This is a genomic window from Streptomyces sp. NPDC007088 (assembly GCF_042869355.1).
In the GTDB taxonomy this organism is placed as follows: domain Bacteria; phylum Actinomycetota; class Actinomycetes; order Streptomycetales; family Streptomycetaceae; genus Streptomyces.
On sequence record NZ_JBIAFO010000006.1, the window covers coordinates 115343 to 230446 of the forward strand.

The following is a 115104-nucleotide window of genomic DNA, read 5'->3' on the forward strand; positions in this document are numbered from 1 at the left end:
CCCGGCACCTCGGCGCTCTGGGTGACCTTTCCGTCGCTGCCGACGGCGGTACGCGTGAACTTCCACTGGTACACACCGGCGGACGGCTTGGTGATCCACAGCGCCCAGGAGGACTCACCGCCGGCCTTCTGGCCCGCGACCTGTGCGGCATAGCCCACCGGTTTGGTCTCCAGCTTCGCCGAGTCGACCTGCACCCGGGCGGACACGGTGAACGAGCCGCTCTCGTCGACCACCGGCCCGGTGGAGGCCGCGTATCCCGAAGTGCCGTTCAGCACCAGGAGGTTGTTCTCCGTGTCCAGGGAGGCACCGGAGGCCGACAGGTTCATCGAGGCGACCGGGTAGGAGGACAGCTCCTTCAGCGTGGTGCCGCTGGAGGCGGCGGCGTCCCAGGAGGCCACCAGCTCGTTGGCCGCGACGCCGTCCTGGAGGACCTGGCCCTCCTGGACGATCTCGTCCGTAGTCAGGACACGCTGCCACACCGCGACCTCGTCGAGCCGCCCGCGGAAGTTCTCCCCGAGGACACCGCCGACGAGCGAGCGGCCGAACTGGAGTCCCCCGCTGGACACCCACGGGGTGTACGTGGCCGACAGGGTGCTGAGCACCACGGGCGCGCCCTGCGCCCGGCCGTTGACGTACAGCTGAATGGTGTCGTTCGACTTGTCGGTGTCGCCCTTGGTGTCGAACACGCCGGTCAGGTGGGTCCACACCTTGAGCTGCGCGGGCCCGTCCGACAGCGACCGCAGGTACACCGGACCGGTCTTGGTGTCCGTGGCGGTCCGGTTGAACACCCACTTCTTGTACGACGCGGAGTAGTACAGCGTGAACGCCGAACCGTAGGTGCCGGGGGCGGCCAGGGCCACGAGGTTGCTGCTGTCGTTGGTGAGGTAGGCCCAGGCCGAGACGGTGAACGAGTCCTTGGTGTTGACCGCGGGCGCGGCGGTGGCGGCGTAGCCGTCCCGGACGTTGTCGGTGGCGCTGTCGTTCAGGTACAGCGAGTAGTCCGCGTCACCGCGGCGGGCCAGCGTCGACCAGCCGGTGTGCGAGGACGTCTGGAGGGTGGCGTCGTGCCGGGTCCCCTCGGTGGCCGAGTCCTTCGCGGTCACCGCCCCCGTGTTGGGAGCGGAGTCGTCGAAGTGCCAGCGGCCCACCGCGCCGGCGGCCGGGGCCACCTTGAAGGAGAACTCCTTCGGGGTGCCCCACCGGCTGCGGACGTCCTTGGCCTCGACGGACAGCACCTGCGTCCCGGCCAGCGACGGTGTGACGTTGGGGACGGTCACCGTCGAGCCGGTGACCGTCTTGGTGTTGGCCGCGGAAGTGGTCAGCAGCCGCCAGCGGTAACCGGTGATGTCCTTGTCGGCGGCGTTGGGCTTGAAGGTGAAGCTGCCCGGCACACCGGGGCCGCCCTTGCCCTCGCAGAGGTTGGCGGTGCACTCGCTGTACGGTGCGCCCACGGTGATCACCGGCGCCTTGGGGGCCGTGGAGTCGATTTTGAAGTAGCACCAGGAGGAGTACGAGGAGAACAGGTCGCCGGACTTGCCGCCGTGCGACCAGTGCGACTGCGTACGGGACTTGAGGCGGTACAGGCCACCGTCCGCACGGTTGGAGGTGCGCAGCTTCTCCAGCGTTCCGTCCGGGTCCCATCCGCTGTCCGGCCGGTACCCGGACCACACCGAGTGCCAGGCGGCGTCGTCGCCGCGCTCCACGACGAACTCGGACTGCAGGGAGCCCTTCCCCTCACCGCTCTTGGGCTGCACCTTGGTCTCGACGCGGGACTGGACCATCGGGTCGAGGCGGGTGACGATCAGCGGGTCCGACGAGGAGGTCTTGCAGTACGCCGTGGTGCCGTCGCCGGGGATGACGCCGACGCTCGACGGGACGCCGGGCCGGGGAACGTAGGTGACCTGGAGTTCGGCGTTGTCGTCGAAGCGCTTCCAGGCGCTCGCGTCGCCCTCGTCCTTGGCGCGCAGCATCAGGGTCAGCCGTGAGAACTTGCCGTCGGCGAAGGAGCGTACGGTCGAGGCGAGGTTCTCGTCCGACTCGTCCGGGTTGTCGTTGAACTCGATCCAGGCGTCCGGCTGGTCGGGGCTGCACTGATCACCCCGGCCCGCCGACACATAACGGTCGCCCATCTGGTCGAGGTCGGTCGGACCGGGCCACCGGGTGCCGGAGGAGATGTTGTTGGTGCGCTCCAGGTCGACCCAGTGCGGACTGCAGTCGAAGGACCAAGTCTCCTTCGCGCGGAAGGTGGCGTCCAGCACGTACTTGCCGGACAACTGCGTGGGGGAGAACTCGAAGTACATCCGGTTGGTGTAGTTGCTGCCGCAGTAGTACGGGCCCACGGTGGCGCACTTGCCCACCCCGTAGTCACCCTTGAACTGCCAGAAGTGGTCCCCGTCGGAGGACAGGACGGTCCGCTCGGAGACGCCGAGGCCGACCGGCGGGTCGATGAAGACCGGGTACACGGTGTCCTTGCCGCGCAGCAGGCCGAGGTCCGGCTTGACGGTCACGGAGTCCTGGCCCACCAGGACCGGCAGCTCCGCGTCCGTGTCACCGGGGTCGGGCTGGGACGGGTCGGTCCGGGCGTCGGGCGCGCTCTCGTCCGTGGTCGTGCGGGCCAGGGACCGCGCACCGGCCGTGCCACTACTCGGCGCGTCCCCGGCGGAGTCCCACATCAGCCCGGCCGGGCCGTGGAAGATGGCGTTCCCGTCCTCGTCCACCGCGCTCAGGCCGCCGCCGGCCCCGGACACGATCCGCAGCCCCTCGCCGGAGGCGGTCAGGCTGACCTCTTCCAGCTCCGGACTGGCCGCCGCCTCGGCCGACTTGACCACCAGCACCTCGCGGTAGCCCTCGGCCGTCGCGGTCAGCCGCAGATCGACGCCCTCGAAGACCTCGGGGTACGTGGCGGTCGCGCCGTCCAGCTCGGGCTCGGGCAGGCTGCCCGGCCAGCCCAGTGTCATGGAGCCCTGCCGGGCGCTCATCCTGATCAGGTCGGCCCGGCTGCCGCCGGAGAAGGACAGGTCCACGACGGAGGCCCGCGGGCCGACGGTGCCGTCCGCACGGCGTACGAGCGTCGGGTCGACGTCCGTCCACGTACCGTCAGGGGCCTTGGCCCGCTGCGGAGTCGTGGAATGGACGAGAGTGAACGTTCCGTCCGGGTTCGCGGTGGTCCGCGAGTACTCGGTGCGCTCTGCGGTCACCTCGACGGGCTCGCCCGTGGCCGCCGCCCGCGCCGCGGCCGACTGCTCGCCGCGGCCGGCCGGCGGCTGGGCCCGTGCGGTCGGCGCGTCGAGCACCAGAGCCGACATCGAGGCGAGCAGAGCGACCGAGGTGACGCCCGCTATCAAGCCGTGCGGTCTTCGCACAATCCCCACCCTATTTTAACGAAACTCTTAACTTGCGGGGAGAGTAAACCCGGTGGCCTTTCGTCAGGTCAACCACCGATGTGGCGGCCGGGGGTGGTGTGCGGGGGCTGCCCGTGTCGTGATCGCCGCTCCGGGGGCGTTCCGAGGTGCCCCGGGCGAGCGTCGGCCCGGGGCGTCGCCGACCGGACCCCGGCCGGCGCGGAGAGCCTCCGGCGGAGGTCCGGAGACGCGAAAGCACCCCGCACGATCCGCGTGCGCGCGGATCGTGCGGGGTGCTTCGGTGGTGCCGTGGCCTGTCTCGGATGTCGCGGAAGAGACCAGTCGCTCAGCTGAACCGCGGGAACGAGCGATCACCGGCCCCTGACCCGCGGAAACGGCCTTTCGGTTGTTTCGGGCTCGTCCCCCATGGTGCGGCCGAAAGTCCCAGGGAGAGTCCCGGAGGACTCCTGCGGACGCCGGAGGCTTGTCGGTAAGCACTTGTCTTGGCTCGGGCGCACGGAGTTGTCCTGGCCCCGGCGCCGGGTCGCAGGCGGCGTGTGGCGGTGTGCCGCACGCCCCTGGGGCAAGGTGATTCGGCCCCACTGCGGATGAACACCATGTGGCCGTCACCGGTCGGATGGACCACCTTGCCGGCACGGATAACCTCCACCCGGGACGAGACGTTCGTGGCGAAGGCGTTGGGGCGCGGCGAGGTGCTGGGCAGCCCCGATTCGCTGAGCAACTCCGCAAGGTCCGCGAGGGCCCGGCCGATGAGCGGATAGTCGCTGAGGGGCGTCAAGCGGGCGCCAACCGAGGAGAGCGGCACAATGTGCGGCGGACTGGCGGCGGTGCGGGCGGTGTTGATGACGTTCTGCGTCTGCTGCGTGCCCGCGCCGTAGTGCTTCGGTAAGACGGCGTCGACGCCTTCCGGGGGCCCGGCGAACCCATAGCGCACCATCTGACACGGATGTTCCAGTCGAGGCCGGAACACTCCGGGGCCGGAAGGCTGCGTGAGCCCCGCGCTCGACTCGACGCCGCCGGCCGTGTGGCGCGCCGCGGCCCGGTGCGCGAGGCCGGGTCTTCGGGCTGCCGGCCGCCGGTTGGCTGACTGCGGTTGCCGGCGCCTCGCGCGCTCGGCGCAGCCCAGCGGCGTGTGCGTGAGGACTCTCCGGCGCGAGGCGCGAGGCGCGAGACGCGTGTCGGGGTGGCTGCCGTCGTGCCGTGCGCCGCGTTCCCGGCCGGGTGCTGAACGACGGGGTGAGCTATCGCCGCGCGGAGTCGTAGTGTGCCCACCCCTGATCGAGCAGCCCGAATCCCACCTCTATGGCCGACTCGGGATCGGCCTGGCGGGCCATGAGCGGGATCTGCAGAGCGAACCGCGCGTAGAAGCGGATCTCCGCACTGGGTTCGACGAGCCCGAACTCCTCGGTGAGCACCGCGATGAGGGCGTCCTCGTGACGCAGCCACATCCTCTCGGCGTACTCGATGAGGGACGGGGTGTCCTCCATGAGGGCCATGATCCGGCGCATGGGCTCGGTCTGCAGCAGGGCGATCTCGGCGAGGTAGTGCGCCTTCAGCGCTTCGGAGACCGTCGTTTGCGGGGCGCGGTCCCTGACGGCCGCGACGAGCCGATCCTGCTGCTCGTTCTCCGTGCTGAAGACCAGCGCCTCTTTGCGGGGGAAGTGCGCGAAGACCGTCTTGGGCGTCACGTCCGCCTTGTCCGCGATCTCACGCACCGTGACCGCGTCGAACCCGCGCTCAAGGAACAGGCTCGTCGCCGCCTCCAGGATCGCCGTCCGGGTTGCCGCCTTCTTCCGCTCACGTCGCCCGACGGGCGCGTTGTTCTCCATGCCTCAATTCTAACCCTGAGATAGCCCTACACCGAAACGATAAGTACACTCGGTATAGCAAGAGTCCGAGTGAGGCCGGTGAGGACTCTCGGGGCCCGGTTCGGGCGCCGCCGGCGGACGAATGAACGAAGGACATAGACATGACAAAAGGCGTCGACTTGATCTCGCCTCGCGACCTTGGGCCTGACGCGCCCGCTCAGCGGCGGAGTGCGGGAAGACTGCTGATCGCCGGACCAGTGATCTTCCTGCTCGCGGAGTTCGTCGCCGCGATGGCGTGGACCCACCCCGCCTACAGCTACACCCACCACTTCATCAGCAACCTGGGCGTGCACGGGCCGTCGACTCTGTTCGGGCAGTACATGTACTCGCCGCTGGCGTGGGTGATGAATACGGGCTTCTTCCTGTTCGGCCTGACGATCCTGGCCGGGATCGTCGCGCTGCGGGACCTGGCCGGGCGGGGCCGCTGGGCCATGCTGGTGCCCGCGGCGATGCTGGCCGTCGGCGGTGTCCTGCTGGCCCTGTTTCCCGGGTCCGGCGAGGCGCTTGAGGACGGCTCCGGGCAGTACCACAGCACGGGTGCGTTCCTCGGGTTCATCGGCGGAAACGTGCTGGCCATCGTGCTGGGACGCCGCTGGGAGCGCATCGGGGTCTCCTCGCGCATGGGGCGAGCGCTCGTCACGGTGGGTGTGATCGGCCTGGTGTCGATGACCGCCTACCTCGGCCTGATCGTGAGCGCGGGCGATGACGCCGTCGGCGTCATCGGGCTGATCGAACGCGGAGCCGTCCACCCGTTTCTGATCGGGCTCATCTGCGCCGGCGTGGCGATCAACAAGCGGCGCTCCGCCGAAGGGGCACCGTCCCTTCCCACCGGTGCGCGGGCAGCCGACTGACACCGTCCTGTCGGCTCCGGCTCTGCCGGTACGCCCTCCGAGCAAGCAAAGGACAACGGTCATGGAAAACAGCAACAGCAATGTCCGCGCCGCAGGCGCTCACAGCACGCCGGGCTGGGTACGCACCTGGGGGGCCTCTCCGCAGGCCCCGGACAACACCGTCTCCAGCGTCGATGCCTTCCAGGACGCCACGCTGCGGCAGACCGTGCGGGTGAGCGGCGGCGGCAGCCGCATCCGTATCCGCCTCAGCAACGAATACGGGACCGCTCCCGTGACGATCGGCGCGGCCCGGGTCGCCCTCGCCGCCGACGGCCACCTGATCCGGGACGGCAGCAGCCGTGCGGTGTCCTTCAGCGGCCGGTCAACGGTCACGATCCCCGCGGGGGCGCCGGTACTCAGCGATCCCGTCGATCTGGTGCTGCCCGCGCTGTCGCACCTGGCGATCAGCCTGTACCTGCCCGGCCGGGTCGAATCCGTAACCGGCCACGGCACCTTCCACGCGCTCGGCTGGAGTGTGCCCGGCGACGCGACCGCTTCGAGCGCCCTGAGCGCTGACGCGGCCCCCTTGCCTGCCCAGGCATTCATCTCGGCCGTGGAGGTGCTGCCCGACCGGCCGTCGAACACGATCGCCGTTCTGGGGGATTCCCGGGTGGACGGGATCGGCTCCACGCCCGGCGCCGACCGCCGCTGGACCGACGTCCTGGCCGAGCGGCTCATCGGCCGCGACGCGACGACGCGCTACGTGGTCAGTCAGGGCATCGGTGGCAACCGCCTGCTCAACGACGGCATCGGCGCGTCCGCTCTGGCCCGCTTCGACCGCGACGTCCTCGCCACACCGGGCCTGGGACACGTGGTGATCGCAGTCGGCAACGACCTCGTCTTCTCCTTCGCCCCCGACACCGAGGAGAGCGCCGGCTTCCTCGCCATGTTCAGCGGCGAGCCCGTCACCGTCGAGGACGTCATCGCCGCCCACCTGCAGGCCGTCGCCCGCGCCCGCGCACACGGCGTGCGGGTGCACGCCGCCACCATCGCGCCCTACGGCGGCTCGGACATGTACACGGCCGACGGGGACAAGGCCCGCGAGCAGGTCAACGAGTGGATCCGCTCCAGCGGTGTCTTCGACGGGGTCCTGGACTTCGACGCCGTCTGGCGCGACCCGGCCGACCCCTCCCGTATCCGCGACGACCTCCACATGGGCGATCACCTGCACGGCAACGACGCCGGATACGACGCCCTGGCCCGCTCGATCGACCTCTCCCTCTTCGACTGAAACCCCCGGCCCGGCACCAGCCGGACCCCACCCCTGCTCGCCAAGGAGCTTTGCATGTATGACGTAGTGATCGCCGGTGCGGGCCCTGTCGGCCTGTTCCTGGCGAGCGAACTCGCCCTGGCCGACTGTTCCGTTGTGGTCCTGGAGCGCGAGGCCGACCCGCGTCCGGCACTGAAGGCACTCCCGCTCGGGCTGCGTGGCCTGAACGCCGCCTCCGCCGAGACGTTCTCCCGCCGTGGCCTGCTCCAGCCCCTTCTGCGGGCGTCGGGCATCGACGCCGCCGGCGTCGGCGCCGACCCCGACGCCGAGCGGGCCCCCGCTCCCCGGAGCCTGGGCCACTTCGCCGGGATCATGCTGGAGCCCGCGGACATCGCCCCGGACGCGCTGGCCTACCGACTGCCCGGACCGGCGATGGACGGCTTCATGACCAGCCTGGCGGCGGTCGGCGACGTCCTGGCCGAACGGGCCACGGCGCTGGGTGTGACGATCGTGCGAGACGCCCCCGTCACGGCCCTGGCCCAGGACGAGCAGACGGTCACGGTCACGGCCGGCGGCCGGGACCACACGGCCCGGTGGCTGGTGGGATGCGACGGCGGGCGCAGCACCGTCCGTACCCTGGCGGGCTTCTCCTTCGTCGGCACCGAACCCCTGTTCACCGGCTACGTCGCCAAGGTCACCTTCGACGATCCGCGGGAACTGCCCCTGGGCTTCCAGCTGACCGAGACCGGCATGTACCTGCGCACGCCCCTCGAAGGCCACCTGGGCATGATGGACTTCGACGGCGGCACCTTCGACCGCTCCCGGCCGCTGACCCGCGAGCACCTCCAAGAGGTCCTGCGCCGCGTGTCCGGCACCGAGGTGACCCTCAAGGAAGTGCACCTGGCCTCCAGCTTCACCGACCGCGCGATGCAAGCCACGGCCTACCGCCACGGACGCATCCTGCTCGCCGGCGACGCCGCCCACATCCACTCACCGCTGGGCGGCCAAGGACTCAACCTCGGCATCGGCGACGCGATGAACCTCGGATGGAAGCTGGCCGCCACCGTACGCGGCAACGCCCCGGAAGACCTCCTCGACACCTACACCACCGAACGCCACCCGGTCGGCGCCGCCGTCCTGGACTGGTCACGCGCCCAGGTCGCCACCATGCACCCCGGCCCCAACGCGCCGGCCCTGCAGCACCTCATAGGCGACCTGATGGCCACCTCCGACGGGACCACCCACGTGTACCGCAGGAGTTCGGGCCTCTTCCACCGCTACGACCTGGGCAGCGAACAGCCGCTCATCGGCCGCACCGCCCCCGACTTCCGCCTCAACGACACAACCAGCCTCAGCGACCTCCTCCAGGACGGCCGCGGCGTGCTGCTCGACTTCAGCCCCCGTCAGAGCCTGAGCGAACAGGCCGCACCGTGGAAGGAACACCTCGCCTACGTCCCCGGCCGCCCCCACAACGACCTGGGCTTCGAGGCCCTCCTCATCCGCCCCGACGGCGTCGTCGCCTGGGCCGACGGTCCCGGCACGCGGGCAGACGCGGAGCTTGAGGACTGCCTGGCGCGCTGGTTCACCCGCTCCTGAACCTGTCCCCGCCCCGGCCGTACGCGCGGACGGCCCCGGGGCAGGGACCCCTGCGGAAAACACGGATTCCGCGTCCGGCCCGCCGCGCACACCACGCCGTACCGGCCGTCCCCAGCTACTGCCACACCGTTATCGACGCGTGCGCGTCGGCCCGTTCAGCGCCGCGCGGCGGGACGGGACTTGAGCTGCAGCGGCGGGGAGACGACGGGCTCAAGCAGCTGGGCCAGTTCCTGGCGCTGCCCGGGTTCGAGTCGTGCGGTGGCCGGCGCGAGAGCGTCCTGGACCTGTGTGTACAGGCGCTGGGTGAGCTGGCGTCCCGCGTCGGTGATGAGGACGACGACGGCGCGTTTGTCGTCGGGGCTGGGGCCGCGAGTGAGGAGTCCACGTCGTTCGGCGCGGTCGACGAGGCCGGACAGGGTCGACTTGTCGAGCCCGAGGAAGGCGGCCAGGTCGCTCATGCGGGGCCGGCGGTCGCGCACGATGCCGAGCACGCGCAGCTGGGTGAGGGACAGGTCGTATTCGGCGCCTATGCGGGTGAGTACACCCATGACCTGGAAGGCGCTGCGGACCAGCCCGTCCACCAGGGCGTCGTCTGTGTTGTCGGTGGCCATGGATCCGACCCTACTTGACTTTGTTTGTAACCCCAATCAACCTGAGGAGAGATTGGTAATGCAAACCAAACCTGTCCGGAGTCAGTCATGCACGCTGCCGTCCTCACCTCGTACGACACCCCGCCCACCTACGGCGAGCACCCCGACCCCGTCGCCCGGCACGACCACGACATGGTCGTGGACGTCCTCGCCGCGGGCCTGCACCACCTGACCCGGTCAAAGGCGAACGGCGGCCACTACTCGGCCACCGGCGTCTTCCCCCTCGTCCCCGGCGTCGACGGCGTCGTCCGCGACGCCGAAGGCCGCCTTCGCTACGTGGCCCTCGACGACACCACGTTCGGCACGTTCGCCGAACGCACCGTCATCGACGTACGCCGCAGCGTCCTGCTGCCCGACGACGCCGACCCGGTCCGCATCGCCGCCGCCATGAACCCCGGCATGTCCTCCTGGGTCGCCCTGCGCCGCCGCATCGCCTTCCAGGAAGGCCAGCGCATCGCGATCCTCGGCGCCACCGGCAACGCGGGACGCATGGCCATCCAGATCGCCAAGCGGTTCGGCGCCTCCCAGGTCGTCGCCGTCGGCCGCGACACCACCCGCTTCAAGGAACTGCTCGCCCTCGGAGCCGACCAGGCGGCCGCCTTCGACGAGATCGGCGCCGCTGCCGCCGACGTCGACGTGGTCCTGGACTTCGTGTGGGGCGCACCGGCCGCCGAGTCGATGCTCCCGATCCTGACCGCCCGTGCCGACCGCTCGATGCCGCTTGACTGGGTGCAGATCGGTTCCATGGCCGGAGCGTCCGCCCCAATCCCGTCCGCGGCGCTGCGCTCGGCCCGGCTGCAGATCGTCGGCAGCGGCATCGGCTCCGTACCCTCACGGGACTTCATCGCCGAGCTGCCCGAGCTGGCCGCCGCCGTCACCGACGGCAGCCTCGACGTGCGGGCCCGCCCCGTACCCCTCGCCGACATCGCCAAGGTGTGGGGCGAGCAGACCAGCGAGCGCCTCGTCTTCGTCCCCTGACCCCCCACCTGCGACTACGCCCCGCCGACCTTGAGGAGGAGCACTTCGCCATTACCAGGCTCCTGCCCGGGGAAGCCCCTCCCACCTGAGACAGAGTTCGAGGGGCTCTCGGCGGATGACATCGACTTCGAGAAGGAAGTCGTCCACGTCCGGCGGCAGGTCAAGACGGTGCGGACGAAGCCGTGTTAGCGCTTCCCAAGAGGCGCAAGGTCTGAGACGTGTCCCTCCCTGACCCGCTGAACAGCGGGTCAGGGAGGGGTGCGGCGGCATCCGCGTATCAGATGTCGCGGAAGGTCTCGATCTGTGCGCCGACCGAGTTGAGGCGTTCGGCCAGTTCCTCGTAACCGCGGTTGATCACGTAGACGTTGCGCAGGACCGAGGTGCCCTCGGCGGCCATCATCGCGAGCAGGACGACCACGGCCGGGCGCAGAGCCGGCGGGCACATCATCTCGGAGGCGCGCCAGCGGGTCGGGCCCTCGACCAGGACGCGGTGCGGGTCGAGCAACTGGAGCCTGCCGCCGAGGCGGTTGAGGTCCGTGAGGTAGACCGCGCGGTTGTCGTAGACCCAGTCGTGGATCAGGGTCTTGCCCTGCGCGACGGCCGCGATGGCCGCGAAGAACGGCACGTTGTCGATGTTGAGGCCGGGGAACGGCATCGGGTGGATCTTGTCGATCGGCGCCTCCAGCTTGGAGGGACGCACCGTGAGGTCGGTGAGCCGGGTGCGGCCGTTGTCCGCGACGTACTCGGCGGAGCGGTCGTGGTCCAGGCCCATCTCCTCCAGGACCGCCAGTTCGATCTCCAGGAACTCGATCGGCACCCGGCGGATCGTCAGCTCCGACTCGGTGACGACGGCCGCGGCCAGCAGGCTCATCGCCTCGACCGGGTCCTCCGACGGCGAGTAGTCGACGTCGACGTCGATGTCCGGCACCCCGTGCACCGTCAGCGTCGTCGTGCCGATGCCCTCGACCCGTACACCCAGCGTCTCCAGGAAGAAGCACAGGTCCTGGACCATGTAGTTCGAGGAGGCGTTGCGGATGACGGTCACTCCGTCGTTGCGCGCGGCGGCCAGCAGCGCGTTCTCGGTGACGGTGTCCCCGCGCTCGGTCAGGACGATGGGGCGCTCGGGGGAGACAGCGCGCTCGACCTCCGCGTGGTACAGGCCCTCCGTCGCCGTGATGTCCAGGCCGAAGCGGCGCAGCGCGATCATGTGCGGCTCGATGGTGCGCGTGCCGAGGTCGCAGCCGCCCGCGTAGGGCAGCTTGAAGTGGTCCATGCGGTGCAGCAGCGGCCCCAGGAACATGATGATGGAGCGGGTGCGGCGCGCCGCGTCCGCGTCGATCGCGGCCATGTCCAGCTCGGCCGGGGGGACCAGTTCCAGGTCCTTGCCGTCGTTGATCCAGCGGGCCTTGACGCCGATCGAGCCGAGGACCTCAAGGAGCCGGTAGACCTCCTCGATCCGCGCGACCCTGCGCAGCGTCGTGCGGCCCTTGTTGAGCAGGGACGCGCACAGCAGGGCCACGCACGCGTTCTTGCTCGTCTTCACGTCGATCGAACCGGAGAGCCGGCGTCCGCCGACCACCCGCAGGTGCATCGGGCCGGAGTAGCCGAGGGAGACGATCTCACTGTCCAGCGCCTCGCCGATCCTTGCGATCATCTCAAGGCTGATGTTCTGATTGCCGCGCTCGATGCGGTTGACGGCACTCTGGCTCGTGGCCAGTGCCTCGGCGAGCTGCGTCTGTGACCAGCCACGATGCTGACGGGCGTCACGGATGAGCTTGCCGATGCGTACGAGGTAGTCATCTGCCATGACGGAAGGCTATCTCACATATGAGATGGGCGCGCTCTGTGGGGGTGGCGTGGCGGTGACTTCAGTGAAGCGCGTGCGGCGGCGGTCCGCGACTCGGCGCCCGCTGGGCACGGGCTCAGCCGCGGCGGCTCTTGCTGCGGGTGGTCCTGCGCCAGCCGAAGGGGCCGGGCAGGTCCATCGAGGTGGTCCGCCGGCCGGTACTGCTCGTCGTGTGCCTGGGTCCCATGCCGCCGCCCGAAGTCACGGACCAGGAGCGCCGGTTGATGTTCAGCCGTACCCCGGGAAGGATGCGGAAGCTCTTGCGGAAGGTCAGGGCCATGATCGCTCCTCGTCTCCTGCGGGGCCGCGCCCCGGTCTCGTCACCGCGTCGCCGGGTCGCTTACCCGCCGCGCGTCGGCTGTTCACCGTGTTGCCCGAACCGGGCCTCGTATGTCCCGGGTGGGGGTCGGCGTGTCCCGGAAGGGGGTCGGTGCGTCCCGGGAGGGGCCGGTCCGGTGCCGCGCCCGTCCCGGGACGACCGGCCCGCACCCGGGGTGGTGCCGCTCCTGTCCGGGACGACCGGCCCGCCCCCGGGGTGGTGCCGCGCCCGCCGTCCCTCACGCTCCGCCGTGCGCGTCCCGGCGCCGCAGCATCAGCGCGGGGATCAGTGAACCCGCGAGTACCAGGCCTGAGTTGACCAGGGCGGCGATCGTCACCCCGGACAGCACCCCGCCCGGACCGCTGTCGCCGAGAGCCGTCGTGCGGGCCGTGGCGACCGCGCTCATGACCGGGATGCCGAGGGTGATGCCGATCTGCTGGGTCATCGTCGCGAGCCCCGTCGCGAGCCCCTGCTCCTCGTCCGGCAGCCCCGAGGTCGCGGTGACCATGAAGCCGACGATGGTCAGCATGTTGCCGACGCCGCCCACGAAGGTCGCCCCGAGCAGCAGCCACAGCCATGAGGAGGAGGTGCCGAGCAGGACCAGGGAGACGGTGGCCGCCGCCTGGAGCAGCCCGCCACCCGCGATGGCGCGCCTGGTGCCGAAGCGGCCGACGACCCGCCCGCCCAGCGTCCCCCCGAGCACGGTGCCCAGCCCGAGCACCCCGAAGGCCAGGCCGGTGGCGAGCGGCGAGTAACCGAGGACCTCCTGGAGGTAGAGCGTGAGCAGGAAGACCAGCGAGGTCTCCGTCGCGAAGGCGAGCAGACCGGCCGTGTTGCCCCACACCACGCTGCGCCGCCGCAGGACGCGCACCGGCACCAGCGGGTGCGCCGAGCGGCGCTCCAGATGCCAGAAGCCGGCCAGCAGCGCGAGCCCGGCGAGCAGGCTGCCGAGCGTCGCCGCGTCCGTCCAGCCGCTCTCTCCGGCCCGCGTCAGCCCGAGGACGAGCAGCAGCAGGCCGCCGGTCACCGTGAGCGCCCCCGGTACGTCGAGCCGTCCGCGTCCGGCCGGCCGCGCGTCCTGGACGACCCGGGGCGCGAGGGCCAGTACGAGCGCGGCGACGGGCACGTTGACGAAGAAGGCCCACCGCCACGACAGCAGATCCGTGAGCAGCCCGCCGAGGATCGCCCCGGCGGTGAAACCGGCGGACATCAGGGCCCCGTTGAGCGCGAGGGCCCTCTCCCGCAGCGGTCCCTCGCGGAAGGAGGTGGTGAGCAGCGCGAGGCCCGCCGGGGTCACGGCCGCCGTGGCGAGTCCCTGGAGGACGCGGGCCAGCAGCAGGACACCGGGGCCGGTCGCGAGGCCGCCGAGCAGCGAGGAGGCGCCGAGTACCGCCATCCCCGCGAGAAAGACGCGCTTGCGGCCCAGCAGGTCGGCGACCCGGCCGAACAGCAGCGTGAAACCGGCGGCCGCGAGCGCGAAGGCGGTGGCGATCCACTGGAGCCGGGCCAGCGGGAAGCCGAGCCCCTCGCCGACGACCGGGAGGGCCACGTTCAGGATCGAGAAGTCCACGGCGATCATGAACTGGGCGCCGAGCAGCAGGAAGAGGACGAGCCGCTGGCGCCCCGTCATCCGGGGCGCCCGGCCGCCGCGGGCCTCGCCGGTAGGGGGTTCGTGCACGGAGGTGGACATGGCGCCCTTTCTGAAGGCTGAGAGCGGAAGGCTGAAAGCTGGGAGTTGAGAGCTGGTAGCTGAGAGCTGAGAACCGGGAGCTGGGACCGGAAAACCGGGAGCCGGGGGCCGGGAGCTGAAAGGTGGGACTGGAGGCAGGACGCACCGAAGGTGCCCGCTTTAATGGGACTGTGATTCCGTTAAGCTGGGGCAACCGTAGCAGCATCAAGGTTCGTAATGGAACTGGAGACCCGTTATGCAGAACGAGGAGCGTCAGGCCGACGCCGCTGTGGCAGGGCCCGGAGGTGACGGGGGCCCCGCGGCCGTCCGCCCCCGCGACCCCGGTGGTCCCGAGGGGGCGGGGGCCGTCCGTCCCGAGGAGCCCGGGACCGTCCGTCCCGGCGGCCGTACCGCCCGGGTACGGGCCGCCGTCCTGGAGGCCGCCGGGGACGCCCTCGCCGAGCACGGCTTCGACGGGCTCGATCTCGCGGAGATCGCCCGCCGCGCCGGGGTCGGCAAGACGACCGTCTACCGCCGCTGGTCGAGCCCGACCGGGCTCATCGCCGACCTCCTGGCGGACATGGCCGAACAGTCCCTGCCACGCAGCGACACCGGCTCCCTGGAGGGCGATCTGCTCGCGAACGCGCGACTGGTCGTCAGAACCCTCTCCGATCCGCGCCAGGGTCCGCTGTTCAAGGCGGTGATCGCCGCCGCCACCTGCGATCCGCGCACCGCCGAGGCGCTGCACCACTTCTACGCCACGCGCGTCGCCGAGTGGGCCCCGTGCGTCCTGGCGGCGCGCGAGCGCGGTGAGGTCCCGGCCGGTACGGACGCCGGCGAGGTGATCCGGGCCGTCTCCGCGCCGCTCTACTACCGCCTGCTCACCACCGGTGACCCGCTCGACGAGGCCGCCGCCCGCCGCGCCGCCCGCTCCGTCGCCCTCGCCGCGCGCTCCGGGCTCTTCGCGCCGGCCGATGGGGGAGCGTCGTAGGTCTCCCCGGTGTCGCGGTGCCGGCGACGGTCTGGAGAATGTAACTACTAGTATGTACAGTACGGTTCATGGACACGGCGGACCGTCTGATCGAGAGCACCCGCGCCCTCCTGTGGGAGCGCGGTTACGTCGGCACCAGCCCGAAGGCCATCCTGGAACGGGCCGGTGCCGGTCAGGGCAGCATGTACCACCACTTCAGCGGCAAACGGGACCTCGCGCTGGCCGCGGTGCGCCGTACCGCCCAGGAGATGCGGGAGTCCGCCGAGGAGCGCCTGAGCGGTCCCGGCACGGCTCTGGAGCGGGTCGCCGCCTATCTCCTGCGCGAACGCGAGGTGTTGAAGGGCTGCCCCGTGGGCGGCCTCACGCAGGACCCGGACCTCATGGCCGACCCGGAGCTGCGTGCCCCCGTCGACGAGACCTTCGCGTGGCTGCGCGAGCGGATCGCCGCGCTCCTGTCCGAGGCCCGTCAGGACGGCGCGCTCGGCCCCGTCCTCGACCCGGCCGACACGGCGGCGGCCGTCGTCGCCGTCCTCCAGGGCGGATACGTCCTGGCCAGGGCGGCGGACTCGGCCGAGCCGTTCCACCGCGCCGTGGGCGGCGTCCTGGACCTGCTCGGCGCCCGTGTGACGGACTGACCCCGCCCTCCCCGCGCGCGACGCTCCCGGCCTGCGCGCACCGCCCCGCCAACCCGCGCGAGCACGCGCCGAAAGGGACCCGATGTACGCGACGCAGTACGAGATCACGCTCCCCGCCGACTACGACATGGAGATCATCCGCAGACGCGTCGCCTCCGGGGGAGCGGTCCTGGACAACCGCGCGGGACTCGGCCTCAAGGCGTACGTGATCAGGGAGCGCGGGGTGGACGGCTCACCCGTCAACGCCTACGCCCCCTTCTATCTGTGGAACGACCCGGCGGCGATGGCCGCGTTCTTCACCGGGGGAGGCGGATTCCACAACATCGTCCGCGACTTCGGGCGTCCTCCCGTGCGGCAGTGGGCCGGACTGGCCTGCGCGGCCGGACCGGCCCGCGTCGTGGCGCCGCGCGCGGCCACCCGCAGCCTCACCGCGCTGCCCCGCGAGGCCGAAGGGGCGCTGGAGGAGCGGATCGCGGCCGCGGCGAACGGCCTCGAAGCCCTCGCCCGCCGCCCCGAGGTGCACACCGCCGCTCTCGCCGTGGATCTCGGACGCTGGCAGCTGCTGCGCTTCGTGCTGTGGAACGAGGCCCCGGCGCCCGGCGCGGACGCCGGGCGCACCGGCAACGACGAGACCGGTGAGGGGGCCGGATCGGTCGAGCGGTACGAGGTGCTGCACCTGTCCGCCCCCGGTCTCTCCGGTCTTCCGGAGGGACGTCTCGGGTAGGGGGCCGGTCCTGGTCCCTGCCCCGTCCGGGGTCTCGCGGCCCGGCCCGCCGCGAAAGCCGTTGCCCACGTCCCGCTCCCGGGGACACGATGCGCGGATGCGCTTCTCCCTCAACGTCCCCAACTTCGGGGACTTCGCCGACGTCCACACCTTCGTGCGACTGGCCGTGACGGCCGAACAGGCGGGCTGGGACGGCCTGTTCGTCTGGGACCACCTCGTGCACGACAAACAGGCCCGCCGGGGCGTGCCCTTCGCCGACCCCTGGATGCTGCTCACGGCGGCGGCCCTCGCGACGTCCACGCTCCGGCTCGGCACCCTCGTCACGCCCGTGGCCCGCCGCCGTCCGCAGCAGCTCGCCCGGCAGGTCGCCACCCTCGACGTCCTGAGCGGCGGCCGCGTGGTCCTCGGCGCGGGCCTGGGCGGACCGGTCGAGGACGAGTACGGCAGCTTCGGCGAGCCCACCGACCCGGTCCTCCTCGCCGGGATGCTGGACGAGGGCCTCGACCTGCTGAACCGGTACTGGTCCGGGGAGCGCGTCGACCACGAGGGGCGCCACTATCTGGTCAAGGACGTGACCCTGCTGCCGGCGCCCGTCCAGCGCCCCCGTCCGCCCGTGTGGATCGGCGGTTTCTGGCCCAACCGGCCCCCGATGCGCCGCGCCGCTCGCTGGGACGGCGCAGTGCCCCTCTTCGAATCCGCCCGGCACGGGGTGGTCCCGGACCTGGGCGAGGTCCGGGAACTCTTCGCCTACCTGCGCCGGCACCGCGAGGCGCCCGCCTCCGCCCCCTTCGATCTGGTACTGGGCGGGGCGAGCCCCGGCGAGGACCCGGCCGCCGCACGCGACCTGATCGGCCCCCTCGCCGATCTGGGCGCCACGTGGTGGGACGAACGGCAGCTCCAGACCGGCGCGGGCCTCGACCGCCTCGCCCCGGTCCTGCGCCGCGCGGAACAGGGACCGCCCACCCTCTGAGCGGCCACGAAGCCCCCCGCGATACATCGCGGGGGGCGTGGACCGGCGGGCGCGGGGCCCGGCCCACACCCCCACCCCGGTGGGGCGCGAGGCGTTCCGGGGCGGGCCGGGGCATGACCGGGCGCGCCGGGTGTACTAGAGTTATCTCGACATCGAGATATCTGCCGAGGCGCACCGCGGCCGCCCACCGGTAAGGGTTCCCTAACTAAGCCTTACCTTAGCTGACGGAGCGGGTGATGTGGCGGCAGCATTGCTGGTAGTACGCGCACCAAAATGAAGGAGACTGTCGTGTCGGCGAACAGCTTCGACGCCCGCAGCACGCTGCGCGTGGGCGACGAGTCGTATGAGATCTTCAGGCTGGACAAGGTCGAGGGCTCTGCTCGCCTTCCCTACAGCCTCAAGGTGCTGCTGGAGAACCTGCTGCGCACCGAGGACGGCGCGAACATCACCGCCGACCACATCCGGTCCGTCGGCGGCTGGGACTCCCAGGCGCAGCCGAGCCAGGAAATCCAGTTCACCCCCGCCCGCGTGATCATGCAGGACTTCACCGGCGTTCCCTGCGTCGTGGACCTCGCCACCATGCGTGAGGCCGTGAAGGAGCTGGGCGGTGACCCGGCGAAGATCAACCCGCTGGCCCCCGCCGAGCTGGTCATCGACCACTCGGTCATCGCCGACAAGTTCGGCACCAACGACGCCTTCGCGCAGAACGTCGAGCTGGAGTACGGCCGCAACCGCGAGCGTTACCAGTTCCTGCGCTGGGGCCAGACCGCCTTCGACGAGTTCAAGGTCGTCCCCCCGGGCACCGGCATCGTCCATCAGGTGAACATCGAGCACCTCGCGCGTACCGTCATGGTCCGGGGCGGCCAGGCCTACCCCGACACCCTCGTCGGCACCGACTCGCACACCACCATGGTCAACGGCCTCGGTGTGCTCGGCTGGGGCGTCGGCGGCATCGAGGCCGAGGCCGCGATGCTGGGCCAGCCGGTCTCGATGCTCATCCCGCGCGTCGTCGGCTTCAAGCTGACCGGTGAGCTGAAGCCCGGCACGACCGCCACCGACCTCGTCCTCACGATCACCGAGATGCTGCGCAAGCACGGCGTCGTCGGCAAGTTCGTCGAGTTCTACGGTGAGGGCGTCGCCGCCACCTCGCTGGCCAACCGCGCCACCATCGGCAACATGTCGCCCGAGTTCGGCTCCACCGCCGCGATCTTCCCGATCGACGAGGAGACCCTCAACTACCTGCGCCTGACGGGCCGCGACGCCCAGCAGGTCGCGCTGGTCGAGGCGTACGCCAAGGAGCAGGGGCTGTGGCTGGACCCGGCCGCCGAGCCGGACTTCTCCGAGAAGCTGGAGCTCGACCTCTCCACGGTCGTCCCCTCCATCGCCGGCCCCAAGCGCCCGCAGGACCGCATCATCCTGGCCGAGGCCAAGGAGAAGTTCGCCTCCGACGTACGCAACTACGTCTCCGAGGTGGGCATCGACGAGGCGGGCGAGGAGTCCTTCCCCGCCTCCGACTCCCCGGCCGTCCACAACGGCGTGCCGACCAAGCCGACCCTGGTCACCGCCGAGGACGGCTCGACGTACGAGATCGACCACGGCGCCGTCACCGTCGCCGCGATCACCTCCTGCACCAACACCTCGAACCCCTACGTCATGGTCGCCGCGGCGCTCGTGGCCAAGAAGGCCGTCGAGAAGGGCCTGACCCGCAAGCCCTGGGTCAAGACCACCCTGGCCCCCGGTTCCAAGGTCGTCACCGACTACTTCGACAAGGCGGGGCTGACCCCCTACCTCGACAAGGTCGGCTTCAATCTGGTCGGTTACGGCTGCACCACCTGCATCGGCAACTCGGGCCCGCTGCCCGAGGAGGTCTCGAAGGCGGTCAACGAGGCCGACCTCGCGGTGACCTCGGTGCTCTCCGGCAACCGCAACTTCGAGGGCCGGATCAACCCCGACGTCAAGATGAACTACCTGGCCTCCCCGCCGCTGGTCGTCGCGTACGCCATCGCGGGCTCCATGAAGGTGGACATCACCAAGGACGCCCTGGGTATCGACCAGGACGGCAAGCCGGTGCACCTCGCCGACATCTGGCCGACCGAGGCCGAGGTGAACGACGTGGTCGCCAACGCCATCGGCGAGGACATGTTCAACAAGTCCTACGCCGACGTCTTCGCGGGCGACGCCCAGTGGCAGGCGCTGCCGATCCCGACCGGCAACACCTTCGAGTGGGACAGCGAGTCCACCTACGTCCGCAAGCCCCCGTACTTCGAGGGCATGGAGATGGAGCCGGCCCCGGTCGAGGACATCACCGGCGCCCGGGTGCTCGCCAAGCTCGGCGACTCGGTCACCACCGACCACATCTCCCCGGCCGGTGCGATCAAGGCCGACACCCCGGCCGGCAAGTACCTCACCGAGCACGGTGTCGAGCGTCGTGACTTCAACTCCTACGGTTCCCGCCGGGGCAACCACGAGGTCATGATCCGCGGCACCTTCGCCAACATCCGCCTGCGCAACCAGATCGCGCCGGGCACCGAGGGCGGCTACACGCGCGACTTCACGCAGGAGGACGCCCCCGTCTCCTTCATCTACGACGCCTCGCGCAACTACATCGAGCAGGGCACCCCGCTCGTCGTCCTCGCGGGCAAGGAGTACGGCTCCGGCTCCTCCCGCGACTGGGCCGCCAAGGGCACCGCGCTGCTCGGCGTCAAGGCCGTCATCGCCGAGTCCTACGAGCGCATCCACCGCTCCAACCTCATCGGCATGGGCGTCCTCCCGCTCCAGTACCCCGAGGGCGCGAGCGCCGAGGCCCTGGGCCTGACCGGCGAGGAGACCTTCTCCTTCACCGGCGTGACGGAGCTGAACAACGGCACCACCCCGCGCACCGTCAAGGTCACCACCGACACGGGCGTCGAGTTCGACGCGGTCGTCCGTATCGACACCCCCGGCGAGGCGGACTACTACCGCAACGGCGGCATCATGCAGTACGTGCTGCGCTCCCTGATCCGCAAGTAGCGGGCAGGCGCACCGCTCCCGCCGGGCCCTCGCGCCCCGGCGGGAGCGGCGCGCCGCACCCCGCGCAGGGCCCCCTTCCGCGTGCGGAAGGGGGCCCTGCGCGCTTGCGCCGGCGCGCGGTACGCCCACCGGCCCCACTGAGCCCCCGGGCCACGTGGGGTCGAGCGTGAACAGCGTCACGAAGTGGTCTTCTTCGCCGGCGGTTCGGAGTAGTGCGGGAACAGGGACGAACGCGGGCGAGTGCGGAAGAGCACGGGGAACAGCGGGCCGCCGCGGGCCGCGTGGTCGCCACCCGTCCCCGTGCCCCGCTCCCTAACCGGCCGCGGGCGGCAGGATCTGCGCGATCTCCCACACGTGCCCCGCCGGATCGGCGAACGCCGCCGTACGCCGTCCCCAGGGCCGGTCGACCGGCCCGTTGAGCAGGGACACGCCGTGCTGCTCCAGCTCCGCGCAGACCGCGTCCGCGTCCTGCACCGCGAAGGTGAACAGGACTCTGGCACCCGCGTCGGGGCCGGCGACCCCGACGGGCCGTACCAGCGTGTCCGCCTCGCCGGACCGGAGCAGGTTGATCATCAGGTTCTCGAAGCCGACCACCGCCGAGGCCGCGTCCTCGTACACGACGGGCAGGCCGAGGACCGTGCTGTAGAACTCCTTCGCCGCGGGCAGGTCCTCCACGAACAGAGTGATGACCTCGATCTTGTCCAGACCTTTGATCATGCCGTTCTCTCCTTTCAGCGCTGTGCGCGACCACGACCGCCAGGGTTCCGGCCGGGCAACGGAGTTCGTCCCGGCCCGGAACAATCTCCTCGGCCCGCATCGCGAAAAACGGCTCTGAGCAGGGGCGTTGGGTGCAAGGGCCGGTTCCTCTCGTTTCCGCGAGGTCTCAACTAGGGAAAGACTGACGGCCGATGGGGCTCTTGATCTTGCCCCTGTGACGGGAAGTGGACTATACCTGTCGGCGTCCGCCCGGCCGGGTTTTCACCACCGGGCGCGACCAGGGGAACGGGGGAGACGACGGGCGCGCGGCGCCGGTCCGGTTCCGCCGCGCCTTCGGCGTACGCGTACGTCCAGTCACGTGTTCCCGCCACGCACGACAGAGCAACTTCAGCACGACCCCAGCTTCACTTCACCGCGGTGCCGGGGAAGGTCCGGTTCACCGCCTGAGTCCTGATGAAGGCGAGGACTTGAGCATGGGATCTTCCGCAGCGCGCCCCCAAGGTGTCGGCCGCCGTGATCTGATCAAGCGTTCCGCGGCACTCGGCATCGTCGCCGTGCCCACCATGAGTTTCCTGGCGTCCTGCGCGAGCAGCGACAGCGGCTCGGAGGACAAGAAGGTCGACAAGGGGGAGAAGAGCGACAAGAACCCGCTCGGCGTCAACGACAGCGCTCCCCTCGACTTCGTCCTGTTCGACGGCGGTTTCGGCACCGAGTACGCCGAGGACGCGGTCAAGCTCTACGAGAAGAACCACCCCAAGGCCAAGGTCAAGTTCACCCCGACGCAGAAGATCCAGTCGGAGCTCCAGCCGCGGTTCAACGGCGGCACCCCGCCCGACCTGATCGACAACTCCGGTGCCGAGCAGATGGACATGGGTGTCCTGATCGGCAAGAAGCAGCTCGCCGACCTCACCGCCCTGCTGGACGCCCCCTCGGCCGACGACCCGAAGAAGAAGGTCCGCGACACCCTGCGGCCCGGCATCGTCGAGATGGGCCAGTACGACGGCGAGGCGTGTTACGTCTTCAACTACGCCTACACGGTCTACGGCGTGTGGTACTCGCAAACCGCCCTGGACAAGCTGGAGGTGGAGTACCCGGAGACCTGGGACGACATGCTCAGCGTGTGCGCCAAGGCGAAGAAGAAGGGCATCGCCGGCTGGACGTACGCGGGCAAGTACCCGTACTACCTCCCCTTCTCGCTGTTCCCCTTCATCGGCAAGATCGGTGGCCGCGCGGTCCTCGACAAGATCGACAACCTGGAGCCGAACGCCTGGAAGGACCCGGCGGTCAAGGCCGGCTTCGAGGCGTACTACGAGCTGTACAAGAAGGGTTACGTCCTCAAGGGCACGCCCGGCCTCGACCACATCCAGTCGCAGACCGAATGGACCAAGGGCAAGGCCCTGTTCCTCCCCAACGGCTCCTGGGTGGAGAACGAGGCGGCGAAGACCACGCCCAAGGACTTCCAGATGAAGGTGGCCGCGCCCTCCAGCCTGGACAGCTCCGACAAGCTGCCCTTCGGGACGCTGTGGGCCTCGGGCGGTGAGCCCTTCATCGTGCCGAAGAACGCGAAGAACCCCGACGGCGGCATGGAGCAGCTGCGCCTGATGCTGTCGGAGGCGTCCTCGAAGAACTTCACCACCAAGGTGAAGTCGCTCTCGGCCTTCAACGGCGGCACCGACGGGCTCGAACTGTCCACCGCCCTCCAGTCCGGGATCGACAGCCTGGCCAAGGCCGGTGACAACGTGCTCAACCCGCGCCTGCAGGACTGGTACGTCGAGCTGAACAAGCAGAAGATCGGCGTCGGCGTGCTCGGCGAGATGATGGCCGGCCGCATGACCCCGGCCGAGGCCGTCAAGAAGTGCCAGCAGTACGCCGACGCGGCTGCCAAGGACAGCTCCCTCACGCACTACAAGCACCGCTAGGGATCGTCCCGTCCGGAGGTCGCCGCCCCCGCGAGGGGCGGCGGCCTCCGGCTCCCGTCGGCAGCAGCACGGCGCAACCCGCCGCAGATTCGGGGTCGGTAGACACATGCAGCACGGCAAGTACCGGTTCATCGCCGGTTTCCTGATCGTCCCACTGGCGATATACGCGGTCTTTGTCATATGGCCGTTCATCCAGGCCATCTACTACTCGTTCACCGACTGGACGGGCCTGAGCCCCGAGTTCAAGATGGTGGGCTTCGACAACTACACCAAGATGTTCGACGACGACACCTTCTGGAAGTCGGCGCAGCACAGCATCACCTACGTGCTCCTGCTGCCCGTGGTCGTCCTCGGCATCGCGCTCTTCCTGGCCTTCATGGTCAACGTGGGCGGCAGGCGCCGCAAGGGCGCCGCCATCGCCGGGGTCCGCGGCTCCGCCTTCTACAAGATCGTCTACTTCTTCCCGCAGGTGCTGTCCATCGCGATCGTGGCGCTGCTCTTCCAGTTCGCGTACAACCCCAAGAGCGGGGCGCTCAACTCGGTGCTGCGCGGGATCGGTCTGGGCAGCGTCCAGCCGAACTGGCTCGGCGACCCGAACCTCGCCCTGTGGTGCATCATGGCCGTCCTCGTATGGACCCAGGTCGGCTTCTTCGTGGTGCTGTTCTCCGCCGGGATGGCCTCCATCCCCAAGGACTACTACGAGGCCGCGCTGCTGGACGGGGCGAGCCGCTTCACCACCTTCTTCCGCATCACCCTGCCGCTGCTGTGGGACACCGTGCAGTCCGGCTGGGTGTACATGGGCATCCTCTCGCTGGGCGCCGAGGCGTTCGCCGTCGTCCAGATCATGTCGGTGGGCCCCGGTGGCCCCGCCGACTCCACCACCGTGCTGCCCCTGCTCGTCTACCAGAAGGCGTTCCGGGACGGGCAGGCGGGCTATGCGACCACCATCGGCGTCGCCCTGCTGATCATCACGCTGATCTTCTCGGCCATCGTGATGCGGCTGGGCCGGCGGGAACGGCTGGAGTTCTGATGAAGACCACTGACACCCCTCCGCCCGCCGACGCGGTCCCCGCCGACAAGGTCCCCGGGCCGCGCGCCCCGCTCACGAAGACCGACGCGAGCGGTCGCCAGGGCAAGTCCGGCGGCGTGCTGAACGTCTTCTCACACGGTGTCCTGATCATCTGGGCGATCCTCGTCGTGATGCCGCTGCTGTGGGCGGTGATGACCTCCTTCAAGGACGACGGGTCGATCTTCAACTCGCCCTGGTCGCTGCCCAAGAAGCTGCACTTCGAGAACTGGTCGCGCGCCTGGACCCAGGCGCACATGAGCGACTACTTCCTGCACACCGTGATCGTGGTGTTCTTCTCCCTGGTGGGCACCCTGCTGTTCGGCTCGATGTGCGCCTACGTGCTGGCCCGCTTCGAGTTCCCCGGCAACCGGTTCATCTACTTCCTGTTCGTCGGCGGGATGAGCTTCCCGATCATCCTGGCGCTGGTCCCGCTGTTCTTCGTCATGAAGAACCTCGGCCTGCTCAACACGACGCACGGGCTGATCCTGGTCTACATCGCGTACTCGCTGCCGTTCACGGTCTTCTTCCTGACCTCCTTCTTCAGGACCCTGCCGACCTCGGTCGCCGAGGCCGCGCTCATCGACGGGGCCTCGCACACCCGGACCTTCTTCCAGGTCATGCTGCCGATGGCCAGGCCCGGACTGATCAGCGTCGGCATCTTCAACTTCCTCGGGCAGTGGAACCAGTACCTGCTGCCCACGGTGCTCAACACCGACCCCGACAAGAAGGTGCTCACCCAGGGGCTGGTGGCCCTCGCCACGAGCCAGGGCTACAAGGGCGACTGGTCCGGACTGTTCGCCGGGCTCGTCATGGCGATGCTCCCCGTGCTCGCGGCCTACATCGTCTTCCAGCGCCAGGTCCAGTCGGGCCTCACTGCGGGGGCGCTCAAGTAGCTTCCGCGGCAACCGCGTTCACCGCGCGCCCCCGACAGCGCCCGGTGCCGTGTCCGGAGAGGACGCGGCACCGGGCGCACTCACGCGCGCTCCGCGGCCCCTGACTTGGCGAATCCTCCCGAGGCGGACTTGGCGAATCCTCCCGACGCGCACCACATCGCCACATACCCACTCGGTTTCGGCCTGGCTCAAGGACTTGACTGCGGTAACCCGGACAGCGGAGTTTGGAGTTCACAACTTGTACGTGGCCGGGGTCACTCCCAGTGACCGGTCGCGGACGGACCGTCAGGGCCGTCCGGTCGAGGGCAGGAGTGGATGGGTCAATGGAGACTCCGGGGTCGCAGTCGTCTCTGCACCGGGCCAATCTGGAACGTGTCGTCCGGGCGGTGCGGCTCGCCGGCTCGCTGACACAGGCGGAGATCGCGAGGACGACCGGCCTGTCCGCCGCCACCGTCTCCAACATCGTCCGCGAGCTGCGGGAGGGCGGCACCGTCGAGGTGACGCCGACCTCGGCGGGCGGCCGGCGCGCGCGCAGCGTCTCGCTCAGCGGCAACGCGGGCATCGTGATCGGCGTCGACTTCGGCCACACGCACCTGCGGGTCGCCCTCGGCAACCTCGCCCATCAGGTGCTCGCCGAGGAGTCCGAGCCGCTGGACGTCGACGCCTCCGCCGCGCAGGGCCTGGACCGCGCCGAGGAGGTCGTCTCCCGGCTGGTGGCCAGGAGCGGGGTCGACGCCTCCAAGATCGCGGGCGTGGGGCTCGGCGTGCCGGGACCGATCGACGTGGAGAGCGGGACCCTCGGCTCCACCGCCATACTGCCCGGCTGGACGGGCACCCGTCCCGCGCAGGAGCTGAGCGGACGGCTCGGCGTCCCCGTGCACGTCGACAACGACGCCAATCTCGGGGCGCTCGGGGAACTCGTGTGGGGCGCCGGCCGCGGCGTCAAGGACCTCGCGTACATCAAGGTGGCCAGCGGCGTCGGCGCCGGTCTGGTGATCGACGGGCGGATCTACCGGGGCCCCGGCGGCACCGCGGGCGAGATCGGGCACATCACCCTCGACGAGTCCGGGCCGGTGTGCCGCTGCGGCAACCGCGGCTGCCTGGAGACCTTCACGGCCGCCCGGTACGTCCTGCCGCTCCTGCACTCCAGCCACGGCACCGACCTCACCCTGGAGCGGATGGTGCGGCTGGCCCGGGACGGGGACCCCGGCTGCCGCCGCGTCGTGGGCGACGTGGGCCGCCACATCGGCAGCGGGGTCGCCAATCTCTGCAATCTCCTCAACCCCCGCCGGGTCGTCCTCGGCGGAGACCTCGCGGAGGCCGGGGAGCTGGTCCTCGGGCCCATCAGGGAGTCCGTGGGGCGCTACGCCATCCCCAGCGCCGGGCGGCAGCTTCGGGTCCTTCCCGGGGCCCTGGGGGGCCGCGCGGAGGTCCTCGGCGCCCTCGCCCTCGCCCTGAGCGAAATGGGCGATTCGGCCCTTTTGGACGAATCCGTGAAGTCCTCTACACCTGCCTTCACTTAGAGAACGCATGACACCGTTGCCATCTCGTTAAGTATTTACTCCTTGACGCCGACCTGTGAGCCGAGTTGACTTCCAGCCACCTCGGCCGCAGCGACGCGGCCTCGTCAGGGAGGTTCCACATGAACACGCGCATGCGTCGTGCCGCCATCGCTTTCGCAGCCACCTCAATGGCCGTCTCTCTCGCCGCCTGTGGCAGCGCCAAGGAGTCGGACGACGGCAAGAAGAGCGACGACAAGGCCTCGGCCCCGGCCAAGAGCAAGGGCGACGCGCTGAAGATAGGTCTGCTCCTTCCGGAGAACCAGACCGCGCGCTACGAGAAGTTCGACAAGCCGCTCATCACCGCCAAGGTCAAGGAACTGACCAACGGCAAGGGGCAGGTCCTCTACAACAACGCGAAGCAGGACGCGAGCGTCCAGGCCCAGCAGGTCGACACCATGATCACCAACAAGGTGGACGTGCTGATCGTCGACGCGGTGGACGCCAAGGCCATCCGCAGCTCCGTGCAGAAGGCCGTGGACGACGGCATCAAGGTCGTCGCGTACGACCGCCTGGCCGAGGGCCCGATCTCCGCCTACACCTCCTTCGACAACAAGGCCGTGGGCGTCGCCCAGGGCGAGGCCCTGCTCAAGGAGCTGGGTGACAAGGCGAAGAAGGGCAAGATCGTCATGATGAACGGGTCGGCCACCGACCCGAACGCCGGCGACTACAAGGCGGGCGCGCACTCCGCGCTCGACGGCAAGGTCAACGTCGGCAAGGAGTACGACACCAAGGAGTGGAAGCCGGAGAACGCCAACTCCAACATGGAGGGCGCCATCTCCGCCCTGGGCAAGAAGAACATCGTGGGTGTCTACTCCGCGAACGACGGCATGGCCGGCGGTATCATCACCGCCCTCAAGGCCGCCGGTATCAGCCCGCTCCCGCCGGTCACCGGCCAGGACGCCGAGCTGGGCGCCGTGCAGCGCATCATCTCCGGCGACCAGTTCATGAGCGTCTACAAGTCCTACCCGCAGGAGGCCAACACGGTCGCCGAGCTGGCCGTCGCGGTCGGCAAGGGTGAGGACCTGGCCTCCATCGCGCCCGACAAGGTCGACAGCGCCACCACGAAGGCCGTCCCGAGCAAGATCATCCCGGTTGTCTCGCTGACCAAGGACAACATCTCGGACACCGTGCTCAAGGAGAAGTTCTACAAGCTCAGCGAGATCTGCACCAAGAACTACAAGGCGGCCTGCGACAAGCTCGGCCTCAAGTAGTCCTTCCGGGCCGGGCCCCCGCAGACCAGCGCCCCCGGCCCGCGCCACCCCGAGACCTGTCCGGCACCTCGCCCCGTCAACTGTCCCGCTACGGGGGCGGGGTGCCGGACGGACCAACGGTGGCCCCCAATCTTTCTGCTCTACCCTTTCCGCGCCCACACCCCCCGGGCGCGGCATCCCCGCCGGTCAGGCGGCGAAGGAGATGGTTCACGTGTCCGCTGCGCCCGTGTTGGCGTTGCGCGGGGTCTCCAAGCGATTCGGTGCCGTCCAGGCGCTCACCGATGTCGAGCTTGAGGTCCACGCCGGTGAAGTGGTCGCCCTGGTGGGCGACAACGGAGCCGGAAAGTCCACCCTGGTCAAGACGATCGCGGGTGTGCACCCCATCGATGACGGAGTCATCGAGTGGGAGGGCAGGCCCGTATCGATCAACAAGCCGCACGACGCCCAGGCCCTCGGTATCGCCACCGTGTACCAGGACCTGTCGCTGTGCGACAACATCGACGTGGTCGGCAACCTCTACCTCGGCCGGGAGCTGCGCAGGCGCGGCGTCCTCGACGAGGTCGAGATGGAGCGTCGCGCGCGCGAGCTGCTCACCACGCTGTCGATCCGCATCCCGAGCGTCCGCATCCCGATCGCCTCGCTCTCCGGCGGTCAGCGCCAGACCGTCGCGATCGCCCGCTCGATGCTCGGCGAGCCCAAGCTCGTCATCCTCGACGAGCCCACCGCCGCCCTCGGCGTCGAGCAGACCGCCCAGGTCCTCGACCTCGTCGAGCGGCTGCGCGAGCGCGGCCACGCGGTCGTGCTCATCAGCCACAACATGGCCGACGTCAAGGCGGTCGCCGACAAGGTCGCCGTCCTGCGCCTCGGCAGCAACAACGGCGTCTTCGACGTGAAGACGACCTCGCAGGAAGAGATCATCTCCGCCATCACCGGAGCCACGGAGAACGCCGTGACCCGCCGCGCGGCCCGTAGCGTGGGAGTGCAGAAGTGAGCACCGACAACACCTCCGTGGACACCTCGAAGAGTGGCGGTGTGAAGGACAGCGTGGGCAACCCCGACGCCGCCGCCGACGCCGTCACCGCCATCGACCCCCGGCTGCTCGTCCGCGAGCAGGGCTTCGGCGGGTACGTGTCCGAGTTCAAGCGCAAGATACGCGGCGGCGAGCTGGGCACCATGCCCGTCGTCGCCGGCCTCATCGTCATCTGGATCATCTTCGCGAGCCTCAACGGTGGCTTCCTGACCGCGGGCAACCTCACCGCCATGAGCATCACCATGGTCGGCACGGGGCTCATCGCGGTCGGCATCGTCTTCGTCCTGCTGCTCGGCGAGATCGACCTCTCGGTCGGTTCGGTCAGCGGTGTGGCGGGAGCCCTCTCCGCGGTTCTCTCGGTCAACAAGGGCGTACCGGACAGCCTGGCGATCCTCATCGCGATCGTCACCTGCGTCGTGATCGGCGCCGTGCACGGCTTCTTCTTCGCCCGGATCGGCGCCCCGGCCTTCGCGGTCACCCTGGCCGGCCTGCTGTTCTGGCAGGGCTTCATGCTCCAGATCCTCGGCGACAACGGGACGATCAACCTCAACCCCGACGGCATGATCGTCAAGCTCACCACGTACTACTTCTCCGACGTGGCCGTGGCCTACGGTCTCGCGGTCCTCGCGGTGGCGGGCTTCTTCCTCAGCTCCTTCCTGGACGCGCGCCGCCGTCAGGCCGTCGGCGTCCCCTCGCGGCCGCTGAGTGAGATCATCCTGCGCTCCGCGCTGCTCGCCGTCCTCGCCTTCGCCGTCGCCATCATGCTCAACCAGTACAAGGGCACCCCCCTGGCACTGGTGATCTTCCTGGCGCTGGTGATCATCACGGACTTCGTGCTGCGCCGCACCTCCTACGGGCGCAAGATCTTCGCGCTCGGTGGCAGCGTGGAGGCGTCCCGCCGGGCCGGCATCAACGTCGTCCTGATCCGCATCTCGGTCTTCGCCATCGCGGGCGGCTTCGCGGCGGCCGGCGGTCTTTTCCTGGCCTCCAAGATCGCCACCGCCAACCAGGGCGCCGGCACCGGTGAACTCCTGATGAACGCCATCGCGGCGGCCGTCATCGGCGGTACGAGCCTCTTCGGTGGCCGGGGAAGCACCTGGCACGCGCTGCTCGGTGTCCTCGTGATCAGCTCGATCCAGAACGGTCTGGCCCTGCAGGGTGTCGCCACCCCGATCGTCTACATGGTCACCGGTGGCGTGCTGCTGGCCACCGTCGTGATCGACTCCGTCACCCGGAAGACCCAGAAGTCCGCGGGCCGCGCCTGAGCCCGAACGGCCCTGTGGCCACCGCCGGTGCCCGGTCTTCCCTCGTGGGAGGCCGGGCACCGGCGCGTGCGCCCGCCGTCGCCGGGGTGGATCATGGCCGTGACACGCGCTCGCGCGTGACGCACCTCGCCCGCCGCCGACGTTCCCCGGCACCCGCCGGACCGTCGGCAGGGCCTAGACTCACTGGATTCGGAAAGCTCGAACAGCTCTTACTGCAAGGAGGCACGGGTGCCGCTGCTGACCCGCATCACGGGACCGCGCGATCTGGACCGGCTCAGCCCTGAGCAGCTCGACCAGCTGGCCGAGGAGATCCGGACCTTCCTGGTGGAGGCGGTCTCCAAGACCGGCGGTCACCTGGGGCCCAACCTCGGTGTCGTCGAGCTGACCCTCGCCCTGCACCGGGTGTTCGACTCCCCCCGGGACCGGGTCCTGTTCGACACCGGCCACCAGTCCTACGTGCACAAGCTGCTCACCGGCCGCCAGGACTTCTCGAAGCTGCGCACCAGGGGCGGCCTCTCGGGCTACCCCTCGCGCGCCGAGTCCGAGCACGACGTCATCGAGAACAGCCACGCCTCGACCGTCCTGGGCTGGGCCGACGGACTGGCCAAGGCCAATCAGGTCCTCAGGAAGGACGACCACGTCGTGGCCGTCATCGGGGACGGCGCCCTGACCGGCGGCATGGCCTGGGAGGCGCTGAACAACATCGCCGCCGCCAAGGACCGCCCGCTGATCATCGTCGTCAACGACAACGAGCGCTCCTACGGGCCGACCATCGGCGGCCTCGCCGACCACCTGGCGACCCTGCGCACCACCGACGGCTACGAGCGCTTCCTGACCCGCGGCAAGGACCTCCTGGAGCGCACCCCCGTCGTGGGCCGCCCGCTCTACGAGACGCTGCACGGGGCGAAGAAGGGCCTGAAGGACTTCATCGCCCCGCAGGGCATGTTCGAGGACCTCGGCCTCAAGTACGTCGGCCCGATCGACGGCCACGACATCGAGGCCCTGGAGTCCGCGCTGACCCGCGCCAAGCGCTTCGGCGGCCCGGTCATCGTGCACTGCCTCACCCAGAAGGGCCGCGGCTACGAGCCGGCCGAGCACGACGAGGCCGACCGCTTCCACGGCATCGGCCCCATCCACCCCGACACCGGCCTGCCGGTCAAGACCGCCGCGGCGAGCTGGACCTCGGTCTTCGGCGACGAGATGGTGCGGCTGGGCGAGGAACGCGAGGACATCGTCGCGATCACCGCCGCGATGCTCCAGCCGGTCGGCCTCAAGAAGTTCGCCGACGCCTTCCCCGGGCGGGTCTACGACGTCGGCATCGCCGAGCAGCACGCCGCCGTCTCCGCGGCCGGCCTCGCGACCGGCGGACTGCACCCCGTCTTCGCCGTCTACGCGACCTTCCTCAACCGCGCCTTCGACCAAGTCCTCATGGACGTCGCCCTGCACAAGTGCGGGGTCACCTTCGTCCTGGACCGCGCCGGGGTCACCGGGGACGACGGCGCCTCGCACAACGGCATGTGGGACATGTCGCTGCTCCAGGTGGTGCCGGGCCTGCGCATCGCCGCCCCGCGCGACGCCGAGCAGCTGCGCGGACAGCTGCGCGAGGCCGTCCAGGTCGAGGACGCGCCGACCGTCGTGCGCTACTCCAAGGGCGTCGTGGGCCCCGCCGTCCCCGCCGTCGACCGGGTCGGCGGCATGGACGTCCTGCGCGAGCCGGGCACCGCGAAGCCCGACGTGCTCCTCGTCTCCGTCGGCGCGCTCGCCCCGATGTGCCTGGAGGTCGCCGCCCTCCTCGACAAGCAGGGCATCTCCACCACCGTCGTCGACCCGCGCTGGGTCAAGCCCGTCGACGAGGCCCTCGCCCCGCTCGCCGAACGCCACCGCGTCGTCGTCACCGTCGAGGACAACAGCCGGGTCGGCGGCGTCGGCTCCGCGATCGCCCAGGCCCTGCGCGACGCGGGTGTGGACCTGCCGCTGCGCGACTTCGGCATCCCGCCGCGCTTCCTCGACCACGCCTCCCGCAAGGAGGTGCTCGCGGAGATCGGGCTCACCGCGCCCGACATCGCCCGCCAGGTCACCGGCCTGGTCGCGGAGCTGGACGGCCGCTTTGAGCACCCCGAGTCCTCCTCCGTGGAGACCGCGCGCGACTGACCCGGGCCCCTTCCGGCCGAGTCCTGCGGGCCGCCTTCGCCACTCCTTGCGGGTGGTGGTGGCGGCCCGTTCGCGTGAAACCGCGCCTGCGGGGGCATACGTGGCCCATCACTCTCCCGATCATGCGAGGACGCCGAGCGTGGGAGGTACGCCCGTGAGCAGCCGCAGCATTTTCCGCACCAAGAACATCGAACAGTCCATCAAGGACACCGAGGAGCCCGAGCACGCTCTCAAGAAATCCCTGTCCGCCCTCGACCTGACCGTCTTCGGCGTCGGCGTGGTCATCGGCACCGGAATCTTCGTCCTCACCGGGAAGGTGGCCAAGCAGAACGCCGGGCCCTCGGTCGCCGTGGCCTTCGCGGTCGCCGGGGTGGTGTGCGCGCTCGCCGCCCTCTGTTACGCCGAGTTCTCCTCGACGGTCCCGGTGGCCGGCTCCGCCTACACCTTCTCCTACGCCTCCCTCGGGGAGTTCCCCGCCTGGATCATCGGCTGGGACCTGATCCTCGAACTCGCCCTCGGCGCGGCGGTGGTCGCGGTCGGCTGGTCCGGGTACATCCGCTCACTCCTGGACTCGGCGGGCTTCCACCTGCCCCAGGCGCTCAGCGGCACCCACGGCGGGACGTTCGGCTTCGACCTGCTCGCCGCGCTCCTGGTCCTCGTGCTGACCGGCATCCTCGTGGCGGGCACCAAGCTGTCCTCGCGGGTCACCAACGTGATCGTCGCCGTCAAGGTGACCGTCGTGCTGATCGTGATCGTCGTCGGCGCCTTCCTGGTCACCGGCGCCAACTACGACCCCTTCGTACCGCCCTCCCGGAGCACCGAGGGCGGCAGCGGGCTCGCCGCCCCGCTCATCCAGGTCGTCGCCGGGTTCACCCCGTCCAACTTCGGGATCATGGGCATCTTCACCGCCGCGGCCGTCGTGTTCTTCGCGTTCATCGGCTTCGACGTCGTCGCGACCGCCGCCGAGGAGACCCGCGACCCGCAGCGCGACGTGCCGCGCGGCATCCTCGGCTCCCTCGTCATCTGCACCGTCCTCTACATCGCGGTGTCCGTCGTCGTCACCGGGATGCAGAAGTACACCGAACTGAGCGTGGACGCCCCGCTCGCCGACGCCTTCAAGTCCGTCGGCCACCCCTTCTGGGCCGGGCTCATCAGCTTCGGCGCGGCCGTCGGCCTCACCTCGGTCTGCATGATCCTGCTGCTCGGCCAGACCCGCGTGTTCTTCGCGATGAGCCGGGACGGACTGCTGCCCCAGGCGTTCTCCCGGGTCCACCCCCGCTTCGGCTCGCCCTACCGCTCCACGCTGCTGCTCGGGCTGGTCGTCGCCGCCGTCGCCGGGTTCACCTCGATCGACGAACTCGCCGAACTCGTCAACATCGGGACCCTGTTCGCCTTCGTGGTGGTGGCCCTCGGCGTGATCGTGCTGCGCCGCACCCGGCCCGACCTGGAGCGCTCCTTCCGCACCCCGTTCGTGCCCTGGCTGCCGATCGTCTCGGTCCTCGCCTCGCTGTGGCTCATGCTCAACCTGCCCTCCGAGACCTGGCTGCGGTTCGTCGTCTGGATGGTCGTCGGCTGCGTCGTCTACTTCACGTACGGCCGCTCCCACAGCCGGCTCGACACGGCGTCCGGGACACGTCCGTGAGCCACGGGGGCGGCACCGGGCGCCGGTGGAGCCGCGCGGGACGGCGGCGGGGGGCGGCCGTGGACGCGGCCGTACCGCTCGCGCGGCGCCGAGGCCGACGGCGTACGGGCGAGTGCGGGGCGGTCACGGCCGTACCGTGCGCGGCCCCGCGCACTCGGCGCCCAGGGCCTCGACCCGGCGCCGCAGTTCACGGTCGGCGGTGACGACGAGGGTGGGACCGGGCGCCTCGGCCACCGCCCGCACGATCCGGTCGTCCCCGCTGCCCTCCGCCGCGAGCACCCGCACCCCGGGCACGTCCCCGATCCCGCGCGCCGCGCCCTCCACGACGAGGACCACCTCCAGCGGGGCGGGCCAGCCGGGCAGCCCGGCATCGCCGTAGGGTACGAGGGAGTCGCGCAGCCTGCGGGCGGCGCCCGCGCGGTCGCGCCACCAGCCGTCGGGGACCGCCCCGACCACGTTGGCGCCGTCCACGACGAGGGTGCGGCGGGGACTCAGGGGTTCTGGAGGCTGGTTCACGGACCCATGATGGGGCCGGACAGGGCTCGCAGCGGTACCGGCCGCTCCGGGGCGCGGGGCGTGGTGATTCTATGATGAGCGCTGCTCCCGCCTGCCGACGCGGGCGCGGCGCGGGCCGGAAGCCCGGCCGGAACCACGGGAGGACGACCTCACATCATGCGGGCCAGATCGGACAAGGCGGCACAGGCAGCGGTTTCCCCGACGGCGGCATCGGCGGGCGGGGCGGGCAGCGGCCCGCTCCGGACCCCGCTGGGCCGCTGGCTGCTGCGCGGCAAGGACGGGCGGCTCACCGCGTACGCGCTGACCGCCGAAGGCGTGTCCCGGTGGACGGAGACCCGGCCGGGCGGCCCCGAGTGGTCGGGACCCGACCACTTCCCCGGCCCGCACCTCACGGACCTGACGATCGCGCAGGGCAGGGACGGGTACGCGCATCTCGTCGGCCGCCGGGCGGTTCCCGGGCAGGGGGCGCCCGCGACCACGGACCTCGTGCACGCGGTGCAGTACCAGAGCGGGCGGCCGCTGGCGCCGTTCCGTTCCCTCGGTACGCCGAACCAGACCGCGGACCGCCAGGCACTGATCGGGGTGCCCGCGGTGGTGATCGACACGGTGGGCACGGTGCACGTGCTGGTCCGCAACGCGGGCCGGGGACTCAGCGTGCGCTGGGAGGACAAGACCGGCAAGTGGGCGGCGTGGAAGGACCTCAAGGGCAGCCTGCTCCAGGGGCCCCCGGCCGCCGTCGCGACCGACGCGGGGCGCCTGGAGGCGCTGTGCGCGGGGGAGGGGCCGGCCGGACACTGGGTGCGGCCCCGGCCGGGCGTCGCCATCGAACGCGCGGCGGACATCCCGCTGACGGTCGTCCCCGGCAGCCTCACCGCCCTGGAGACGGCCGAGGACCGGGTCACCTACTACTGGACCGACCCCGAGACCGGGGGAGTCGTCGGCCACCGGCCCGGGGGCTGGCTGCTGCCGCTGGGCGGGGCGCCCGCCGAGGGGCCGGTCAGCGTGGTGCGCGCGTCGCTCGACGGGTACGACTGCACGGTCTTCGCCTACCGGGACGCCTTCGGGCAGATACTGCTCGCCGCGTGCGGCACCGAGAACGAGCAGGGGGGCGTGTGGTGGGCGCCGACCGGCGAGGAGAGCATCGGGCAGCCGGGGCTCGCGGTGGACGCGCACGGCCGCGTGGTCCTCACGACGCTCGGCGCGGACGGGAGGCTGCGGGTGGCCCGGCAGAACGGCGACCCCGGCCTCGCGCTGGCCCCGTCGATCACGGTCTGATCCGGGCCGGCGCGAGGCCGGTGACGGCACAGGGGCGGGGCCCGGTCCTCGGACCGGGCCCCGCCCCTGTGCCGCTGTGACCCGGCTCGCTACGGCGGGTCAGCCACCAGTCGCGGGCGACTTCTTCGCGGACTCGGGGATCTCGGTGTCCTCGCGGATCGCCTTCCACAACTGGCCGGCCTGCGGCTGGGCGGGCACGACGCGGTTGCGGTCCTGCGTGTCGTAGGCGACCGGCAGCATGATGGTGTCCATCGTGTTCGGGTCGATGCCACGCATGCTGCGGGCGAACTCGGCGAGCGAGGTGATCGAGGCGAGGTCCTCGTCGGTGGTGAGCGCCTTGGTGGCCGAGTTGGCGATCTTGACGGCCTTGGTGGGGCTGCCGAGCAGGTCCTGCTTCTTGATCTCGCTGAGCAGCGCCAGCATGAACTGCTGCTGCAGACCGATGCGTCCGAGGTCGCTGCCGTCGCCGTGTCCGTAGCGGGTGCGCACGAACTTGAGCGAGTCGGTCCCGTCGAGCTTGTGGGTGCCCTTCGGCAGGTCGAAGCCGCTCTTGCTGTCGTGGATGTCCTCGTCGGTCGTGACGCTCACCCCGCCGATGGCGTCGACCAGTCCCTTGAAGCCGGCGAAGTCGATCTCCATCATGTGGTCGATGCGGACGTCCGACATCTTCTCGACCGTCTTCACCACACAGGCCGGACCGGCCACCGAGTAGACGGAGTTGAACATGACGCGGTGCGCGGCCGGGAGCGTGCCCCCGTCCTGCTTGACGCACTCGGGACGGTCGATCAGCGTGTCCCGGGGGATGCTCACGGCGACCGCCTGCTGACGGCCCTCCGGTATGTGCACGAGCAGCGCGGTGTCCGAACGGGCACCACTGACGCTGCCCGCGTCCAGCTTCCCGTTGTCCCCGGCCCGGGAATCGGAGCCCAGGACCAGGAGGTTGGTGGCGTTCGAGGCGGTGACCGCCTTCTCGGGGCGGTCCTTGCCCAGCGCCTTGTTGATGTCGACGCCCTTGATGTTTCCGTTGAGGTGCTCGAAGTACCACCAGCCGGTGCCACCCGCGGCGAGCACGATCACGAGCAGGCTCAGCAGAATCCACCGCCCGACGTGCCGTTTGCCGGCCTTCTTGCGCCTGCGGTGGGAGGAGGCCGGCGGCGTGCTCTGGCCTCCGGTCTCGGTTCCGGTCTCGGTCATGCCTGGGCTTCCTCTTCTGCGACGCCTGCTGGTCACACGGGGCAGGGCTCGGGTGGGGGGAGGCGGCCGGCCCGGGGTCGGAGTGGTGCGACTGAACTATAGACACGTTTTCGAGGGGTCATGGTTGCATGGAAGTTGACATCGGGACGGCAGGGGTATGCCCGTATTAGTCGCTTCCTGAATGAAATCTGTTGACAGCATGAACACGACCATGCAGTATGTGTCCACCCTGTGAAGGTCAGGTATTCAATTTTTTGCTGGTGCGCGGGTGGGACAGAGCAGTCCTTTCTCCTGGGGGGAGTGGCGCACACGGTTCGGGGACGAGCACTCCAGCGAGCCGTGCCGGTTTGCTGAGGAGTGAGCGTGCCCGAGCGGCCTCGACTGAGTGTTGTCGTGCCCTTCCAGGACGTAGAGGTCTATCTGACGGAGTGCCTGGAGTCGATCGCCTGCCAGACCTTCGCCGACCTCGAAGTCGTCCTCGTGGACGACGGGTCCACGGACGCGTCCACGGCCATCGCGCAGGACTACTGCCGCCGCGATCCGCGCTTCCGGCTCATCCGCCAGGAATCCCACGGACCCGGGCAGGCCCGGAACGTCGGCATCCGCGCCGCGCATCCCGAGGCCGAGTTCCTCGCCTTCGTCGACGGTGACGACGTCATCCCCGAGTACGCCTACGACCGCATGGTGCGGGCGCTGGAGACCTCGGGCTCGGACTTCGTCTCCGGGAACGTCCAGATGATGAACTCGACGAAGAAGTGGCAGTCGCCGCTGCACCAGGGACTGTCGAAGAAGAACCGCACCGGAACCCACATCACGCGCTTCGACGGGCTCATCTACGACCGCACGGTCTGGAACAAGGTCTTCCGGCGCACCTTCTGGGACGGCAACTTCATCGCCTTCCCCGAGGGCGTCCTCTACGAGGACTCCTGGGTCAATATGTTCGCGCACTTCCGCGCGGCCAAGGTCGACGTCATCACCGACATCGTCTACTTCTGGCGCAGACGGGACGGCGGCGCCGCCCCGTCCATCACCCAGCGGTACACCGAGATCGACAACCTGCGCGACCGCGTCAGCGCGGTCCGCTCGGTGAGCGACTTCCTCGGCGGGCACCGCTCGCGCCTCTACGAGGAGCACAAGCGCAAGTACGACGTCGTGTGCCTGAAGTCGGACCTGATGACCCACCTCAAGTCGCTGCCCGACGCGGACGAGGAGTTCCAGACCCTTTTCATGGACTATGCCAACGCCTTCCTGGACCGGGCCGACAGCGACATCCTCGACGAACTCCCGGCCGAGGCACGGGTCAAGTGGTCCCTGGTCCGGGCGGGGATGCTGCCCGAACTGCTCGACGTGATCGCCTTCGAGCGCAAGGGCGGCCCGCTGCCGGTGCGCCGTCGTCTGCACCGTTACCTCAACTACCCCTACCTCGGGGACCGCAGCGTCGGCCTGGACAAGAAGGCCTACCGGCTGGACAAGGAGCTGTCCCTGCACGGTTCGCTCAACGGGGCGCACTGGGACGAGGGCATGCTGACGCTCACCGGCTCGGCCTACATCCGCTTCATCAACGTGCACAGGAAGCGCATGTCGGTGAAGGCGATCGCCCTGCGCAACAAGAAGCAGGGCCGCACGGTCGTCGCCGCGGCGCGCACCACGTACTTCCCCGAGGCCACCGAACGTTCCAGCCAGAGCCGTTACTGCTACGACTGGGCGGGTTTTGAATCCCGTATCGACGTCACCCGCCTCAAGCGCAAGGGCCAGTGGGTCGAGGGCACGTGGGACGTCGCGGCAGGTGTGCTCAGCCGCGGCCTGTTCCGCTACAAGGGCATCGCCCGGGGCCACGCCGACAGCGCCGCCAACCCGCCCCACCTCTACGTCGCCAAGAACACCCGGGTCGTGCCGCTCTTCCTCCAGGGCACCCTCAAGATCCGGGTCGAGGTGGTGCGCTGCCGCATCACCCGGCACCGGGTGGTGGGGGACCACCTGGAGATCGGCGGGGTCCACCTCGGCCCGAAGATCCCCGAATGGGGCAAGTTCCGGGTCAGCAGCATGAACGGCGGTACGCAGCACGACGCCCCGGTGCGCTTCACCGCGGGCGGAGAGGGCTGGTGCACCTTCGTCACCCGCATCCCGCTCGCCCGGCTCGTGCCCGTCTCGCGCACCCGGGCCGGCGCCACCGGCGTGCCGGAGGCGTGGAGCATGGGCAGCAACGGATGGAAGACCACGCTGCACGTCGAGGGCCGCAAGGCGCCCCTGTACCCAGTGGTGGCCGACGACACGCCGGACGGCCACTACCGGATGCCGGACTCGGTACAGACCCCCAGGGGGGACCGCGAGGTCGTCGTGCACCGCAACGGCGCCGGATACCTCGTGGTGTTCGAGCGGGCCACCCTCCCGCTCGTGCGGCGGGCCGGCTGGCGGGAGGACGGCTCACTCGTCCTGTCGGGCCACTACGCGGCCGCCGACCGCCTCACGAGCGAGGAGTACCGCGGCGCGGCCCTGATCGTACGGTCCCGGGCGCACGGCGCCGAGCGGACGGTGCCGCTGAGCTGGCACGGCCACGACTTCGAAGCGGTCCTCACGCCCACCGCGATGCGCACCCTGGCCGGGGACATCCCCCTGGCCGCGGGCCGCTGGGACTTCTTCCTGCGGCGAGCGGACCCCGCGGTGCACGGCAAGGTCGATCGCGGCGAGGACCTCATGGTCAAGATCGAGCAGGACGCGCTCGGCTCCTTCCCCCAGCGCCTCGTCCACCTGGAGCGGCGCTACGAACTCCAGGCCGAGGCGTACGACCGGCTCTCCCTGCTCGTGCACTCCGCGATGCCGGCCGAAGCCCGCGGACCGTACCGGCAGAAGGTCCAGCGCACCCGCGCCTACCCGGCCGCGCGGCGCACGCCGCTGCGCGACACCGTGCTGTTCGACGCCTTCAAGGGCACCCAGTACTCCGACAGCCCGCGCGCCATGCACGAGGAGATGCAGCGAAGGCGGCTCGGCCTGACCTACCTGTGGGTCGTCCGCGACGATCAGGTGCAGGTACCGCCCGGCGTCACCCCCGTGCGCATGTGGTCCCCGCAGTGGTACGAGGCGCTGGCCACCTCGCGGTACGTCGTCGCCAACAACCACCTGCCGGACTGGTTCGTCAAGCGCGAGGGGCAGGTCGTCATGCAGACCTGGCACGGAACGCCCCTCAAGAAGATCGGCCACGACATCGAGGCCGTCCACTTCGCCGACAAGCGCTACCTGGAGCGCGTGGAGAAGGAGGTGCAGAACTGGGACTTCCTCGTCTCCCCGAACAGCTTCAGCACCCCCATCCTGCAACGCGCCTTCGGCTTCCCGGGGGAGATGCTGGCCAGCGGCTACCCGCGCAACGACGTGCTGCGCAGGACCGACACCCAACGCCGCGCCGAACGAGTGCGGGCCTGGCTCGGCCTGCCGCCCGGCAAACGCGTCGTGCTCTACGCCCCGACCTGGCGCGACGACCAGTTCTACGCGCCCGGACAGTACAAGTTCGACTTCCGCATCGATCTCGACGACGCCCGGCAGCGTCTGGGCGCCGACCACGTACTGCTGGTGCGCCGGCACCCCAATGTCGTGGACCCGGTACCGGGGGCGGGCAACGGCTTCGTCCACGACGTGTCCGACTACCCGGACATGGCGGACCTCTCCCTGATCACCGACGTGATGATCACGGACTACTCGTCCCTCATGTTCGACTTCGCCAACACCGGCCGTCCGTTGCTCTTCTTCACCTACGACCTTGACCACTACCGGGACACCCTGCGCGGCTTCTACTTCGACTTCGAACAGTCCGCGCCCGGCCCGCTCCTGGACAGTTCGGAGCAACTGATCTCGGCGATCCGCGACGTGGACCGCATCCGCGCCTACTACGACGAGCGGTACCGCTGGTTCCAGCGGGAGTTCTGCGATCTGGACGACGGCAACGCGGCCGGCCGGGTGGTCGACCGCATGCTCGTGGCGGGTGGGGACCTCGATCCGGCCAGATCCCGGCCGGCCGCCTTCGGCCGCGGGCCCGAGCCGCGCCCGGCCCTGGAGAGAGCCGACCAACACCTGGCCCTTGAGGGGCCCAGCGGTTACGGAGTCCCCGTGCAGCGCCGCCCTTCTCCGCCCCGCCCGACGGCGCACAGCCGGGGGGAGGGAGTGCCCTCCGGTCGCGTGCACGAGGGCGTGATCGTGCCGTGAGCCGCGCGTCCCTCTCAGGGGAGTCTCACCGTCATCACCAGGGCCCGGTGGTCGGAAGCGCCGGTCTCGAACACGCCGCACCCCGCACGCGGCGAGGCGGTGAACAGGTAGTCGAGCTTGTGCCCGGAGGAATGGGTGGGACGAGGCCGCTCCCGTCCCTCGTCGCACTCCCGGTGCGTCCGGTACGCGGCCCTCGGCCACACTCCGCTCGCCGCGTTGGCCCGGCCGGGCGGATTGAGGTTGAAGTCCCCGCCGTACACGAAGCGCCCACCCCCCGCCGCGCCGAGCAGCGCCCGCAACTCCTCCGCGCGGTACTCCCGGTGAGGATGGGCGTGATCGCTGCCGAGCGGGGTGAGGTGGGCGTCGCAGACCCGGAGCCGATAGGCGGCCACCGTGGCGCAGACGGCACCGCGACGCAGCCCTGTCGTCGGCCGCGGCGTGGTGACCGGCGCCACCCGCGACAGCGGCCGGTCGGCGAGCACGGCCAGCCCGGCACGCGCGTCACCGTCCTCGCGATCGCACGGGACCCCGGTGAGGCGGCCGTTCTCTCCCGCGTAGTGGTACGGGAGCCAGGCGCTGTGCCAACGCGAACCGAGCGCGGCGAGCGCGGCGGAGAGGTCCGGACGGCACACTTCCTGCAACAACACCACGTGCACGGAAGGCCGTTGAGCCAGACGTGCCAGCGCGCTCCGTTTGCCCGCGCGCCCGCCGGTCTCCGCACAGCCCCACGCGTCGACCCCGCACATGTTCCAGGTCGCCACACCCACGAGGCCGCCCTGCCACGCGGGCGTGGCCCGCACCTCCGGCCGAGCGGGGGCGGGGGTCCGCTCACAGGCGCACAGCACCAGCAGCAGTACGGCAAGTACCCACGCGCGGGCGCGGCGTGGAGGGCGGGCGGCGGGAGACCGGGTTCCGCCGCGGCTGGATACGAACACAACGATCACCCTACGTCCCGCGACCGGCGCGGTGGCGTCCTCGCCGGACGGGCCGTGCGGCGGGGGAACACGCGAAGGACTGGACCCGCACATGCCTGAGAAGCCCGCGAGTAAACGGACACTGGTGGAGGGCATCGAGGCCTCCGGCGCCTTCCCCGTGGAGTACCGCTTCGCCCACGCCAAGAACGGCAGCCGGCACCTCGTCGTCGTCTTCGCCAACTTCTCGGCGCCCGACGACTACGGCTGGTCCAACGGCGTGTTCGACAACCTGCGGGCCAACATCCTGTGGATCAAGGACCGGTTCGACGGGATGAACAGCTACTACCTGTGCCGCGGCATGGACTTCTCGCTACAGGAGTCCGTCGTCACGCTCATCGGGAACGTCATGAGGGCCCTGGGGCTCACCCCCGACGACTGCACGATGTGGGGCGGCTCCAAGGGCGGCAGCGCGGCGCTGTACTTCGGCCTGCGCTACGGATTCCGCAACATCGTCTCCGTCGTACCGCAGTTCAGCGTCGGGACCTACGTGCAGACCGTCCACCCCAAGGTCGCCCGCTACATGATGGGTGAGGACGTGACGCCGGACAAGGTGCGCTATCTCGACGAGGTGATCCCCGAACTCGTGCGCTCCGGGACCAACAGTCGCGCCAACGTCTATCTGCTGTCCTCCCCGCAGGACGAGCAGTACCCCGTGCAGGTCGAACCCTTCCTGGGGCTCTTCCAGCACTACGAGAACTTCAACTTCGTCTTCAGCGACTCCCCGTTCATCACGGACCACACGCAGGTCACCCGCCGCAACGTGCCCGCGCTCATGGGGCTGCTGAACTTCCTCATCGACGGCATCGCTCCGCGCCTGGGCTTCGTGAGCAACGGCCGCGAGGAGCCCGACCGGGACAGGTCGGCGATCGAGTCGTACCTCAGCTCCACCTCGCTGGTGAAGGAGGACACCTTCCCCGCTCCCACGGTGCTGACACCGCGGCAGGCAGAGGAGGTGCACCCGGAAGGGGTCCGCGTCGGGGGGACGGCGCCGGGCTCGGTGCGGGTGAGTCTCTGGGAGAACGGCAAGTTCCTGGCGTCCCCGCCCACCGCCCCGGACGGAAGCTGGATGTGGCAGTCGCCCAAGCGGCTGCCGCCGGGCAAGCACGTGGTGCGGTTGTTCGCCGTGGACCCGGCGGGCTTCCACTCACCGCGTACGGAGGTGGTGTTCACCGTGTCGGAGAGAGCGGCACCGGCCCGGATTCCGGTGTACGAGGCCGGCGCCGGGACAGGAGCCGCGATGGTCCCTCCCCCCGCGGGAGGCAACGCCCCGGCGGTCACCTTCCCGGCTCCGCAGCAGCAACTGTCCAGCCGCGCCGTGATGTTCCAGGGCTCGGCGCCAGGGGCCGCACACGTCGGGCTGCGCGAGGCCGGTGTCGTCATCGGGGCCGTGCCCGTGGGTCCGGACGGAGGCTGGTTCTGGGAGTCGGAGTGGGCCTGGACCCCGGGCCCGCACACGGTGGAGGTGTTCGCGACGGACGTCTTCGGCGCCGAGTCGGCACCCACCGTGGTGGTGTTCTCCGCGATGATCGCTGTCGGCGCCGGGCCCCACGCCTGAGCACCGGAGAAGGACAGGTGACGGGGCGGCTCGCCCCGTCACCTGTCCTTCTGCGCTCCGCGGCTCAGACCACCGGAACCGAGGCGACGCCCGGCTGGAGGAAACGCTTGCCGTTGACGCGTTCCGCGACGCCCTCGCGGTCCAGGTACGGCGTGATACCGCCCAGGTGGAAGGGCCAGCCGGCGCCGGTGATCAGGCACAGGTCGATGTCCTGGGCCTCGGCGACGACGCCGTCGGCGAGCATGAGGCCGATCTCCTCGGCCACCGCGTCCGTGACCCGGTCGCGCACCTGCTGCTCGGTCAGCACCGTGTCGCCCTGCTTCAGGAGCGCCGCGACCTCCGGGTCCAGCTCCGGCTTGCCGGAGTCGTACACGTAGAAACCGCGCTTACCGGCCTCGACGACCGCCTTGAGGTTCGGCGAGACGGTGAAGCGGTCAGGGAAGGCGCCGTGCAGCGTCTCCGAGACGTGCAGGCCGATCGCCGGCCCCACCAGCTCCAGCAGCACCAGCGGCGACATCGGCAGACCGAGCGGCTCGACGGCCCTCTCGGCCACCTCGACGGGCGTGCCCTCGTCGATGACGTTCTGGATCTCGCCCATGAAGCGGGTCAGGACGCGGTTGACGACGAAGGCCGGGGCGTCCTTGACCAGCACCGCGGACTTCTTCAGCTTCTTCGCGACACCGAAGGCCGTCGCGAGCGCCGCGTCGTCGGTCCGCTCGCCGCGCACGATCTCCAGCAGCGGCAGCACGGCCACCGGGTTGAAGAAGTGGAAGCCGACGACCCGCTCGGGGTGCTTCAGCTTCGAGGCCATCTCCGTGACCGACAGCGAGGAGGTGTTGGTCGCGAGGATCGCGTGGGCCGGGACGACCGCCTCGACCTCGGCGAAGACCTGCTGCTTGACACCGATCTCCTCGAAGACGGCCTCGATCACGAAGTCCGCGTCCGAGAAGCCCTCGGCCTTGTCCAGGACACCCGAGACCAGGCCCTTGAGCCGGTTCGCCTTGTCCTGGTTGACCCGGCCCTTGCCGAGCAGCTTGTCGATCTCGGCGTGCACGTAGCCCACGCCCTTGTCGACCCGCGCCTGGTCGATGTCGGTCAGCACGACCGGCACCTCAAGACGGCGCACGAACAGCAGCGCGAGCTGCGAGGCCATCAGGCCCGCTCCGACCACGCCGACCTTGTTGACCGGACGCGCCAGCGACTTGTCGGGCGCGCCCGCCGGACGCTTGGCACGGCGCTGTACGAGGTCGAAGGCGTACAGGCCGGCGCGCAGCTCCCCGCTCATGATCAGGTCCGCGAGGGCCTGGTCCTCGGCGTCGAAACCGGCCTGGAGGTCACCGGACTTCGCGCCCTCGATGATGTCCAGGGCGCGGTAGGCGGCCGGGGCCGCGCCGTGCACCTTGGAGTCGGCGACGGCCCGGCCGCGCGCCACGGCCTGGTCCCAGCCCTCGCCGCGGTCCACCTCGGGACGCTCCACGACGATCTCGCCCCTGAGGACGGCGGCCGTCCACAGCAGCGACTGCTCCAGGAAGTCCGCGCCCTCGAAGATCGCGTCCGCGATCCCCAGCTCGTGGACCTGCTTGCCCTTGAGCTGACGGTTCTGGTTCAGGGAGTTCTCGACAATGACCGAAACCGCTCGGTCGGCACCGATCAGGTTCGGCAGCAGCGTGCAGCCGCCCCAGCCCGGGACGAGTCCCAGGAAGACCTCGGGCAGCGAGAAGGCGGGCAGCGCCGAGGAGACCGTGCGGTACGAGCAGTGCAGACCGACCTCGACCCCGCCGCCCATGGCCGCGCCGTTGTAGTACGCGAAGCTGGGCACCGCGAGGTGCGACAGCCGCTTGAAGACGTCGTGGCCGCCCTTGGCGATCGCCACCCCGTCCTCGTGCCGCTGCAGCAGGCCCACGCCCTTGAGGTCGGCGCCCACGGCGAAGATGAACGGCTTGCCGGTGATCCCGACGCCGACGATCTCCCCGGCCGCCGCCTCCTTCTCGACCTGATCGATCGCGGTGTTCAGGTTCGCGAGCGAGGCCGGGCCGAAGGTGGTCGGCTTGGTGTGGTCCAGCCCGTTGTCCAGCGTGATCAGGGCGAAACGGCCCGCGCCCGGCAGGTCGAGGTGGCGTACGTGCGCCTGGGTCACGACCTCCCCCGGGAACAGTTCGGCCGCGCCCTTCAGCAGCTCAGCGGTGGTGCTCACTTGCCCTCCCAGTGGGGGTTTTCCCAGATCACGGTCGCGCCCATGCCGAAGCCGACACACATGGTGGTGATGCCGTACCGGACCTCGGGCTGCTCCTCGAACTGCCGCGCCAGCTGCGTCATCAGCCGGACGCCGGAGGAGGCCAGCGGGTGACCGAAGGCGATCGCGCCGCCGTACTGGTTCACGCGCGGGTCGTCGTCGGCGATGCCGTAGTGGTCGAGGAAGGCCAGCACCTGCACGGCGAAAGCCTCGTTGATCTCGAACAGGCCGATGTCGGAGATCGTCAGGCCCGCCTTGGCGAGCGCCTTCTCGGTCGCGGGGATCGGCCCGTAGCCCATGACCTCGGGCTCCACACCGGCGAAGGCGTAGGAGACCAGGCGCATCTTGACCGGCAGGCCGTTCTCGCGCGCGAAGTCCTCGGAGGCGAGCACCGAGGCGGTCGCGCCGTCGTTCAGGCCGGCCGCGTTGCCCGCGGTGACCTTGCCGTGCGGGCGGAAGGGCGTCTTGAGGCCGGCCAGCTGCTCCAGCGTGGTACCCGGGCGCATCGGCTCGTCGGCGGTCGCCAGGCCCCAGCCGGTCTCCCCGGCCTCGGGGGAGGTGCGGCGGATCGAGACGGGGACCAGATCGGCCTGGATCTGCCCGTTCGCGTACGCCTTCGCGGCCTTCTCCTGCGAGCGCACCGCGTAGGCGTCCGCGCGCTCCTTGGTCAGGTGCGGGAAGCGGTCGTGCAGGTTCTCCGCCGTCATGCCCATGAACAGGGCCGACTCGTCGACCAGCTTCTCGGAGACGAAGCGCGGGTTGGGGTCGACGCCCTCGCCCATCGGGTGGCGGCCCATGTGCTCGACACCGCCCGCGATCACCACGTCGTACGCGCCGAAGGCGATCGAACCGGCCGTCGTCGTGACGGCGGTCAGCGCGCCCGCGCACATGCGGTCGATGGAGTAGCCGGGCACCGACTGCGGCAGGCCCGCCAGGATTCCCGCGGTACGGCCCAGGGTCAGGCCCTGGTCGCCGATCTGCGTGGTCGCGGCGATGGCGACCTCGTCGATCTTCTGCGGGTCCAGGTCCGGGTTGCGGCGCAGCAGCTCCCGGATCGCCTTCACGACGAGGTCGTCGGCCCGGGTCTCGTGGTACATGCCCTTCGGGCCCGCCTTGCCGAACGGGGTGCGGACGCCGTCGACGAAGACGACGTCCCGGATGGTACGAGGCACGTTGGCTCTCCTCCAGGGTGCGGGATGGCGCTGCCACGCGGCACGCCGGAGCGTGTCGCCAAGCTCATGCTACTTGCGGGTAACCAAACTGTGCCACCCCGTCCCGCGGAGCGTCGAAGGTCACACCGCCCGCGGCGGACGCTCGTCCCCGAACGCCGGACGGGCTGGTGATCGCCGGGGTCCGGGGGTGGGGCGCGTCTTGCCGGTGCGTGCGCCTTCGCGTCGTCCTGAAACGCCGGACGGGCTGGATGAATCCAGCCCGTCCGGCGTTCGGGATCGGCTCCGTCAGGGGTGTTCGCGCAGCGCCTTCAGCAGGACCGGGGTCACCAGCTCGACCTGCCACGGCCGCGCGCCGTGATCGCGCAGCGCCTGCGCCACCGCCTCCGGAGCGGTCTCGGCCGGCGGCTCCCAGCACAGTCTGCGCACCGTGTCCGGGGCGATCAGGTTCTCCTGCGGCAGGCGCAGCTCCTCGGCGCGGGCGATCACCCCGGCCCGCGCGGCGGACAGCCGGGCCGCGGCCACCGGATCGCGGTCGGCCCAGGCGCGCGGCGGCGGGGGGCCCGCCAGCGGCGAACCCGGCTGCGGCAGTTCGCTCTCCGGCAGTTCCCTGGCGCGGTCCACGGACGCCTGCCACTGCTCCAGCTGCCGCCGGTTGACCCGGTGCCCGAAGCCCGGCAGCGCGCCGAGGGCGTGCACGTTCGGGGGCAGGGCGAGCGCGGCCTCGATGATGGCGGCGTCACTGAGGACCTTGCCGGGGGAGACGTCGCGGCGCTGCGCGATCCGGTCGCGAGCCGTCCACAGCTCCCGGACGACCGCCATCTGCCGGCGCTTGCGGACCTTGTGCATGCCGGAGGTACGGCGCCAGGGGTCCTTGCGCGGCGGGGCGGGGGGCGCGGTGGCGATCGCCTCGAACTCCTGGAGGGCCCAGTCCAGCTTGCCCTGGCGCTCCAGCTCCTTCTCCAGCGCGTCGCGCAGGTCGACCAGCAGTTCGACGTCGAGCGCGGCGTACCGCAGCCACGGCTCGGGCAGCGGGCGGGTCGACCAGTCCACCGCCGAGTGGCCCTTCTCCAGCGTGTAGCCGAGGACGCCCTCGACCATCGCTCCGAGGCCGACGCGGGGGAAACCCGCGAGCCGGCCGGCCAGCTCGGTGTCGAAGATCCTGGTGGGGATCATGCCTATGTCGCGCAGGCAGGGCAGATCCTGGGTCGCGGCGTGCAGATCCCACTCGGCGGAGCCGATCGCGGCCCCGAGGCCGGAGAGGTCGGGGCAGGCCACCGGGTCGATGAGCGCGGTGCCCGCCCCCTCGCGGCGCAGCTGCACGAGGTAGGCGCGCTGGCCGTAGCGGTACCCGGAGGCCCGTTCGGCGTCCACCGCCACCGGCCCGCTGCCGGCCGCGAAGGCCGCCACGACCTCGGCGAGGGCGTCGGCGTCGGCGATCACCGGGGGGATGCCCTCGCGCGGCTCCAGGAGGGGGATCGGCTGCGCCTGAGGCGTAACGCCGCCCTCGTCCGGAGGGGCGCCCCCGGTGGTTCGCAGTGAAGTGTCTGCTGCGGTTTCTTGGGCGTCGGTCACCTGTCAAGACTATCCGTGTTACGCCGGAGGCCACCGACAGAACGTTCTGTCGGTGGCCTCCGGCGTAACACGAAGGGTCAGAACCGGTCAGTGTCCGGTCCGGGCCGGTCAGTGAATGATGCCGGTGCGCAGGGCGACGGCGACCATCCCGGCACGGTCTCCCGTGCCGAGCTTGCGGGCGATCCGGGCGAGGTGGCTCTTGACGGTCAGGGCCGACAGGCCCATCGAGACACCGATCGCCTTGTTGGACTGCCCTTCCGCGACCAGTCTGAGCACCTCGACCTCACGGCCGGACAGCTCGCGGTAGCCGCCCGGGTGGCTCGGTGCCCCCGGAGGACGGCGGTGCATTCGGGCGCCCGCCCCGATGGGGGCGGCGCCGGGGCGGCCGGGCAGACCCACGTTGTTGCGGGTGCCGGTGACGACGTAGCCCTTGACCCCGCCCGCGAGGGCGTTGCGCACGGCGCCGATGTCGTCGGCGGCCGAGAGGGCGAGGCCGTTGGGCCAGCCCGCGGCGCGGGTCTCGGACAGGAGAGTCAGTCCTGAACCGTCGGGCAGGTGGACGTCCGCGACGCAGATGTCGCGAGGGGTGCCGACGCGGGGACGGGCCTCGGCGATGGACGAGGCCTCGATCACGTCACGCACACCGAGCGCCCAGAGATGACGGGTCACGGTGGAGCGCACACGGGGATCGGCGACGACGACCATCGCGGTCGGCTTGTTCGGGCGGTAGGCGACCAGGCTTGCGGGCTGCTCGAGAAGAACGGACACCAGGCCTCCTGCTGGGGATGGCGGGACGGGGCCGGCTGGGGATGAAGCCGGGGCGAAACCGTGCTGACAAGGTCAAAGTGGTCTTCGGCAGCATCCGTGCCCGGCTTTAGGGAATGATCACGATTTGGTGAGTAACAATCGGGGCGATTAGGACACGTGATCGATCATTAGAAGATCGAAACGAGAACTCGAACGTTCCGGGAGTGCACTGTCATCCGTTCGTGAACGGCCGAGATCTGTCCCCCTACCGGTCCGTAATCGATCCGTAATCGTCAGACCGGGCCCCGCGCCCGTCTCAGGAACCGCGTGGCCCGCGCCGCTGCGGCAGCGAGACCACCGCCGCCTCCCCCGGGGCGGTGGCCGGCGGCAGTCCGGCGATCTGGGACAGCAGATCGCACCAGGCGGCGAGGTGCGCCGCCGTGTCCGGCACCCCGTTCGCGCCCTCGCGCGGGGTCCAGGAGGCCCGGATCTCGATCTGCGAGGCCGGGGGCCGCTCCCGCATCCCGCCGAAGTAGTGCGAGCCGGCCCGGGTCACCGTGCCGCTCGCCTCGCCGTACGAGAGACCGCGCGCCTGGAACGCGCCGGTCAGCCACGACCAGCACACCTCCGGCAGCAGCGGATCGGCCGCCATCTCCGGCTCCAGTTCGGCGCGGACCAGGGTGACGAGCCGGAAGGCGCCCTTCCACGCCTCGTGCCCGGCCGGATCGTGCAGCAGCACGAGCCTGCCGTCGGCCAGGTCCTCCTCGCCGTCCACCACGGCGGCCTCCACGGCGTGCGCGAAGGGCGCCAGACGCTGCGGGGCCCGCGTCGGCTCGATCTCGATCTCCGGCCGGGGACGGGCCGCGCGCAGCGCTTCGACGGCGGCCGTGAAGGCGGGCGGGGTGTCGTCACCGCCCGCCCCCGCGCCCGGCGTTCCCGCGGCGCCCCCCTTCTTCCCGTCCTGCCCGTCCGTACCGTCCGACCGTTGTCCGTGAGCCGCAGCCATGCCGGGAAGGTTAAGGGGAAGCGCTGTGCCTTGTCGGGAGAGACACCCGCGAGTGACATGCGGGACGGGCAAGCGGGGGGAGGACGCGCGGAGCGGACGGGTACGGCTCGGCGGGCCGGCACGCGCGCGGGGGCCGGGCGGGGCGTCCCGGGCCGGGCGGGGGACGCGGAGCCGCCCCGGCATGGGAAACTCGGTGCCGTGAGTGCCAACGACAGTTCCTTCGGACCGCCCGCCGCGACCCGTGAGTCCGCCTTCGTCAAGGCGTGCCACCGCGAGCCCGTCCCGCACACCCCGGTGTGGTTCATGCGCCAGGCGGGACGCTCCCTCCCGGAGTACCTCAAGGTCCGCGAGGGCATCCCGATGCTGGAGTCCTGCACGCGGCCCGATCTGGTCGCCGAGATCACCCTGCAGCCGGTCCGCAGGCACGGCGTGGACGCCGCGGTCTACTACAGCGACATCGTCGTCCCGCTCAAGGCCATCGGCGTCGACCTGGACATCAAGCCCGGTGTCGGCCCCGTCATCGACGAGCCGGTGCGCGCCCGCGCCGATCTCGACCGGCTGCGCGCGCTGACCCCCGACGACGTCCACTACGTCACCGAGGCCGTCGGCCTGCTCACCGCCGAACTCGGCGCCACGCCCCTCATCGGCTTCGCGGGCGCGCCCTTCACCCTCGCGAGCTACCTCGTGGAGGGCGGGCCCTCGCGCAACCACGAGCGGACCAAGGCCCTCATGTACGGGGACCCGCAGCTGTGGGCCGATCTGCTGGACCGGCTCGCCGACATCACCGCCGCCTTCCTCAAGGTGCAGATCGAGGCGGGCGCCTCCGCCGTCCAGCTCTTCGACTCCTGGGTGGGCGCGCTGTCCCCCGCCGACTACCGCCGCTACGTCCAGCCCGCCTCCGCGAAGGTCTTCGCCGAGGTCGCCGGCTACGGCGTGCCGCGCATCCACTTCGGGGTCGGTACCGGCGAGCTCCTGCACGACCTCGGCCGGGCCGGAGCCGACGTGGTCGGCGTCGACTGGCGCGTCCCGCTCGACGAGGCGGCCCGCCGCGTCGGGCCCGGCAAGGCGCTCCAGGGCAACCTGGACCCGGCCGTCCTGTTCGCGGGCCCCGAGGCGGTGCGCGCGAAGACCACCGAGGTCCTGGAGGCCGCCGCCGGACTGGAGGGCCACATCTTCAACCTCGGCCACGGCGTCCTGCCCACGACCCCGCCGGAGGTCCTCACGGCCCTCGTGGCCGACGTGCACGAGCGCACCCGGCGCTGACGCGGGGCCCCGCGGGTCCGGCGCGAGCCTGTCGCCCCGGACCCGCGCCCGGCGCGTCGCGGGCCCCGCTCAGCTCCCGCTGCCCGCGTCCCCCGCCCCGCGCACCGCCTTCACCGCGCGCCGCGCCGCGACCAGCACCGGGTCCCACACCGGGGAGAAGGGCGGCGCGTAACCGAGGTCCAGGGCCGTCATCTGCTCCACCGTCATACCGGCCGTCAACGCGACGGCCGCCACGTCGACCCGCTTGCCCGCGCCCTCACGCCCCACGATCTGCGTGCCCAGCAGCCGCCCCGTACCGAGTTCCGCGAGCATCTTCACCGTCATGGGCGCGCTGCCCGGGTAGTAACCGGCCCGGCTCGTCGACTCGATACTCACCGTCACGAACCGGAAGCCCGCCGCCAGGGCGTCCTTCTCCCGCAGCCCCGTACGGCCGATCTCCAGATCGCACACCTTGCTCACCGCCGTCCCCACGACCCCGGGGAAGGTCGCGTAGCCGCCGCCCACGTTCGTCCCGATGACCTGGCCGTGCTTATTGGCGTGCGTGCCCAGCGCGATGTGCCGCGTGCCGCCCGCCACCAGATCGAGCACCTCGACACAGTCCCCGCCCGCCCAGATGTCCCGGTGCCCGCGCACCCGCATCGCGAGATCCGTCAACAGCCCGCCGGAAGGCCCCAGCGGCAGGCCCGCCTCCCGCGCCAGGCCCGTCGACGGACGCACCCCGATACCGAGCACCACGACGTCCGCCGGGTACTCCTCGTCCTCCGTCAGGACGGCGATCGCGCGCCCCTCCTCGTCCGTGCGCACCCCCGTGACCGCCGTCTCGTGCACCAGCCGGATACCCATGCCCGTCATCGCCTCGTGCACGAGACGGCCCATGTCCGGGTCGAGCGTCGACATCGGCTCAGCGGCCCGGTTGACCATCGTCACGTCGAAACCGCGCCGGATCAGCGCCTCGGCCATCTCCACCCCGATGTACCCCGCGCCCACCACGACCGCCCGCCGGCCCCGTGCCCCCTCCAGCGTCGCGATCAGCCGCTCCCCGTCCGTCAGTGTCTGCACCCCGTGCACCCCGCGCGCGTCGATCCCCGGCAGGTCCGGGCGCACGGGCTCCGCGCCCGTCGCGATCACGAGCTTGTCGTAGGACGTCCAGTACTCCTCGCCCGACTCCAGGACCCGGGCCCGCACCCGCCGCCTCTCCACGTCGATCCGCGTCACCTCGGTACCCGTACGCAGATCGATGTCCCGCTCCCGGTGCTCGCGCGGGGTACGGGCGACGAGAGCGTCCGGGCCCCCGACATCGCCCCCCACCCAGTACGGGATGCCGCACGCCGAGTACGACGTGAAGCGCCCCCGTTCGAAGGCGACGATCTCCAGCTGTCCGGGGCCCTTGAGCCTGCGCGCCTGCGAGGCGGCGGACATCCCCGTCGCGTCACCGCCGATGACGACCAGTCGTTCACTCATGCCGACACGCTCTCACTCTTTTTCTTGAAGGCTCGGTTCGCCTCCGGGCGCTTCAGTGGGTGTCGAGACCCCCGTCGCGCGCGGGCCCTCCTTCGTGGGGGCCGGGTCGCGGGGCACCGTCTGATCGTTCGGGGCCGGGCGGGGCTCGGGGGTGCGGCGGCGCCGTACGAACCCGCGGGCCAGGAGAGCCAGCGGGACCAGTACCGCCGCCGCCACCGCGAACGGCAGGACCGCGCCCAGGACCACGCCGATCACCCGCAGCGTCGCCACGAACGCGTGCCAGCCGTCGCCGAGCGCCGACACGAAACCCGCCTCCTCCTTCGGGGCCTTGTGCGCGGCCTGAGCCGTGCGCGACAGCGTCAGGGTGATCGTCGCGAACGAGGTCCGGTCCCTGAGCGAGGCCTGCTGGGCGAGCAGCGCTTCGAGATCCGCCTCCCGCGTACTCAACTCGCCTTCCAGTGCCGTGACATCACTGATCTTCGTCGCGTCGTCCATGAGCGCCCGCACCCGCGTGACGCTCGCCCGCAGTGACTTCACGCGGCTGTCGACGTCCACGACCTGCCGCGTCACGTCCTTCGCTTTCTGGGAACGCCGCACCAGCGTGCCCGGCCCCTGAGCGAGCCTCGCCACGACCTCCTCGAAGCTCTCCTGCGGGACGCGCAGCACCACGCGGGACCTCTCCCGGCCCGCGCCGTCCCGGTCGGTGGCCTCCTCGCCGACCAGCCCACCCGCCCCGGCCGCCACCTCGCGCGCCCGCTCCAGCGCCCCCGGCACGTCCTTCACCCGCATCGTGAGCGAGGCGGTCCGTTCGAGGTGGACGCCCTGGGGCACGGAAGCGGCCCGCGAGGCGGCCGGACCGGAGCCGGCCCTCTTGCCCGCCGCGCCCTCCTCCCGCCCGCCCGCGCGGCTCCCGCCGTCGCCGGTGTCGGACGCGGCCTTGGCGTCGCCGGAGTCGGCCAACCCGCCGCCGCCCGCCGAGCAGCCCGCGAGGGCCAGCAGCAGGACGAGGACGGCGGCGAGCAAGGGGGCGAGCACACCCGCGGACCGGTGGCCGGCCCCCGGCCCGGCGGGCCCGCCCGGTACGGACTCACCGGGTACGGGTGCACCCGGTACGGAAAGGGACGGACTGGACATGAGGGAACCCCCGGGGTCGTGTGGGCCCTGCTGGGCCGGACGACTCCTGCGACGCACGGACCGGGCCCCGCGATCGTCCGCTGCGGTCCCGAAGCGGTCACGGTCCGGACTCGGGAAGGTCGCCGCGCCGCCGCCCCGCAATACCGCGTGCCCCGGCGCCGCGCACCACCGGGTCCCGCGGAGGACGGCGCGGGCCCTTTGAGACAGTGGGGACATGAGCGAAGCCGCCAGTGCACCCACTTCGTCCGCTCCCGGCAGGACCCCCACCCGGGTCCTCGTCCTCGGGGGAGGGATCTCCGGACTGGCCGCCGCGCTGCGCGCCCTCGACGCGGGCGCCGAGGTCACCGTCCTGGAGGCGGCGGAGCGGCTCGGCGGCAAACTGCGCTCCGGCGAGATCGAGGGCGTACGCGTCGACCTCGGCGCCGAGTCGATGCTCGCGCGCCGCCCCGAGGCCGTCGGCCTCGCCCGCGCCGCCGGCCTCGGCCACAAGCTCCAGCCGCCGTCCACCGCGAGCGCCTCGCTGTGGACCCGCGACGCCCTGCGCCCCATGCCGAAGGGCCACGTCATGGGCGTACCGGCGGAAGCCTCCGCTCTCGCGGGCGTCCTGTCCGAGGAGGGGCTGCGCCGCATCGAGGACGACGCGACACTGCCCCCCACCGAGATCGGCGAGGACGTCGCGGTCGGCGAGTACGTCGCCGCCCGCCTCGGCCGCGAGGTCGTCGACCGCCTCGTCGAACCGCTCCTCGGCGGCGTCTACGCGGGCGACGCCTACCGCATCTCCATGCGCTCGGCCGTGCCCCAGCTGTTCGAGGCGGCCCGAACCCACCGCTCCCTCACCGAGGGCGTCCGCGCCCTCCAGGCCGTCACGCCCACCGGGAAGCAGCCGGGCGGACCCGTCTTCCAGGGGCTCAAGGGCGGGATCGGCACCCTGCCGCTCGCCGTCGCCCGCGCCGTACGCGACCGGGGCGGCGAGATCCGCACCGGCGCCACCGCCCGGGAACTGCGCCGCACCCCCGACGGCTGGCGCACCGTCCTCGCCGACGGCACCGCCCTGGAGAGCGAGGCGGTCGTCGTCGCGCTGCCCGCCCCGCGGGCCGCCGCGCTGCTCGGCGCCGAGTCCCCGGGCGCCGCCGCCGAACTGCGCACCGTCGAGTACGCCTCGATGGCCCTGATCACCCTCGCCTACCGGCGCGCCGACACCGCGGCCCTCCCGGCGGGCAGCAGCGGCTTCCTCGTCCCGCCCGTCGACGGGCACACCATCAAGGCGGCGACCTTCGCGAGCCAGAAGTGGGGCTGGATCAACGAGGAGAACCCCGAACTGCTCGTCCTGCGCACCTCCGTCGGCCGCCACGGCGACACCGCCGACCTCGACCGCGAGGACGGCGAACTCGTGGACGTCTCGCGCCGGGACCTGCGCGCCGCGACCGGACTCGACGCCCGGCCCCTCGCCTCCCTCGTGACCCGCTGGAACGACGGGCTCCCGCAGTACCCGGTGGGGCACGCCGCCCGCGTCGCCCGCGTCCGCGAGCACGTCGCCAAGCTCCCCGGGCTCGCGGTGTGCGGTGCCGCCTACGACGGCGTGGGCATCCCCGCGTGCGTCGCGAGCGCCCACCGGGCCGTCGACGCGCTGCTGCCGGGCCCGGCGTCGGACACGTTCGGGCAGGCGGGACAATAGGTCGCATGAGTGCTGCTGCCGAGAAGATCCCCAACGCGGGCAAGAAGGCCAAGGACCTCAACGAGGTCATCCGCTACACCCTGTGGTCCGTCTTCAAGCTCCGCGACGTGCTGCCCGAGGACCGGGCCGGGTACGCCGAAGAGGTCCAGGAACTGTTCGACCAGCTCGCCGCCAAGGACATCACGGTGCGCGGCACCTACGACGTCTCCGGGCTGCGCGCGGATGCCGACCTCATGATCTGGTGGCACGCCGAGACCTCCGACGAACTCCAGGAGGCGTACAACCTGTTCCGCCGCACGAAGCTGGGCCGCGCCCTGCTGCCCGTGTGGTCGAACATGGCGCTGCACCGCCCCGCCGAGTTCAACAAGTCCCACATCCCGGCCTTCCTCGCCGACGAGACGCCCCGTGACTACGTGAGCGTCTACCCCTTCGTCCGCTCCTACGAGTGGTACCTGCTGCCCGACGACGAGCGCCGCAAGATGCTCGCCGACCACGGCCGGATGGCGCGCGGCTACCCCGACGTGCGGGCCAACACCGTCGCCTCCTTCTCGCTCGGCGACTACGAGTGGATGCTCGCCTTCGAGGCCGACGAGCTGTACCGCATCGTCGACCTCATGCGGCACCTGCGCGGCTCCGAGGCGCGCCGCCACGTGCGCGAGGAGGTCCCCTTCTACACCGGCCGCCGCCGCTCGGTCGCCGAACTGGTCGCCGGTCTCGCCTGAGCGGCCTTCGCGGCGAACGGCGCGGGGCGCCGGCCCGGACGTGGTGTCCGGGCCGGCGCCCCGCTCCTTGTCACCCCGCTCAGGCCGGGCGGTGCGCGCGCAGCTCCCGCGTCCTCTCCCGTGCCTCCTCCTGCGGGGCGCCGTCCTTGTCCCGCGCCGGTTCGGCGGGGGTCGGCGCCGCGTGCGGGGCGCACGTGGCCGAGCCGTTCGCGGGGACCTCGCCGCGCAGCAGATAGGCGTCCACCGCCTTGTTGACGCAGTCGTTCGCCCCGCCCGCGATGCCGTGCGTCCCGGCGTCCCGCTCCGTCACGATCGCCGCCCCGGCGAGCCGTCGCCGCAGCTCCAGCGCCCCCGTGTACGGCGTCGCCGCGTCCCGTTCGGCGGCCAGGATCAGCGTCGGGGGCAGCGCCCCGGGGCGGGTGCCCACGTCGAGGGGCTGCTGCCGGGGCGCGGGCCAGTAGGCGCACGGCAGGTTCATCCAGGCGTTGTCCCAGGTCTCGAACGGGGCGACCGAGGCGATCGCGGTGTTGTCCCGGTCCCAGGTGCCGAAGTCCGTGGGCCAGGCCGCGTCGTTGCACTCGACGGCGGTGTAGACGGCCGTCCCGTTCTCGTTCTCCTTCTCCGTGCCCGCGACCGGCGCGGCCATCTTCAGCAGCGGCTTCTCGTCGCCCTTGAGGAAGCGCGACAGGGCCTCGGCGCGGGAACGCCAGTAGTCGTCGTAGTACCCGGCCTGGAGGAAGGCGCCCTGGAGCTGGGCCGGGCCCACGGTGCCGCCGGCCGGTTTCCTCGCCACCCGCTCGCGCGCCTCGTCGTACGCCTGCTGGACCCGCGCGGGCGTCCTCCCGAGGTGGTAGGCGTCGTCGTGCCGGGCGACCCACACGCGGAAGTCCCGCCAGCGCGACTCGAAGGCCAGGGACTGGTCGAGGTTGTTGCGGTACCAGATCTGCCCCGGGTCGGGGTCGACCACCGAGTCGAAGACCATGCGGCGTACGTGGCCGGGGAAGAGCGTCGCGTACAGCGCCCCGAAGTACGTCCCGTAGGAGGCGCCCATGAACGTGAGCCGCGGCTCGCCGAGCGCCGCCCGGATCACCTCCAGGTCCCGCGCGTTGTTGAGCGAGGTGTAGTGCCTGAGACCGGGCCCCGAACGCCGCGCGCAGCCCTGCGCGTACGCCTTGGCCCGCGCGATCCGTTCGCGCTTGTACGCCTCGTCCGGGTGCACGGGGGAGTCGCTGGGCGCCTTCGCGTACGTCTTGGGGTCCTGGCAGGACAGCGGCGCGGAACGGCCGACCCCGCGCGGCGCGTAGCCCACGAAGTCGTAGGCCGCCGCGAGCCGGCGCCACTCGGGCAGCACCCCGATCATCGGGAAGTACGTGCCGGAGGCGCCGGGACCGCCCGGGTTGAAGACGAGAGCGCCCTGCCGCTCGGGCTTCGGGCCGCCCTGCTTCGCGGGCTTCCCGGTCGCTGCCGTACGGCTCACCGTCAGCGGGATCTGCCTGCCGTCCGGGTCGGCGTAGTCGAGCGGGACGCGCACCGTGGCACAGCGCACGGCGGCCGGCAGCCGCTCCTCCTTGGGACAGGTCCCGAAGGTGAGACCCCCCTCGGCGGCCCGCCGGGCGGCCACTTCGGTGCCCTGCGCCTGGGCGCGGAGCGCCGGGGAGAGCGGGGCGAGGGGGGAGCCGGCCGAGGCGGCCGGGGCGGCGAGCGTGCCGAGCAGGAGCGAACCTGCGGTGGCCGACAGCAGCCCGTGACGGAGGGGGGCTCTCATCAGTATCCCTTCGAGCGGCGGAGGCAGCGGGAGGATAAAAGGGATACTTCGGGTGTGGTCGTATGAAGTAAAGGACCGTCAGACCGTGTCGGCCGAGGCGTACGTGGTGAAGGCCGCCCGCAACTGCGGCTCGTGCACGACGCGCAGTCCGTGCACGGCGAGCGCGGCGTCGGCGCGGGCCGCGGCCTCCTGGAGCGCCTCCTCGCCCAGCGGGGACGCCCAGCGCGCGTAGGGCAGGATCTCGATCCGGCCGATGAGCGCGCAGCCCGCCGCCAGCAGGAAGGGCAGCCCGAACCAGCCGGCCAGTTCGGCGGTGGAGTGCCCGGGGTGCGGAACGGCGAGCAGCGTGCCGAGGCCCACGGCGAGGACGAACAGGGCGCTGAGCCGCACCTGGCGCATCGCGCCGTTCACCCGGGACCGTATCTCCTCGGGAACGGCGAGCCCGGCGGCGGTCAGCCGGGCCGCGAGGGCGCGTACCGCCTCACAGTCCGCGAGCCGGGCCCGCAGCGCCGCCACCGGGTACTGCCCCTCGGGGCCGAGCGCGCCCAGCACGGCCCGCTCCATGGGGTCGCCGCTGTCGGGGACGACGGCGGTGGCCCAGCCGGTGTGCGCCAGGAGCAGCCGGCCGCGCCTGGCCATCGCCACGAGCGTCAGCTCCACGACCCGCGCGGGCCCGCCGGAGAGGAAGGCCGTCTCGGTGAGGGTGAGCGGACGGCCCCCGGGCCGGCCCCGCCGGTCGGTGAGCCGGAAGACCGGGTCGGCGGCCCGGACGGCGGCCAGACAGAGGCGGGCGCCGGCGAGGGCGGACGCCCCGCACGCGAGAAGCAGGAGCGGTATCCACAGCACCAGGGTGTTATACAGCGCGGGCCGTGGCCCGAGCCATGCCCCGCCTCACACAGGGGAGGTGACGTGCGGCACGTGACCTGCGCGTTCTGGCCCGGCGGGGGTGTCCTGAGGTCAGCGGTGCCCGAGGAAGGCGTGCAAAGCCTCGATGCCGGGCCCGGCCGCGCCGTCCTCCCCCGAACCTGGGGGACGGGGCGGGCCTGGCGGTGCGGACTGGCGATATACGGATGCGCCGGGGTGGGCGGGGGAGGCAGGATGCGCGGCGTGACCGATCAGCTGAACCGGGCCCGGCCGCTCCCGTCCGCCTCCGTCCTCGCCGCCTTCGGCGTACGGGGCGAGCCCGTCCCGCTGGCCGGCGGGCAGGGACGGTGCGTGCGCGTCGACGGATACGTGTTCAAGCCCGCCGAGCCGGACGAGGGCGCGTCGGAGTGGGCCGCCTGCCTCCTGGAGGGGCTGGCCCCCGACAGCCGTTTCCGCGTTCCGCGGCCGTTGCGGGCGGCGGACGGGCGGAGCGTCGTGGACGGCTGGACGGCCGCTCAGTTCCTGCCGGGCGAACCGGGACCCCAGAGGCGCTGGGCCGGGGTGCTGGAGGCCGGGCGCGCCTTCCACGCCGCCCTGCGAGGAGTACCCCGGCCCGGGTTCCTGGGCCGGCGTACGCATCCCTGGGCCGTGGCCGACCGCGTCGCGTGGGGCGAACAGGACATCGAGGTGATCGAGGACCTCTCCGCGCCGTTCGCCGCCCTGCTGGGGCTGAGGCGGCCGGTGGGTCAGGACGGGGCGCAGCTCGTCCACGGCGACCTCACCGGCAACGTGCTCTTCGCCCCCGGCGCACCGCCCGTGGTGATCGACTTCTCGCCGTACTGGCGGCCCCCGCTGTTCGCCGAGGCCGTCGTGGTCGTGGACGGTCTTTTGTGGTTCGATCCCCCCTCCGGGCTGCTGACGAGCGCCGCGAGCCGTCCGGACTGGCGGCAGACGCTGATCCGCGCGCTGATCTTCAGGCTCGTCGCGCAGAGCGAGATCACGAGCCGCTCGGGCCGGATCCGGGCCGGAGAGCCGGAGCGGTACGCGAGGGCGGTCCGCGCCGTGGTGGACCAGCTTCCGCCCGAGGGCCCCGGCTGAACCGGCCCGGAAACCCCCGGGGGTTCCTCGGGGGTTCCTCGGGCCGGTTCAGCGGCCGGGCGGGACACGCGCGCCCTCAGGGCCGCCCTCGCGTCCGCGGGAGCGCGCGCAGTCGGGGGCGGGGTGGCGTGGGCCCGGAGCGCTCCCGCCACCAACGGTCGAGGCGGCGCCCGGCCCGGCGTCCGAGGGTGTGGTCCTCGCGCAGGACGTGCCCGGCGAACTCCAGCGCGTCCCGCCGGTAGCCGCCGGTCAGCGGGGTGCGGCGGGCGTAGGCGAGGAAGGCGGGGCGGTACGCGGGGCCGAGGATCACCGGCAGTTCCGGCGCCACCTTCGCGACCACCTCCGCCCGCTTCCCGGCGAGCGCCCGGCTCTGCACCGCCAGCCGCGCGGCGTCGAAGCCCTCCGGGGCGGGCGCCCCGGCCACCAGCGCGGACAGCAACGCGGCCTGGGCGAGCCCGAGGCGGGTGCGCACCGGATCGGCGAGGGCGACCGGAGCGGCCTTCCGCGCGGGCCCCGGGACCGGCCCCCGGACTTCGGCCCGGCCGGAGGGTTCCGTCTTTCGGCGCGTCCCCGCGCTCCGCACCGTCTCGCGTATCGCCCGCAGTTCGCCCTCCAGTTCGGCGGGCGGCGGGAACGCGTCGTCACGCTCCAGCAGGACGCCCGGCGGTTCGGCGCGGGCGCACAGGGCCGCGAGGACGTCGAGTACCTCGGGCGGCACCGGGTGGGCGTGGGTGTCGTGCCACACGCCCTCGCGCAGCACGCCGCCCGCGACGTGGACGTACGCGAGGGCCTCGACGGGCAGTTCGGCCAGGGCCCGCGCGGCGTCCTCGCCCCGGTTGACCTGATTGGTCCACAGGTTCGCCACGTCGATGAGCAGCCGTACCCCTGTCCGCTCCACCAGCTCGTACAGGAACTGGCCCTCCGTCAGCTCCTCCCCGGGCCAGCCGAACAGCGCGGCGATGTTCTCCACGGCGAGCGGCACCGGGAGGGCGTCCTGGGCGATCCGTACGTTCTCGCACAGTACGTCCAGGGCCTCGCGGGTACGCGGCACCGGCAGCAGGTGACCGGCCTCCAGGGCGGGCGTCGCCGTGCGCGGTCCGCCGGCCCTGACGAAGGCGATGTGCTCGGTCACGAGCGGGGAGCCGAGAGCCAGCGCGCGCTCCGCGAGCGCCGCGAGGCGGTGTTCCGCGGGGCGCTCCGCGTCGCCGAGGCCGAGGCCCACCCCGTGCGGGACGACGGTCACGCCGCGGGCGCGCAGCCGCAGCAGGGACTCCGGCAGGTGTCCGGGGCACAGGTTCTCGGCGACGGCCTCGACCCAGTCGACCCCGTCCATCCGCTCGACGGCCTCCGCGATCTCGGGCCGCCAGCCGATGCCCGCGCCCAGGCGCGGGGGCGAGGCCCCCGGACCCGCTGCCGTCCGCGTACGCCTCGCGCCCGCCGCCGTACCCGCTGCCGTCATGTGATCTCCCCCTCTTCGCACGTGAGCCGTGTGCACCGGTGATGGCCCCGGCGCGGCCGTACGAACCCCGCCCGCGCGGTTTTCAGAGCTGGATCTGAGCTTCGGCGCCCGGAGCGGACGCCTCCGGCGCGGGGCCCGCCGGGTCCGCACAGGTGCGCAGGCGGTCAGCGGGCCCGGACGGGGCATAAGCCTTCCCGTACCGATCGTTTGTTCACGTCGTTCGTTCATGGCGCCGCCGCGCGGCCCGGGACGCCAGGGAGGGCCGGATCACATGACCGCGACTGTCGAGCCGCCGTACGCCGAGAGCCGCACCGAGGGCGAGGACGCGGTGGAGGCGGCCACCGAGGACTCCGCCGTGCTGGAGGACCGGGCCCGGCGGGTGCGGCGCCGGCTGGAGCGGCTGCTCGGGATCGCCATGACCGAGGGCAACGGCCTGCGGGTCCTGCGCAACGGCGACGAGATCTTCCCCGCGATGCTCGACGCGATCGCCGGGGCCCGCCACACCATCGACATGATGACCTTCGTCTACTGGCGCGGGGACATCGCCGCACGCTTCGCCGAGGCCCTCGCGGAGCGGGCCGGCGCCGGGGTCCGGGTGCGGCTGCTGCTCGACGGCTTCGGCTGCCGCACCATCGAACCCGGGCTGCTCGACCTCATGGAGCGCGCGGGCGTCGTGATCTCCTGGTTCCGCAAGCCGCTGCTGATCTCACCGCTCAAGCAGAACCACCGCTGCCACCGCAAGGCCCTCGTCGTGGACGAGAGACTCGCCTTCACCGGGGGCGTGGGCATCGCCGAGGAGTGGTGCGGCGACGCGCGGAACGAGCACGAGTGGCGCGACACCCACGTCGAGGTACGCGGACCCGCCGTCGACGGCACCGCCGCCGCGTTCGCGCAGAACTGGGCCGAGTGCAACCCGGAACTCTTCGACGACCGCGACACCTTCGCCCCGCACCGGCCGGCCGGGGACGCGGTCGTGCAGGTGGTGCGCGGATCGGCCGCCTTCGGCTGGCAGGACATGCAGACCCTGCTGCGCGTCACCATGGAGTCGGCCGAGGAACGCCTGCGGATCTGCACCGCCTACTTCGCGCCCGACGACTACTTCATCGACCTCATGTGCGCGACCGCCCGGCGCGGGGTCGAGGTCGAACTGCTCCAGCCCGGCGCGTACACCGACAAGCGGGTGTGCCAGCTCGCCGGGCAGCGGCACTACGAGCAACTGCTCGACGCCGGGGTGCGCATCTGGCAGTACCAGCCCACCATGATGCACGCGAAGATCATCACGATGGACCGGGTGCTGTCCCTGGTCGGTTCCGTGAACCTGAACCGGCGCTCCCTCGAACACGACGAGGAGATCATGCTCGCCGTCCTCGACCCCGCCCTCACCGCGACCCTCGACGCGCACTACACCGAGGACATCGCGCGCAGCGAGCGGATGCGCGCCGCCCGCTGGAGGCGCCGCTCTCCCGTCCAGCGCACCCGCGAGGCACTGATGCGGCCCATCGCGCGCTACCTGTGAGCCCGCCGGGCGGCCGTCACCCGGGGCTCAGCTCCGCGGCAGCCCCAGCCGCCGCCGCAGGACGGGCAGGTCCGCGAGCGCGGTGCGCGAGTTGGGGGCGACCTCGGTGAAACCGGCGTCCGTGACCACGGGCAGCCCGCTCCCGGCCAGCGCGTTCCAGCGTTCCGGCTCCGCGACCCGTACGGCCAGCGGGAAACCGGCCGCCCGCCACGCGGCGCGCTCCTCGCCGCCCAGCTCCCACCAGGCGAGCTGGGCGGCGTGCCCGGCCTGCGCCATCGACTTGCCCGCCGACATCGGCACCCCCGGGTTCATCCAGATCACCGGGGCGTCCGGGCCGGGCGCGGCGGGCTCCTCGGCGTCCTCCAGTTCGGTGCCGGAGACCTGGAGCTTCGCGAGGTCCTTCGGCCACGCGTCGACCGGGACCGGCGGGTACACCCGCACCTCGGCCGACTTCCCGGCCAGCGTGATCCCGGGCAGCTCCTGGGCGCGCCGCCACTCGGCCCCCCGGGCCCGGCGGACGACCTTGCGGATGCGCGCGTCCTGCCAGTCCCGTACCGCGCGGGCCCACTCGCCCTCGTCCGGGCCGGTGCCGAGGGAGCGCGGGTCGGACAGGAGCGAGAGCACGGCCCGAGCCGCCGTCTCCAGCGCGTCGGTGCGGCCCGGGGGCGCGGACTTCTCCAGGCGCACGACGAGGGGGAGGACGAACTGCGGGGCCTCGTCCCGCGCGCCGCGCCCGTCCCGGAAGGGGCTGTCGGGCCCGTCCGGGGAGCGGTCGGCGGAGGGGAGGCCGGTCCCGGCCGGAGGAAGGTCGCTGCTGCTCACGCCTTAAGTCTGCCAGTCGTCATCTTCCGGCCTCTTGGCGCGGGCACCGGGGCCGGTGAGGATGGGCGCATGAAAAGCGATCTTCTGGCCGCCGAGTACCTCGCGCAGGCCGCCCCCGCCCCCGGCATGACCCTGGAGAACCCCAAGGCGATCAAGTACGCGGTGCGGGGCGAGATGCTCGCGCGCCAGGGCGCGATGATCGCCTACCGCGGAGACCTCCGGTTCGAGCGCAAGGGGCAGGGCATCGGCGGGCTGCTCAAGCGCGCCGTGACCGGCGAGGGCCTGCCGCTCATGGCGGTGCGGGGCCAGGGAGAGGCGTGGTTCGCGCACGAGGCGGCGAACTGCTTCGTCGTCGAACTGGAGGGCGGCGACCAGTTCACCGTCAACGGCCGCAACGTCCTGTGCTTCGACGCGACGCTGTCGTACGAGATCCGGACGGTGAAGGGCGCGGGCATGACCGGCGGCGGACTGTTCAACAGCCTGTTCTCCGGCCACGGGAAGCTCGGCCTGGTCTGCGAGGGCCACCCGATCGTGATCCCGGTGACCGACCGCGACCCGGTGTACGTCGACACGGACGCGGTCGTCGGCTGGAGCGCGCACCTCGCCACCTCCCTGCACCGCTCGCAGAGCGTCGGTTCGATGCTGCGGGGCGGCTCCGGGGAGGCCGTCCAGCTCAGGCTGAGCGGGGAGGGCTTCGTCATCGTCCGCCCGAGCGAACTCACCCCGGAGAAGAACAAGGCGAACTGAAGGACGCGGCGGGGGCCGGCGCACCCCGCGCGGGACGGGGCGGGACGTGGGGCCCGCCGAGCCGCTCAGCCCGAGCAGGCGCCGCGCTGGGCCTCCTGCCACGCGCACACCGGGCACAGCGTGACGCCCTTGTACGACTCCGGGTACTCGCTCGGCTCGCGGCACAGCACGCACTCGGCGCGCGGCTCCTCCGCGCCCTGGGCCGGGTCCGGCGGGGCGAGCGGGAGGGCGGCCGGTACGCAGTACCCGCCGGTCTCGGGTGCGGGGGACTCAGCCATGTCCTCCAGGGTAGTGCGGCGGACGGCGCGGCCCCGGGCCGCGCCGGCCGCCCCGTCCCCGGAGGGCTCAGCCCTGTTCCGTCACGAGTGCCTTCGCGTCGCGGGCGAGCGCGGTGAGCCGGGAGATCGCCCGGAAGTACTTCTTGCGGTACCCGCCGTTCAGCATCTCCTCGCTGAACAGCCGGTCGAAGGGCAGCCCCGAGGCGAGCACCGGCACCTCGCGGTCGTACAGCCGGTCCGCGAGGACCACCAGACGCAGCGCCGTCGACTGGTCGGGGACCGGCCCGACCCCGGTGAGGCACACGGCCGACAGGCCCTCGGTCAGCGCCCCGTACCGGCTCGGGTGGACGCGGGCGAGGTGGCCCAGCAGATCCGGGAACGCGTCGAGGCTCGCGCCGGGCGTCGCGTGCGCGGCCCGCGTCACCCGCTCCTCGGAGAAGGGGGCGGGCGCCTCGGGCAGCCCCCGGTGCCGGTAGTCCTGGCCGTCGATGCGCAGCGGACGGAAGTGGGCCGACAGGCCCTGGATCTCGCGCAGGAAGTCCGCCGCGGCGAACCGCCCCTCGCCGAGCTTGCCCGGCAGCGTGTTGGAGGTCGCCGCGAGCGCGACGCCCGCCTCGACCAGCCGTCCGAGCAGCGAGGACACGAGCACGGTGTCGCCGGGGTCGTCGAGTTCGAACTCGTCGATGCACAGCAGCCGGTGGCCGCTGAGCGTACGCACCGTCTCCTGGAAACCGAGCGCCCCCACCAGATTCGTCAGCTCCACGAAGGTGCCGAACGCCTTGGCCCGGGGCTCGGCGGGCGTCGCGTGCCACAACGAGGCGAGCAGGTGGGTCTTGCCGACTCCGTACCCCCCGTCGAGATACACGCCGCGTGCCGCGGCCGGTGCCTGCGGCTTGCGCGCGAACCACTTGCGCCTGCCGCCCGCCGCCGGGGCCTCGCCGAGGGAGGCCGCGAAGGCGCTCAGCACCGAGACGGCCTCGGTCTGGCTCGGCTGCGCGGGATCGGGTACGTACGTCCCGAAACGCACCGAGTCGAAGCGCGGCGGCGGCACCATCTCGGCGACCAGGCGCTCCGGGGGGACACGGGGCTCGCGCGCGCAGAGGGACAGCGGCTTGGCCCCGGCTATGGGCGTGGAGGCGGAGGAGGTCGACACGAGTAACCAGTTTAGGCGCCGTGCGAGACTGCACGGTATGCGAAGCCTGTTCCCCGTGACCGACGAGAGCGCGGCCGACGTGGACCGGGAGTGGTCCCTCGACGAGCTGGCCGAGGTCTACGCCTACCCCGAGCACCTTCCGGCCGGTACCGGACTGCTGCGCGCCAACATGGTGTCCACCCTCGACGGAGCCGCCCACCACGAGGGCCGCTCGCAGGGCATCTCGGGCGCCGCCGACATGCGGGTCTTCGGGGTGCTGCGGGCCCTGGCCGACGTGATCGTGGTCGGCGCGGGGACCGTACGGCAGGAGGGCTACCGGCCCGCGAAGGCCCGCGCGGCCTTCGCGGAGCGGCGCGCGGCGGCCGGGCAGGCGCCCGCGGCCGCGATCGCGGTGGTCTCCGCCGGGCTCGACCTCGACTTCGGCCTCCCGCTGTTCACCTCGCCGCTCGTGCCGACCCTCGTCGTGACCGGGGCCCAGGCGCCCGAGAAGCGGGTGCGGGCCGCCGAGGAGGCCGGGGCCGAGGTGGTCTTCGCCGGCTCCGGCGCCGCGGCCGACCCGGTGCGCCTGCGCCAGGAACTGGCCGCCCGCGGACTGACCCGGCAGCTCACCGAGGGCGGTCCCCGGCTGCTCGGCGAGTTCGTCGGCGCCGGGACGCTCGACGAATTGTGCCTGACCGTGTCGCCGACGCTGACCGCGGGAGACGCGCCCCGCATCGCCTTCGGCCCCGGCCGCGCCGCCCCCGCCGCCTTCGCCCCCGCCTCAGTCCTCACCGAGGACGGTTTCCTCTTCACGCGCTACGTCATCCGCTGAACCACGCACGGTGACGACCCCGCCGACTCCGGTCACCGACGAGCCCTCCCGGCGCGGCACTTCGGCGGATCATGGCGGAATGTGTCGTTCCGTTTAGCTGTCGCTGGGCAGACTTACGTGAGCGGACCCCGACCCCGGGGTAGCAGGATGTTCCGGTCCGGGCCCACCGGCCCGTAGAGAGAAGAGGCGCCTGTCGTGTTCACGAGCGTATTGATGATCGAACAGCCGCTGTCCCCGGTGGACGTCGAGTTCGTCACCACCCTGCACGGCGACGAGAAGGTGCGCTTCGCCGTCCTCATGCAGCCCCGGGGAGACCAGGACCGGCTGCTGCGGGCCATCGACGACGTGGCCCTGGGCGAGCTGACCGAGGTGGTCAAGGAGGCGGAGGTCCCCGAGGGGGAGTCGGCCGTACCGCCCGCCAGGATCGCCCTGGAGCACTCGCTGACCGCCCTGCGCGCGCAGGGGGCGCAGGCCGAGGGGCGGATCGTGGAGAACCACCCGCTGAACGCCCTCAAGAAGGCCGTCGCCGAGATCGGCGCCGACGAGGTCATCGTGCTGACCGCCCCGCACTACGTCGAGGAGTTCTTCCACCGTGACTGGGCCTCCCGCGCCCGGCACGAGGTCGGCGTCCCGGTCCTGAAGCTGTACGCGCACAGCGAGGCGTGAGGCGAGCGGAGAGCCCCGGGGCGCCCGGCGGGGGGCGAGCCCGACGGCCCGCCGCCCAGGGGACGGGGACGCGGGGGGAGCGCGGCTTATGGTGTGGGGGATCAGATCAGCCGTACCCGGGGCCACCGCTCCCGGGCGCACCTCAGCCGTGGAGACGTGACAGATGGCAGCCGGCCTTCCCCCCGCCCTGGACCGACCGCACTTCATCGGCATCGGCGGCGCCGGTATGTCGGGCATCGCGAAGATCCTCGCCCAGCGCGGCGCGGCCGTCGCCGGGAGCGACGCCCGCGAGTCGGCGACCGCCGGGGCGCTGCGGGCGCTCGGCGCCACCGTCCACATCGGGCACGCAGCCGGCCACCTCGACGAGGACACGTCGAGCGTGGTCGTGTCCTCGGCGATCCGCCCCGACAACCCCGAACTGGTCCGCGCCGCCGAACTCGGCGTGCCCGTCGTGCACCGCTCCGACGCCCTCGCCGCCCTCATGACGGGCACCCGCCCGCTCGCGGTCGCCGGCACCCACGGAAAGACGACGACCACCTCGATGCTGGCCGTGTCCCTGGGAGCCCTGGGGCTGGACCCCTCGTACGCGATCGGCGGCGACCTCGACGCGCCCGGCTCCAACGCGCACCACGGCGGCGGCGAGATCTTCGTGGCCGAGGCCGACGAGAGCGACCGCAGCTTCCACAAGTACGCCCCCGAGGTCGCCGTCGTCCTCAACGTGGAACTCGACCACCACGCGAACTACGCCTCCATCGAGGAGATCCACGAGTCCTTCGAGATCTTCGCCGGCCGTGTCGTGCCCGGCGGCACCCTCGTGATCTCCGCCGACCAGGCCGGCGCCCGCGAGCTGACCCGCCGACTGCGCGAGCGCGGCGGCGACCTGCGGATCGTGACGTACGGGGAGGCCGAGGACGCCGACGTACGCGTCCTGGCCGTGCGCCCGCGCGGACTGCGCAGCGAGGTCACCGCCCGCATGACCGACGGCACCGAGCTGAGCTTCGGCGTCTCGGTACCGGGCCGCCACTACGCGCTCAACGCGGTCGCCGCCCTCACCGCGGGGGCCGCGCTCGGCGTCCCCGCCGCCGAGCTGGCGCCCGCCCTCGCCGCGTACACCGGCGTCAAGCGCCGTCTCCAGCTCAAGGGCGAGGCGGCCGGGGTCCAGGTCATCGACTCCTACGCGCACCACCCCACCGAGATGAACGCCGACCTGGAGGCGATGCGCGGCGCCGCCGAGGGCCACCGCATCCTCGTCGTCTTCCAGCCCCACCTGTTCTCCCGCACCCAGGAGCTGGGCACCGAGATGGGGCAGGCCCTCGCGCTCGCCGACGCCTCCCTGGTCCTCGACATCTACCCGGCCCGGGAGGACCCGCTGCCCGGGATCACCAGCGACCTGATCATCGACGCGGCCCGCCGCGCCCACGCCGACGTCACCCACGTACCGGACAAGGCCGCCGTCGCGGAGGCCGTCGCGGGAATGGCGAAGCCCGGTGATCTCGTTCTCACCATGGGGGCGGGCGACGTCACCGAACTGGGCCCGCAGATCCTGGACCGGCTCGCGGCAGCCGGCCCGCACAGCGAGCAGTAGGAGGAACACGCGATGGCGTACGAGATCGACAAGCCGGACGAGGAGTGGCGCGCCGAGCTGAACCCGGCGGAGTTCGCGGTACTGCGTCAGGCCGCCACTGAACCGGCCTTCACCGGTGAGTACACCGACACCAGGACCGAGGGCGTGTACTCCTGCCGGGCCTGCGGGGCCGAGCTGTTCACCTCCGCCACGAAGTTCGAGTCGCACTGCGGCTGGCCGTCCTTCTTCGACCCGAAGGACACCGACGCCGTCGAGCTGATCCAGGACCGCTCCCACGGCATGGTCCGCACCGAGGTCCGCTGTGCCCGCTGCGGCTCGCACCTCGGCCACGTCTTCGAGGGCGAGGGGTACGCGACCCCGACCGACCAGCGGTACTGCATCAACTCGATCTCCCTGCGGCTGGAGCCGAAGGCGAGCTGAGCCCCGCCGCGCCGGGCCCGGTCCGTACGGGACCGGGCCCCTCGCATGCCGGGGTCACGCGGCCCGTTCTTCGAGGGCGCGGGTGGCGAGGGCGGCGAGCAGGGCCGCCTGGTCGTCGAGGACGCTGTCGTCGAACACCGCCTGCGCCGAGTGGTTGACCGCCGCCGTCGCGGGATCGGCGCCCGGAGCGGTGGCGCCCACCGCGAGGAAGGCACCGGGCACCTCCTGGAGCACGAGGGAGAAGTCCTCGGAGCCCGACACGGGACGCGGCACCTCGAAGACCCTCCCCGGGCCGAACAGCTCCCCGGCCGTCTTCAGGGCGAAGGACGCCTGCTCGGGCGGGTTGACGGTCGCCGGGTACTGAGGCGTCCAGTCGACCCGGGCGCTCACGTCGTGGGCGGCGGCGATGCCGTGCACGGTGCGCCGCACCAGCGTCTCCACCTGTGCGCGGGCCGCCTCCGAGTAGGTGCGCACCGTCGCCTCGAAGCGCGCGGTGTCCGGGACGACGTTGCGGGCGGTGCCCGCCGCGATGACGCCGACGGTGACGACGGCCGGGTCCTGCACGTCGATCTCCCGGGCGATCCTGGTCTGGACGGCGGTCACCATCTCGCACGCGGCGACCACCGGGTCCCGCGTCAGGTGCGGCATCGAGCCGTGTCCGCCGCGCCCCGTCACCGTGACGTCGACCGCGTCGCAGGCGGCGAGCAGCGTCCCGGCCCGTGTGGCGAAGGTCCCCGACGGGAGCACCGTCGAGAACACGTGCACCCCGTACGCGGCCACGACCCGCGCGCCCGCCGCGTCCAGCACGCCCTCCTCGATCATCAGCCGCGCGCCGTCATGACCCTCCTCGCCCGGCTGGAACATGAACACCACGTCGCCCGCCAGCTCCTCGCGCCGCGCCGCAAGCAGCCGGGCGGCGCCCACGAGCCCGGCCGTGTGCAGGTCGTGCCCGCACGCGTGCATGAGACCGTCGACCTCGGAGGCGTACGGCAGTCCGGTGTCCTCCCGTACCGGCAGCGCGTCCATGTCGGCGCGCAGCAGGACGGCGGGGCCGGGGCGGCCACCGCGCAGGACGGCGGTGACCGAGCTGAGCGCCTTCCCCGTCGTGATCTCCAGCGGCAGCCCCTCCAGGGCGGACAGGACGGCCCGCTGGGTGTGCGGCAGGTGCAGCCCGAGCTCGGGACGGCGGTGCAGGGCGCGGCGCAGGAGCTGGAGCTCGCCCGGGGCATCCGCGGGGGTGGCGGGGCCGGTGGGCGTTTCGGGGTTCTGGGAAGGGCTCGTCATGGCCGGTATGGTGCGCCCCACGCGCCCCCGCGCCCCCGCTCGCGCAGTTATCCGCCGGACGACCGGGAGCGGACGCAGGGATCAACCGGGCCGGGTCCGGGGTCGGGACCTGGGAGCGGACACACCTCGTCGCTCCGGCGCGGGAGGAGCCTGGCTCCCACGGGGCCGGTAGGGGGCCGTACGGGCCGCGCAGAGCTGGTAAGGGCCGTAGTAGGCGGCTCAGGGGACTCGTACGGGACTCGTACGGGAGAGGACGGGCGGACCGGCGTGCTGGACGAACTCGACTACGTTCTCGTCACCGCCCTTCAGCACGCCCCGCGTGCCGACTGGCGGCGGATCGGGCAGGCGGTCGGAGTGGACGCGACCACGGCCGCCCGCCGCTGGGCCCGGCTCACGGACGCCGGACTGGCCTGGCTGAGCTGCTACCCCAGCCCCTGGGCCATGCCCCGCCTGCTCGTCGCCTACATCGAGGTCGACTGTGTGCCGGGGCGGGCCCACGAGCTGTGCGCGCGGCTCGTCGACGACAGCCCCCTGTTCAACATCGAGCGCACGACCGGCGCCAGGGACCTCGTCCTGACGGCGGTCTTCCGCGACCGGGCCGAACTGAGCCGCTACCTCGACTTCCGGCTCGGCGGCCTCCCGGGTGTCGTCCGGCTCAGGACCCAGCTCGCCACCACCCTGCACGTGGAGGGCAGCCAATGGCGCCTGGACCGGTTGCCGGCCGAGCGCCGTGCGCTCCTCGCCCCCGTACCGCACGAGCCGCGGGAGCCGGCCAGGACGGTGCTCGGCGATCCGGACCTCGCGCTGGTCCTGGCCCTGGGCGCGGACTGCAGGCAGAGCGCGGCGGCGCTGGCCGCCCGCACCGGCAGCAGCCCCACGACGGTCCGCAGACGTCTGGAGCGGCTGGCGGCGGCGGGCGCGATCACCTTCCGCTGCGAGCTGGCGCACTCGGTGTCGGGCTGGCCGGTGAGCGCCACCCTGTGGTGCGCCGTCCCGGCCGCCGACACGGCACGCGTCACCGCCGCCCTGTCCGGACTGCGCGAGACCCGCCAGTGCGCGACCCTCTCCGGACCGCACAACCTGATGCTCACCGCCTGGCTGCGTTCCATGGACGACATCCAGCCCTTCGAGGTCTCCCTGGGCCGGCGTCACCCCGAACTACGCGTCGACGACCGCGCCGTGACCCTGTGGCAGCCCAAACACGCGGGCCACGTCCTGTCCCCGGACGGCCGGCGGCTGCGCTGGGTCCCGTTCACCCCCGAGTGGACCGACCCCGGGGCCGAGGCGGCCGAACAGGCGGCGGTGGCGCGACTGCGGGGCTGAGGGGCGGCGCCGTGCGGACGGCGGGCCCGCCGGGCGGGGCCGGGCGGGGCCGGCCGACGGCAGGGCTCACTGCTCGCGCGGCGGCGTGTTCCGCGCCGCCGCGCTCAACCGCCGTCCCAGCCGCCCCAGCGCGCCCGGACGGGCCCACGCGCGGAAGGCGTCGGCGCGGTGCCTGCCCGCCTGGGCCAGGTGTTCCTCGGCCGCACGCCGCGCCTGGGCGGGCAGGGCGCGCACGACGGGGCGCAGCACGTCGTCGAGGAGGCCCGTGCTCACCTCCCGCCACGTCGGGTCGGCCGCCGTGTGGGCCGTCCAGTCCACGAAGCAGCCCGCGATCAGCCCGGGACGCTCGCGCAGCAGGGCGCGGAACTCCTCGGTGCGGGCCGTCTCGCCGTATGCGGTCACGAGGTCGCCGTCACCGCTGTGGGCCAGTCCGTACAGCTCGCCCTCCGGGGTGCCGGGGGAGCGCAGCAGCGCTTCGGCGAGCGCGCGGTACGCGCGGACGCGGACCTCCGGTTCGAGGGGTTCGGCGGCCCGGCGCAGCCGGACCGCGTGCTCGGCCCAGTCGGACGCCCGCCCGGCCCGGACGTCGTGGGCGAGCTCCAGCAGGAGCAGCGCCGACCGCTCCCGGGCATGGATCCGGTCCGGGAAGAACCGGAGCAGGAGCGGGGCGAGCGCGAAGTCGTAGGGCTCCGTGACGGGGGTGTGCAGGGCCACGTCCAGCGCGACCCGCCAGGTGCCGGCCGCGCGGTGGCCGTCGGAGCCCGCGGTGTGCAGGACGCGCACCGTCTCCGAGGCCGTGGGCGGCTGTCCGGGCCATATGAGACGTAGCGCGGTGCGCAGCAGCGAGGGCCGCGCGGACCACGAGGGGCGGCTGCCGGCCAGCAGCGCCTCCCAGGCCGTCACCGGATCGGGCGCGGACGCGCGGACCGTTTCGGCCTCGGCGCACATCCGCAGGTGCGGCGCCGGTCGCGCGGAGTCCAGGGGCAGGCGCACCCGGTGCAGCAGCGCGCTCGCCGCGGCCGGGTCCGCGCACGCGAAGGCGTCGAGCCGGGGCAGCAACGCGGCCCGCAGCTCCGGCAGTTCGGCCAGCGCCTCGGGGGAGGGCAGTGCGGCGGCGACGGGGTCCTCGTCCGGACCGGGATTGGTGGTGAGGGCGGCGGCGAGGCGGTCGGCGACGCCGCCGAGGGCGGGCCCGCAGTCCACTCCGAGGACGGCCGCGACCTGGAGGAGTCCGACACAGCGGCGCGGGGCGGTCGCCGGATCGGCCGTCGCGAGGCGCACCTCCGGGCCGAGCAGGGCGCGCAGCCTCTCCCGGTGCTCCTCGGTGAGCGCGGAGCCGGACGGTACGGGTGTCCCGGACAGCTGTCCGCGCACGAGCGCGGTGAGCACGGAGGCGGCCACCGGGGCCGTCACGGCGAGCGGTGCCCGCGCGTCGAGCCGCGCGTACCAGCGGGCGACGGCGACGGCCTCCGCCCGGGTCTCGGGCGGCTCGGCGCACAACACGGCTGCCACGGGAGCCAGTTCGATCCCTTTGGGGGAGTCTGCCGCGAGGTGCTCCGCCGTCGCCGCACGCAGGTGGGCGGGCAGGCGCACCCCGCTCGCCAGGGCGGCGAGGCGGAGCGCGTCCGCGTCGAGAGCGGGACGGGCGGCGGCCGCTACCTCGGGCCGTCCCACGCGCCACAGAAACGCGGCGACCTCGGCCCACGCGTCCGCGCCCGTCACGTCCGCGCCCGTCACGTCCGCGCCCGTGCTGCCGGCGTGCGCGGTACCCGGGGCGGGCACGGGCGACGAGGTGCAGTCCAGCACCACGTACCGGCCCTCTCCCACCGGGTCCGGGCCGCCCGCCTCCTGCGGCCCGGTGCCCACGATCCGCTGGGACGCCCGCCCGGGACACGGGCTGTACGTGGTGAACGTGAGCCGCCGGGCCCGCCGCGGAGGCAGGACGGCGCACGCGAGCATGATCCAGCGGGCGACGAGTGCGGGGTCGCGTTCCACGACGACCAGGCGGGGTGCGCCGGGATCGACGAGGACCCACCGCACGTGCGCGAGGAAGGCCGCGAGCCAGGGCCGGCGGGAGGCGGCGAAATCGGCCAGGGCCTCCGCGTCGGGACTCCCGTCGGGCGGAGCCGCGAGCAGGGCTTCGCGCAGCCCCTCCTCCGCCGCCGCCCCGCGCACCGGCCGGACCGCGTCCCGGAAGGCGACGGGCGGCAGACCGGCGGGCAGCCCCGCTCCCGGCGGCAGGTACACGGCGAGCGGACGCGGCACCGGCCCCGCGTGCGCCGCCCAGGACAACAGCATTCCCCCGTCGGCGAATTGGTCCACGGAGAAGGAGACGGGGGCGCCCGCCTCCGCGGTGGCCCGCCGGGGTACGGCGGGAGGTGCCACGAGGTGACCGAGGAGTGTTCCGGCCTCCTCCAGCACGGCGGGCGGAGGATCCACCCCGGCGGCGCCCGGCGCGGTGAGCCGTACCCGCCGTCCGGTGGCGCCCTGACCGGGCTCCTCGACGCTCACCCGCAGCGGCACCGGCCCGTGACCGCTCCCGGCGGAGGGGACGCGCTCCCCGCTCACCGGGCCGCCCCCGGACGCCCGGCACCACGAGAACGGCGGACGCGGCAACACGCCGCCGCCCGCCGCGCGTCCGCCACCCCGGGACGTCGCCCCGACCTCAGCCCCACGGAACGCTCCTGGTCCCTCGCGCACGATGAGCCCGCCGGGCGTCCCCTCGCCTCGTACGGGTGCTCGACTCTAGCGGCTGACCGCCACCCCGGACCGGCGGACGGCGGTCAGGGAGCCGAACTCCCCTCCGTGGGAGGGCAGGTGCGAGCACACCCTAGGCCGACGGCGTGAGCCCGCGCATGCGCTGGTCCAGTTCCCGGCGGTAGAAGTCGATGAACCCGTCCGGGTCGGGGCCCGCGTTCTGCATCACCAGATGGTCGAAGCCGGCGTCGACGAAGGGCCGCGCGACCTCGACGTAACGCTCCGGATCACTGCCGCAGGCGAACTGGGACAGGATGTCCTCCTCGCGGACGGTGGCGGTCGCGGCCTCGAAGTTGGCCGGGTTGGGCAGTTCGCTCATCACCTGCCAGCCGGTGACCGCCCACCGCGAGGTCTTCAGCGCCGCCCGCGCGGCGGTGTGCTCATCGGCCGCCCACGCCATGGGGACCTCGGCGTAGCGCGGCCCGTCGCCGCCCGCGGAGCGGTAGGTGTCCACCATCCCGCCCTTGGGCTCGGTCGCGAACAGGCCGTCGCCGAGTTCGGCGGCCAGACGGGCCGAGAGGGGACCGCTCGCGGCCACCGCGATGACCGGCGAGCGCCGCGGCAGGTCGAAGACCCTGGCGTCGTCCAGCCGCAGGTACCTGCCGTGGTACGACTGGTAACCGCCGCTCCACAGCAGCCTGATGATCTCCAGGGCCTCCCGCAGCCGGTCGTGGCGCTCCGGCACGGAGTTGGGGAAGCCCTCGCCGGTGACGTGCTCGTTGAGGCGTTCGCCCGCGCCCACGCCGAGAGTGAAACGGTCGTCGGAGACCAGCGCGAGGGTCGCGGCGGCCTGGGCGATGATCGCCGGGTGGTAGCGGACCGTCGGACAGGTCACCCCGGTGGCCAGGCCGATACGGTCCGTCTTCGCCGCGATCGTCCCGAGCACCGTCCAGGTGAAGGGCGAGTGCCCCTGGACGTCGAGCCACGGGTGGTAGTGGTCGCTCATCTCCACGAAGTCGAATCCGGCCTGCTCCGCGAGCACCGCCTGCCGGATCAGTTCCTTGGGCCCGAACGACTCGGAGGCCAGCTTGTAGCCGATCTGCACCGTTTCCTCTTTTCTGTGTCCCCGGTTTTCCAGGTCGCCGGCCGAAGCGCCCGGCCGGCGGTTCTCGCCAGCCGTCTCCGGCGGGGATGTCCCGGTGCCCCCGCGCCGTGCGGCTCCCGGCACGGCGTCACCGGGCGCCTCGGGCCGTCGGTGGGCCGTGGCGTCCGGTCGGCAGAGACCGCTCCCACACTGGCAAGGGGGCCCCAGGGGGCGGCGCCGCCACGCCGCCGGGCGGCCGGGGTCACCGGGACAGCCCCACGGCGGGTGCCGGGCGGCCGGACGCCGCCGAGAGGACGTACCCGGCCCGGCGTGCGAGCCTGGAAGCCCGGCGGGGGTGAGGAGGCAGGTGATCCGGACATGCCCGAGCTGCCCGACGTGGAGGCGTTCCGTGCGGTCCTCGCGGACTGCGCCCGGGGCCGCACCATCGCCCGGGTCGAGGTCCACGACCCCGGCGTCCTGCACGACGTCGACGCACGGCACCTGGGCGACGCGCTCGAAGGGCGCCGCTTCACCGAGCCAGGACGGCGCGGGAAATGGCTGCTCGCGCACACCGGCGGTCCGACCGTGCTGTTCCACTTCGGGATGACGGGGCGGCTCGTGTGCGGCGGCCGGGACGAGGCCCCGCACCCGCACGACCGTGTCGAGTTCGTTCTCGCGGGCGGACGCCGGCTCCGCTACCGGGACCAGCGCAAGCTGAAGGGCCTGTGGCTGGCGGACCGTTCCGGCGTCGCCCGGCTCCTCGACTCCCAGGGGCCGGACGCCACCGAGGTGACCCGCGAGGCCTTCGACGCGCTGCTCGGGGACCGGCGCGGGGCCGTCAAGGCCGTCCTCACGGATCAGGGCGTCCTGGCCGGACTGGGCAACCTGCTCGCCGACGAGATCCTGTGGCGCTCCCGGGTCCGCCCCCAGGAGCCGGCGGCGGCCCTCACCCAGGAACGGCGCCACCGCCTCTACCGGGACATGCGGAGCGTCCTGAGAGCCTCGGTCCACGCCGGTCACGTCCCCCCGGAGAACTCCTGGCTGACCGGCCACCGCGCCGAGCCCGATCCGCGCTGTCCGCGCTGCGGCACCCCGCTGAGCCGGACCCGGGTCGGCGGCCGGACCACCTTCTTCTGCCCCCACTGCCAGCAATCCGGCGGCTGAGCGCGGCTCGCCCGGCCGCCGGGCCGGGCGAGCCGCGCTCACCTGCCGGTACGAGGCCCGCGCGGCTGCGCGCCCCGAACCTAAACGATGAAGGTATTTGCCTTGTCACCATAGGAGCGGTTAGCGTCGACGGTATGGAACCCCTGACCGAATCCGGCATCCGTACGTCCTTCGTGAACTGCACCAAGGGCGAGGCCGCGCGGCTGCACGTGCCCCGGAGTCTCGGGGAGCTGCGCTGGGGCGACCTGGACTTCCTCGGCTGGCGCGATCCGGCCGCCCCCGATCGCGGGTACCTCGTCGTGCCCGGCGGGTCCGAGGGCGCCCGCCCCGTGGGTGTCGCGCTGCGGGCCACCACCGCCCGCCACGGCGCGGCGCACCGGGGCATGTGCTCGGTCTGCCTGACCACCCACCCCGGTAGCGGCGTGGCCCTGATGGCGGCCCGCAAGGCCGGGCCGGACGGGCGGAAGGGGGACTCCGTGGGCGTGTACCTGTGCGCGGATCTCGACTGCCCGCTGTACGTGCGCCGTATCAAGGTGTCGAAGGCGGTCGGCGGCCGTCCGCGGGAGTCGCTGACGCTCGACGAGCAGATAGCCCGCACCCTCTCCCGCCTCGGCGAGTTCGTCGACAAGGTACGGGGCTGAACCGGTCCCGCTCCTGAGTGCGCCCGTCACGTCGCGGCGGGAGGGGGCCCGTCCGCGGCGGTTCCCTCTCGCGCCGGGCCCCCTCGCGCGGCAAGATGGCGGGGCACCGGGCGGACGCGCGCACACAGGTCCGCCGCGCACGCGACACAACGCACTGCGGAGGCGACCGACCATGGCGGCGACACCCACCCCCTTCACCTCGGACGACTACCGGTCCCGCATGGAGCGGGCGGCCGGGGACGCGCGGGACGCGGGACTGGGCGGGCTGATCGTCACGCCCGGACCCGACATGGACTGGCTCACCGGCTACCGTCCGCCGGCGGCCACGGAACGGGCCACCCTCTTGGTGCTCGCGGCCGGCCGGAAGCCCGTGCTGATCGTTCCTGCCCTGGAGGCGCCCGACGCGGAGAAGGCGCCCGGCGCCGCGGTCCTCACCTTCGAGGCGTGGCGCGACGGGGTCGACCCGTACGGGCTCGCCGTCCCGCTGCTCGCCCAGGGCGGGCGCTACGGGGTCAGCGACAACGCGTGGGCGCTGCACCTGCTGGGCCTGCAGAGGACGCTGCCGGGAACGCGGTACGTCGCGCTGACCGAGGCGCTGCCGATGCTGCGCGCCGTGAAGGACGCGGCCGAACTGGACCGGCTCGCGGCGGCGGGGGAGGCGGCCGACGCGACGTACGAGGAGATCAAGAGCGTACGGTTCGCCGGGCGCAAGGAGACCGAGGTGGCCCGCGACCTCGCGGCCCTCCTCGTCGGGCACGGCCACTCGCAGGTCGACTTCACCGTCGTCGGATCGGGCCCCAACGGGGCGAACCCGCACCACGAGGCGGGGGAGCGGACCATCCAGGAGGGCGACACGGTCGTCCTCGACTTCGGCGGCCTCAAGCACGGCTACGGCTCCGACACCACCCGCACCGTCCATGTCGGTGAGCCCTCTCAGGAGGTCAGGGACGTGCACGCCGTGGTCCTCGCCGCCCAGCGCGCCGGCTGCGCGGCGGTCCGTCCCGGCGCGGCGTGCCAGGACGTCGACCGCGCCGCCCGCCAGGTCATCGAGACGGCCGGGTACGGCGAGTACTTCATCCACCGCACCGGCCACGGCATCGGCGTCACGACGCACGAACCGCCGTACATGATCGAGGGGGAGAGCCGGGAACTGGTGCCCGGCATGTGCTTCTCGGTCGAGCCCGGCATCTACCTGCCCGGCCGCTTCGGCGTCCGTATCGAGGACATCGTGACCGTGACGGAGGACGGCGGGCGGCGCCTGAACCGGACCTCCCGCGAACTGGCCGTCGTGGCATAGGCGTTGTCCGGACCGGCGAACGAGGGCACGCGGACTCCGCGGCCCGTGCGGCCGGAAGAGGGTACCCGGGTGCGCCGGCGGCCGGCCGCGCGGGCCACCGCCCCGTCCGTCCCCCTCCTCCGCCCCGCCCCCTCCTCCGCGCCGGCGGCCCCGAGCCGCACGGTTGGCTCCGTACCCCGCGCGGCGCCCTGGACCGGCGCCCCCGGCACACCCGTGCACGGCCTCTTGCGGTCGGGTGAGCCGCGCGCTTTCATGGCAAGCCCCCACGGGGACCGCCCCACCGGTCCGCACGCCAAGGAGCAACGCAGCCATGCGTATTCGTCCCGCTCGCCCTGTCCGCCGCCGCCGTCTGCTGACAACGTTGTCCGTACTCGTGGTCCTCGGCGCCACCGCCCCGGCCGCCGGCGCGGCCCCGGGGTCCTCGCCGGCGGCCGCCGCAGCGCCCGACGACCACCGTGTCGTCGTCTACTACCAGACGCAGTTCTCGGGCGGCACGTACGTCTCCCCGCGCGAACTCACCGATCGCGGTACGGGAGTCACCGACGTGATCGTCGGCGCGATCCACCTGAACGACGACGGCGGGGTCACCCTCAACGACACCCCGCCCGACGACGGCAGGTTCGACGGGATGTGGGACGACCTCGCGGCCGTACAGGACAGCGGCGTCCGCGTTCTCGGCATGGTCGGCGGCGCGGCGGCCGGGAGCTTCCAGCGGCTCGACACCGACTTCGACACGTACTACCCGAAGCTGAAGCAGGTCATCACGGACCACCATCTCGACGGCGTCGACCTCGACGTCGAGGAGTCCATGTCGCTCGGCGGCGTCGAGCGGCTCATCGACCGGCTGCGCGCCGACTTCGGTACCGGGTTCACCGTCACCCTCGCCCCGGTGGCCACCGCGCTCAACGGTGGCGGGAACCTCTCCGGGTTCGGCTACGACCGGCTCTACGAGGAACGCGGCGACTCCATCAGCTGGTTCAACGTGCAGTTCTACTGCGGCTGGGGCTCGCTGAACGACACGGGCGGATACGACGGCATCATCGGCCACGGAAAGGTCCCGGCCTCCAAGGTGGTCGCCGGAACGCTCACCAACCCGGCCAACTGCGGGAGCGGGTACGTGCCGGTCGACACCCTGGAGTCCACCGTCTCCGCCCTGTCCGCCACGTACCCGGACTTCGGGGGAGTGGCCGGCTGGGAGTACTTCAACTCCGAACCGGGCGGGACCGCCGCACCCTGGGAGTGGGCCGCCCATATGTCCGGCGCCATGCGCTGACCACACGGGGCGTGCGGGGCCGGCCGTTCCACCGGCCGGCCCCGTAGCTCAGCGGAGCGCCGGGCGGGCCCGGTTCACGCCTCCTCGACCAGTACCGCGCAGGACTGCCCCGGCACCGTCACCGTCCCCTCGCCGTCCGGCTGCGGGACCTTCTCCCAGGCGGCGAGCACCCGCACCGGGCCCGGACCGACCGGGATCTCGGCGGGCTCCTCGCCGAGGTTCACCGCGAGGCGCACGTCCCCGCGCCGCACCGAGAGCAGGCGTCGCTCCTCGTCGAACACGACCTTGACCGCCGCCAGATCGGGTGCGAGGAGATCGGGGCGGGACTGACGCAGGGCGATCAGTGTCCGGTACCAGTCCAGGAGCCGGGCGTGCGGTTCGCGGTCCGGTTCCGACCAGTCCAGGCAGGAGCGCTCGCGCGTCGCGTGGTCCTGCGGGTCCGGGATGTCCTCGGCGGCCCAGCCGTGCGCCGCGAACTCCCGCCGCCGGCCCTGCCGTACGGCCTCGGCCAGCCCGGGATCGGTGTGGTCGGTGAAGAACTGCCACGGCGTCCCGGCGCCCCACTCCTCGCCCATGAACAGCATCGGGGTGAACGGCGCGGTCAGGACGACGGCCGCCGCGCAGGCCAGCAGGCCCGGCGGCAGGGTCGCCGAAAGACGGTCGCCCTGCGCGCGGTTGCCGATCTGGTCGTGGGTCTGCGCATAGCCGAGGAAACGGTGCGCCGAGGTGTGCGTACGGTCCACCGGGCGCCCGTGGTGGCGGCCCCGGAAGGAGGAGTACGTACCGTCGTGGAAGTACGCCCCGGTGAGCGTCCTCGCGAGCGCGGCCAGCGGGGCGCGCGCGAAGTCCGCGTAGTAGCCCTGGGCCTCACCGGTGAGCGCCGTGTGCAGCGAGTGGTGGAAGTCGTCGTTCCACTGCGCGTCCACCCCGAGGCCGTGCTCCGCTCGCGGGGTCACCACGCGCGGGTCGTTGAGGTCGGACTCGGCGACGAGGAACAGGGGGCGGCCGGTCTGCGCCGCGAGCGAGTCGACGGCCGCAGAGAGCTCCTCCAGGAAGGTCAGCGCCCGCTCGTCGCACAGCGCGTGCACCGCGTCCAGCCGCAGCCCGTCGATCCGGTAGTCCCGCAGCCAGGCCAGCGCGCTGCCCAGCAGATAGGCGCGCACCTCGTCGGAGCCCGGGGCGTCCAGGTTCACGGCCGCCCCCCACGGCGTGTGGTGCGTGTCCGTCAGGTACGGGCCGAAGGCGGGGAGGTAGTTGCCCGAGGGACCGAAGTGGTTGTGCACGACGTCCAGGACCACCCCGAGCCCGCGTGCGTGCGCCGCTTCCACGAACCGCTTCAACGCCTCGGGCCCGCCGTACGGTTCGTGCACGGCCCACAGCGACACCCCCTCGTATCCCCAGCCCCAGCGCCCCGGGAACGGGCACACCGGCATCAGCTCGACGTGGGTGACGCCGAGGCCGGCGAGGTGGTCCAGGCGAGCCGCCGCCGCGTCGAGGGTGCCCTCGGGGGTGTACGTGCCCACGTGCAGCTCGTACAGCACGGCCCCCGGCAGTCCGCGCCCCGCCCAGTCGTCCGGCCACGCGTGGCGGTCGTGGTCGACGACGGCGCTCAGCCCGTCCGGCCCGTCCGGCTGGCGCCGCGAGCGCGGATCGGGCAAGACGGGGCCGCCGTCGACGGCGAAGCCGTAGCGCGTGCCGTCCCGCGCCTCCGCCCGCGCCGCCCACCAGCCCGGCCGCTCCGGATCGCGGGCCATCGGCCGCGACTCGTCCTCCACCTGGAGCGTGACCTGCTCCGCGTCTGGTGCCCACACTGCGAACTGCACGGACGCATCCCCTCGGTTCCTGGTCGGCCGCTGACGGTGACAGCGCTTGTCCATGGTGCGTCAGCGACACGCTTTTCGGTGGTGATTCACCGAGCCCGGCCGGGCTGTGCGTGTCGCCCCTCGCGACCCACGGACCGGGCGGCCGAGCCGGACGGGCGCCTGCGACGTCCGGCCGTCCCGGCGAAGGGCGCTGCCGGTCACCGTACTGATGTCCCCCCAAGCGGCGCGCCAATCCAGGGCGGCGCCCCCCGCGCAACCCGCCGGGGCAGCCGCGCCCTCCCTCACCGGCTCACCGTCCGGCGTCGGGCCCGGCCTGCCCCGCCCGCGGGCCGTCGCACTCTTCGCCACAAGAACGCAACAGCCGCCCGTTCCCGACCGGTTTCCTTTGCGCGGACGCCGGGGCCTGACCGACAATCGGCCGTGTGACGTCGTCCTACGAGTTTCCCGCCCTCCCGCTGCCGCGCCCCCGGGTCGCGGAGGCGGACCGTGAGCGGGCCCTCGCGGTGCTCCAGCGGGGCGTGGCCGAGGGCCGGCTCTCGCAGGAGACCTTCCTGCGCCGCCTCGACCTGGCGCTGGCCGCCCGGCACGCGGAGGAACTGGCCGCCCTCACCGCCGACCTGGACAGCCCGGGGCGGGTCTCGCGGGCCGTCTTCGGCGCGGTCGGCGCGGTCTCCGGATTCGCCGAGGGGCTGCGGCGCGCGTGGTGGGCGGAGCGGCTGCCGAAGCTGCTGCTGCCCTCCGCGCTGCCGGGTGTCCCCCTGCGCATCGGCCGCGATCCCGCCAACGGGCTGCGGCTGAGCCACGACACGGTGTCCCGCGTCCACGCCGAACTCACCCAACAGTCCGGCGTCTGGGTCCTGCGGGACCTCGGCTCGACCAACGGCACGACGGTCAACGGCCGCCGCGTCGTGGGAGCCGCCGTCGTCCGGGACGGCGACCACGTGTCCTTCGGACGCATGACGTACCGGCTGGCGGCGACCTGACGGGAGCGCCGGGGCGCCGTGCAGCCGAGGGCGGACCGCCGCTGCGGCGACATCCCGTGCTCGCCGGTGTGGAGGTCCCCCCGCAGCCCCGTCGGGCGCGGGTGCGCGACCGCGCCTCTCGCCCCCGGCCGTAAGCCGTCCCGCCCCAACCCGCGACGAGCACTCATCCCGTCGGGCGGCCGGTGGCCGGGCGAGTGCCGTCCCGATCGTCGCTCCCGGCTAGGTACTGTGCCTCCCCGTTGCCCAGCGACCAGTCCGCGTCGGTGTTCTCCGTCAGTACGACGAACATGTTGCGGGGTTCCGTACCCGCGTACTCCAGGGCGAGTTCGGCTATGCGCCGGTACAGCGCCCGCTTCTGCGTGGCCGGCCGCCCGCCCCGCAAAGTGATCGCCACGTACACGATGCCGTCGTCCCGCCGCACGCCGAGATAGTCGCCGTGACGCAGCGTTCCGCGCTCCCCGTCGTGCCCGGTCAGGATCTGGAACCGGTCGTCATCCGGAAACCCCATCGTCTCGCCCAGCGCCTCGTGGACGGCTCGTCCAAGCGCCTCCAGGCGCTGGACGTCACAGCTCAGAGCATCGATGCGAACAAGCGGCACGGAACCTCCCGGTGAGAACGGTGAGAACGGTGAGAACGGTGATGCGTCGAGGGAACTGTACATACTAGTAGGTACAGTCGGGGAGGGGTGGAGAGTGACGACCCGCCCCAAGCGCCCCGCCCCGAGCGCCCCGCCCCCGGTGCTCACCCGTCCGGCGCGCTCACCCGTCCGGCCGCGGCCACCGCGCGGGCCGCCGGCCCCGGTGATCGACTGGGACCCCGGACGGCGGGCGAGGAGGGAGGCCGCGATGCTGTGCCTTCCCGAGGAGTGCCGGCCCCGGGGCCGCGAGCGCACAGGCCCCCGCGCGGCAGCCCCGTACAACCGGGCGGCAGCACCGGCCCGCGTCCGGCGTGCCGTGCCGCTCGCCCTCGCCCTGGCCCGTGACCCGCTGCCGTACTACCGGCTGCTGCGCACCGCACCCGGCCCCGTGCCGCTGCCCGGCCGGGGCGTCTGGCTGGCCGGGCGGTACGCGGACGTGGCCGCCGCGCTCGCCGAACCCCGGCTCGTGGCGCGGGGCCACGGCGCGGCCGCCGGGAACCTGCGCTGCGCCGGGGACCTCTCCGGTCTCGGCGAGGCCGTCGCGCGCGCCGCCTACGTCCTCGTCCGGCGGCTTGAGCGCCGCGCCGAGGCCGATCTCGTCACCGAGTTCTGCGACTGGCTGCCCGCCGTGACCCTCGTGAGCGCGCTCGGGCTGCCGCCCGCCGAGACCGCCCGCCTCCAGCGCTGGTGCCGTGGCGGGACGCGCGGGCACGACGGGCTCGCCGAGTACCTCGGCCCGCACCTGCGCAGGACCGCGCGCCACGCCGGTTTGGCCCCGCTGTCCCGGCTCACCGGCGCCGGCCCCCTCGCGGACCGCGAACCGGCGGTGCTGCTCGGCGCCCTGCTGCGCGCGGCCGGAGCGGACACCGCGCGCGGCCTCGCCTCGCTGCTCGCGGCGCTCCTCGACCACCCCGCGCAGCTCCTCGCCGTACGCGAGGACCCGGGGCTGCTGCCCGCCGCGTGGGCCGAGTCGCGGCGCCGCGATCCACCCAGCCCGCTCCTGCCGCTGACCGTGACCGGCGCGCTCCCCGTACGGCTGCCGGGCGGCGAGATACCGGCCGGGGCGACCGTACTGTGCCTGCTGGGCGCGGCCGGCCGCGATCCGCGCCGCTTCGCCGACCCGGACCGCTTCGACCTGTTCCGCCCCGACGCCGCACCCGTCCGGCCCGCACCCGCGTCCGGCACGGACGCCGACGGCCTCGGTCTGCTCCAGGCCAGGCACGGGCTGCCGCCCCTGCTGGCCCACCTCCCCGGACTGAACGTCGCCCCCGGTTTCCGGCCCCGGCCCGTCGGCCTCGCCCACCGGGCACCGCGCCGCCTCCTCGTGCGCACCCACGCCCGTCCCGTCGGCGCGCCGGGCGGCCGGCCGGTCAGTCCACCGGCACCGCCGGCGCGATCCGGCCCGTGACCTCGCCGAAGCCGATCACACTGCCCTCCGCGCCCGGCGCCTTCGCCGTGATGGTGACCTCGTCGCCGTCCTCCAGGAAGGTGCGGACCGTGCCGTCCGGGAGCTTCAGCGGGTCCTGGCCGCCCCACGTCAGCTCCATGAGCGACCCCCGCTCCCGCGGCCGCGGGCCGCTCACCGTGCCCGAGGCGTAGAAGTCCCCCGTGCGCAACGAGGCCCCGTTGACCGTCATGTGCGCCATCTGCTGGGCCGCCGTCCAGTACATCGAGGCGAAGGGCGGCCGGGAGACGACCTGGCCGTTGAGCCGGACCTCCAGCCGCAGGTCCAGGCCCCAGTCCCGGGACTCCCGCAGATACGGGCGCAGTTCGTGCGTGCGCTCGGGGGCCGGTACCCGCGCCTCCGCAAGCGCCTGCAAGGGGACGATCCACGGGGACACCGAGGTCGCGAAGGACTTGGCGAGGAAGGGGCCGAGCGGTACGTACTCCCACGCCTGGATGTCGCGCGCCGACCAGTCGTTGACCAGGCACACCCCGAACACGTGGTCCTCGAAGTCGTCCGGGCGCACCGGGGTGCCGAGCGCCGAACCGGTGCCGACGACGAAACCGACCTCCGCCTCGATGTCAAGCCGCGCCGAGGGCCCGAACCCCGGCAGGCCGTCCGCCCCGGCCGGCCTGCGCTGCCCGTTGGGCCGGACGACGGGCGTGCCCGAGGGGACGACCGTCCCGGCCCGCCCGTGGTAGCCGATCGGCAGGTGCTTCCACTGCGGGGTCAGCGGGTCCGAGCCGGGACGGAACAACTGACCGACGTTCACGGCGTGGTGCTCCGAGGAGTAGAAGTCCACGTAGTCCGCCACCTCGAAGGGCATGCCGAGCACGACCTCGGCGAGCGGGTGCAGCGCCGGGCCGACGCGCTCGCGGTGCGCCTCGTCGGTGAGCAGCGCGGTGACCGCCGCCCGCACCGAACGCCAGCGCTCCCGGCCCTGACCGAGGAAGGCGTTGAGCGAGCCCCGCGCGAAGGTGTCGTCGCCGAGGGCCGCCGCGAGGTCGAGGACCTGCGCGCCGATCGCGACGCCCACCCTCGCCGTCCCGCCCCGCGGCGTGAACACCCCGTACGGCAGGTTCTGCACGGGGAACGGGGAGCCCTCGGGCACGGCGACCCAGGTGCGCGTGGTCATACGTTCTCCTCCTTGAGCCCGGTACCGGGGGGTCCGCCCCCGGTACCGGTCGTGTCGGGTGACGCCGGGCCGGGCCGGAGCACGGCCTCGGCCTGGAGCACGGGTCGCGCGGTGCTGCACGAGCCGTACGAGACGAGGACCGCGCGGGTGGCCCGCGCCTCCCGCGTGCTCAGCGCGCGGGCGCGCGCGGCGAGCGCCCCGCCGTCCTCGGTCCGCAGGACGGCCAGCACGCTCTCCCGGCCGCCTCCGGACACCGCCTCGGCGGTCGCGAGCAGCAGGTTGAGGAAGCCGTGGTGGGTGAACCCGGTCGCCGGGTCGGTGTGCCGCACAGCCTCGTGCAGACCGGCCGTCGCCTTGAACGGCACGCCCGAGGCCACGCAGTCCAGGACGAAGTCCGCGACCTCGCCGGGCGTGGGGAACAGTCCGGCGCGCACACCCCCGCACCGCAGTTTCGCGCCGAGCGGCCGCGTGCCGGGCTCGGCGCGCGCGGTCAGCGCCGTGAGCAGGGGCCGTGAGGCCGCGCGCACCGCCGGCTCCACGTACGCCGGTACGCCGGAGGGGACCTCGGCCAGCGCGGTGAGCGCCCGGCCGAGCGCCGCCTGCGTGTCACCGCCGTCCCGCTCCGACAGGAAGGCGGCGAGCGGGAGTTCGAGGTGGGCGAGGCGGACCCGGGGATCGGCGGCGAGGGCCGACACGTCCCGCGCGAGCCCCTCCGCGCCCCGGTCCGCGATCAGCCCGAGCGCGAAGCGGTCCCCGGAGCGCAGCAGGCCGAGCAGTTCCGCCACCCGGCTCGCCGGGCACAGGAAGCGGTGCGAGAGCATCGGGAGGCCCGCCTGCGCGTCCGCGCGGTACCGCTCCACGGCCTCGGCCATCGGCAGCGTGGTCGGCGGGAACAACCCCGCGTCGTCCACCAGTTCCCGCACCAGCAGCCGGACCCGCTCGCCCGGCGCGCTGTCCGTCGTCACGCGCGCGGCCCCCGCCCGGCCCAGGTCCACGCGTACGCTCCGTCGTCGCACGCCCGCGCCCCCTCGCCGAGCTCCAGCGGGCGGAACGTGTCGACCATGACGGCGAGTTCGTCGAAGAAGTCGACGCCGACGGACCGCTCGTACGCCCCGGGCTGGGGGCCGTGGCTGTGCCCGCCCGGATGCAGCGAGACCGAGCCCTGGCCGATGCCCGAGCCCCTGCGCGCCTCGTAGTTCCCGCCGCAGTAGAACATCACCTCGTCGCTGTCCACGTTCGAGTGGTAGTACGGCACGGGGATGGACAGCGGGTGGTAATCCACCTTGCGCGGAACGAAGTTGCAGATGACGAAGTTCTCGCCCTCGAACACCTGATGCACGGGCGGCGGCTGGTGCACCCGGCCGGTGATCGGCTCGAAGTCCGCGATGTTGAAGGTGTACGGGTACAGGCAGCCGTCCCAGCCCACCACGTCGAAGGGGTGCTGGGCCTGGAGGAACCGGGTGCCGACGATCTGCCCGCCCGCCCCCCGGTGCTTGACCAGCACCTCGACGTCCGTGCCCGAGGCGCTGAGCGGTTCGGCCGGGCCGTGCAGGTCCCGCTCGCAGTACGGGGCGTGTTCGAGCAACTGCCCGTAGCGGGACAGGTAGCGGCGCGGCGGCGCGATGTGGCTGTTGCCCTCGACGCAGTACACGCGCAGGGGCTCCTCGCCGCGCGGCACCCAGCGGTGTGTCGTCGAGCGCGGCAGGACCACGTAGTCGCCGGCCCGGACGGGCAGCGCGCCGAACACGGTCTCCACGACGGCCTGTCCCGACTCGACGTACGCGCACTCGTCCCCGAGCCCGTCGCGGTACAGCGGGGAGGGCGAGCCGGCGACCACGTAGGAGATGCGCACGTCGCCGTTGCCGAGCAGGAGACGGCGGCCCGTGACCACGTCGGCCGCGCGCCACGTCTCACCGGGGAACAGGTCGTGCAACCTCAGGTGGCGCGGCAGGAGGGGGTGGTTGGGGACGGTCGCCGTGTCCGGCAGCTCCCACACCGTCGAGTCGGTGACCGCCGAGGGGATCGAACGGTGGTACAGCAGCGAGGAGTCGGAGGAGAACCCCTCCTCACCCATCAGCTCCTCGTAGTACAGGGAACCGTCCGGGGCGCGGTGCTGCGTGTGGCGCTTGGGCGGGACGCTGCCGAGGCTGCGGTAGTGAGCCATGGGGCCGGACTCCTTTCTGGTGGCCGGGTGGGGGCGCGGGACCGGGACGGCTCGGGCGTCGGCCCGTGTGTTGCGAATAACGAGACAGCCTGTTATGAAAGTTGCAACACTCTGGCGACGCCCGGCGCCGAAAGTCAAGAGGACGCGGCGCGGTCCGCGGGAAGACAGGTGGACGGCCCATGCCGCGTTCCGGCCCGCGCGGTGCGCGGGCGCCCGAGGGGTCCTCGGCGTCCGAGGCGTCCAGGGTTCCCCAGGCGCCCGGGGGGTCCGGGGCTCGCGAGGCGCCCGAGCCCTTCGGGGAGGCCGAGACGCCCGGGACGCCACCTCAGGGCGCCGCGCCGCGCAGGGCCGACGGCTCCCAGACTCTGGAGCGCGGCCTCGGGGTGCTGCGGATGCTGGCCGAGTCGCGCGAGGGGCTGACGGCCTCGCAGGTCGCCGCCCGGCTCGGGGTGCACCGCTCGATCGCCTACCGGCTGCTCACCACGCTCACTCGCACCCGCTTCGCCTCACGCGTCCCAGGTGGCCGCTACCGCGTGGGCGTCGCCTTCTTCACGCTCGCGCAGGAGGCCAGGCCCCCCCTCCTCGACGTCGCCCAGCCGGTGCTGCGCGAACTGGCCGTCGAACTCGGCGCCACCGCCTGCCTCGTGGTGCCCGACGGGGAACACGCCCTCGCGGTCGCCGTGGTCGAACCGCCCGGCCCCGGCCCCCGCTTCTCGTACGGAGTCGGCAACCGCGACCCGCTGGAGCGGGGCGCGGCGGGCCTCGCGCTGCTGTCGGCGGGGCCGCCCCTCCCCGGCGAGCCGGGGCGCGTCGCCGAGGCGCGCGTACGCGGGCACGTCACGACCCACGAGGAGGTCGTGCCCGGCACGATCGGCGTCGCCGCGCCCGTCCGCGTCCCGGCAGGCGAGCAGCCCGCCGCCGTCAACGTCATCACCCACCGTCAGGACCTCGCGGACCGCGCGATCCCCCTGGTCCTGGCCGCCACCGCCCGCATCGCGGACCTGCTGGAGGGGGCACGGGAGACCTGAGCCGCGAGCCGCCGGCCCCGGGCGTCTGCCGCACGTGCCGACGGAGAGACGGCTCGGGCCCCGGTCCCTGGATACCGGCAGCGGCCGGCCTGGGACGGTATCCGCCCGTCCCGAGGGCGTCGCGGAGGTGGCCCGCGAGCCGCTGCGAGGTCGCGGCCGCCGGACCGCGGGCGTGGTCGACCACCCGGCCCCCGGCCACGAGGACGAGGACCGGGCCAGGGGCGGGGGAGCGGAGTCGCCCCTGGACGCCCCCGGCCCCCCGCGGGGCCCCCCCGGCCCCCCCCCCCCGGCCGCCCCGGGGGGGGGGGCCGGCGGGGGGGGGCCCCCGGGGGGGGGGGCGCGGGGGCGCCGGGCGCCCCCGCCCCCCCCCGCCCCCGGGCGGGCCCGCCCCCCCCCCCCGGGGGCGCCGCCCGGGGGGGCGGGGGGCCGGCGGGCGGGCCCGCGGGCGGGCGGGCTCACCGGCGGACGGGTCCGCGCGCGGTTCAGCTGTGCGAGACGGTGAGGCCGTAGAAGGCCACGCGCGCGCCCTTGGTCGTGCTGTCGGACGAGGACTGGTTGTACGACCCCGCCTTGAAGTACTGCCGGTACGGGTTGAACGAGGACGGGATGGCGTAGTGGGTGGTGCTCCCGTTCACCGTGATGTCGAGGGTGTTCCCGCCCGACACGGCGATGGCGTACGTCCATGTCTTGCCGACCGGCACCTGCCCCACGGTGTGGGTGGTCTGCCCGCCGGCCGGGGAGTTCTCCGTGCCCACCACGATGTCGCCGTTCGACCGGTAGTACAGCTCGACCAGCGGCTTCGTGGAGGAGCCGCCCGAGCCGAGGTGGATCTGGCCGACACACACGTTCTTCGTCACGGACACCACGCGCAGGGTCGCCGCGAGCCGGTGGCTGCCCTGGAGCGACCAGTCGGCCGCGCTCCCGTTGCGGTTCATCTCCCGCAGCTCGGACCGGGCGTAGTTGGAGTTCGGCGTCGTCACGCCCTTCTCCGGAGCCCAGAACGTCATCGCCCCGTCGCGGGTGTCGGTGTAGAAGAAGTCGTCCTGGTAGCCGTTCGCCCCCTGGAGCCGCGAGGACGAGATGGTCTGCGGCGAGCCCGGGGAGCCCACCGGCTCCTGGAGCTGCCACACCGACAGGTCGAAGTTCCCGCCCGGGGCCTTCGAGGGATCGGCGGCCGAGGCGGGGACGGCGCTCAGAGCCGGGGCCGCGAGGACCGCGGCCGTCGTCGCGGTGAGGAAAGTACGTCTGCGCATGGGGGACCTTCCGGGAGGCCGGATGTGGGGGAGAGGCAGCCGGGCCGTGCGTGTCCGCACGCTCCCACGAGCGGGAACGCCGTCGCGGTCACCAATGGACCAGACCATTCAGACCATAGGGATGTGACGTGCACTCGTCAATGGTTCGGCAGGAGGCGGCGGCGGGACGGTCGGAGGCGGCGGCGGGCCGGTGGGAGGGGCGGCGGGCCCCGCCCGCCCGCGCCGCGTGAGCGGCGGGCCGCGAGCGGCCGCCCCCCGCCCGCCTCATCCCTCCCGCACCAGCAGCCCCACCGGCCGCCCCGCGAACAGCTCCGCGAGCCGCACCGAGCCGCTGAAGACCCGTTTATCCCCCCACAGCGCGTCCCGCCAGCGACCGGGCGGCAGCGGGAGTTCGGTGTCCCGCCAGCCGCCCGCGTCGGCGAGGCGGGCCGACAACCGGGTGACTGCCGTCAGCGCGTGGGCCGAGCGCGCGAAGGCCACGCAGTGCGCGGCCGCCGGGCCCGTCGCGGGCAGCGGCTCGTAGCTCGCCTCCTCGCCGAAGCAGTCGGGGCGCGCCGCGCGCAGCCGCAGGGCCGCCGCCGTCAGCGCCACCTTCTCCTGCGACAGGTCCCGGGGCGCGCCGCTCCTGTCCACCTCCCGCAGGACGCCGCTGAGATCGGGCACCTCGCGCCGGTTGTCCGGGTCCACGAGGGCGCGCACCTCGGCCTCCGTGCCCTGGTAGACGTCCGGGACGCCCGGCATCGTCAGGTGCAGCAGGGCCGCCCCGAGGACGTTCGCCCGCACGTACGGGGCGAGTTCGGCGCGCAGCTCGGCGACCTCACCGGCCGCCGCCCCGCAGGGGCCGGCCGCCACGAACCGCGTCACCGCCTCCTCGTACGCCGCGTCCTGCTCCGTCCAGCTCGTGCGCAGCCCCGCCTCCCGTACGTGCTTGAGCAGCGCCCCGCCCAGCCGCTCCGGGTCCGGGACGCCGAAGCCGACCGCGAGCTGCCAGGCCGCCCACGCGAAGTGCGGATCGGGCGCCGGGTCCGGACCGGCCGAGGTGCGTTCGGTGACCGAGGCGAGGAAGTCCGCCCAGCGCTGGGGCCGTTCGGTGAGCACGGCGGTCGCGGCCCGCACGTCGGCGCTGCGCTTCGTGTCGTGCGTCGAGAGCACCGTGCCGGTCAGCGGCCAGTCCCGCTGGAGCCGCCCGCAGTACGCGTGGAACACGTCCGGGGACAGCGCGGGCGCCCCCGGGTCCCCGCCCACCTCGGCCGCGGACAGCAGCGGCGTGTACCGGTAGAAGGCCAGGTCCTCCACGGACTTGGCGCGCAGCGCCGAGGCGGTCTGCGCGAACCGCGCCCGGAACGCCTCGTGCTCGGGGCCGTCGCCGCGCCGGCCGAGCGCCAGGTCGCGGACCAGGGCGACGGTCTCCGCCTCCTGCGCGCCCGGGAACGCGGCCGACGCCTCCTGCGCGGACTGCGCCGACACCACGTCCTCCGGTGCGGCGCCCGCGTCCCGTGCCGGGTAGGGGCGGTACACCGGTACCCGCACCAGCAGTTCGCGCAGCGCCGTGCGCAGAGCCCACGGCGCGTGGTCGCGCACCGACAGGTCCCCGGCCGCGATCCGGCCGGCGATCCGCACCAGCGCCTCGACCTCGGCGGCCAGTTCCCTCGTCACCACCTTGTACGCGGCCCGGCGCACCGTCGCCGGCCAGTCCCCGCCCCGGTCGGCGGGCGGGGCCGCGTACCGGCGGTACTGGCCGAGCAGTTCCCCGTAGCCGGCCGGGTCGGCGAACAGCCCGTCGATGTGGCGCAGCGCGTCGTAGCCCGTGGTGCCCGACACCGGCCAGCCCTCCGGAAGGGCCTCCCCGTCGGCGAGGATCTTCTCGACCACCGTCCAGTGCCCCGCGGGCGCCGCCGCGGCGGCCCGCTCACCCAGGGTGCGCAGGTAGCCGCCCGGGTCGGCGAGACCGTCCGGATGGTCGATGCGCAGTCCCTGCACCGCGCCGCGCGCCATCAGGTCGAGGACCACCGCGTGCGTCGCGGCGAACACCTCGGGGTCCTCCACGCGCACCCCGATCAGCTCGGAGATCGTGAAGAACCGCCGGTAGTTCAGCTCCGTCCTGGCCAGCCGCCACCAGCCCAGCCGGTACCACTGGGCGTCCACGAGCTGCTCCAGCGGCAGCGCCTCGGTGCCCTCGCGCAGCGGGAAGGAGTGCTCGTAGTAGCGCAGCCGTCCGTCCTCGACCCGCAACTGGTCCAGGACGTCCCCGAGCCGTCCGCCGAGCACCGGCAGCAGCACCCGGCCGCCCGCCCCGTCCCAGTCGATGTCGAACCAGCGCGCGTACGGGGAGGAGGGTCCCTCCTTCAGGACGTGCCACAGCGCCCGGTTGTGCCGGGGCACGGCCGCCATGTGGTTGGGCACGAGGTCCACGATCAGCCCCAGCCCGTGCTCCCGGGCGGTCCGGGCCAGGGCCAGCAGCCCGTCCCGCCCGCCCAGTTCCTCCCGTACCCGGGTGTGGTCGCTCACGTCGTACCCGTGCTGTGAGCCGGGCACCGACTCAAGCACCGGGGACAGGTGCAGGTGGGAGGCGCCGAGCGAGGCCACGTGGGGCACCACGGACTCGGCGGCGGCGAAGGGGAACTCGGGCCGCAACTGCAGACGGTAGGTCGCGGTGGGCGGTGCGAAGACCGCCCCGGGGGCGGCGGGGGAAGAACCCGATTCGGACGTCATGGACACCTGCGTACCCCTTTCCGGGCCTTTGTGTCACGGCTGATCGCCGCCGCGCGCGAACGGCACGGCGAAAGGGCACCGTCCGGCCCCGTACGCCACCACCGGGCGTACGGGGGGACTGGACGGGCGGACTCAGGCGGGGCGCTGGAGCACGGTCAGGCTGCGGTCCGTCAGGGTGATCCGCTCGCCCGCCGCCACCTTGCGCCCGGTGCCCGGCGGTACCGCGTCCGGGCGCGCGGTGTCCACGACGACCTGCCACTGCTTGCCGTGGTTGACCGGCACCAGGAACTCCAGGGGCTCGGGCGAGGCGTTGAACATCAGCAGGAACGAGTCGTCCTGGATGCGCTCCCCGCGCGGCCCCGGCTCCGAGATCGCGTTGCCGTTGAGGAACACGGTCATCGCGCTGGCCTGCGCCCCGTCCCAGTCCTGCTGGGCCATCTCGGCGCCCTCGGGGGTGAACCACGCGATGTCCGACAGCTCGTCGTGGGTGCCCTCGACGGGCCGGCCGTGGAAGAAGCGGCGGCGCCGGAACACCGGGTGGTCGCGGCGCAGCCACACCATGGCCCGGGTGAAGGCCGCCTGCGTCGACTCCTCCTCGCCCGGCTCCGGCCAGCGCACCCAGGACAGTTCGTTGTCCTGGCAGTAGGCGTTGTTGTTGCCGTTCTGGGTGCGGGCGAACTCGTCGCCGTGGCTGATCATCGGCACCCCCTGCGACAGCATGAGCGTCGCCATGAGGTTGCGCATCTGCCGCGCCCGCAGCTCCAGGATGTCCGGGTCGTCCGTCTCGCCCTCGGCCCCGCAGTTCCAGGACCGGTTGTGGCTCTCGCCGTCCCGGTTGTCCTCGCCGTTGGCCGTGTTGTGCTTGTCGTTGTACGACACGAGGTCGTGCATCGTGAAGCCGTCGTGGCAGGTGACGAAGTTGATCGAGGCCAGCGGACGCCGCCCGTCGTCCTGGTAGAGGTCCGAGGAGCCCGTCAGCCGGCCCGCGAACTCCGCGATGGTCCGCTGCTCCCCGCGCCACAGGTCGCGCACCGTGTCCCGGTACTTACCGTTCCACTCGGTCCACATCGGCGGGAAGTTGCCCACCTGATAGCCGCCCTCGCCCACGTCCCAGGGCTCCGCGATCAGCTTGACCTGACTGACCACCGGGTCCTGCTGCACGAGGTCGAAGAAGGACGACAGCCGGTCCACCTCGTGGAACTGCCGCGCGAGCGTCGCCGCGAGGTCGAAGCGGAAACCGTCCACATGCATGTCCACGACCCAGTACCGCAGCGAGTCCATGATCATCTGGAGCACGTGCGGGGACCGCATGAGCAGCGAGTTCCCGGTGCCCGTCGTGTCCATGTAGTACTTGGGATCGTCCGTCAGCCGGTAGTACGAGGTGTTGTCCAGGCCCCGGAAGGACAGCGTCGGGCCCAGGTGGTTGCCCTCCGCCGTGTGGTTGTAGACCACGTCGAGGATCACCTCGATCCCCGCCTCGTGCAGGGCCCGCACCGCCGACTTGAACTCCAGCACCTGCTGCCCCCGGTCGCCCCAGGAGGCGTACGCGTTGTGCGGGGCGAAGAAGCCGATCGTGTTGTAACCCCAGTAGTTCGACAGGCCCGCGTCCACCAGCCGGTGGTCGTTGACGAACTGGTGCACCGGCATCAGCTCCAGCGCCGTCACGCCCAGTTCCGTCAGATGCTCGATGATCGCCGGATGGGCGAGCGCCGCGTACGTACCGCGCAGCTCGTCCGGGAGCGCGGGGTGCGTCATCGTCAGGCCCTTGACGTGCGCCTCGTACAGCACCGTGCGGTGGTAGTCGGTGCGCGGCGGCCGGTCGTCGCCCCAGTCGAAGTAGGGGTTCACCACGACCGAGGCCATCGTGTGCGGGGCGGAGTCCATGTCGTTGCGCTTGTCGGGCGAGCCGAAGTGGTATCCGTACACCGCCTCGCCCCAGTCGATCTGCCCACTGACCGCCTTGGCGTAGGGATCGAGCAGGAGCTTGGCCGAATTGCAGCGCTGCCCCCGGTCGGGGGCGTACGGCCCGTGCACCCGGAAGCCGTAGCGCTGACCGGGCATCACCCCGGGCAGATAGGCGTGCCGCACGAAGGCGTCGGACTCCCGCAGTTCGACCGCGGTCTCCGAGCCGTCGTCGTGCAACAGGCACAGTTCGATTCGGTCGGCGGCCTCCGAGAAGACCGCGAAGTTCGTACCGGCGCCGTCGTATGTGGCGCCGAGGGGATATGCCTCACCAGGCCAGAGCTGCATGTACTCGACTCTTCCAGTTCCGGCCCGAGGACAAGGGGCCACTTCGGCCTGAGTCTCCCCGAAATTGGGGCTACCGCGTAGGACTTCTGTCCCACTCCCCCCGGTACCACACCTCTGTACGCAGCTTCCGTCCGCCGAATAAGCGGAATACGGCCATCCGGTGAGCGGGGGCGCCCCTCCGTGGGTAAGGGCCACCGGGCGTTCACCCCGCGCGAGCCTCGGTCATCCGGCTGCGCCCCGCGGCCGTCCGGAGTACCCTTCCTTGATCGTTGAACAGGGGACGACAGGCCCGCCAGGGGCCGGAGGAAGGGGCGGTGCGCGGGTGTCGGGAGGGCTGGAGCTGCCATCTGGTGACGGGGGCGGCGAGGGAGGCTCCGGGGACACCCCGGCGGGCGCGGTGTCGCTCGCGCGGCCCATGGACGCGGGCACCCAGATCGGTCCCGAGCTGGAGTGGGGGCCCGAGGACTGGCGCGAGGTGCGCACCCGCGCCCAGCGCGCCGGGCGCGCCTACGTCTGGCTCAACCTCGTCGAGCAGCGGCTGCGCGCCGTCGTCGCCGCCGTCCTGCGGCCCGTCTACGTCCCCGTGCACGGTGAGGACTGGGTGATCGCGGCGGCCGGCCCGGCCGGTCAGGAGTGGGTGCAGCGGGCCGTCGCCGTGCGCGAGGTCAGCCGCCGCAAGGGCTACCTCCTCGACCCCGCCGACGACAACGTGCTCAGCTTCCTCACCCTCCCGCAGCTGCGGGAGCTGATGGTGCAGCACTGGCCCTGCTTCGAGCCCTACTTCGAGGACCGGCGCGACGTCGAGCTGGTCCTCGACGAACTGGAGGTCGCCCGCAACGTCGTCTCCCGCAACCGGGCCCTGAACCCGACCGTCCTCGCCCAGGCCGAACGCGCCTCCGCCCGCCTCCTGGAGATCCTGTCCTCCGGCTCCGGGGGCCCCTCCTCACGGCGGCTGCCGGTGGACGCGGTCGAGAATCTGGTGGGCGACCAGTACGCCGACGTCGTCGGGGTCCACACCGACCGGGTGCGGCTGCTGCGGCAACTGCCCGCCGAGGACCTGTTCGGCGGGGCCCGGCGGCTCGACGCCATCGGCATCGGCCTCAACCTGCTCGTGCAGAACTTCTCCGGGCGCCGTCTCGTCCGCCTGGCCGAGGGCGGCTGCCGCACCCGGCTGCTCTTCCTCAACCCCGCGAGCAGCTCCGTCAAACGACGCGAACGGGAACTGGGCCTCAAAAGGGGTGAACTGAGCCGCTCCGTCGAGATGAACATCCTGCACATGCGCCGCGTGCGGGCGCGGCTGCGCGACCCCGGGGCCTTCGAGATACAGGTCTTCGACGAGACGCCCCGCTTCAACGCCTACCTCGTCGACGGCGACACCGCGAACGGCGTCGCCGTCGTCCAGCCCTATCTGCGCCGGGCACGTGGCATGGAGGCCCCGGTGCTCGTCCTGCGCGGCGGCCGACGCCTCGTCAAGGGCGACGCGGGCGGGCCGGCACCGGAGGACCCCGGGCTGTTCGAGACCTACCGCGAGGAGTTCGACGCGACCTGGGCGGACGCGCGCCCCGTCTCCTGACCGGGGCCGCTGCCCCCGGCCCCGCGCCCCCGCTCCGGCCCGTTGTCAGAGCCGCGTGCGAAGGTGGGGCATCACGAGGCGACGGACCGCACGGGGGACGCACCACGACACGAGGGGGCCGCCATGGGCTGGTACCAGAAGCTGCTGACCGGCTTCGACCTGGAGACCACGGGCACCGACATCGAGACCGACCGCATCGTCACGGCGGCGGTGATCGGGATCGACGCACACGGAGCCGTCGCGAGCGAACGCACCTGGCTGCTCGATCCGGGCGTGGCGATACCGGCGGAGGCCACGGCGATCCACGGCGTCTCGACCGCCCACGCCCGCGCGCACGGCGCCCCGGCCGCCGCGGCGGTCGAGGAGATCGCCGAGACCGTCGCGGGTGTCCTGCGCGCGGGCGGCCCGCTCGTCGTGATGAACGCCCGCTACGACCTCTCCCTCCTCGACCGTGAGTGCGTACGCCACGGACTGGCCTCCCTCGGTGAACGGCTCGGCGGTGCGCCCGCCCCGGTGGTCGACCCCCTCGTCATCGACAAGCACGTCGACAAGTACCGCAAGGGCCGCCGCGCCCTCCAGGCGCTGTGCGCGCACTACGGCGTCCCGCTCGACGACGCCCACGACGCGCGCGCCGACGCGGTCGCCGCCGCCCGCGTCGTCCGCAGGATCGCCGAGAAGCACACCCCGGTCGGCGCGCTGCCCCTCACCGAACTCCACGAACTCCAGGTGCGCGCCGCCGCCGAACAGTCGGCCTCCCTCCAGGCGTACCTGCGCCGCACCGCTGACCCGGCGGCGGTCGTCGAGCGGGCCTGGCCCGTCGTCCCGAGGCCGCGCGGGGCGGCTGACTGAGGGAGTGGAGCGACTGAGCGGCTGAAGGACGAGGTGGAGGGGCGGTCCTGGGCCGCCGCCTGTGGCGGAAGCGCCCACGGCCTCGCGAAGGGTACCGAGGCCACGGCGGACTCCGGTGGGGTGGCCGGGCTGAAGCTGCCGGCGACGCGGATCAGCGCGCGGTTCGACTGGCAGGTCAAAGCCGCTGCCGCAGACGGGCCTTCGGAACCGTCCTCACCCCGGTGGGCGGGGGGCGAGCCGCAGCGGACGGCCGCCCACGCCTCCGCGAACGGCCGGGTGACGGCCTTTCACACCGCGGCACGAGGGGTCACGGCCTCGCCCCCGACCCCGTACGCCGCTCGTGGCGTGCCCGCGCGGCGCGCCAGGCGTCGAGGAGCAGGGTGCGGGTCGCCGTGGCGGTGCGCGGGCCCGGGTTCACCACCGCGAGCCAGCCGGCCGAGGCGTAGACGGGGTGCGCCGTCACGGTGTCGAAGGCGCCCGGCTCGCGGTTCTCGCCGGACCGGTCGTGGTTCTCGCCGGACCGGTCGCGGGGCGTGTGGCCGGTCCACGCGAGGAAGTCTTCCCTGGGGGCCGCGACACTGACGCGGAACGCGTCCGGGCGGTCCAGCCGCGAGCTCTCGTCGCCCGGGTAGTCCTTCGTCACGACGGTCGCGAACGGCTGGGAGGCCTGCGGTACGACGCCGTCGGGCGCGTAGAAGAAGAACACGTCCCCCCAGCCGATCGCCGGTGAACCGTCGCCGGGCGCGGGTCTGACGGTCAGGACACCGTGGAGGTCCTGCACGAAGTCGACGATCTCTTCGACGGTCATGTCCTGAGGGCTCATGTCCTCAAGCGTTTCATCAAGGTGCTTGTGGAGGCTTCGACCCGGAGGACACAGGAGCGGCGGGTGCCCACTCTCAAGTCATCGGTTCCGCGCACCGTCGATGTGGCCAGGGGCGCCGGGTACTCCGTCCAGCAGGTGCGCGATCTGGAGCGTGCCGGGGTGCTGCCGCCGGCGGGCCGTACAGCGGCCGGCCACCGGATCTACGGAGAGGCGCACCCGCGTTCCGCCCAGGCGTACCGCGCCCTCGCGGTCGCCACGGGACCGGCCGGGGCCAGACGCCTGGTCCGGGCCGTGCACCGGTGCCCGGTCTCGGAGGTACTCGCCCTTCTCGACGCGGAACACGCCCGGCTGGAGAGGGAACGCACGCAGTCACGGCTCGCCGAGGAGGCCGTCGAGGCGGTCTCCGCCGAGCCGGCCGGGGACGTGCGCCCCTCCGACGCGATGAGCGTCTCCGAACTCGCCGTCGCGCTCGGGGTGCGCCCCTCGACCCTGCGGCACTGGGACGCGACGGGGCTCGTCGTTCCCGACCGGCTGCCCCCACGGGCGCGGCGCCGGTACACGCCGGCTCAGGTCCGGGACGCCCGCATAGTGCACCAGTTGCGGGCCGCCGGGTACGGCGTCGACGCGCTCGGGGGCCTGATGCCGGCCCTGCGGCTCGGGCGCGGGCCGGAAGAGGTGCGGGCCGCGCTGAGGGCCCGGGAGGCGGGCCTCGCGGCTCGCTCCCGTGCCCTCCTCGACGCCGCGACCGCGCTCAACGCCCTTCTGGCCTGCGCGGCTCCGTCCTGAAGCCCTGCGCGGTGCTCGACCTGGCCGGGCACCGCGGCCGCAGGCGCCGCAGGCGGGGAGCGCGCGGGCGGAGCGCGGAAGGTCCTTGCCCGGTCGGTGCGGCCGCGCCCGCCCGGCCCCGGGGCCTCAGAAGGGCAGCCAGCGCACCGACGTGTCGCCGTCCCTGAGCGAGGCGACGCGGCGGCGGAACTCCTGGAGCGCCGCCGGACTGCTGGGGGCGTGCTGGGCGACCCACGCGCAGCTCGCCGTCTCCCGCGCCCCGCGCAGTACGGCGCGCCCCTCCCAGGTGCGCACGTCCCAGCCGTAGGAGGCCACGAAGGTCTCGTACGTCTCCTCGGGCAGCCCGTAGCGGTCGCGGGAGAGGTCCATCACCACGAGGTCGTGCTCGCGCAGGTCGAAGGAGAAGGTCTCCAGGTCGGAGAGGACCGCGCCGCCGGGGCCCACGAGCACGTTGCGGGGCAGCGCGTCGCCGTGGATCGGGCCGGGCGGCAGATGCGGGGTCAGCGCGGCCGCGGCCGGTTCGAAGCCGTCCCTGCGATCGCGCAGGAAGGCGGCGTCCTCGGGGTCGATCGCGTCCCCGGCCAGTCGCAGCCAGCGCTCCACGCCGCCGAGCAGTTCGCGCCGGGGCAGCGCGAAGGAGGGGGCGGGCAGGGCGTGCACCCGCCGCAGCAGACCGGCCAGGTCCTGTGGCCCTGCCGGGCGGCTGGCCTGCGGAAGACGGTGCCACAGCGTCACCGGGTGGCCCTCGACGAGCAGCGGTTCGCGGTGGGCGGCGCGCACCGCGGGGACGCCGGACTCCTCCAGCCAGCCCGCGATGCGCAGGGACAGCCGGGCCCGCTCCAGCAGTTCGGGGGCGCGGCCCACCTTGACGACCAGCTCGTCGGCGCGGAAGACGGCGTTCTCGCCGAGCGCCACCAGTTCCGCCTTTGGGGGCAGACCCGCCGAGGCCAGTACCTCTCGTGCCCGCGACTCGTCCATCGTCCGCCTCCACAACCGGGCCCGGCCGCTCCGGTGCCCGCTTCCGTGCCTGTCGTACCGGGCGCCAGTCTCCCACTGCGCGGGCCGGGGACGGGAAGGAGGGCGGGCGGTGCGCCGGGACTCCCGGCGTACCGCCCGCCCGCGGGGCTCACACCCCGACCGACTCCTCCATCTCCTCCTCGCGCTCCTCGTACGCGGCGCCCGGGGCGGCCGGCTCCTCCCGCCGGGGGCTGAGCGTTCGCTGCCTGCGCTCCCACACGGCGGCCACGCCCGTCGCGAGCAGACCGGCCACGAGCCATCCGGTCAGGGTCACGAGGTGCCCGCCCAGGCCGTGGTGGTCGAAGTAGACGAGGCCGCGGACCCCCTCGACGAAGCCCGCGCCGTTCCAGAAGGAGTGCAGGGCGCCGAAGAAGCCGTTCAGCAGCTCGGGACGGAACAGCCCGCCCGAGCTGGTGAAGTTCAGCATGACGAACAGGACCATCATGGTGAGCGTCGTCCACCGCTTGAGGAAGGTGTGCAGCCCCACGCCGAGGAACAGGATGCCCGCCGAGTAGAGCCAGGCCATGCCCCACACCCCCCACAGCCCCCGGGAGACGAGATGGAAGAGGGGACCGGCCAGGGCCGCGCCGATCAGGCTCACCACGAACGAGGTGCCGGCCACGAGCGCCGCCCGGCCGCGCATGCGCAGCGCCGCGCCCGCCCCGCCGAGCACCGCGACGGAGGCGTAGGAGCCGATGCTCACCGCCACGAGCAGGAAGAACACCCCCTGACCCGTCGGGTCGCCGTGCGCGGGCGGTGCCAGGTCGGTGACCTTGAGGGGCTTGTCCTGGGCCGTGGCGACCGGGGTGAAGACCTTCTGCGCGGCGGTCGCGCTCATATCCGAGGAGGCGCTCGCCACCAGCAGCTCGGGCGCCTTCGGGGAGGGCACGAAGGCCCCGGCGAGGTCCTGCTCGGCGAGCCGGTGCCCGGCCTGCGCGCGGTCGGCGACGGTGCTGACGTCCACCGACTCGCCCCGGGCGGCGGCCTTGTCGTGCACGGTCTGGGCCAGGACCTTCGCCTCCGGTCCCGAGCCGACGATCGCCACCGGGAGGTGGTTCGGGGACGGGGTGACGAAGGCGCCGAGGTAGGCGAGGCCCATGCCGAGGCACATGAGCATCGGGGTCAGCAGATGGAGCAGGACATGCCGCACGGCGGCGAGGTCGAAGGCCCCCTTGGCGACCGGCGATCCGGCTGAACTCATCAAGGACTCCTGTGCGGGCCGCCCGGTCGGGGCGGCGAGGCGGGATGGTTGCTAAATACAACCACAGGGTTACGTTGTACTGTACAACCAAATGGGTGAGAGGATGGACCGCGTGACGCAGGACAGGAACGAGGTGCTGGAGATCATCCAGCGCGAGATGACGGCATTCGCCCGGCGCGCCCGTGCGCTCGCGGCTCATATGCACCCGGAATTGTCCTTCGTCTCCTTCACGCTGCTCAGTCATCTCGAATACCAGCCGGGCTGCCGGGCGACGGATCTCGCCACGCATTACATGCTCGACAAGTCGACCATCAGCCGGCAGGTCTCGGGCCTGGAGAAATCCGGTCTCGTCGAGAGGCGGGTGGACCCGGTGGACGCGCGCGTGCACGTATTGCATCTGACCCCGCACGGGGCGGACGTGCTCGCGCAGGTCAGTGACGCCCGCCGGCTCGTGTTCCGCGAACGGCTGGCCGGCTGGGACGCGGACGACCTGGCCCGGTTCGCCGGCTATCTCCAGCACTACAACCGCTCCGCCGAATAACGAGAGACGCCCGGCGAATAACGTTCGGGCCGCGCGCGGGCGAATAGCGGCCGGCCCACCCCCGGATCATGCGCGGCGGCGAAAAAACCCACGGCCGCTACAGACCGTGGTGCCGAGAAGACCGGTTGTCCGGTCCGAAGGTTGTACGGGGAACGCCTTGCGGTGCGGATGAACGCATTCCTACCGTGAGGTGAACTCCGGACCACGACAGGGGGAATGATGGGCAGTCGGCAGGAATTACCGCGCGGGCCGGGCGAATCCACCAGGGGAAGTGGTGAATCCGCGCGACCGGCCGGTGGGTCCGCGCGTCTCGTGGCGGAATCCGCACGGCCGGCCGGGCAACCGGCCGGGGCCGGGAACCCTCGTTCCCTTGGCCGCGAGGACGTTCCTCCCCTGCGGGAGGTGCGGCGCCTCACACAGAAGAAGCGTGACGCGTGGTGGACGGTGCTGCTGGTCGACCCGGTGGCGACGCCCCTGGTCCGGTTCACCGCGCGCCACACCCGGGTCTCGCCCAACCAGATCACCTGGGCCGCCCTCGTCCTCGGCCTCGGCGCGGCGGCCTGCTTCGCCCTGGGCGACTGGCGGTGGATCGCGCTCGGCGCCGTGGTCTACCACCTCAGCTTCGTCCTGGACTGCATGGACGGGAAGCTCGCCCGGCTGACCGGCCGGGGGTCGGTCTTCGGGGCCTGGCTCGACTACGTCTTCGACCGCGTGCGGGTCGCGGCCTGCGCGGTCGCGCTGATGGCCGGGCAGTACCACCGCACCGGTGAGACGCGGTACATCTGGCTGGCCGCCGTCGTGGTCTTCTGCGACGGGCTGCGCTACATCAACGCGCTGGAGATCTTCAAGACCCGGCTCACGATGCGCAAACAGATCAGGACCCGCATCCGCGCCGCCCGCCGGGCGGAGAACGGCGAACAGGTCGCTTTCATGGAGGACATGCTCCGCGCGAACCCCGAGGCCGACATCGAACAGGACCTCCGGCAGGCGGCGCGGGCCGAGGACGGCGCCCCGGCCGGCGAGGCGGCGACCGGCACCGGCGCGCAGGACGCACAGAGCCCGCAGGACGCGCAGGACGAGGCGGACGACGCGTACGAGGCAGACGACGCGGACGAGGCGGGGGACGCGGGGAGCCGGTACGGCAGGCGGGAGGCGTCGGACTCCGTAGCGGCGGCGGACCCCGCGGCGGCCGGCCCCGCCCTCGCCGCCGGTGCCGGGTACTCCGCACGGCCGGCGCGCAAGAAGCAGGTCATCGATCTCCAGCAGGAGTTCCGGCGGCGCTTCCCGCTCTACCTGCGGCTGCGCTCCTTCCTCCTGCGCCGCCGTATCCGGGCACACTTGATCAGCGGCATCGAGTTCCAGATGGGCGTCTTCGTCGTCGGTCCGCTCCTCGACGTGGTGTGGGGCGCGACGATCGTCTCCGGAGTGCTGCTGCTCCTCTTCGAGCTGGCCATCATCTACAAACTGCTGCTGTCCACCCGGGACTTCGGCCGTACCCTCGCCTCCCTGCCGCTGCCCGTCCCGCGCGCGGCCGGGGCGGAGGGGATGGCCACCGGCCCCGCCGTGGAGCAGGACCGCCGGCCGGAGTCGACGCGCGCCTCCTGAGAACCGGCGCCTCCCGCCCGCGCCGGCCCGGCGGGGGGCGGTCCTGTCGTGGGCGCATGACGACGTACGTGGCGCTCCCGCGCGGCACCAACCTCGGCCCGCGCAACAAGGTGCCGATGGCGGTCGCCGAGGAGCTGTCCAGCGCCCTCGCCGACCGCTGCGGCCCCACCGTCCCGGTGCTGGCGCGCACCGCGCCGTACCCGCGCGCCGTCGTCGAGGCCAACCCGTATCCGCCGGGCTCCTTCGAGGGCTCCCGGCTGCATGTCACCTGCTACGACGGGCCGGTGAGCGAGGAGCGTTCCGCGGGGATCGACGCGGCCGCCCTGGGCCGACCCGCGTCCTGGCCGGCACCACCCGCACCTGGAACACCCTGCTCAAGCTGCCGGCCATGGCCGAGGAGAGCGCGCGGACCGACTGAGCGCGGGCCGGGCCCGGTGCCCTCAGCCCTCCAACCGCGCACGCAGCCACGCGAGCCGGGCCGCCTCGTGCTGGTGGCCGCCGCCCTCGTGGTCGTTGAACTCGTACACCTCGATGGCCTTCCGCTCGTTCGCGTACGCGTTGAAGGCGGCGAAGACCGTCGAGGGCGGGCAGGTCTGGTCCTCCAGCGCCGCCGAGAACAGCGCGGGTGCCCGGCCGCGCGCCGCGAAGTGCACCCCGTCGAAGTAGTTCAGGGTGCGCCGTACCTGCTCGGCGCGGTCCCGGAAGACCTTCAGGTAGTCGCCGATCTCGCGGTACGGCCTGCGGTCGGTGAGCGTCGTCGCGCGCGGGAAGTCGCACAGGAACGGCACGTCGGCGGCGAGGGCCACGAGGTCGGGGACGAGCCCGCCGACCGCGAGCGTGATGCCGCCGCCCTGGCTGACTCCGACGGCCGCCGTCCGCGCGGCGTCCGCGAGCGGATGCGAGCGGGCCGCCTCCACGGCGCGTACCGCGTCCGTGAACACCCGCCGGTAGTAGTACGCGTCGGGGTCCTCCACCCCACGCGTCATGAAGCCGGGGAAGGAGGGGCCGCTGCCGACCGGGTCGGGGGTGTCGCCGCCGCCCCAGCCCGCGCCCTGGCCCCGGGTGTCCATCACGAAGTGCGCGAAACCCGCCGAGGCGAGGAGCAGATGCGTGTGCGCGAGCCCGCGCCCACCGCCGTAGCCGACGAACTCGACCACGAGCGGCAGCGGCTGACTCGCCCCGGCCGGGACCACGAACCAGCCCTTGACCGGGTGCCCGCCGAAACCCGCGAAGGTCACGTCGTGCACCTCCACGGTGCGCAGCCCGGTGTCCACCGGCGTGAAGACGGCGTCCAGCGGATACGCCCGCGCCTCGTCGAGCGTGCGTGCCCAGAACCGGTCGAAGTCCTCCGGTTCCACGGCGGAACCGCCGTACGCGCGCAACTGGTCGAGCGGCAAGTCGAACAGGGCCATCGTGAGCCACCTTGATCGAAGAAGGGACCGAAGGCCACACCGTACGGAAAACGCCGCGCCCGCAGAAGACCTCGCCCGGCCCCCGCCACCCCGCTGACCAGCCCGGCAGAACCCCCTGGTGCGGGAACCCGCCGCGTGACAGGCTCTGGCCATGCGCTACATCATCATCGGAGCAGGTGCCGTCGGCGGCACGATCGGCGGCCGGCTGGCCCAGGCGGGCCGGGAGGTCGTGCTCGTCGCCCGCGGCGCCCACCTCACCGCCCTGCGCGAACGGGGGCTGCGGCTCGTCACGCCGGACGGCGACCACACGCACCGGCTGACCGCGGTGGACGGACCCGGCGCGCTCGGTGAACTGCGCGCCGACGACGTCCTGGTTCTCGCCGTCAAGACGCAGGACACCACCGCGGCCCTGGAGGACTGGGCGCACCGGCCGGTGGCCGGCGGCTCCACCGCGGGGGAGCGGCTGCCGCTGCTGTGCGCGCAGAACGGCGTGGAGAACGAACGGATGGCGCTGCGCCGCTTCCGGCGGGTCCTCGGTGTGTGCGTATGGCTGCCCTCCACCTACCTGGAGCCCGGCCTCGTCTCGGCGGGCGGCGCCCCGCTCACCGGCATCCTGCACCTGGGCACCTACCCGGCCGGCGGCAAGGACCCGGCCCAGGAGGCCATCGCCGCCGACCTCGGGGAGGCCCACTTCGACGCGCCGCTGCCCGGGGACGTGATGCGCTGGAAGTACGCGAAGCTGCTCGGCAACCTCGCCAACGCCCTGGAGGCCGTGACCGGCCCGTTCTCCGACGAGGACCAGCTCGCCCTGCTGGACGCCGCCCGCGAGGAGGGCGCCCGGGTCCTCACCGCCGCCGGACTCGACTTCGCCTCCGAGGACGAGATGCGCGCGGTGCGCGGGGACCGCGTCGAACAGCGTGCCCTGCCCGGCGCCCCGCGCGGCGGCGGCTCCTCCTGGCAGAGCCTCGTCCGGGGCACCGGCACCATCGAGGCGGACTACCTCAACGGCGAGATCGTCCTCCTCGGGCGGCTGCACGGCGTCCCCACGCCCGTCAACGCGACCCTGGCCGCCCTCGCCAACGACAGCGCCCGCACCGGCAGGCAGCCCGGGGCGCTGAGCGCCCGGGAGGTACGGGAGCGGATCGAGCGGGCGCGCTGAACAGCCGGGCCGGGCACGGCGGGCGTTCCGCGCCGGGACCGAGGCGGGGGCGCGGGCGGACCGTCCCTAAGGGGTGTCCGCCGCCCTCGACGTCAGCAGGCACGTGACGCGCCCGTCCTCCTCCGTGATGTCGCGGACGTGGACGTAGCCGAGGCGTTTGAGGAGGGCCAGGGAGGCCGCGTTCTCGGCGTCCACCGTGGCGTGCACCTCGGGCAGGCGCAGGTTCTGGTGGCCGTACGCCGTCAGGGCCTGTGCCACCTCGGTGCCCAGGCCCCGGCGCTGGTGGGCCGGGTCGAGGCCGTAGACGATCTCGTGGCCGTCCAGCCAGGGTTCGGGGGACGGCTTGATCTCGGCGTGGCCGACGTAGCGGCCCTCGCGGCGCACCGCCCACACCGGGAAGCGCTCCTCGGCGTACACGAGGGCGAAGATGCGGGCGAAGACCGCGCGGTCCTCCTGCTCGGTCCGCATGCCGTCGCCGAACCAGCGCCCCACGGTCGCCGTCTGGAACAGTGCCACGAAGTCGGCCTCGTCGGCGCGGCTGTAGGGGGACAGCAGCAGGCGTTCCGTGCGCAGTTCAGGCGTCATTCGCGAAAGCGTAGTACCTGTGTTCGACTGAGGTCAGGGCGGGATCAAGCCCCGGCGAGAGCCGGCTGGGGCCGGTTCGGCACCTCGTGGGCCGCCTTCTCGTAGCGCCGTACGAGCAGCGCGGCCAGTTCCGGCGCCGGTCCGAGCACCCCCGCCAGGACGTCGGCGCCCGCCTCACGGGCCCCGCGCGCGATGCGGTCCGGGAGGAAGCCCGGGGCCACGACGTAGGGGGCGACCGCGACACGCGCGCAGCCGGCCGCGCGCAGTTCCCGTACCGCGTCCTCGGTGCGCGGCAGCGAGGCGGAGGCGAACGCGGTCCGCACGGCGCGCCAGCCGGTGTGCCGCCACTGCCGCGCGACGTCCGCGATCACCGCGATGGCCTCCGGGTCCGAGGAGCCCGCCGAGGCCAGGACGACGCCCGTCACGGAGCGCTCCCCGGGCAGCGCCCCGGCCTCGGCCAGGCGGCGTTCCAGGGCCGCCGTCAGCAGCGGCGAGGGCCCCAGTACCTCCGCCTGGCGCACCCGGAGCGAGGGCAGAAGACGGCGCGACTCCTCCAGGACGGCCGGGATGTCCGCCTTGGCGTGGAAGGCGCGGGTCAGCAGCAGGGGCAGGGCCACGACCTCGTCCACGCCCTGCGCCGCGAGCCGCTGAAGGGCCTGCGGCACCGACGGGGTGTCGAAGTCGAGGAAGGCGGTGGCCACGCGCACACCGGGCCGCAGCCGCCTCACCCGCCGCACCAGCGCGCGCACCGTCGCACAGTGGCGTGGATCGCGGCTTCCGTGGGCGACGACGAGCAGGGCGGGCCGGCGGTACGGGGCGGGGCGGATGCTCATGGGCGGCTCAGTTCCTGACGAGGAGCCCGCGCGAACGCAGCACGTGCCGCTCCAGCGGGCTGAAGATGAGCAGGTCGATGGCGATACCCACGATCAGGATCAGGAGGATCGCGAGGAAGACCATGGACATGCTGCTGTTGGTGCGGCCGTTCTCCAGGAGCTGGCCGAGGCCGATCCCGAGGTCGGGCGAGGAGGCGATGATCTCAGCCGCCATCAGCGAACGCCAGGAGAAGGCCCAGCCCTGCTTGAGGCCCGCGATGTATCCCGGCAGCGCGGCCGGCATCACGATGTGCCACGTACCGCGCAGCCCCGTCGCGCCCAGCGTCCGCCCTGCCCGCAGGTAGAGCGGCGGCACCTGATCGACGCCCGCGACCAGCCCGTTCGCGATCGAGGGCACCGCGCCCAGCAGGATCACCGCGAACATCATCGAGGGCTTCAGGCCCAGCCACAGCACGGCCGGCGGCACCCAGGCCACCGAGGGCAGCGACTGGAGCCCGGAGAGGATCGGCCCGATCGCCGCGCGCACGAACCGCACCCGCGACACGAGCAGCCCGAGCGGGGTGCCGATCACCAGGGCCAGCGCGAAGCCGAGCAGGCCGCGCGAGACGCTGGTCCAGATGTAGCCGAGCAGCGTCCCCTCACTCCAGGCGGTGGCCACCTCGTCCCACACCGCCGAGGGGGAGGGCAGTTTGTAGGAGTCGGTGACCTGTGCCCACACCAGGACCTGCCACACGGCCAGGACCAGGAGGACCGACACCACGGGCGGCAGCACCTTGTGGACGAGGGTGTCGCGCACCGTGGTGCGGCGGCTGGACTGCACCGTCTCCAGCGCGTCGAGCCCCGCGAGGTCGCCCGCCTCCTCGGACTCCCTCGCCCGCTCGGCGTCCTTGATCTCAGTGCTGGCCATGGCGGCGGATCTCCCCACGCAGTTGCTCGGTGATCTCGACGGACAACTCGGCGACGGCCGTGTCCTCGATACGGCGCGGCTGCGGGATGTCGACCGTCCACTCGTGCGCCACCCGGCCCGGCCGGGAGGACAGCAGGACGACGCGCTCGGCCAGCCGGACCGCCTCGCGCACGTTGTGCGTCACGAACAGCACCGACAGGTTCGTCTCGCGCCACACCCGGGTCAGTTCGTCGTGCAGCACATCCCGGGTGATCGCGTCCAGGGCGGCGAACGGCTCGTCCATCAGCAGCAGTTGGCTGTCCTGGGCGAGGGCGCGGGCCAGCGCCACCCGCTGCCGCATCCCGCCCGACAGCTCGTGCACCCGCTTCCCGTACGCGTCCTGGAGCCGCACCGTGGACAGCAGCTCCTCGGCGCGCGGACGGCGTTCGGGACGCGGCACCCCCCGCAGTCTCAACGCGAGTTCGATGTTCTTGCCGGCCGTCAGCCACGGGAACAGGGCGTGTTCCTGGAACATGAGGGCGGGCCGGCCGCCCGGGGTCCCGATGGTGCCCGCCGAGGGCTGGTCCAGGCCCGCGACGAGGTTGAGCAGCGTCGACTTCCCGCAGCCCGAGGCCCCCAGGAGGGTCACGAACTCACCGGGCGCGACATCCAGCGTGATGTCGTCCAGCACGAGTTGGCGCCCGGCGGGGGTCGGGAAGGACTTCGACACGTGCGCGATACGGGCCGCGTGTTCCGTCCGGGCACTGTCGTCCTCGGCCTTGGCGAAGGTGGTCGCCACAGGTCCGTCACCTCCTGGGGGCTCTGGGCTGGGGGAGTGGTCGGCGAACTGCTCTGCCGGGGAAGGGCGCGGTTACTTCACGCCGAGACCGGCGTCGTCCACCGCCGGCTCGCCCTCGGCCTTCAGCACCTTGTTGAGCGGGCGCAGGTCGTAGATCCCGGCGAGGTCGGGCTTCTTGAGCAGTCCGGCCTTCACCGCGTGGTCGGCCTCGCTCTCCAGCGTCGCGGCCAGCGGGTCGTCCAGGATCTCGATGGACTTCCACGCCGGGTCGAGCTGCTCGGCGGGCAGCGGCTTGCCGCTCAGCTTCTCCAGCGCCTGGTTCGCGGCCTCCTTGGCCTCGTCACTGTTGGCGTTGATCCACGCGTTCGTCTTGACCGAACCGCGCAGCACCGCCTCGACGACGTCCGGGTGGGCCTTCAGGAACTTCTGCGACACGATGATGTTGGTGATCACGAACTTCTTGTCCGGCCACAGGTCCCGCTCGTCCAGCAGCTCCTTCGCGCCCTCGGACACGAGCTTCGAGGCGGTCGGCTCCGGCACCCAGGCCCCGTCGATGGAACCGGACTTGTAGGCGTCGGGCGTCACCTTGTTGTCGGAGCGCACCACCGAGACGTCGCCCTTGCCGCTCTGCGCGTCGACCTTCCAGCCCTTCTGGGCTATCCAGTTGAGGAAGGCCACGTCCTGCGTGTTGCCGAGCTGCGGGGTCGCGATCCGCTTGCCCTTGAGGTCGTCGAGCTTCTTGATCTTCTTCGGGTTCACCACGAGCTTGACGCCACCGGAGGCCGAACCCCCGATGATGCGCAGGCTCTTGCCCTGCGAGGCGGCGTAGCCGTTGATCGACGGGGAGGGGCCGATGAAACCGATGTCGATCGAGCCGGAGTTGAGCGCCTCGATCTCGGAGGGTCCCGCGTTGAACGTCGACGGCTTGATGGAGGTGCCGCCCAACTCCTTCTGGAACAGCCCCTTCTCGATGCCGACCAGCGCGGTCGCGTGCGTGAGGTTCGGGAAGTAGCCGAGCTTCACGCTGTCGGCGGAGAGCTTCTTCGCACCGGCCGCGGCGGGCGCCTTGGAGCCGGAGTCGTCGCCGTCGTCGGAGTCGGAACCGTATCCGCAGGCCGTCAGGGCGACGGCGAGCAGGGGCAGAGCGGCGGCTGCGGCGAGCGTGCGGCGCAGGCGGATGGCAGGCACGGGAGGGGGTCCTCTCGTTGGCCCGGACCTCGCGACTCCCCCGGGAGGGGGAGGGTTCAGGAGGTGCCGGGGAGGTCGGCTGGTCTTCGGCGGATCGAGTGGTACGGACGGAACGGGCGGCGCCGCGCGAGCGGCCGGCGGGGCACGGAACGGCGTGGGCCGTGGGTCACACACATCGCGCGACACCCCCGGTCCCGGCGCCCAGCGCGCCGCTGCCGACCCGGCCGCCCTCCTTGGCGAAACCGGCGTACATGTCCCGGGCGGCCGGCAGTGCGGCCCAGCCCGGTCGCCGGGACACCGGTGCGGTGGTCATCAGAAGTCCCATCCCTCGTCCTCGGGGGTGGCGGCCTCGGCGGTGGGCTCGGCGAAGGACTCCCCGGCCATGCCCGCCGCCAGCGTCGTCCCGTCCGCCGGGTCGATCAGCAGGAAGGAACCGGTGCGCCGTGAGTCGGCGTACGCGTCCAGCGCGAGGGGTTCGGCGGTGCGCACCACGACCCGGCCGATGTCGTTGGCGGTGAGCCGGCCGGGCGAGGGGTGCTGCGAGAGGTCGTCCAGCGTGAGACGGGACGGGATCTCCTTGACGATCGCCTTGACGGTGCGCGTCGTGTGCTTGAGCAGGACCCGGTGGCCCACGGTCAGCGGCCGGTCCGCGACATGGCACACCGTCGCCGTCACGTCCTGCGTGACCGGCGGGGCGTCCTTGGCCGGGGCGATCAGGTCGCCGCGCGAGACGTCCAGGTCGTCGGCGAGGCGGACCGTCACCGACTGCGGGGCCCACGCGATGTCCACCACGTGGCCCAGCGCGTCGATCCCGCTGATCGTCGAGGTCCGCCCCGAGGGCAGTACGGTGACCCGCTGGCCCACCCGCAGCGCCCCGGAGGCCACCTGACCGGCGTACCCCCGGTAGTCGGGGTGCTCGGCGGTCTGCGGCCGGATGACGTACTGCACCGGGAAACGCCCCGGGCAGCCGGTCAGGTCGTGGCTGACCGGGACCGTCTCCAGGTGTTCGAGCACGGTCGGCCCGCCGTACCAGTCCATCCGCGCCGAGGGCTCCACGACGTTGTCCCCGGCGAGCGCCGAGATCGGGATCGCCGTCACCTCGGGGACGCCCAGCCGCTTGGCGTACGCCGTGAACTCCTCGGCGATCGCGGCGAACACCGGCTCGGCGTAGTCCACGAGGTCCATCTTGTTGACGGCGAGCACGACGTGCGGGACCCGCAGCAGCGCCGCGACCGCCGCGTGCCGGCGGGTCTGCTCCACGACGCCGTTGCGCGCGTCGACGAGGACCACGGCGAGTTCCGCGGTCGAGGCGCCCGTCACCATGTTCCGCGTGTACTGCACGTGCCCCGGGGTGTCCGCCAGGATGAACCTGCGTCGCGGGGTGGCGAAGTAGCGGTAGGCCACGTCGATCGTGATGCCCTGCTCGCGCTCGGCGCGCAGCCCGTCGGTGAGCAGCGCGAGGTCCGGGGTGGACTGCCCGCGCCCGAGCGAGACGCGCTCCACGGCCTCCAGCTGGTCGGTCAGGACCGACTTCGAGTCGTGCAGGAGCCGGCCGACGAGCGTCGACTTCCCGTCGTCCACGGAGCCGGCCGTCGCGAAGCGCAGCAGGGTCGTGGCGCTCGCGTCGAGGGCCTCGGCGGCGGAGGCCGGTGCGGTGCTGCTGGTCATGTTAGAAGTACCCCTCGCGCTTGCGGTCCTCCATGGCGGCCTCGGACATCTTGTCGTCGGCCCGGGTCGCGCCGCGCTCGGTCAGCCGGGAGGCGGCGATCTCCGTGATCACGGCCTCAAGCGTCCGCGCCTGGGAGTCGACGGCGCCGGTGCAGGACATGTCGCCGACGGTGCGGTAGCGCACGAGGCGCCGCTCGACCGGCTCGGTCCGTGCGGGCCCGCCCCAGTCCCCGGCGGTCAGCCACATCCCGCCGCGGGAGAACACCTCGCGCTCGTGCGCGAAGTAGATCGCGGGCAGTTCGATGTGCTCGCGGGCGATGTACTGCCACACGTCCAGCTCGGTCCAGTTCGACAGCGGGAACACCCGCACGTGCTCGCCGGGGGCGTGGCGCCCGTTGTAGAGCTGCCACAGCTCGGGGCGCTGGCGGCGCGGGTCCCACTGGGAGAACTCGTCGCGCAGCGAGAACACCCGCTCCTTGGCGCGGGCCTTCTCCTCGTCGCGCCGCCCGCCGCCGAACACCGCGTCGAAACGGTTCTGCTGGATCGCCTCGGTCAGCGGCACCGTCTGGAGCGGGTTACGGGTGCCGTCGGGCCGCTCGCGCAGCCGCCCGTCGTCGATGTAGTCCTGCACCGAGGCGACGTGCAGCCGCAGCCCGTGCGCGGCCACGGTGCGGTCCCGGTACTCCAGCACCTCGGGGAAGTTGTGCCCGGTGTCGACGTGCAGCAGCGAGAAGGGCACCGGCGCGGGGGCGAACGCCTTGAGCGCGAGGTGCAGCATGACGATCGAGTCCTTGCCGCCGGAGAACAGGATCACCGGCCGCTCGAACTCCCCCGCCACCTCGCGGAAGATGTGCACCGCCTCCGACTCCAGCGCGTCCAGGTGGCTGAGCGCGAAGGGGCTGTCGGTACCGCCCTGTGTCGCGGTTGCCGTGGTCATACGAGACCCCTCTCCTTGAGCAGCGCGTAGAGCGCCGCGGCGGACTCGGCCGGTGTCTGCCCCTGCGCCTCGACGCGCAGATCGGGCGAGGCGGGCTCCTCGTAGGGGTCGTCCACGCCGGTCAGTCCGGACAGTTCGCCCGCCGCCTGCTTCGCGTACAGGCCCTTCACATCGCGTACCGCGCACACCTCCACCGGGGTGGCGACGTGCACCTCGACGTAGCCGGTGCCCTCGGCCTGGTGGCGTTTGCGCACCGCCTCCCGGCTGTCCGCGTACGGGGCGATGACCGGCACCAGCGTCAACACGCCGTTCGAGGCCAGCAGTTCGGCGACGAAGCCGATGCGCTGCACGTTGGTGTCGCGGTCGGCGCGGCCGAAGCCGAGGCCCGCCGAGAGGAAGGTGCGGATCTCGTCGCCGTCCAGGACCTCCACCCGGCGCCCCTCGGCGCGCAGCCGGCCCGCGAGTTCGTGGGCGATGGTGGTCTTGCCGGCGCTCGGCAGACCCGTGAGCCAGACGGTGGCTCCGGTCACGTCGTTCTCCTCGCTCGGCCCCGAGAACGCACGGGGCGGGATGTTCCTCGTCATCAGCCGTGCAGACCGCACTCGGTCTTCGCGCTGCCCGACCAGCGGCCGGCGCGGGCGTCCTCGCCCTCCAGCAGCCGCCGGGTGCACGGGGCGCAGCCCACCGAGCCGTAACCGTCCATGAGCAACGGGTTGGTGAGCACGCCGTGTTCGGCGACGTACGCGTCCACGTCCCGCTGTGTCCAGCGGGCGATGGGCGACACCTTGACCTTCTGCCGCTTCTCGTCCCAGCCCACGACCGGGGTGTTCGCGCGGGTCGGCGACTCGTCGCGGCGCAGGCCCGTGGCCCAGGCCGCGTAGCCCGCGAGACCCTCCTGAAGCGGTGCGACCTTGCGCAGGGCGCAGCACCGGTCCGGGTCGCGGTCGTGCAGCTTCGGGCCGTACTCGGCGTCCTGCTCGGCGACCGACTGGCGCGG

General features: G+C 72.6%; 93 protein-coding genes and 1 pseudogene (2 of these 94 only partly in view). 46 read left to right on the top strand and 48 right to left on the bottom strand.

Going from position 1 to position 115104, the window contains the following annotated elements:
* On the bottom strand, window positions 1-3305 hold the 5' portion of the coding sequence (locus tag ACFYMP_RS11890; protein WP_388855152.1) for a LamG-like jellyroll fold domain-containing protein. The gene continues 337 nt to the left of window position 1, outside the view; the window shows 3305 of its 3642 coding nt (coding positions 1-3305); its start codon is at window positions 3303-3305; the stop codon falls past the left edge of the window.
* A 1298-nt stretch (window positions 3306-4603) separates the two neighbouring features.
* Complete coding sequence (locus tag ACFYMP_RS11895) at window positions 4604-5191, bottom strand: TetR/AcrR family transcriptional regulator (protein ID WP_388854560.1); 588 nt, start codon at window positions 5189-5191, stop codon at window positions 4604-4606.
* 140 nt (window positions 5192-5331) lie between these two features.
* Between ACFYMP_RS11895 and ACFYMP_RS11900 the strand changes: the two genes are divergently transcribed.
* The 3 genes from ACFYMP_RS11900 to ACFYMP_RS11910 all read left to right on the top strand — a co-directional run bounded on the left by ACFYMP_RS11900 (window position 5332) and on the right by ACFYMP_RS11910 (window position 8926).
* On the top strand, window positions 5332-6081 hold the full coding sequence (locus ACFYMP_RS11900; protein ID WP_388854563.1) for a DUF998 domain-containing protein: 750 nt from the start codon (window positions 5332-5334) through the stop codon (window positions 6079-6081).
* Between the two features lie 61 nt (window positions 6082-6142).
* Window positions 6143-7351: an SGNH/GDSL hydrolase family protein gene (locus ACFYMP_RS11905; protein WP_388854566.1), complete on the top strand. Its 1209-nt coding sequence runs from the start codon at window positions 6143-6145 to the stop codon at window positions 7349-7351.
* 54 nt (window positions 7352-7405) lie between these two features.
* Window positions 7406-8926, top strand: coding sequence for an FAD-dependent oxidoreductase (locus tag ACFYMP_RS11910; protein ID WP_388854569.1), 1521 nt, complete (start codon window positions 7406-7408; stop codon window positions 8924-8926).
* A 155-nt stretch (window positions 8927-9081) separates the two neighbouring features.
* On the opposite strand, the gene ACFYMP_RS11915 is transcribed toward ACFYMP_RS11910, so the two are convergent.
* Window positions 9082-9537: a MarR family winged helix-turn-helix transcriptional regulator gene (locus ACFYMP_RS11915; RefSeq protein ID WP_388854572.1), complete on the bottom strand. Its 456-nt coding sequence runs from the start codon at window positions 9535-9537 to the stop codon at window positions 9082-9084.
* Between the two features lie 87 nt (window positions 9538-9624).
* Here ACFYMP_RS11915 and ACFYMP_RS11920 point away from each other — a divergent pair, with 87 nt between their 5' ends.
* Window positions 9625-10554 (top strand): zinc-binding alcohol dehydrogenase family protein, encoded by a 930-nt coding sequence (locus ACFYMP_RS11920; RefSeq protein ID WP_388854575.1) that lies wholly within the window; start codon window positions 9625-9627, stop codon window positions 10552-10554.
* 277 nt (window positions 10555-10831) lie between these two features.
* Here the strand turns inward: ACFYMP_RS11920 and ACFYMP_RS11925 are convergent, their stop codons facing one another.
* From ACFYMP_RS11925 to ACFYMP_RS11935, 3 genes are all read right to left on the bottom strand, one after another.
* A complete protein-coding gene (locus ACFYMP_RS11925) occupies window positions 10832-12361 on the bottom strand; it encodes a UDP-N-acetylglucosamine 1-carboxyvinyltransferase (RefSeq protein WP_388854577.1) in 1530 nt (509 codons plus the stop codon).
* 115 nt (window positions 12362-12476) lie between these two features.
* Window positions 12477-12680 carry a DUF4236 domain-containing protein gene (locus ACFYMP_RS11930; protein WP_388854580.1) on the bottom strand — a complete coding sequence of 68 codons (204 nt, stop codon included), beginning with the start codon at window positions 12678-12680 and terminating at the stop codon, window positions 12477-12479.
* Window positions 12681-12957: 277 nt separating this feature from the next.
* The gene (locus tag ACFYMP_RS11935) at window positions 12958-14409 is read right to left on the bottom strand and encodes an MFS transporter (RefSeq protein WP_388854583.1); all 1452 of its coding nucleotides are present in this window, start codon (window positions 14407-14409) and stop codon (window positions 12958-12960) included.
* Between the two features lie 235 nt (window positions 14410-14644).
* Between ACFYMP_RS11935 and ACFYMP_RS11940 the strand changes: the two genes are divergently transcribed.
* The 5 genes from ACFYMP_RS11940 to acnA all read left to right on the top strand — a co-directional run bounded on the left by ACFYMP_RS11940 (window position 14645) and on the right by acnA (window position 20717).
* The gene (locus tag ACFYMP_RS11940; RefSeq protein ID WP_388854586.1) at window positions 14645-15379 is read left to right on the top strand and encodes a TetR/AcrR family transcriptional regulator; all 735 of its coding nucleotides are present in this window, start codon (window positions 14645-14647) and stop codon (window positions 15377-15379) included.
* A 68-nt stretch (window positions 15380-15447) separates the two neighbouring features.
* Window positions 15448-16014 carry a TetR/AcrR family transcriptional regulator gene (locus tag ACFYMP_RS11945; RefSeq protein WP_388854595.1) on the top strand — a complete coding sequence of 189 codons (567 nt, stop codon included), beginning with the start codon at window positions 15448-15450 and terminating at the stop codon, window positions 16012-16014.
* 82 nt (window positions 16015-16096) lie between these two features.
* A complete protein-coding gene (locus ACFYMP_RS11950) occupies window positions 16097-16738 on the top strand; it encodes a DUF4865 family protein (protein ID WP_388854598.1) in 642 nt (213 codons plus the stop codon).
* Between the two features lie 97 nt (window positions 16739-16835).
* Window positions 16836-17708 carry an LLM class flavin-dependent oxidoreductase gene (locus tag ACFYMP_RS11955; protein ID WP_388854601.1) on the top strand — a complete coding sequence of 291 codons (873 nt, stop codon included), beginning with the start codon at window positions 16836-16838 and terminating at the stop codon, window positions 17706-17708.
* A 288-nt stretch (window positions 17709-17996) separates the two neighbouring features.
* Window positions 17997-20717: an aconitate hydratase AcnA gene (acnA, locus tag ACFYMP_RS11960; protein WP_388854604.1), complete on the top strand. Its 2721-nt coding sequence runs from the start codon at window positions 17997-17999 to the stop codon at window positions 20715-20717.
* A 312-nt stretch (window positions 20718-21029) separates the two neighbouring features.
* Here the strand turns inward: acnA and ACFYMP_RS11965 are convergent, their stop codons facing one another.
* Window positions 21030-21434: a VOC family protein gene (locus tag ACFYMP_RS11965; RefSeq protein WP_388854607.1), complete on the bottom strand. Its 405-nt coding sequence runs from the start codon at window positions 21432-21434 to the stop codon at window positions 21030-21032.
* Window positions 21435-21907: 473 nt separating this feature from the next.
* On the opposite strand from ACFYMP_RS11965, the gene ngcE reads away from it, so the two are divergent.
* The 9 genes from ngcE to ACFYMP_RS12010 all read left to right on the top strand — a co-directional run bounded on the left by ngcE (window position 21908) and on the right by ACFYMP_RS12010 (window position 34176).
* A complete protein-coding gene (gene ngcE, locus ACFYMP_RS11970) occupies window positions 21908-23353 on the top strand; it encodes an N-acetylglucosamine/diacetylchitobiose ABC transporter substrate-binding protein (RefSeq protein ID WP_388854610.1) in 1446 nt (481 codons plus the stop codon).
* Window positions 23354-23459: 106 nt separating this feature from the next.
* Entirely contained in the window at window positions 23460-24383 is a 924-nt protein-coding gene (locus tag ACFYMP_RS11975) for a carbohydrate ABC transporter permease (RefSeq protein WP_388854613.1), read from the top strand.
* On the top strand, window positions 24383-25315 hold the full coding sequence (locus ACFYMP_RS11980; RefSeq protein WP_388854616.1) for a carbohydrate ABC transporter permease: 933 nt from the start codon (window positions 24383-24385) through the stop codon (window positions 25313-25315). The genes ACFYMP_RS11975 and ACFYMP_RS11980 overlap by 1 nt, the downstream gene beginning before the upstream one ends.
* Before the next feature lie 323 nt (window positions 25316-25638).
* Window positions 25639-26838 carry an ROK family protein gene (locus ACFYMP_RS11985; RefSeq protein ID WP_388854619.1) on the top strand — a complete coding sequence of 400 codons (1200 nt, stop codon included), beginning with the start codon at window positions 25639-25641 and terminating at the stop codon, window positions 26836-26838.
* Between the two features lie 119 nt (window positions 26839-26957).
* Window positions 26958-28088 (top strand): substrate-binding domain-containing protein, encoded by a 1131-nt coding sequence (locus ACFYMP_RS11990; RefSeq protein WP_388854622.1) that lies wholly within the window; start codon window positions 26958-26960, stop codon window positions 28086-28088.
* A 202-nt stretch (window positions 28089-28290) separates the two neighbouring features.
* The gene (locus ACFYMP_RS11995; protein WP_388854625.1) at window positions 28291-29079 is read left to right on the top strand and encodes an ATP-binding cassette domain-containing protein; all 789 of its coding nucleotides are present in this window, start codon (window positions 28291-28293) and stop codon (window positions 29077-29079) included.
* Window positions 29076-30383, top strand: coding sequence for a sugar ABC transporter permease (locus ACFYMP_RS12000; protein WP_388854628.1), 1308 nt, complete (start codon window positions 29076-29078; stop codon window positions 30381-30383). The genes ACFYMP_RS11995 and ACFYMP_RS12000 overlap by 4 nt, the downstream gene beginning before the upstream one ends.
* A 228-nt stretch (window positions 30384-30611) precedes the next feature.
* The gene (gene dxs, locus ACFYMP_RS12005) at window positions 30612-32534 is read left to right on the top strand and encodes a 1-deoxy-D-xylulose-5-phosphate synthase (protein WP_388854631.1); all 1923 of its coding nucleotides are present in this window, start codon (window positions 30612-30614) and stop codon (window positions 32532-32534) included.
* Window positions 32535-32688: 154 nt separating this feature from the next.
* Complete coding sequence (locus tag ACFYMP_RS12010) at window positions 32689-34176, top strand: amino acid permease (RefSeq protein WP_388854634.1); 1488 nt, start codon at window positions 32689-32691, stop codon at window positions 34174-34176.
* Window positions 34177-34299: 123 nt separating this feature from the next.
* On the opposite strand, the gene ACFYMP_RS12015 is transcribed toward ACFYMP_RS12010, so the two are convergent.
* On the bottom strand, window positions 34300-34671 hold the full coding sequence (locus ACFYMP_RS12015; protein WP_388855155.1) for an NTP pyrophosphohydrolase: 372 nt from the start codon (window positions 34669-34671) through the stop codon (window positions 34300-34302).
* A 177-nt stretch (window positions 34672-34848) separates the two neighbouring features.
* Here ACFYMP_RS12015 and ACFYMP_RS12020 point away from each other — a divergent pair, with 177 nt between their 5' ends.
* A complete protein-coding gene (locus tag ACFYMP_RS12020; RefSeq protein ID WP_388854637.1) occupies window positions 34849-35967 on the top strand; it encodes a hypothetical protein in 1119 nt (372 codons plus the stop codon).
* Between the two features lie 99 nt (window positions 35968-36066).
* Here the strand turns inward: ACFYMP_RS12020 and ACFYMP_RS12025 are convergent, their stop codons facing one another.
* A complete protein-coding gene (locus ACFYMP_RS12025; protein ID WP_388854640.1) occupies window positions 36067-37161 on the bottom strand; it encodes an LCP family protein in 1095 nt (364 codons plus the stop codon).
* 363 nt (window positions 37162-37524) lie between these two features.
* On the opposite strand from ACFYMP_RS12025, the gene ACFYMP_RS12030 reads away from it, so the two are divergent.
* Window positions 37525-41355 carry a CDP-glycerol glycerophosphotransferase family protein gene (locus tag ACFYMP_RS12030; protein ID WP_388854643.1) on the top strand — a complete coding sequence of 1277 codons (3831 nt, stop codon included), beginning with the start codon at window positions 37525-37527 and terminating at the stop codon, window positions 41353-41355.
* 14 nt (window positions 41356-41369) lie between these two features.
* On the opposite strand, the gene ACFYMP_RS12035 is transcribed toward ACFYMP_RS12030, so the two are convergent.
* The gene (locus ACFYMP_RS12035) at window positions 41370-42290 is read right to left on the bottom strand and encodes an endonuclease/exonuclease/phosphatase family protein (RefSeq protein ID WP_388854646.1); all 921 of its coding nucleotides are present in this window, start codon (window positions 42288-42290) and stop codon (window positions 41370-41372) included.
* A 91-nt stretch (window positions 42291-42381) separates the two neighbouring features.
* Between ACFYMP_RS12035 and ACFYMP_RS12040 the strand changes: the two genes are divergently transcribed.
* Window positions 42382-43884 (top strand): hypothetical protein, encoded by a 1503-nt coding sequence (locus tag ACFYMP_RS12040; RefSeq protein WP_388854649.1) that lies wholly within the window; start codon window positions 42382-42384, stop codon window positions 43882-43884.
* A gap of 64 nt (window positions 43885-43948) precedes the next feature.
* Here the strand turns inward: ACFYMP_RS12040 and ACFYMP_RS12045 are convergent, their stop codons facing one another.
* The 5 genes from ACFYMP_RS12045 to ACFYMP_RS12065 all read right to left on the bottom strand — a co-directional run bounded on the left by ACFYMP_RS12045 (window position 43949) and on the right by ACFYMP_RS12065 (window position 50614).
* Window positions 43949-46078, bottom strand: coding sequence for a 3-hydroxyacyl-CoA dehydrogenase NAD-binding domain-containing protein (locus ACFYMP_RS12045; RefSeq protein ID WP_388854652.1), 2130 nt, complete (start codon window positions 46076-46078; stop codon window positions 43949-43951).
* Window positions 46075-47289, bottom strand: a complete 1215-nt coding sequence (locus ACFYMP_RS12050; RefSeq protein WP_388854655.1) for a thiolase family protein — start codon at window positions 47287-47289, stop codon at window positions 46075-46077. Before ACFYMP_RS12050 ends, ACFYMP_RS12045 begins: the two co-directional genes overlap by 4 nt.
* A 285-nt stretch (window positions 47290-47574) precedes the next feature.
* Complete coding sequence (locus ACFYMP_RS12055) at window positions 47575-48861, bottom strand: HRDC domain-containing protein (RefSeq protein WP_388854658.1); 1287 nt, start codon at window positions 48859-48861, stop codon at window positions 47575-47577.
* A gap of 108 nt (window positions 48862-48969) precedes the next feature.
* Complete coding sequence (locus ACFYMP_RS12060; protein ID WP_388854661.1) at window positions 48970-49629, bottom strand: LuxR C-terminal-related transcriptional regulator; 660 nt, start codon at window positions 49627-49629, stop codon at window positions 48970-48972.
* A gap of 295 nt (window positions 49630-49924) precedes the next feature.
* Complete coding sequence (locus ACFYMP_RS12065; protein ID WP_388854664.1) at window positions 49925-50614, bottom strand: DUF3000 domain-containing protein; 690 nt, start codon at window positions 50612-50614, stop codon at window positions 49925-49927.
* Between the two features lie 198 nt (window positions 50615-50812).
* Between ACFYMP_RS12065 and hemE the strand changes: the two genes are divergently transcribed.
* On the top strand, window positions 50813-51877 hold the full coding sequence (gene hemE, locus ACFYMP_RS12070) for a uroporphyrinogen decarboxylase (protein WP_388854667.1): 1065 nt from the start codon (window positions 50813-50815) through the stop codon (window positions 51875-51877).
* Window positions 51878-51946: 69 nt separating this feature from the next.
* Here the strand turns inward: hemE and ACFYMP_RS12075 are convergent, their stop codons facing one another.
* Both ACFYMP_RS12075 and ACFYMP_RS12080 read right to left on the bottom strand, forming a co-directional pair.
* A complete protein-coding gene (locus ACFYMP_RS12075; RefSeq protein WP_388854670.1) occupies window positions 51947-53338 on the bottom strand; it encodes an FAD-dependent oxidoreductase in 1392 nt (463 codons plus the stop codon).
* Window positions 53339-53350: 12 nt separating this feature from the next.
* Complete coding sequence (locus ACFYMP_RS12080; protein ID WP_388854673.1) at window positions 53351-54373, bottom strand: DUF4349 domain-containing protein; 1023 nt, start codon at window positions 54371-54373, stop codon at window positions 53351-53353.
* Window positions 54374-54686: 313 nt separating this feature from the next.
* Here ACFYMP_RS12080 and hemG point away from each other — a divergent pair, with 313 nt between their 5' ends.
* On the top strand, window positions 54687-56147 hold the full coding sequence (hemG, locus tag ACFYMP_RS12085; protein ID WP_388854676.1) for a protoporphyrinogen oxidase: 1461 nt from the start codon (window positions 54687-54689) through the stop codon (window positions 56145-56147).
* A gap of 5 nt (window positions 56148-56152) precedes the next feature.
* Entirely contained in the window at window positions 56153-56869 is a 717-nt protein-coding gene (hemQ, locus tag ACFYMP_RS12090; protein WP_388854679.1) for a hydrogen peroxide-dependent heme synthase, read from the top strand.
* 79 nt (window positions 56870-56948) lie between these two features.
* On the opposite strand, the gene ACFYMP_RS12095 is transcribed toward hemQ, so the two are convergent.
* The gene (locus ACFYMP_RS12095) at window positions 56949-58634 is read right to left on the bottom strand and encodes an alpha/beta hydrolase (protein WP_388854682.1); all 1686 of its coding nucleotides are present in this window, start codon (window positions 58632-58634) and stop codon (window positions 56949-56951) included.
* Window positions 58635-58712: 78 nt separating this feature from the next.
* The gene (locus tag ACFYMP_RS12100) at window positions 58713-59480 is read right to left on the bottom strand and encodes a TIGR04222 domain-containing membrane protein (protein WP_388854685.1); all 768 of its coding nucleotides are present in this window, start codon (window positions 59478-59480) and stop codon (window positions 58713-58715) included.
* A gap of 261 nt (window positions 59481-59741) precedes the next feature.
* On the opposite strand from ACFYMP_RS12100, the gene ACFYMP_RS12105 reads away from it, so the two are divergent.
* On the top strand, window positions 59742-60596 hold the full coding sequence (locus tag ACFYMP_RS12105; RefSeq protein WP_388854688.1) for an aminoglycoside phosphotransferase: 855 nt from the start codon (window positions 59742-59744) through the stop codon (window positions 60594-60596).
* 76 nt (window positions 60597-60672) lie between these two features.
* On the opposite strand, the gene ACFYMP_RS12110 is transcribed toward ACFYMP_RS12105, so the two are convergent.
* Window positions 60673-61929, bottom strand: coding sequence for a DUF692 domain-containing protein (locus ACFYMP_RS12110; protein ID WP_388855158.1), 1257 nt, complete (start codon window positions 61927-61929; stop codon window positions 60673-60675).
* Between the two features lie 397 nt (window positions 61930-62326).
* Between ACFYMP_RS12110 and ACFYMP_RS12115 the strand changes: the two genes are divergently transcribed.
* A complete protein-coding gene (locus tag ACFYMP_RS12115) occupies window positions 62327-63571 on the top strand; it encodes a phosphatidylserine/phosphatidylglycerophosphate/cardiolipin synthase family protein (RefSeq protein ID WP_388854691.1) in 1245 nt (414 codons plus the stop codon).
* A gap of 27 nt (window positions 63572-63598) precedes the next feature.
* On the opposite strand, the gene ACFYMP_RS12120 is transcribed toward ACFYMP_RS12115, so the two are convergent.
* Complete coding sequence (locus ACFYMP_RS12120) at window positions 63599-64393, bottom strand: peptidyl-tRNA hydrolase (RefSeq protein ID WP_388854694.1); 795 nt, start codon at window positions 64391-64393, stop codon at window positions 63599-63601.
* A 69-nt stretch (window positions 64394-64462) separates the two neighbouring features.
* Here ACFYMP_RS12120 and ACFYMP_RS12125 point away from each other — a divergent pair, with 69 nt between their 5' ends.
* On the top strand, window positions 64463-65140 hold the full coding sequence (locus ACFYMP_RS12125) for an AIM24 family protein (protein ID WP_388854697.1): 678 nt from the start codon (window positions 64463-64465) through the stop codon (window positions 65138-65140).
* Between the two features lie 65 nt (window positions 65141-65205).
* Here ACFYMP_RS12125 and ACFYMP_RS12130 read toward each other — a convergent pair whose 3' ends face one another.
* A complete protein-coding gene (locus tag ACFYMP_RS12130; RefSeq protein WP_388854700.1) occupies window positions 65206-65418 on the bottom strand; it encodes a hypothetical protein in 213 nt (70 codons plus the stop codon).
* A 67-nt stretch (window positions 65419-65485) separates the two neighbouring features.
* Window positions 65486-66571: a cell division protein ZapE gene (gene zapE, locus ACFYMP_RS12135; RefSeq protein WP_388854703.1), complete on the bottom strand. Its 1086-nt coding sequence runs from the start codon at window positions 66569-66571 to the stop codon at window positions 65486-65488.
* A gap of 37 nt (window positions 66572-66608) precedes the next feature.
* On the opposite strand from zapE, the gene ACFYMP_RS12140 reads away from it, so the two are divergent.
* The 4 genes from ACFYMP_RS12140 to msrB all read left to right on the top strand — a co-directional run bounded on the left by ACFYMP_RS12140 (window position 66609) and on the right by msrB (window position 70053).
* Window positions 66609-67382 carry a pyrimidine reductase family protein gene (locus ACFYMP_RS12140; protein ID WP_388854707.1) on the top strand — a complete coding sequence of 258 codons (774 nt, stop codon included), beginning with the start codon at window positions 66609-66611 and terminating at the stop codon, window positions 67380-67382.
* Between the two features lie 213 nt (window positions 67383-67595).
* Window positions 67596-68048: an indole-3-glycerol phosphate synthase gene (locus ACFYMP_RS12145; protein ID WP_388855161.1), complete on the top strand. Its 453-nt coding sequence runs from the start codon at window positions 67596-67598 to the stop codon at window positions 68046-68048.
* Between the two features lie 163 nt (window positions 68049-68211).
* Window positions 68212-69633: a UDP-N-acetylmuramate--L-alanine ligase gene (gene murC / locus ACFYMP_RS12150; RefSeq protein ID WP_388854710.1), complete on the top strand. Its 1422-nt coding sequence runs from the start codon at window positions 68212-68214 to the stop codon at window positions 69631-69633.
* 12 nt (window positions 69634-69645) lie between these two features.
* Window positions 69646-70053: a peptide-methionine (R)-S-oxide reductase MsrB gene (gene msrB / locus ACFYMP_RS12155; protein WP_388854713.1), complete on the top strand. Its 408-nt coding sequence runs from the start codon at window positions 69646-69648 to the stop codon at window positions 70051-70053.
* Between the two features lie 54 nt (window positions 70054-70107).
* Here the strand turns inward: msrB and ACFYMP_RS12160 are convergent, their stop codons facing one another.
* A complete protein-coding gene (locus ACFYMP_RS12160; RefSeq protein ID WP_388854716.1) occupies window positions 70108-71337 on the bottom strand; it encodes a M20 family metallopeptidase in 1230 nt (409 codons plus the stop codon).
* 267 nt (window positions 71338-71604) lie between these two features.
* On the opposite strand from ACFYMP_RS12160, the gene ACFYMP_RS12165 reads away from it, so the two are divergent.
* On the top strand, window positions 71605-72660 hold the full coding sequence (locus tag ACFYMP_RS12165) for an Lrp/AsnC family transcriptional regulator (protein WP_388854719.1): 1056 nt from the start codon (window positions 71605-71607) through the stop codon (window positions 72658-72660).
* 66 nt (window positions 72661-72726) lie between these two features.
* Here ACFYMP_RS12165 and ACFYMP_RS12170 read toward each other — a convergent pair whose 3' ends face one another.
* Window positions 72727-75228: a GTPase-associated protein 1-related protein gene (locus ACFYMP_RS12170; RefSeq protein ID WP_388854722.1), complete on the bottom strand. Its 2502-nt coding sequence runs from the start codon at window positions 75226-75228 to the stop codon at window positions 72727-72729.
* 262 nt (window positions 75229-75490) lie between these two features.
* The gene (locus ACFYMP_RS12175) at window positions 75491-76462 is read right to left on the bottom strand and encodes a TIGR03557 family F420-dependent LLM class oxidoreductase (protein ID WP_388854725.1); all 972 of its coding nucleotides are present in this window, start codon (window positions 76460-76462) and stop codon (window positions 75491-75493) included.
* Between the two features lie 357 nt (window positions 76463-76819).
* Here ACFYMP_RS12175 and ACFYMP_RS12180 point away from each other — a divergent pair, with 357 nt between their 5' ends.
* From ACFYMP_RS12180 to ACFYMP_RS12195, 4 genes are all read left to right on the top strand, one after another.
* The gene (locus ACFYMP_RS12180) at window positions 76820-77605 is read left to right on the top strand and encodes an Fpg/Nei family DNA glycosylase (protein ID WP_388854728.1); all 786 of its coding nucleotides are present in this window, start codon (window positions 76820-76822) and stop codon (window positions 77603-77605) included.
* Between the two features lie 134 nt (window positions 77606-77739).
* Window positions 77740-78246 carry an FBP domain-containing protein gene (locus ACFYMP_RS12185; protein WP_388854731.1) on the top strand — a complete coding sequence of 169 codons (507 nt, stop codon included), beginning with the start codon at window positions 77740-77742 and terminating at the stop codon, window positions 78244-78246.
* A 172-nt stretch (window positions 78247-78418) separates the two neighbouring features.
* Entirely contained in the window at window positions 78419-79543 is a 1125-nt protein-coding gene (locus ACFYMP_RS12190) for a M24 family metallopeptidase (protein WP_388854734.1), read from the top strand.
* A 310-nt stretch (window positions 79544-79853) separates the two neighbouring features.
* Window positions 79854-80816, top strand: a complete 963-nt coding sequence (locus ACFYMP_RS12195) for a glycosyl hydrolase family 18 protein (RefSeq protein WP_388854737.1) — start codon at window positions 79854-79856, stop codon at window positions 80814-80816.
* 74 nt (window positions 80817-80890) lie between these two features.
* Here the strand turns inward: ACFYMP_RS12195 and treZ are convergent, their stop codons facing one another.
* Complete coding sequence (gene treZ, locus ACFYMP_RS12200) at window positions 80891-82639, bottom strand: malto-oligosyltrehalose trehalohydrolase (RefSeq protein WP_388854740.1); 1749 nt, start codon at window positions 82637-82639, stop codon at window positions 80891-80893.
* 422 nt (window positions 82640-83061) lie between these two features.
* Between treZ and ACFYMP_RS12205 the strand changes: the two genes are divergently transcribed.
* The gene (locus ACFYMP_RS12205; protein WP_388854743.1) at window positions 83062-83622 is read left to right on the top strand and encodes a DUF1707 and FHA domain-containing protein; all 561 of its coding nucleotides are present in this window, start codon (window positions 83062-83064) and stop codon (window positions 83620-83622) included.
* A gap of 163 nt (window positions 83623-83785) precedes the next feature.
* Here ACFYMP_RS12205 and ACFYMP_RS12210 read toward each other — a convergent pair whose 3' ends face one another.
* Window positions 83786-84220: a tautomerase family protein gene (locus tag ACFYMP_RS12210; protein ID WP_388854746.1), complete on the bottom strand. Its 435-nt coding sequence runs from the start codon at window positions 84218-84220 to the stop codon at window positions 83786-83788.
* A gap of 247 nt (window positions 84221-84467) precedes the next feature.
* Here ACFYMP_RS12210 and ACFYMP_RS12215 point away from each other — a divergent pair, with 247 nt between their 5' ends.
* A complete protein-coding gene (locus tag ACFYMP_RS12215) occupies window positions 84468-85667 on the top strand; it encodes a cytochrome P450 (protein ID WP_388854749.1) in 1200 nt (399 codons plus the stop codon).
* Here the strand turns inward: ACFYMP_RS12215 and fahA are convergent.
* From fahA to ACFYMP_RS12230, 3 genes are read right to left on the bottom strand one after another with little or no spacing between them, the layout of a single operon-like run.
* Window positions 85630-86838, bottom strand: coding sequence for a fumarylacetoacetase (fahA, locus tag ACFYMP_RS12220; RefSeq protein WP_388854753.1), 1209 nt, complete (start codon window positions 86836-86838; stop codon window positions 85630-85632). The two genes, ACFYMP_RS12215 and fahA, sit on opposite strands and share 38 nt — an antisense overlap.
* Window positions 86835-87803, bottom strand: coding sequence for a hypothetical protein (locus tag ACFYMP_RS12225; RefSeq protein WP_388854756.1), 969 nt, complete (start codon window positions 87801-87803; stop codon window positions 86835-86837). Before ACFYMP_RS12225 ends, fahA begins: the two co-directional genes overlap by 4 nt.
* Entirely contained in the window at window positions 87800-89002 is a 1203-nt protein-coding gene (locus tag ACFYMP_RS12230; RefSeq protein ID WP_388854759.1) for a homogentisate 1,2-dioxygenase, read from the bottom strand. Before ACFYMP_RS12230 ends, ACFYMP_RS12225 begins: the two co-directional genes overlap by 4 nt.
* Before the next feature lie 179 nt (window positions 89003-89181).
* On the opposite strand from ACFYMP_RS12230, the gene ACFYMP_RS12235 reads away from it, so the two are divergent.
* Window positions 89182-90030: an IclR family transcriptional regulator gene (locus ACFYMP_RS12235; RefSeq protein WP_388854762.1), complete on the top strand. Its 849-nt coding sequence runs from the start codon at window positions 89182-89184 to the stop codon at window positions 90028-90030.
* 482 nt (window positions 90031-90512) lie between these two features.
* On the opposite strand, the gene ACFYMP_RS12240 is transcribed toward ACFYMP_RS12235, so the two are convergent.
* The 3 genes from ACFYMP_RS12240 to glgX form a co-directional block, all read right to left on the bottom strand.
* Entirely contained in the window at window positions 90513-91283 is a 771-nt protein-coding gene (locus ACFYMP_RS12240) for a polysaccharide lyase family 7 protein (protein ID WP_388854765.1), read from the bottom strand.
* A gap of 264 nt (window positions 91284-91547) precedes the next feature.
* Window positions 91548-93995: a malto-oligosyltrehalose synthase gene (gene treY, locus ACFYMP_RS12245; RefSeq protein ID WP_388854768.1), complete on the bottom strand. Its 2448-nt coding sequence runs from the start codon at window positions 93993-93995 to the stop codon at window positions 91548-91550.
* Window positions 93996-94127: 132 nt separating this feature from the next.
* Window positions 94128-96245: a glycogen debranching protein GlgX gene (gene glgX / locus ACFYMP_RS12250; protein ID WP_388854771.1), complete on the bottom strand. Its 2118-nt coding sequence runs from the start codon at window positions 96243-96245 to the stop codon at window positions 94128-94130.
* A gap of 322 nt (window positions 96246-96567) precedes the next feature.
* Here glgX and ACFYMP_RS12255 point away from each other — a divergent pair, with 322 nt between their 5' ends.
* Together ACFYMP_RS12255 and ACFYMP_RS12260 are read left to right on the top strand one after the other, a co-directional pair.
* Window positions 96568-97818 (top strand): SAV2148 family HEPN domain-containing protein, encoded by a 1251-nt coding sequence (locus tag ACFYMP_RS12255; protein WP_388854774.1) that lies wholly within the window; start codon window positions 96568-96570, stop codon window positions 97816-97818.
* Between the two features lie 123 nt (window positions 97819-97941).
* Complete coding sequence (locus ACFYMP_RS12260; protein WP_388854777.1) at window positions 97942-98667, top strand: exonuclease domain-containing protein; 726 nt, start codon at window positions 97942-97944, stop codon at window positions 98665-98667.
* Window positions 98668-98974: 307 nt separating this feature from the next.
* On the opposite strand, the gene ACFYMP_RS12265 is transcribed toward ACFYMP_RS12260, so the two are convergent.
* Window positions 98975-99490: a DUF6194 family protein gene (locus ACFYMP_RS12265; RefSeq protein ID WP_388854780.1), complete on the bottom strand. Its 516-nt coding sequence runs from the start codon at window positions 99488-99490 to the stop codon at window positions 98975-98977.
* Window positions 99491-99553: 63 nt separating this feature from the next.
* Between ACFYMP_RS12265 and ACFYMP_RS12270 the strand changes: the two genes are divergently transcribed.
* On the top strand, window positions 99554-100276 hold the full coding sequence (locus tag ACFYMP_RS12270) for a MerR family transcriptional regulator (RefSeq protein WP_388854783.1): 723 nt from the start codon (window positions 99554-99556) through the stop codon (window positions 100274-100276).
* A gap of 126 nt (window positions 100277-100402) precedes the next feature.
* On the opposite strand, the gene ACFYMP_RS12275 is transcribed toward ACFYMP_RS12270, so the two are convergent.
* Window positions 100403-101254: a phosphotransferase enzyme family protein gene (locus ACFYMP_RS12275; protein ID WP_388854786.1), complete on the bottom strand. Its 852-nt coding sequence runs from the start codon at window positions 101252-101254 to the stop codon at window positions 100403-100405.
* Window positions 101255-101402: 148 nt separating this feature from the next.
* Window positions 101403-102494, bottom strand: a complete 1092-nt coding sequence (locus tag ACFYMP_RS12280; RefSeq protein ID WP_388854789.1) for a hypothetical protein — start codon at window positions 102492-102494, stop codon at window positions 101403-101405.
* A 157-nt stretch (window positions 102495-102651) separates the two neighbouring features.
* On the opposite strand from ACFYMP_RS12280, the gene ACFYMP_RS12285 reads away from it, so the two are divergent.
* The 3 genes and pseudogenes from ACFYMP_RS12285 to ACFYMP_RS12295 all read left to right on the top strand — a co-directional run.
* Window positions 102652-103035 (top strand): MarR family winged helix-turn-helix transcriptional regulator, encoded by a 384-nt coding sequence (locus ACFYMP_RS12285; protein WP_388855164.1) that lies wholly within the window; start codon window positions 102652-102654, stop codon window positions 103033-103035.
* Between the two features lie 402 nt (window positions 103036-103437).
* Window positions 103438-104640: a CDP-alcohol phosphatidyltransferase family protein gene (locus tag ACFYMP_RS12290; RefSeq protein ID WP_388854792.1), complete on the top strand. Its 1203-nt coding sequence runs from the start codon at window positions 103438-103440 to the stop codon at window positions 104638-104640.
* A 116-nt stretch (window positions 104641-104756) separates the two neighbouring features.
* Window positions 104757-104948 (top strand): annotated as a pseudogene (locus tag ACFYMP_RS12295) (DUF1697 domain-containing protein); the annotation flags it as partial.
* A gap of 132 nt (window positions 104949-105080) precedes the next feature.
* On the opposite strand, the gene ACFYMP_RS12300 reads toward ACFYMP_RS12295, so the two are convergent.
* Window positions 105081-106052 (bottom strand): acetylxylan esterase, encoded by a 972-nt coding sequence (locus ACFYMP_RS12300; protein ID WP_388854795.1) that lies wholly within the window; start codon window positions 106050-106052, stop codon window positions 105081-105083.
* Between the two features lie 151 nt (window positions 106053-106203).
* Between ACFYMP_RS12300 and ACFYMP_RS12305 the strand changes: the two genes are divergently transcribed.
* Window positions 106204-107211 (top strand): ketopantoate reductase family protein, encoded by a 1008-nt coding sequence (locus ACFYMP_RS12305; protein WP_388854798.1) that lies wholly within the window; start codon window positions 106204-106206, stop codon window positions 107209-107211.
* Between the two features lie 66 nt (window positions 107212-107277).
* Here ACFYMP_RS12305 and ACFYMP_RS12310 read toward each other — a convergent pair whose 3' ends face one another.
* The 10 genes from ACFYMP_RS12310 to ACFYMP_RS12355 all read right to left on the bottom strand — a co-directional run.
* On the bottom strand, window positions 107278-107796 hold the full coding sequence (locus ACFYMP_RS12310; RefSeq protein WP_388854801.1) for a GNAT family N-acetyltransferase: 519 nt from the start codon (window positions 107794-107796) through the stop codon (window positions 107278-107280).
* Window positions 107797-107840: 44 nt separating this feature from the next.
* Window positions 107841-108629, bottom strand: coding sequence for a sirohydrochlorin chelatase (locus ACFYMP_RS12315; protein WP_388854804.1), 789 nt, complete (start codon window positions 108627-108629; stop codon window positions 107841-107843).
* Window positions 108630-108636: 7 nt separating this feature from the next.
* Window positions 108637-109536, bottom strand: a complete 900-nt coding sequence (locus ACFYMP_RS12320) for an ABC transporter permease (protein ID WP_388854807.1) — start codon at window positions 109534-109536, stop codon at window positions 108637-108639.
* Window positions 109523-110314 carry an ABC transporter ATP-binding protein gene (locus tag ACFYMP_RS12325; RefSeq protein WP_388854810.1) on the bottom strand — a complete coding sequence of 264 codons (792 nt, stop codon included), beginning with the start codon at window positions 110312-110314 and terminating at the stop codon, window positions 109523-109525. The genes ACFYMP_RS12320 and ACFYMP_RS12325 overlap by 14 nt, the downstream gene beginning before the upstream one ends.
* A 72-nt stretch (window positions 110315-110386) precedes the next feature.
* Window positions 110387-111502, bottom strand: a complete 1116-nt coding sequence (locus tag ACFYMP_RS12330) for an aliphatic sulfonate ABC transporter substrate-binding protein (RefSeq protein WP_388854813.1) — start codon at window positions 111500-111502, stop codon at window positions 110387-110389.
* Between the two features lie 166 nt (window positions 111503-111668).
* The gene (locus ACFYMP_RS12335) at window positions 111669-111815 is read right to left on the bottom strand and encodes a hypothetical protein (protein ID WP_388854816.1); all 147 of its coding nucleotides are present in this window, start codon (window positions 111813-111815) and stop codon (window positions 111669-111671) included.
* Complete coding sequence (locus ACFYMP_RS12340) at window positions 111815-113170, bottom strand: sulfate adenylyltransferase subunit 1 (protein WP_388854819.1); 1356 nt, start codon at window positions 113168-113170, stop codon at window positions 111815-111817. Before ACFYMP_RS12340 ends, ACFYMP_RS12335 begins: the two co-directional genes overlap by 1 nt.
* A 1-nt stretch (window position 113171) precedes the next feature.
* Complete coding sequence (gene cysD / locus ACFYMP_RS12345; RefSeq protein WP_388854822.1) at window positions 113172-114107, bottom strand: sulfate adenylyltransferase subunit CysD; 936 nt, start codon at window positions 114105-114107, stop codon at window positions 113172-113174.
* Window positions 114104-114691 (bottom strand): adenylyl-sulfate kinase, encoded by a 588-nt coding sequence (gene cysC / locus ACFYMP_RS12350; RefSeq protein ID WP_388854825.1) that lies wholly within the window; start codon window positions 114689-114691, stop codon window positions 114104-114106. The genes cysD and cysC overlap by 4 nt, the downstream gene beginning before the upstream one ends.
* On the bottom strand, window positions 114691-115104 hold the 3' portion of the coding sequence (locus ACFYMP_RS12355) for a phosphoadenylyl-sulfate reductase (protein ID WP_388854828.1). 306 nt of this gene lie beyond the right edge of the window; the window shows 414 of its 720 coding nt (coding positions 307-720); the start codon falls outside the window, past its right edge; the stop codon is at window positions 114691-114693. The genes cysC and ACFYMP_RS12355 overlap by 1 nt, the downstream gene beginning before the upstream one ends.

Coding starts and splice junctions, on each gene's coding strand:
- ACFYMP_RS11895 (WP_388854560.1), bottom strand. CDS start 5,191: ATGGAGAACAACGCGCCCGTCGGGCGACGTGAGCGGAAGAAGGCGGCA.
- ACFYMP_RS11900 (WP_388854563.1), top strand. CDS start 5,332: ATGACAAAAGGCGTCGACTTGATCTCGCCTCGCGACCTTGGGCCTGAC.
- ACFYMP_RS11905 (WP_388854566.1), top strand. CDS start 6,143: ATGGAAAACAGCAACAGCAATGTCCGCGCCGCAGGCGCTCACAGCACG.
- ACFYMP_RS11910 (WP_388854569.1), top strand. CDS start 7,406: ATGTATGACGTAGTGATCGCCGGTGCGGGCCCTGTCGGCCTGTTCCTG.
- ACFYMP_RS11915 (WP_388854572.1), bottom strand. CDS start 9,537: ATGGCCACCGACAACACAGACGACGCCCTGGTGGACGGGCTGGTCCGC.
- ACFYMP_RS11920 (WP_388854575.1), top strand. CDS start 9,625: ATGCACGCTGCCGTCCTCACCTCGTACGACACCCCGCCCACCTACGGC.
- ACFYMP_RS11925 (WP_388854577.1), bottom strand. CDS start 12,361: ATGGCAGATGACTACCTCGTACGCATCGGCAAGCTCATCCGTGACGCC.
- ACFYMP_RS11930 (WP_388854580.1), bottom strand. CDS start 12,680: ATGGCCCTGACCTTCCGCAAGAGCTTCCGCATCCTTCCCGGGGTACGG.
- ACFYMP_RS11935 (WP_388854583.1), bottom strand. CDS start 14,409: ATGTCCACCTCCGTGCACGAACCCCCTACCGGCGAGGCCCGCGGCGGC.
- ACFYMP_RS11940 (WP_388854586.1), top strand. CDS start 14,645: ATGCAGAACGAGGAGCGTCAGGCCGACGCCGCTGTGGCAGGGCCCGGA.
- ACFYMP_RS11945 (WP_388854595.1), top strand. CDS start 15,448: ATGGACACGGCGGACCGTCTGATCGAGAGCACCCGCGCCCTCCTGTGG.
- ACFYMP_RS11950 (WP_388854598.1), top strand. CDS start 16,097: ATGTACGCGACGCAGTACGAGATCACGCTCCCCGCCGACTACGACATG.
- ACFYMP_RS11955 (WP_388854601.1), top strand. CDS start 16,836: ATGCGCTTCTCCCTCAACGTCCCCAACTTCGGGGACTTCGCCGACGTC.
- ACFYMP_RS11965 (WP_388854607.1), bottom strand. CDS start 21,434: ATGATCAAAGGTCTGGACAAGATCGAGGTCATCACTCTGTTCGTGGAG.
- ngcE (WP_388854610.1), top strand. CDS start 21,908: ATGGGATCTTCCGCAGCGCGCCCCCAAGGTGTCGGCCGCCGTGATCTG.
- ACFYMP_RS11975 (WP_388854613.1), top strand. CDS start 23,460: ATGCAGCACGGCAAGTACCGGTTCATCGCCGGTTTCCTGATCGTCCCA.
- ACFYMP_RS11980 (WP_388854616.1), top strand. CDS start 24,383: ATGAAGACCACTGACACCCCTCCGCCCGCCGACGCGGTCCCCGCCGAC.
- ACFYMP_RS11985 (WP_388854619.1), top strand. CDS start 25,639: ATGGAGACTCCGGGGTCGCAGTCGTCTCTGCACCGGGCCAATCTGGAA.
- ACFYMP_RS11990 (WP_388854622.1), top strand. CDS start 26,958: ATGAACACGCGCATGCGTCGTGCCGCCATCGCTTTCGCAGCCACCTCA.
- ACFYMP_RS11995 (WP_388854625.1), top strand. CDS start 28,291: ATGGTTCACGTGTCCGCTGCGCCCGTGTTGGCGTTGCGCGGGGTCTCC.
- ACFYMP_RS12020 (WP_388854637.1), top strand. CDS start 34,849: ATGCGGGCCAGATCGGACAAGGCGGCACAGGCAGCGGTTTCCCCGACG.
- ACFYMP_RS12025 (WP_388854640.1), bottom strand. CDS start 37,161: ATGACCGAGACCGGAACCGAGACCGGAGGCCAGAGCACGCCGCCGGCC.
- ACFYMP_RS12040 (WP_388854649.1), top strand. CDS start 42,382: ATGCCTGAGAAGCCCGCGAGTAAACGGACACTGGTGGAGGGCATCGAG.
- ACFYMP_RS12065 (WP_388854664.1), bottom strand. CDS start 50,614: ATGGCTGCGGCTCACGGACAACGGTCGGACGGTACGGACGGGCAGGAC.
- ACFYMP_RS12075 (WP_388854670.1), bottom strand. CDS start 53,338: ATGAGTGAACGACTGGTCGTCATCGGCGGTGACGCGACGGGGATGTCC.
- hemG (WP_388854676.1), top strand. CDS start 54,687: ATGAGCGAAGCCGCCAGTGCACCCACTTCGTCCGCTCCCGGCAGGACC.
- hemQ (WP_388854679.1), top strand. CDS start 56,153: ATGAGTGCTGCTGCCGAGAAGATCCCCAACGCGGGCAAGAAGGCCAAG.
- ACFYMP_RS12095 (WP_388854682.1), bottom strand. CDS start 58,634: ATGAGAGCCCCCCTCCGTCACGGGCTGCTGTCGGCCACCGCAGGTTCG.
- ACFYMP_RS12110 (WP_388855158.1), bottom strand. CDS start 61,929: ATGGACGGGGTCGACTGGGTCGAGGCCGTCGCCGAGAACCTGTGCCCC.
- ACFYMP_RS12115 (WP_388854691.1), top strand. CDS start 62,327: ATGACCGCGACTGTCGAGCCGCCGTACGCCGAGAGCCGCACCGAGGGC.
- ACFYMP_RS12125 (WP_388854697.1), top strand. CDS start 64,463: ATGAAAAGCGATCTTCTGGCCGCCGAGTACCTCGCGCAGGCCGCCCCC.
- ACFYMP_RS12130 (WP_388854700.1), bottom strand. CDS start 65,418: ATGGCTGAGTCCCCCGCACCCGAGACCGGCGGGTACTGCGTACCGGCC.
- ACFYMP_RS12140 (WP_388854707.1), top strand. CDS start 66,609: ATGCGAAGCCTGTTCCCCGTGACCGACGAGAGCGCGGCCGACGTGGAC.
- ACFYMP_RS12145 (WP_388855161.1), top strand. CDS start 67,596: ATGATCGAACAGCCGCTGTCCCCGGTGGACGTCGAGTTCGTCACCACC.
- murC (WP_388854710.1), top strand. CDS start 68,212: ATGGCAGCCGGCCTTCCCCCCGCCCTGGACCGACCGCACTTCATCGGC.
- msrB (WP_388854713.1), top strand. CDS start 69,646: ATGGCGTACGAGATCGACAAGCCGGACGAGGAGTGGCGCGCCGAGCTG.
- ACFYMP_RS12160 (WP_388854716.1), bottom strand. CDS start 71,337: ATGACGAGCCCTTCCCAGAACCCCGAAACGCCCACCGGCCCCGCCACC.
- ACFYMP_RS12180 (WP_388854728.1), top strand. CDS start 76,820: ATGCCCGAGCTGCCCGACGTGGAGGCGTTCCGTGCGGTCCTCGCGGAC.
- ACFYMP_RS12185 (WP_388854731.1), top strand. CDS start 77,740: ATGGAACCCCTGACCGAATCCGGCATCCGTACGTCCTTCGTGAACTGC.
- ACFYMP_RS12190 (WP_388854734.1), top strand. CDS start 78,419: ATGGCGGCGACACCCACCCCCTTCACCTCGGACGACTACCGGTCCCGC.
- ACFYMP_RS12195 (WP_388854737.1), top strand. CDS start 79,854: ATGCGTATTCGTCCCGCTCGCCCTGTCCGCCGCCGCCGTCTGCTGACA.
- ACFYMP_RS12215 (WP_388854749.1), top strand. CDS start 84,468: ATGCTGTGCCTTCCCGAGGAGTGCCGGCCCCGGGGCCGCGAGCGCACA.
- fahA (WP_388854753.1), bottom strand. CDS start 86,838: ATGACCACGCGCACCTGGGTCGCCGTGCCCGAGGGCTCCCCGTTCCCC.
- ACFYMP_RS12230 (WP_388854759.1), bottom strand. CDS start 89,002: ATGGCTCACTACCGCAGCCTCGGCAGCGTCCCGCCCAAGCGCCACACG.
- ACFYMP_RS12235 (WP_388854762.1), top strand. CDS start 89,182: ATGCCGCGTTCCGGCCCGCGCGGTGCGCGGGCGCCCGAGGGGTCCTCG.
- ACFYMP_RS12240 (WP_388854765.1), bottom strand. CDS start 91,283: ATGCGCAGACGTACTTTCCTCACCGCGACGACGGCCGCGGTCCTCGCG.
- treY (WP_388854768.1), bottom strand. CDS start 93,995: ATGACGTCCGAATCGGGTTCTTCCCCCGCCGCCCCCGGGGCGGTCTTC.
- glgX (WP_388854771.1), bottom strand. CDS start 96,245: ATGCAGCTCTGGCCTGGTGAGGCATATCCCCTCGGCGCCACATACGAC.
- ACFYMP_RS12260 (WP_388854777.1), top strand. CDS start 97,942: ATGGGCTGGTACCAGAAGCTGCTGACCGGCTTCGACCTGGAGACCACG.
- ACFYMP_RS12265 (WP_388854780.1), bottom strand. CDS start 99,490: ATGAGCCCTCAGGACATGACCGTCGAAGAGATCGTCGACTTCGTGCAG.
- ACFYMP_RS12275 (WP_388854786.1), bottom strand. CDS start 101,254: ATGGACGAGTCGCGGGCACGAGAGGTACTGGCCTCGGCGGGTCTGCCC.
- ACFYMP_RS12280 (WP_388854789.1), bottom strand. CDS start 102,494: ATGAGTTCAGCCGGATCGCCGGTCGCCAAGGGGGCCTTCGACCTCGCC.
- ACFYMP_RS12285 (WP_388855164.1), top strand. CDS start 102,652: ATGACGGCATTCGCCCGGCGCGCCCGTGCGCTCGCGGCTCATATGCAC.
- ACFYMP_RS12300 (WP_388854795.1), bottom strand. CDS start 106,052: ATGGCCCTGTTCGACTTGCCGCTCGACCAGTTGCGCGCGTACGGCGGT.
- ACFYMP_RS12305 (WP_388854798.1), top strand. CDS start 106,204: ATGCGCTACATCATCATCGGAGCAGGTGCCGTCGGCGGCACGATCGGC.
- ACFYMP_RS12310 (WP_388854801.1), bottom strand. CDS start 107,796: ATGACGCCTGAACTGCGCACGGAACGCCTGCTGCTGTCCCCCTACAGC.
- ACFYMP_RS12315 (WP_388854804.1), bottom strand. CDS start 108,629: ATGAGCATCCGCCCCGCCCCGTACCGCCGGCCCGCCCTGCTCGTCGTC.
- ACFYMP_RS12320 (WP_388854807.1), bottom strand. CDS start 109,536: ATGGCCAGCACTGAGATCAAGGACGCCGAGCGGGCGAGGGAGTCCGAG.
- ACFYMP_RS12335 (WP_388854816.1), bottom strand. CDS start 111,815: ATGACCACCGCACCGGTGTCCCGGCGACCGGGCTGGGCCGCACTGCCG.
- ACFYMP_RS12340 (WP_388854819.1), bottom strand. CDS start 113,170: ATGACCAGCAGCACCGCACCGGCCTCCGCCGCCGAGGCCCTCGACGCG.
- cysD (WP_388854822.1), bottom strand. CDS start 114,107: ATGACCACGGCAACCGCGACACAGGGCGGTACCGACAGCCCCTTCGCG.
- cysC (WP_388854825.1), bottom strand. CDS start 114,691: ATGACGAGGAACATCCCGCCCCGTGCGTTCTCGGGGCCGAGCGAGGAG.